Consider the following 105024-nt stretch of genomic DNA (forward strand, 5'->3'; position numbering starts at 1 on the left):
TTCCATGGGAAGGCACCGGGCCGCCGTCGTCAGTCTTACTGCGGAACCTAGAGCGTTGCGTAAACTTCGCGCAGCAGCTTGGCGGTCTCGGACGGCGTCTTGCCGACCTTCACGCCTGCAGCTTCGAGGGCTTCCTTCTTGGCCTGTGCGGTACCAGCGGAACCGGAGACGATGGCGCCGGCGTGGCCCATGGTCTTGCCTTCGGGAGCGGTGAAGCCAGCCACGTAGCCAACAACAGGCTTGGTGACGTTGGCCTTGATGAAGTCGGCTGCGCGCTCTTCAGCGTCGCCACCGATTTCGCCGATCATGACGATTGCCTTGGTCTCGGGGTCAGCTTCGAACGCGGCCAGGGCGTCGATGTGCGTGGTGCCGATGATGGGGTCGCCACCGATGCCGATCGCGGTGGAGAAGCCGAGGTCACGGAGTTCGTACATCATCTGGTAGGTCAAGGTACCGGACTTGGACACGAGGCCGATGGGGCCCTTGCCCGTGATGTTCGCAGGGGTGATGCCAACCAGGGCCTCGCCCGGGGTGATGATGCCGGGGCAGTTCGGTCCGATGATGCGCGTGACCTGCTTGCCGTCGGCGTCCACCTTGGACTGGGCCAGTGCCCAGAACTCTGCGGAGTCCTGAACCGGAACACCTTCGGTGATGACAACCACGAGGCCGATGCCGGCTTCGATGGCTTCAACCACGGCGTCCTTGGTGAATGCCGGCGGAACGAAGACGATGGAGACGTCAGCGCCGGTTTCAGCCATGGCTTCCTTGACGGTGCCGAAGACCGTGATTTCCTTGTCGCCGTGCAGGACCGTGGTGCCGGCCTTGCGGGCATTGACGCCACCAACAATGTTGGTGCCGGCCTTGAGCATCAGGGCGGTGTGCTTGGTGCCCTCGCCGCCGGTGATGCCCTGAACGATGACCTTGGAGTCCTTGTTGAGGTAGATAGACATTGTCGCGTCCCTTTACTTAGCTGCGTTGGCGAGCTCGGCGGCCTTGTCGGCGCCCTCGTCCATGGTGGCGGCCAGGGTTACCAGCGGGTGGTTGGCCTCGGTCAGGATGCGGCGGCCTTCCTCAACGTTGTTGCCGTCGAGGCGAACAACCAGCGGCTTGTTCGCGGAAGAACCGAGCTCGGCCAGTGCACCCACGATGCCCTTGGCAACAGCGTCACACGCAGTGATGCCGCCGAAGACGTTCACGAACACGCTCTTGACCTGGGAGTCGCCCAGGATAACGTCCAGGCCGTTGGCCATGACCTCGGCGGAAGCTCCACCACCGATGTCCAGGAAGTTGGCGGGTTTGACGTTGCCGTGGTTCTCGCCGGCGTAAGCAACGACGTCGAGGGTGGACATCACAAGACCGGCGCCGTTGCCGATGATGCCTACTTCGCCGTCCAGCTTGACGTAGTTGAGGTCCTGGGCCTTGGCCTTGGCCTCGAGCGGGTCAGCTGCGTCCTTGTCTTCCAGCGTTGCGTGGTGCACGTGGCGGAAGTCGGCGTTCTCGTCCAGGGAGACCTTGCCGTCGAGGGCAACGATGTCGCCTGCTCCGGTGCGGACCAGCGGGTTGACCTCAACCAGGGTTGCGTCTTCCTTCTTGAAGACATCCCAGAGCTTCAGAATGACGTCGGCGACCTTGCCGCGCAGTTCTTCAGCGAAGCCTGCAGCTGCGACGATCTCGTCAGCCTTGGCCTGGTCGATGCCCACAGCCGGGTCGATGGCGATCTTGGCCAAGGCCTCGGGACGCTCGACAGCAAGCTGCTCGATTTCCATGCCGCCTTCAACCGAGCACATGGCCAGGTAGTTGCGGTTGGCACGGTCCAGGAGGACCGAGAAGTAGAATTCCTCGGCGATGTCAGCACCCTGGGCGATCATCACCTTGTTGACGGTGTGGCCCTTGATGTCCATGCCCAGGATATTGGTGGCGTGCTCAAGTGCCTCGTCGGCAGACTTGGCAACCTTGACGCCGCCGGCCTTGCCGCGGCCACCAACCTTAACCTGTGCCTTGACGACTGTTACGCCGCCGATCTTCTCGGCAGCTGCCTTCGCTTCTTCAGGAGTGTGCGCCACGATGCCGGCGAGCACGGGTACACCGTGCGCTTCGAACATATCGCGCGCCTGATATTCAAACAGGTCCACGGTTTAGTGTCCTTCTACGTCGAAGTAGTTTTCTGTTCAGCCGGGAACCGCGATGACCGCGATAGCCAGCTGCGGAGAGTACGCGGTAACAACCAGGATTGAAGCCGGTCACATTGCGTAAGGTCCTCTCGGAACTTTAGCCCTTTGAGGAGTCCCGCCAGCTACACAGTACCCGTTAAGTGAGTAACCTTACACTTCTATCGTATGTAGAAAAACCGCATAATCACGCGGATTTTGGGTTCTTCCGGATCCGTGCAAAGCCCATCAGAAGCCTTCCTTCAGGCTCCCGCGGACCGTCTTGCCGCCGTCGGAAACCAACTGGTAACCCTCACGGCTAACGAAGAACGCCACGCCCCCGGAGACGTTTCCGCAGGCTACTCCCCCGTTGTAGGCAGAACACCGCAGGCCGTTGCGTTCGATGTTCTGGCCGTCGGCCAGCTCGCGAAGCTTGGAGATGGGACCGTTGCGGCTGCCCTTGGGTCCGAACTCCGACTCCATTTGTGTTACGCCGGAACGACACGAGCCGTAGACGGCCTTGTCCGGAGTGAGGAGCGCTGTTCCGCCAAGGTAGCCCAGCCCGGTGCCTGCGCAATCGTCCGCCATGTCGTCAAGCTCAGCCTTGGCGTACGCGGCAAGTTCGCAGTGCACCACCGGCACTACCGCGAATTTGTTGTTGGCTGCGTCCGAGTAGCTGTTGACCTCGTACGGGAGGTTGAGGTGGCCGCCCCTTGAGGAGGTCATGGCGCACACGATGTTCCGGTCCCCGGTGACGAAAGCTGTCACGTCCTCGCCCGCAGCCAGAGTGGTCTGCTCAGAGACAGGTACCTGCTGCAGTTGCTCCAGCGGCGGCAAAGGGGCAGGCGGAACGTAGTCCGGGTCCTTGGTGGCGAAGGAGCAACCCGACACCAACACCAGGAGCAAAGCGGCCAGAATCCCCCACACTGTGCGTCGCATGGCACCAATTATGCCGTGCGGCCTCATGCATCAAGCTTGGTCAGCGGCGCATAACGCAACAACAGTCGCTTCTCGCCGACGTCGAACTTCACCTTCGCGACCGTCTTATCGCCCGCACCTTCGACGCCGAGCACCACGCCGTTGCCGAAACTCGTGTGGTTGACTTTGTCCCCCACCACTACGGAAATGACTTCCTTCTGTGGCTGCACCCTGTTGCGTGCGACGGCGGCAGGAACGTCGGCGTCGAACCCGGCGGTTGGGCTCGCGGCCACACCGCGGGAGGTACCCGCACCCCAGAACGAACCACCGTAACGGTTGGAACCGATGGGAGCACTCCCCCATCCGCCCGCCTGCCGGCTCATGCCTTCGCGCTTCCACTCCACGAGTTCGGACGGAATCTCTTCGAGGAACTGGCTGGCCGGGTTGTACTGGCTTTGGCCCCACATGCTGCGGACCTCCGAGCGCGTGACGTAGAGCCGCTGGCGTGCCCGGGTGAGCCCCACGTAGGCCAGCCGGCGCTCTTCTGCCAGTTCCTTGGGGTCCGTGGCCGAGCGTTGGTGCGGGAAAATCCCGTGCTCCATGCCGGTCAGGAAGACCACAGGGAACTCAAGGCCCTTTGCTGTGTGCAGAGTCATCAGCGTGACAACTCCCATGCGCTTGGCTTCTGCCACCGCAGCATCGATGTCCGCGCCGGGAGCGTCCGGAATCTGGTCGGCATCAGCCACCAGGGACACCTGTTCCAGGAACTCGCCCAGTGAACCCTCCGGGTTGTCCCTTTCGTACTCACGGACGACGGCTACAAGTTCGGCAAGGTTCTCTACCCGCGATTCGTCCTGCGGGTCGGAACTGGCGCGCAGTCCGGCGAGGTAGCCGGTCTGTTCCAGGACTGCCTCGAGGGCTGCAGCCGCGCCGGATCCGGAGGCGACTTCCGCGAGGTCGTCCAGGAGCTTCACGAAGCCGAGGACAGCGTTGACCGAACGCGTGGCCATGCCCGGCGCCTGGTCCGCCCGACGCGCCGCAGCCATGAAGGATGTCCGCTCGCGCTCGGCAAGGGCGGCGACGGCCCCCTCGGCACGGTCGCCGATCCCTCGTTTGGGTTCGTTGAGTACGCGGCGGAGGTTGACGTCGTCGTCCGGGTTCACCAGGACGCGCAGGTACGCCAGGGCGTCCTTGATTTCCTTGCGCTCGTAGAAGCGGGTGCCGCCAACAACCTTGTACGGCAGGCCCACGCGGACCAGGACGTCTTCAATGGAGCGCGACTGTGCGTTGGTCCGGTAGAAGATGGCAACGTCTCCGGGACGCAGGCCTTCCTCGTCCTGCAGGCGGTCGATTTCCTTGGCAATGAACTGGGCTTCGTCGTGCTCGTTCTCGCCCACGTAACCGATGATCTTCTCGCCATCGCCTTCGGCCGTCCACAACCGCTTTTCCTGGCGGTTGGGGTTGCGGGAGATGACGGAGTTTGCTGCGCTGAGGATGTTCTGCGTGGAACGGTAGTTCTGCTCCAGCTTGATGGTGCGCGCGTTCGGATAGTCGGCTTCGAACTCCACGATGTTGCGGATGTCCGCACCGCGGAAGGCGTAGATGGACTGGTCCGAATCACCCACCACGGTCAGTTCGCTGGGTTGGACCTCCGTGTCAGTGCCCAGGCCCACGATCTCCCTGACCAGCGCGTACTGTGCATGGTTGGTGTCCTGGTACTCGTCCACCAGGACGTGCCGGAAGCGCCGCCGGTAGGACTCCGCGAGCGCACGGAAAGCCCGGAACATGTAGACGGTCTCTGCGATGAGGTCGTCGAAATCCATGGCGTTGGCCTGGCGCAGGCGTTGCGTGTAGCCCTTGAAGACATCAGCCACGGCGGTTTCGAAGGGGTCGTTGTGATTCGCCGCGGAGGAGTAGGAGTCGGCGTCGATGAGCTCGTTCTTGAGGGCCGAGATCTTGTGCTGGATGGCCTTGGGCGCGAACTTCTTGGGATCGAGGTCCAGGTTCTTGGCCACCAGGGTGATGAGGCGCAGCGAGTCGGCGGAGTCGTAGATGGAGAAGTTCGAGTTCAGGCCCACGTTGGCGGCCTCGCGCCGCAGGATACGGACACAGGATGAGTGGAAGGTGGAGATCCACATGCCCTTGGCCCGCGCCCCCACCAACGCTTCAATGCGCTCCCGCATCTCGGCTGCTGCCTTGTTGGTGAAGGTAATGGCAAGGATTTCGCCGTGATGTGCCCGTTTGGTGGCGATGAGGTAGGCGATGCGGTTACTGAGCACACGCGTTTTGCCCGAACCTGCGCCTGCAACGATGAGCAGCGGACTTCCGGCGTGCTTGACTGCCTCTTCCTGCTGCGCGTTCAGCCCTTGGAGCAGGGCATCGGCAGAGGGGAGCCCGGACGTGCCCGGGTTGCCCCATCCCCCTGAGGCAGGAGCGTCCGACTGGCCGCCGCCGCCCTCCTGAAGACGGGGACCCGGCGCACCACCACCTGGGCGTGATAGCTCCGGGGCAGCCTTGACTGCGGCTTTGGTGCCTGCTTTGAAGGGTCCGTCTGCGTAGGGGTCAAACAACATATCCATGGTGCCTACCAGTCTAGGCGGTGCCCCCGACACTATAGGGCGGTACGTCCACGGCCCCGGGGCCAACCACCGGAATCTACTGCCGCGGGTCCTCCAGCAGCCATCCGCTGGCAGTGAGCCGCTCCCGGAGTCCCAGCCTCGTCAGGGGCTCGGGACCGTCCTGGAACTTCCGGCGCACTGACGCCAGGTGTTTCTTCACACCATCCACGGAGATACCCAGCAGCTGGGCTGTCTCCGCCATGGTCCCGGCCTCTCCTCCGAGGTAGACGGAGACCACTTGGTGCTCCCTGGCGGACAATTGCGGTTCCCCCCGGCCGGCATCCATGGCTGCGGCCACTTCAGGGGTGATGTGTTGCAGTCCTTGCGCTGCGCGCCGGAGCGCGGTTTCCACCACACTCGCGGAGGCTGTCTTGGGGATGTACGCCATGGCGCCGGCCGCCATGGCCTGGCGCATTACGGCAGGGTCAAGGACAGAACTGCACACCACAACCTGCGGACCGGAGGAAAGGATGGCCTGGATCTTGGCGCGCAGCGGGACCTGGTCACCCAGGAGAACGTCCAGGATAACGACGTCGGACAGGGCACCCAGGCTTGCTGCGGCTTCGGCCCAGGAGGCGAACCGGCCAACCACACGGATGCCCGTGGTGTTGTCCTGGAGCCACTGGGAAAGCCCTTCGAGCAGGACGGCGTGGTCCTCCACGATGTCCACTTCGATCGTGGGTTGGGACACCGGGTATCGCACTTAAATCGGTCCTCCCCGCATATGATGCTGGCTAAGTGGTCATCATATTCCGATGACGGGTTTTGGGGAGACATTCATGGGGGCATGGATAACGCGGCTGGCAACCTGCCGGCCCGCGTTGGAGCGCTCGGACCTGCTGGCCAGATCCGGGACAGTAATGAGCTTCGTTTTCGTGGCGGCCTCCTGGCTATACCTGTTTCCGATCATGGGCGGACCCCTGTGGCACCGGGCCTTGGCGTGGGTGCTCGTGATGATGCTGGTGATGTGCTTCGCTACGATGCTGCGGACCGATTTCTGGCCCCTTCGGCTGATGATCGTCGTGGGCCTGATCGCACTGTCCGAACTCCTGGCAGGAGTCAGCTACCGCCAGGATTCGGACTCGCTGCTCCTGGCGCACAGCCTGCTGATCGGTGCCAGCTCCACGGTGGCCTTGTCCTTGCGAGCTTCTTGGCAGTCGGCGGTCTATACGGCGCTGCTGGCCGTCCTGGTATTTGGGCATACCATCGCGACATCAATCCTGCATCGCCTCGGTCCCATCACCTTCTCGATTCTTGTGGGATTCTGGCTCATCATGCTCGCCATCCGTCACTCAGCGCCCAGGGCCCTGGATATTTTCCTGCGCGACCAAGCCGTGAAGGCGGAATCCCTTGCTGCCCAGGCGGTCGTCCGGGACCGGACCAGTGCAGCCGCCCATGACGCCCGATTGCTTCACGACACCGTGCTGCGGGGGCTGACCCTCTTGGCCCGGGGCGGCGCCGGGTTGGCTCCGGAGGACTTCCGCAGCATGTTCGCCGCTGGGGAGTACGACGGCGTCGGGTCAGGTCACCGGAGCCCCGGCACCCCGGCGGAAGCCACCACGCTGGACGGCCGGCGCCCGGCCCTTGGCAGCGGAGGCGGGCTGGCCGTCGTCGAGTCTTCCACTGCCGCTGACGTGGCGTCGTTGCTGAAAGAGCGGGCCCGCGAACACAGCCGGAACGGCTTCACCGTGGACGTTTTCGGTGAGGGCGGAACCCTGCCGCCGGATACCTTGCGGGCGGTTGCTGATGCTGCCGGGGAATGCATGGTCAACGCGGCCCGGCATGCCGGGAGCGATCACGTGGATGTGCTCATTTCGCGCACAGGTCCTGTGGTGTCGGTCCTCGTCAGCGATGCGGGCCGCGGATTCGACCCCGGGTCCCTCCCGGCGGAGAGCTTCGGGGTGAGGCATTCGATCATTGAGCGAATGGCACAGGTCGGCGGGAACGCCAGGCTGTTGTCGACACCAGGGCGTGGTACCACTGTTGTCCTTGAGGTCGAGGCGGCATGAACCGATTCCTTCCGGATGTACACGGGGCCACTGCCGGTCCCCTTTTCCTGTCCCGGGGCATCCTGGTGAGCATCAGTCTGACGCTCTGGATATTTTCGGCCATGACGCAGGTGGTGTCCTTCGACGGGAGCAGTCTTGATCGCTCAAGGTTTGCTGCCGTGGCCCTCGACCTCATTGGCTGCTGCGCGGCTTTCCTGGCGTCTGCGCCGGCAACGCCCCGCAGGCATCTTCCCTATGTGCGCCTGGCCTGGCTGGCCACGTCCATTATTTCGGGCGTGATGACGGCCCAAGTGGTGACGCTGGGCTCGGGCTATCTGGCCCTCGCCTTCAACGTCATGCTGGGGTCGGCTTTGGTCTTCCTTGTCTGCATGCGGTGGGACCTGATGGGTTTCATGCTCCTGTCGGCCGCCAACTCGGTCCTGAGCAGCTTCTACTACGCCACCACTCCAAGATTCGGGTCCGGCGAGGGCCTGTTGATTTTCTTCATCACGCTGATCCCGGGGCTTTTGGGCGCTTTGTTCGTCGTGGGCATCCGGAGCCGCATGGAGGAACAGCTCGCCCGGCATTCCGCCCAGGCCATGACTGCCCTGACCCGGCAGGCTGATACCCGCAGTTCGGCCCACACCGAGGAGCTGTCAGCCACACACCATCAGATCCAGGAGCTGTTTGCGAGGGCAGCCCGGAGCGAAAGCCACCCGCTGACGCCGGGCCTGGCGGAGGAAGCCCAGTGGCTCGCCTCGAGGTTGCGTGCCCAGTTGATGGTGGCACAGGGCGGCGACTGGTTGTCGGAGTCCTTGGTGCTGGCCGGCCTGGACTCCACGGCCACTGTGACGGCCCAGCCGGACCTCCTTCAACGTATCCCGCAGGCACAGCGCCCGGCACTCCTCGCTGTCACCATGCTGCTGCTGAAGCCGGTGCCGGACGGGCCGCGCCAAGGCAGCAGTTTGCCCGGAAGGGTACATGTCTATGTGGAGCCGCATGTGAACGATCATTTGCTGATTACCTGGCGTGTGACCGGACTCAATCCGAACCGCTGCACCCCCGCGTTGTGGAGCGAGGTGGAAGCCCTGGGTTCGCCACGCGTTCACACGGACCCCGGAGGAGCCAGCATCATTGTCCCCATCAAGGCACCCAAGCCATGGTGACGCGCCTGATGGTGGTGGACCAGCACCAATTGATGATCGACACCTTGGATGCGTGGTTGCGCCGCAACGCCCCGGACCTGGTGGTCGCGGCGGGCTTCACTACCGTTCCCACGCAACTCCAGCAGGAGGCCTTGGCCGGCCTTTCGGTGACGGTGGCTGTCCTGGGTACCCTCGATCGCCGGGAAAAACTGGTCCCGGCAGTTCAACAGCTGGTGCAGGCCGGATTGCGGGTGGTAGTCCTTGCCACCGCCCTGGACCGCTGGGATGCAGGCGCGGTCCGCTCTGCCGGTGCCTTGGGTTATGTGCCCAAGGCAGCTGGCCCCCGGCACACCGAACTCGCCCTCCGCGCCGCCGCATCCGGACAGGAATATCTGCATCCTGACGTCCTGGCCGGTCATGACAACAGCACACCGCTGCGCATCACACTTTCACCCCGGGAACAGCGTCTTGCCGAGCTGTACCTCGGCAGTGACGCCATGTCCGTTCGTGGCGTTGCGGATGCCATGGGAATCAGCGAGCAAACAGTCAAGGCGCACCTTCACCGGATCCGGCAGCGCTACGCCACGGCCGGCATCAAGCTCGGCAATGTCATCAGCCTCCGCAAGCAGTTAAGCAACGATGGCTGGATCAGCTGACCCTTGCTGTGCCTTGGCCCGCCGGCCCCTGCGCTTTCGCGCCGGCACCTTCCCCGGCTCCGAAGCCAGGATGCTGATCAGGGCCACCAGCAATGGCCCGCACAAAGCCGCCATGAAGCCCGCAATGATCATCTGCTTGTAAATTTCGGCCTGGCCGCCATTGAGCATGACGGCCCAGAACTGGAACCAGCATCCCAGCACCATGATGACCGCCAGCCTTCCCACGGCACTCCGCTTCCGGAAAGCCACGGCCAGGCCCAGCAGCAACGTCACCAACTGCATCCCGACGAAGGCCACCGGAGCAGCTTTTACGGCGCTGAACAAGCCCAACACCACGGGAAAACGCCGTTCCTTTTCATAAGGGCCATGATCGGAACCCTCAAGGTACGAGCCAACATAGCCCAGTTCCGGAGTCAGCATGGCAGTCACTCCGCGTTCGCCCATGGTGATGAGCCGTTCCGGATGCGTGGCGTAAAAACCGGCGATCGTGCCCAGGCTGATCTTCTCCTGGAACTGGGGGTACAGCGGGTTGTAAACAGCCGAACGTGTGGAGGCCACCGTAGTGTCCATGGAGTTGATGAAACTTGGGTCCAGCCCCAACCATTCGAGGTCTGCCTCAGGGGTCGGGCTGTACGGAAGAAGCTCCACAAAGACGGCGTTGTAAAGGTTCACTTCCGAGAAGCGCTTGGGTTGGACGTTGATGAATGCCACCGAAAACGCAACGATGAGCAGCACCGCCGTCGCGGGCAGCAATAGCGCGCGCCACTGTCGACCCCTGCCGAGCGCACCGTCGGCCGGTTTGCCGTCGGACGGAGGCACGACGACGGCCGCCTCACCGTCCGCTGTGCCCCGCCGCCACGGCACCCAGAGCAGCGCCAGGGCAATAACGGGCAGCCACGAGACAGTTTGTGTTTTTGCCGCAACGGTAAAGACCGTCGCGAAGACGACCAGCAGCAAAGCCAGCCACCGCGGACCGCTGCCGTTCCAGTAGTGGAGCAGCGCAACGGACACGGCAAGAACGCCAAGGAAGGCCGCGGGTTCGCTGTAGGGCGAGACGAAGAAATCAGCGAAGACGCCGTCTGCCATCACCCCGGTGACCAGCGCGGCGATGAGGATACGGAACCAGGTCCGGCCAGGCAGCACGTTGATCAGGGCCGCGATCAGCAATCCGAAGACCACACAGCAGACGATTCCAACGGCACGGGTGTCCAGCCCCGGTCCCCAGCCCAGGAGGGGTGTCAGCAGTTTCCCCAACCACAGGAACAGCAGCTGGGAAGAGTAGTACGGCTCCCCTGTGCCGTTGGCGCCGCAGCCTTCACCGTAGAACTGGTGCGGGACCCAGGAAGGGTGGATGTATTTCGTGAACCCCGCGTAATCCCAGGGCCGTTGGTTCATGACCCCCAGGGAGCACAGCAGACCATGCCCCTCGCCCTGGTCCCCCATCCCCACAGGTTCCGAAATGAACAGCCGGACCATCATGAGGGCGGCCGCAACCAGCCCCGCGATCAGGGCCGCGCCGTGGACTGGTCCCAGCGTCAAGGTACCGGGACCGAAGGTCCTCGCAAAGTATCGTCCCAGGCCGCCGAGCGGACGGGCCTTGGTGCCCTTGCGTCCGCGCACAGGGGCAGGGGTGAACGTTCTCTGCGCTTTCCCGCCACGTTCACGGAGCTGCGTGGCGCTCCCGGATCCTTGATCAGCCATTGTTTACTGCTCCCCCGGTGACAGGCACGCGCACGGGAGCCAGGGTTCCGGTCACCAATTCCGGAGCTTCACCCGGTACTGGCTGCCGGGCGGAGGCGACGGCGCAGCGGACGGTCCGGGCAGTGCCCACCGTCCGGATGATGGGATGGACTGTGACGCCTGCCGGCAGTTTTTCCGTGCCGAGGAATTCGAGCGCATAGGGAAGGCAACGCGCTTCACGGGCCACGGGTGTTGCCAGTGACGCGTCCTGGGCGATCCATGCGCTGATGTCCTCCGCGGTATGGGGCTCCGAACACGGGACATCGGTTCCGTCGTCGGAAAGAACGCCGTCCTTGTATTCCTGCCGGTAGCAGAGCCGTACCGCTGCCGAGTGTGGTCCCGCCAAAGCATCCTTGAGGTCAAGGCCGGTTTCCTGCGGGGTGCCGTCTTGGTCCGTGACCGCTACGTCGCAACGAACCGCCCGGCTGCCGGCAGCCCAGGCGTCCCTGTCAGGGAAGTAACTGGTAACCGCCAGTCCGAAGGTCCCGTCCCTGTCGGACGCGGAGAGATAAGTACGCAGGTCCTCGCTGGTGCACAGTCGTTTGCCGGCAGCCTTGAGCTGCTGCTGGTTGGGACGTGATTCCTGGCGGGCCAGGGGTTCGGGCATCGTCGTGACCAGGAAAGTCTGGGTGGTGTGGCGTTCGGTGCACGAAACAGGCGGGCTGGCTTCGCTGCTGGCATCAAATTCTTCCGGGGACACCACGGCATGGCAGAGTCCTGTTTCCGGACTCGCCGTGTCCACCCCGGGTTTTCCTTCATCACAGGCGGTCAAGGCTGCCGTTATCATCACCGCGGCCATGACGGCCGACGCCCGGAACAGACTACGAGGACGCACGCCGGCCCTTGCTGCGGGTCGCTGCACGGTCTTTGCGGACGACGGCGGCCCGGACCAGCACGATGATGGCCGCGACGAAGCCGAAAATCACCACGAAGGAACCCAGGAAGTGGTGCATGACATCGAATCCCTGCTGCCCCCAGCTCTGTTGCGCCGCTGCGATCATGAAATAGCGGGTTGCGTTGCTGATGCAGACTATGAGGAGTGCGATGAGGGCCGCGGGCATAAGCCGGGAGACGGGGATGCGTCCCATCAGGAAAAGAATCCCGGCGAGGCCTGCGATCGGCGTGAGGAGGACGGCGCTGGAGCACAGCCCGGTGACTTGGAGGGCGAAGGGCTGGCCCCCGCCCACATTGTGGAAAATGATGTCGCCCACGCTGTAGGAAGCCCCGCCGAGGACGCCGTCGAAAATGGCGGACATGAGCCAGGCTTCGGCTGCCCTGATGTGCTCCTGCTGCAGCATGGCCGCAGCCGCGGCAGCGATGAAGACCAGCCCGATGAGACCCCCGCCACGGGCCTTCCGTACGGGGATCGCAMGGGGTCCGGTGGGGACGCTGATGTTGCCGGCTTCGGCGCTCATGGCCACTAGGCTTCCTTCGCTAGGAGTTTGACGTCTGTCTCCTGGTTGCGGCGGGTCTTGGCCCACCCCTGCCGTCCTGTGATGAGGCGGTAGGTTGCCCTGAGCACCGTGACGTAATTCTGGTACATGTAGAGCCAGTAGCCGAAGCCCCAGAGGACACCGAGCATGAAGTTCTTCTCCGGTGTGACCTGCTTCCGGTACACCAGGCCCCACAGCGCGAACGGCAGCACGCCTGTTGCGAAGATCAGGGGAATGATGAACCATGCCGCACTGATCCAGGCGCCAAAGCTGCCCATGGTCAATGAGCCCTGCGCCACCATGGTGATAAACAGCGTTGGCCACAGGACCAAGCCGAGAATCTGGATGAAAGGCTGGACCAGGAAGTAGCTGGATTCGATCGCGCCGACGTTGCTGAAGTAGGGCGATTCGAAGATCCGCTTGAGGTAGACGCTGCACTGCATGCCGCCGTGGCACCACCGCGTGCGTTGCGTGAGGAGCCTGCGGAGGTCAGGGAGTGCTTCCTGGGCTACGTGGGTGTCATGCATGTAGACGGTCTTGTAACCACCCAGCATGATGTGGATCGCGAGTTCGTAATCTTCAAGGAGCGCCCCGTGCCATGGCTGGCCGGACGTCCTGGCGATGACATCCAGGGCGGACAACCGCGTGAACTGGCCGTTGCCGCCCAGGCCGACCGTCAGGGTGTGCCGCCGAAGGGACTGCATGGCCGCGATGGTGGTGCGGAACTCCATGTCCTGCATCAGGACCAGGTACCGTCCGAAGGACTTCCTGAGACGCTGCATCCCGGTGCCGCCTTCGAGGGCCGGGTCCTGCAGGTTGGACATCCAGACGGCGGTTTGGGCGGCGCCGACTTCCGGGTCACCGAACGCCAGGGGACCAGCCGCCTGACGGAACGCATTGTCAGCCAGGTGGCCATCGGCGTCGACCACCAGGACAATCACCGACGACCGGTCGACGTCGGCGGGCAGCCAACCGTCCAAAGTGCGGTAGGCCGCGTTAAGCGCATCTCCCTTGCCGGTGCGGGCCAGTGGCCGGCGGCGGCGAACGAGGTGGATCATGGCGTCGCGATCAGAGGCCGCGTCCACGATGTCGGCGGTGGCGTCGTCGCTGTCGTCATCGACAACCCATACGTGGGCCTGCGGGAATTGCCTGCGGAGCAATCCCAGGGTTTCGCCGATCACCACTTCTTCATCGCGGCACGGAATGAACACATGCCACGAGAAAGAGTCGGGATCGCCCTCGGGATCGGGTTTGCGCCGGAGGAAGGGCACCAGAATCACCAGGATGTACGACAGAAAAACCACCAGGAGCACAAAAGCCAGCGCCTGTGCGGATTCGAGTACCGACATTTACTTCCGATGCTTGGGCGAGGCCGGAAAGGCCCGGGAAAAATGGGGATGGCGGGACGGCCCGGAAAGAGCCGCCCCGCCGATGGTATTACGAGTTGGGATGTGCTCCCCGCTTTGCGGCTTTGAGCCTGCTGTTTCGCAGGACTACAAAACCGGTAATCAGCAGGGCTACCCCCACGAGGATGACCCAACCGAGGGTTGGGGCTCCCGTGACAGCGAGCGTGGTACCGCCGGCGGCGGTACCGCCTGCGGTCCAGTTATTGCCGTACATTGACTGTTCTCCTTTCGCCGTGCGTGATCGCCGGGGCGATCAGACAGCGGCTACCGCGGTGCGGCGGCGTGAGCGGACGAACAACCAGGTGAGCAGAGCCAGGAGGGCCACGCCACCGCTGATGGCCATGGTGTCGGCGTTGACCAGCGGGATCGCCGCTGCGTCAAGGTTGGGTCCGACGGTTGCGTTGGCCAGGTTGACGGTGGCGATGGAGCCGCCGGCAACGGCGATCTGCAGGGCGCGCTGGGTAAAGGCGCCCGACGGAGCGGTTTCCTGGACGTTGACCTTGGCCGAAACGAGGGCGGTCAGCGCGGTGCTCAGAGGAGCCACAACGCTGGTAGCAACTGCTCCGGTCACGCCGTTCAGGGTGGTGGTCAGGACAGACAGGGCAGGTCCTGCGACGAGCTGGGCGATCGGTCCAAGACCGTTCACGGCGGCCGTGGCGGTTGCCAGGGTGCTGCTGACGATGGAGGTCAGCTTGTTGGCAACAGCCTGCGGCAGGAACGAGATCAGGTCGGTTCCGGCCGGCAGGGAGTTCAGGTCCGGCACGCCGGCAACGGCCAGCAGGTCTGCCTCGGTGATGGAGATGGTTCCACCGGCCACCGGGTTGGCCACTGTGACGCCCAAGGGGGTCAGGACGGCGTTGGCCGTGTTGATGGCGGTGCTGATGGTGCCTGCGACGCCGCCAATGACAGTGCCGCCGACTTCAGCCGAAACGCCGGCCAGTGAGTAGGCACCCTGGGGGGCTGCACCCTGGTCCTTCTTGGCTGCCGCCGCGAGGGTGGCCACCTGAAGGTTGACGTTGACCAGGTCCGTGCCACCGAGGATGGCTGCAGTGCCGAGGCTGACGCGGGCTGCCGGGATGGCAGGATCGCCGGACGTGGGAAGGCCGCCGGGCAGGGTCACCAGACCGGGAGCGCCGCTCACGGTACCGGAGAATGCTTCCGAGGAACCATCGTTGACTGCCTTGCCGTACTGGCTGACAGCACCAACCTGGATGATGCCGTTGTTCTGGAGCAGCGGGATGTTGCCCGCGCCCACGTTGACGACGCCGAAGACTGCGCTGAGATCCAGCGGGTCGGTGGCCTCAATGACTGCCGGGCCGCTCGGCGGGGTGCCGATCTGCTGGGCAGTTGCTGCTCCGTTGGATGCCAGGTTGGCAAAGTTCGGAAGTGTCAGGACAGAACCATCGATGATCTGTCCGCTGCCCACCGAGATGACGTCGGTGGGCGCTGCGTTTGCGGCTGGTGCGGCCACGAGGCCGATTGCCAAGGCCGATACGGCGGTGACGCCGACGGCTGTGGGCCACAGCTTGCTCTTGCTGTTCAAGTATTTCCCCCTTGCGAACGCTGCAGGACAGGGCTGTTCTGCAGCTGAGACCGTGGGGGCAAACGCCCCCCGGTGCAAAATAACAAGGGGAATGGGGCCAGGTCCGCGGGGGTACCCGAAGGGGTTAACCGGCGTCCTGGTTCTATAGCTGTTCTATTTACTGAGTTGGTGTCAGTCCGGCAGTTCCAGCTGGAACCCGCACTGGCACCGCAGCAACTTCGTGCCGACGTCGACTGCCGAAGCGTCGCCGCCGGGTTCGTCCGTCGACAAGGGCGCGTAGATGCTCTTGACGTTGGAGCCTGCCAGGGACATTGCTTCGCCGCAATGGAAGTACTCTCCTGCGAAGCGGAGCAATCCCTCCAGCGAGCGCACCTTGTTCAGGACCGCTGCCACATCACGGAACCGTGCCCTGTGCAGGTAGTTGCCTTGGCATTTGCGGCAGACGTACCCGACCTGGACCTGCAGTTCGCCCGGATGCGGCGGCAGGGACTCGATGGATTCGATGGCAACATTTTCGTTCGTTCCGCAGTGCGGGCAGCCAAGGGGCCGCATGTCTTGCGTCAGCCGTGGAAGGCTGGGACCACCAATGCCTTGCATGGCGTCTCCTGGGGCTCGGCAGCTGACCGGTCAGCACCTGGGCAGCGGGACGAACCATTCGTCCCAGTACAAGGAAACCATTACTAAGGCTACTTAGCAATACCCTGCGGGGTACGATGGCGCCAGCTAGGCGAACTGCGGAACCGAGGTTAGCGCGGCACCCAACTCGCGGACCGCCGTCGGGCTTCCGGCAACGAACCAGTTCATCCCGTTGACCTTCACGACGGCGGTGTCCCCGCCGGCCGCGCGAACGATCGCCTTGCCGGGCAGCCAGTCCCATTCGGGGCAACTGTGCTGGAACCAGCAACCGAGTTCGCCATCGGCCACCCGGCCTAGGTCACAGGAACCTGAGCCAAACATCCGCAAGGAGGCGGCGGTGATGGCGGCCGCGTGCCATGGCATGGCCGTGCGCGGATCCGCGAGCCAGGTCGGATGGATGTACGTGGCTGCGCAAATCCCGGCCACCGAAACATCGCCGGAACCGGAAATGGGTTCTCCGTTGAGCGTCGCCGCCTGGTCCTCGCCGCCCAGCCAGAGCTTGTCCAGTTCGGGCTGGTAGATCGCCCCCAGCAACACCGACGGGTCCACCAACGGGCTGCCGGACTGGCCACTGTGGGCGGTGTCATCACGCTTCAAGGCAATGGCCGAGCACCAGTAGGTAGAGCCGTGCAGGAAGTTATAGGTGCCATCAACGGGGTCGATCACCCAGGTCCGTCCGCTGGTCCCGGCCACCGAGGCACCCTCTTCACCAAGGATGCCGTCCTCCGGCCGGCAACGGCGCAGTTGCTCCAGGACGTAGGCCTCGGCTGCGTGGTCGGCTGCGGTGACGACGTCCGAGACGGACGTCTTGCGTTCGCCCTGCAACCCGCCCATCCGCATGAGCAACGCCAGTTGCCCTGCTTCCCGGACCAGGGCGCTGGCCAACTGGTAGTCATCAAGTGAAGGATCGAGTTCAGTTGCGGTGTGCCTGCCGGTGGTCATGGATCCAGCTTAGGTGGCGGGATAATGAATGACATGGCCAAGACACCAGCTCAGCGGATCAAAAAGCACGGAGCGAAGGCAGTGGTTCCCGACCACACACTGCCTCCCGTGATCAACAGCACCACCGCGCGGACGCCGCAGAAGGCACAAAACAACTCCAGGTTGATCGTGATTGCCGGCGTGGTGGCCAGCCTGTTCCTCTTCTGGTACCTGCACCTGTTGACCCTGAACCAGATGACCCAGCTTTCCGGCGGGCTGGCAATGCCGGACTCCCTGATCGGCGGTTTCTCCCCGGACTACATCGCCCAACTGCGCGCAGCCATGGATGACGCGGCACGCGGCCAGCTCAACTACGTCCACAAGACGGCCGGCACACTGTTCCCGTTGATCTTCGGCTTCAGCTGGCTGCTGCTCATCGGCACCAACGTGGCACGCAAGTCGTGGCGCTGGGCCATGTGGGCCGCTCCCCTGCTTTTTGCCGTGGCCCACTTGTGGTCGAACGTGGCCATTGATTCGGTGCTGGCCGCACAGACGCCCGACGCCGGTTCGGTCGCCGTGGCATCGGCCGTCACCGTTGCCTCCTGGGTACTTTTCCTGGTGAGCCTCGTGTGTGGCGTCGTTGCCGTCTTCCTGGGAAAGAAGCGCGCGTCCTGAAACGGGGGGCCACCTCCCCGCCCCCGCCCCCGCAGCAACCACTGAGGATAGCTCTCCCCATTCCGCGTCCCGGCCCGCCCGGATAGTGTTGCGCTTGCCGCCAAGTGCTGGCGCGCAGTAAGTGGATCTTGGGGGATCAATGGGGGAAATTCACGTCGATGCGAGGCTCAACATCGTTGAGCTCAGCGGAATCGCCTGGGCAGAAACTGTCCGCAGGGCGGCCGAAGCAACGGGCAGCGAGGCCGACGCTGCCGCCTATCCGGAGTACTTTCCACATCCGGACGGGCACCACCAGGACGCCGGGGACGAACTTCGCCGTGCCGGCATCCTCGATGCGCAGGGCACCTTGTCACCGCAATGGATACTGGCGGTTACCCTCGCTGTATCGGCACCCCTGACGGCCACCACGGTGGTGCAGTTCCAAGACCAGTCCATCCACAGCAGGGCCGGCCTGGAAGGAGGGCGGGGCGTCGCCGTCTCCTATCGACGCCGTATAAGCCACCAGCCAAACGGTGTGGTGGTGACGGAAGTCCGCAACGCCGTCGAGGTTTCCTTCTTCCAGGAGGAAAATGCGTGGGCTGCCCTCAGCCGCCATTTTCCCCGGCTCCATCAGCTGGAGCCCTTGCCGGAAGCGACGCCGCAGGCGGTAGCGGCCAACACCACCTGCACCATCCACCTTGAGGTGTCAGGCCACCTTGATGTTTCAGGCACTCCGGCGCCAGGTTCCCGCCCGTATACCAGCCGGCGCGTTTGGACCGTCGCGGACCAGCTGTACTCCGTTGACCAGCTGAACTCCGTGGAAACCGGGCCAGGACAGAACACCACACCCACCCTGACCGCCGTTCCATCCACGGACCCCGGGCTCGAATTCGCTTGGTCCCTCCTGGGAGCAAAGGAATACCTTGGCAGCGCCGCCGGTCGGAGCGTGCGCTCATGAGCCTTTACGGAATGGATCTGGAGGGCGGGCGACGCCTCAGCAAAGAGTTTGCCCGCAGCAGCCAACGCCTGCTGGACCTGAGCGGCAACCTCACTCCCTTGATCACCGGTGTGGACTGGCACGGCGATGACGGGAAGCGCTTCACGCAGGAGTGGATGGCCTACCGCAGCCAGCTCATCGCGGCAGGGCATGCGCTCGCCGCCGCCTCCAGTGCCGTGCAACGCAACGTCGACGAACAAATGGCCGCCAGTACCACCGCGGCCGGCTCCGGGGATCCGTCCGTCCTTGACCGGCTCCTGGACGCCGCCGCCGGGGAGGCTGAGGACCTGTGGGATGCCAGCGGAAAAGTCACCAGCCTGTTGGCAGGCACTGCGTCCACCATATGGAACCTTGCCCAGGACCTGGCTCCCCTCCCTGTGGGGAACCTCATGGATGCCGAGGAAAACCGTGCCTCGCGGCTGGGCGACTTCGTGAACATGGGCTGGGGGTGGCTGACCTCGGGCGAGCCACCGTCGATCACCCAGCTGGTGTCCAACGGGGTGCTGTTCGTAGCGGCGACACTGAACACAGCCGCGACGGTGACGAGTTTCGGCTTCCACAATCCGCATTTGATGGATGACGGCAGGCCTGTGGCCAGCGAGCCCATCCCCCTGACCGTAGGCAAACCCGGAACCGCCGACGTGAACGGCAGGCCGGTCACGCCCGTGCCGTCAACCATCAGCTCCGTCCTGGCCGCCACCGACGCAGCCTACGCCGACGCAGGAATCGCGGGCACGGAAGATACCGGGATCCGGATCACCACAGTCGACAAGCCGGGCAGTCCCCCTGCCTACATCATCAGCATTCCCGGAACCACCCGGTGGATGCCGGACGGCGCGGCCAACCCCACCGATCTCACCGGGAACCTTGAACTTGCCGGTGGGAACCTGTCCACTGCCGCCCAAGCGGTCCGCATCGCCATGGAGAAAGCCGGCATTCCCCAGGACGCACCGGTGATGCTGTCAGGTCATTCGCAGGGCGGCATGATCGCCACGGCCTTGGCATCCGACAGCAGCTTCACCGACAGGTTCAACGTCACCAACGTTGTCACGTACGGATCGCCGGTGGATTCGGCCCCCATCCCGGCATCCATCGACGTCCTGGCCCTTCAGCACGCCGGTGACCCCGTCCCGCAGGTGGACCTGGCGGATGCCACTTTGCTTCCCGGCGGCAGCATCACCACGAGCCGGGACAACAACGCCCTGGTGGTGACGCTGCCCAATCCGGACATCGATCCGGGATTCGCCGGAATCAGCTACCACGACTCCTACCGTTACGTTGACTCGGTAGCGCAGCAGGAAGCCGGGGGTCCCATCGCCCAGTACAGTCAAAAGGAATCCACCCAGCAGTTCCTCACAAGCGATGCCGGCCAGGTGTCCTCAACCGTGTCCAACATCTCCCGAAAGCAGTGACCTTGAAGAAACTTCCCAAGCCGGTGCCGGCCCTGATCATCATGATGCTGATTCTGGGCATCACGGCTTGCGGTGTGGGTGGCCCGTCCAAGGCCGAGCGGCTCGGCAAGGACATGCAGGACGCTGCTGCGTCCGTGCCGGGAGTAAAGGACGCCCAGGTCCACGTGAACATGAATACGTCCGGCAACTTCATCACCGCCAAGCTCACAGGAACCGGCTCCGAGCACGCCGCGCTTGCACAGGCCCTGGAAGAGGCCCTTCCGGCCATGCTGGAGAAGACCACGGACTTGGACTCGGGATCCTTCTCGGTCAGTATCTTTTCACCCGACGACTCGGTTTCGGTGGGTGCTGGCGACCTCGGCTACGCGGGAGGGACTTCACTCGTGGACTTCCGCGAGTACTTCCTCAATCGGCCCTGAGCGCTTTTTCGTTCCGTTCGTACCCGCTGGGCAATAACAAGGCCTGCAGTGGCCAGGCCGATAGTGACCGGATACCCCATGAAGCGTTCCAGAGTTCCGGGCCGGGGTACATCCATCGCGGTGATGCCGCCAATGACCAGCGCCCCAAGGCAGAGAATCCCGCAGATTCCGAGGAACCAACTGACGGGGGTTTGCCTGAACCACAATACGGCCAGCAGGAGCAAGGCGAACCCTCCCCCAATGAAGAACATGAGGGCCCCTGCAAAATGCCACGGCGAGCCCAGGTCTTCGGGTACCAGTCCCACAATCACCGTGCCCACCCCCGCAACGCCCGTCAGGATCCGGATGGCGACCGCCATGATCCAGGGCACGGCCAGCACGCGGATGGGCGTTTCACCCTCCTGCGTCGCCCGGAAACGCCTGGCCCGGACTTCGGGCCTCGCCGCGACGCACAGGAGCCCGGCCGTCAGGAGGATTGCCCCGAGGACCAACGCCAGCCCCTGGACCACGAAAGAGGCATTCATCAGCCAATGCAAGGGCGAACAGACTGGCCGGTCCTCATACAGTCCGCAGGAAACAGCGCCCAGGTCGCTGATGAAGCCCGTGGCCCTGCTGTAGGGCTCCGGACCGGCCCAAGCCTCGATCACAGCAGCCTCGGCCACGAAGTACTGGACGACGCTCAGTTGCGCCCATCCCCCAATATTTGCCCTGATGCTGCGGACATCCGGAAGGAACCATCCCGCCGGTGCCGACGCCGTTGCACGCCCGTTCATGGTGGCCAGCCTAGCTGTGTTCGGGCATCGCCCCGGCAGCTTGTATGCTTGTAGTCGTGTCCGGGCCCTTGAGCTCCAGCAGTGGGATTCCGAGCCATGGACACACAGGCCCTCGTAGCTCAGTGGATAGAGCACGGCTCTCCTAAAGCCGGTGTCGTTGGTTCGATTCCAATCGAGGGCACTTGAAGCACCAGCAGCGCATCCAGGACTTGCGGGCCTACCTGGCCGGCAGCTGGAGGGTGGAGCGAAACCTCCTGGACCGCGCCTCCGGCACCCGCGGAACCTTCACCGGCGTCGTGCACTACAGCCCGAACCCCGACGGCGGCCTGGACTACCGCGAAGACGGCACCATGCACTGGCCCACCCACACCGGCCCCGCCTTCCGTGAATACGTCCTGACACCCGGCGCCGCACCGGACTCCATGGATGTGTCCTTCCCCGACGGCAGGCCTTTCCACGTCATGGGATTCTCCGAAGAGGGCCGCGAGGACAAGCACTGGTGCGATCCCGACGACTATCAGGTCAACTACACCTACAACGGCCCGGATTCGTTCAGTTTCACCTGGGACGTCACAGGGCCCGCCAAGGACTTGCTGCTGGAATCGCATCTGGTCCGCATCGACGCCGGGAGGCATGAATGACAACAACGGACCTGATCGTGGTCAGCGCCGTGTGCGTCTACAACAAGGAAGGGCAGTTGTTGACCGTCCGCAAGCGCGGCACGGACAAATTCATGCACCCCGGCGGCAAACCCGAACCGGGTGAAACGGCCGCCCAGGCCGCTGCCCGGGAACTGTCCGAGGAAGTCGGCATCGAGGTATCACCGGAGCAGCTGGAACCCCTGGGTGTCTGGCTCGCCGTAGCCGCCAACGAAGCCGCCACGAACATCGAAGCCACCGTCTTCACGGCGCCCGGAACCTGGGACGCGCACCCCTCCGCCGAGATCGCGGAAATCCGCTGGCTGGACCTCTCAGCACCCCTGCCCGCGGACCTGGCGCCGCTGCTCACGGACCACGTCCTTCCGGCCCTCAAGTAGCGCTAGAGCTCCGGGACAGCTTCCTGCGCCACTGCCGTGGCCTCCGCGAACTGGGTCTGGTACAGCTCGGCGTAGCGCCCGTCCGCCGCCAGCAGCTCGGTATGCGTGCCACGCTCCACGATCCTGCCGTCCTCAACCACCAGGATCGCGTCAGCGGCGCGGATGGTGGACAAGCGGTGCGCAATCACGACGGCGGTACGTCCCTCGAGCGCCTCACCCAGGGCCGCCTGCACGGCGGCTTCGTTGGTGGAGTCCAGCGCCGCCGTCGCCTCATCCAGAATCACCACGCGCGGCTGCTTGATGAGCAAACGTGCGATGGTAAGGCGTTGGCGCTCGCCGCCGGAGAGCCGGTAGCCACGCTCCCCCACCACCGTCTCCAGGCCATCGGGCAGGGAACGGATCATCGGTTCCAGGCGGGCGCGCCTGAGCACATCCCACATGTCGTCCTCGGTAGCATCCGGCCGTGCCAGGCGCAGGTTGGAGGCGATGGTTTCGTGGAACAGGTGGCCGTCCTGGGTCACCATGCCCAGCGTGTCGCGCAGGGAATCGAAACTGATGTCCCGCACATCGGCACCCGTCCGGGGCCCGTTCCCGCCCAGGCGCACTGCTCCGGAGTCGACGTCGTACAAGCGGGACAGCAGCTGGGCGATGGTGGACTTGCCGGCACCCGAGGAACCCACCAGGGCCACTGTCTGGCCCGGTTCCACCCGGAAGCTCACCCCGTGCAGCACTTCCTCTCCGCCGCGGGTGTCCAGCGTGGATACCTCCTCCAGGGAGGCCAGGGAAACTTTGTCTGCTGAGGGGTAGGAGAAGCGGACGTCATCAAATTCCACCGCGACAGGGCCCGGAGCGACCTCAATGGCATGCGGCTTTTCGGTGATGAGCGGCTTCAGGTCCAGGATTTCGAAGACCCGTTCAAAGCTGACCAGTGCGCTCATGATTTCCACCCGCGCGTTGGACAGCGCGGTCAGCGGCGCGTAAAGCCTGGTGAGCAGGAGCGCCAGGACCACCACATCGCCCGGTGCCAGCTGGCCGCTGAGGGCCAACCAACCGCCCAGGCCGTACACGAGGGCCAGTGCCAACGCCGAGACCAGGGTCAGGGCGGTGACGAAGGTGAACTGCAGCATGGCGGTGCGGATGCCGATATCCCGCACCCGTCCAGCCCGGTCGGCAAATTCACGCGATTCCTCGTCCGGGCGGCCGAACAGTTTCACCAGCGTGGCACCGGGCGCCGAGAAACGCTCCGTCATCTGCGTGCCCATGGCGGCGTTGTGGGCTGCAGCCTCACGGCGAAGATCTGCCAGTTTGGAGCCCATGCGCCGCGCGGGGATGAGGAAGATCGGCAGCAGCACCATGGCGAGCACCGTCACCAGCCAGGAAGTATTGAGCATCACGGCGAGGGTCAACGCCAGGGCCACTACGTTGCTGACCACACCGGACAACGTGCCGGCGAAGGCGGACTGTGCCCCGATGACGTCATTGTTCAACCGGCTCACCAAAGCGCCGGTCCGTGTCCGGGTGAAGAACGCGATGGGCATGCGCTGCACGTGGTCGAACACCCGCGTGCGCAGGTCCACGATGACGCCTTCACCAATGATCGACGACAACCAGCGCGTCAGCAGGCCCACTCCGGCCTCACCCACCGCAACGATCGCAATGAGGACGGCCAGCCAGATGACCGTTCCTACGCCTGCGTTCGCGATGATCGCATCCACCACCTGTCCGGCAAGCACCGGGGTGGCCACTGCCAGGAAGGCGCCCGCGATGGAAGCTATGACGAACGCAATCAGCTTCCCCTTGTGAGGGGCAGCGAAGGCGAGGACCCGTTTGAGGGTTTCCTTGGAGAACGGCTTGGAGCCGCTCTTGGCAGTGGTGATGTTGTACAGCGAGCTCCAGGCCACGCGGTCCATGCTCATGGGTTACTTCTCCTGGCTTGGGGTGTGGTGGAGTTCCCGGACTTGTCCGTTGTCCAGGTGCCACCGCGAATCGAGACGGACGTTTTCCAGCAGCCGGCGGTCGTGGGTGACCAGCAGGAGCGCACCGTCGTAGCTCTCCAGCGCTTCTTCAAGCTGTTCGATCGCCGGAAGGTCCAGATGGTTGGTGGGCTCGTCCAGCACCAGCAGGTTCACGCCGCGGGCCTGCAGCAATGCGAGCGCAGCCCGGGTCCGCTCCCCCGGGGACAACGAGTCCACAGTGCGTGAGGTGTGGTCCGCTTTGAGCCCGAATTTGGCCAGGAGGGTGCGGACGTCTGCGCTGTTCCAGTCCACGAGCACGGCTTCCACCGCGTCGCCGAGCGGCTGCCCGCCGTCGAGCAATCCGCGTGCCTGGTCGATTTCGCCGATGGCGACGGACGCGCCCATGGAGGCAACGCCGTCGTCGGGTTGTTGCGTCCCCAGCAGCAGGCGCAACAAGGTGGACTTGCCGGCGCCGTTCGGACCCGTGATGCCGATCCGCTCCCCACCGTTGAGTTGGAGGTTCACCGGTCCCAGCGTGAAGTCGCCCTGGCGCGCGACGACGTCACGCAAGGTCGCGACGACGGCACTTGAGCGGGGTGCCTGGCCGATGCTGAACTGCAGCTGCCACTCCTTGCGGGGCTCCTCCACCTCAGTGAGCCGGGCAATGCGGGACTCCATCTGGCGGACCTTCTGCGCCTGCTTCTCCGACGATTCGACGCTGGCGGCCCGGCGGATCTTGTCGTTGTCCGGGTTCTTCTTCATGGCGTTGCGGACACCTTGGGAGCTCCACTCCCGCTGGGTGCGCGCGCGGGAAACAAGGTCCGCTTTGGTATTGGCGAACTCCTCGTAGCGCTCCCGGGCGTGGCGTTTGGCCACCGCGCGCTCTTCGAGGAAGGCTTCGTAGCCGCCGTCGTAGACAGCTACCGAGCTCTGGGCCAGGTCCAACTCCACCACTGTGGTGACGCAGCGGGCCAGGAATTCGCGGTCGTGGGAAACCAGCACCACTCCGCCGCGCAGGCCCTGGACGAAGGCTTCAAGGCGTGCCAGCCCGTCGAGGTCCAGGTCATTGGTGGGTTCGTCCAGGAGCACTACATCGAAGCGGCTCAGCAGCAGCGCCGCCAGAGCCACGCGGGCGGCCTGGCCACCGGAAAGGCCGGTCATCAGTGCCTCGGTGCCAACCTCCAGCCCGAGATCGGCCAGAACGGCGGGAATGCGGTCTTCCAGGTCTGCCGCGCCGGAGGCCATCCAGCGGTCGAAGGCAAGGGAGTAGGCGTCGTCGGCTCCTGCGGCACCTGAGCCGAGGGCTTCGGCAGTGGATTCCATCTCGGTGGTGGCTTGCGCGCAACCGGTGCGTCGGGCGATGTAGCCGGCGATGGTTTCGCCTTCGGTGCGCTCGTGTTCCTGCGGCAGCCAACCCACGAACGCATCCGAGGGTGCAAGGCTGAGGCTGCCTTCCTGCGGCTGGTCGACGCCCGCCAGGATACGGAGCAGCGTTGATTTTCCGGCGCCGTTGGCTCCCACTACGCCCACCACGTCGCCGGGCGCCACCGTGAGGGACAGCTTGGAAAAGAGTGTGCGGTGGCCATGCCCACCGGCCAGTTCCTTGGCCACCAAGGTTGCAGTCATTTGTCTATCCTCCAGCAAGGAAACGCAGATCATCAGGCCCCGATTCCCGCGGGCATGGAAAAACCCGCTGGTCCGGACTTGGGGGGTGTACGGACCAGCGGGTTCAATCATCAAGCATAATTCAATGTGGCGTCGGCGTAAAATCGATCTGTACTCCCACTTACCGCAATTTGCCGGTTTGCCGCGCCCCACATCACAGAGAGTTCCACATGCCCTTACAGTCCAAGGCGTTCCAGCGCTGGCTTCATGGCGTTGCGCCCGATGCCAGCACGGCGGACGTCTGCAGGATCGCCGGCATCAAACGGACAACCCTGGCCCAGCAGCTGGTCCGCGGCAAGGTGGCCGAGTCCACGCTGGTGAGCATCAGCCGGGGCTTCAACATCAACCCTGTGCAGGCCCTGGCCACTTTCGACCTCTACTCCGATCTCCGCGGCGACCCCGTTCCGCCCACGGGCTGCGAACTGGTCAGCCAAGTTGCCACGATCGATCTTCTGCGTGCCGTAGTGGAGCGCAGCGAGCCCGGCTCCGCGCCCGTGGCCCGCCTTTCGGAACCACCTCACCCCACCTCCGTGCGCAACTGGGTGGACGCAATCGACGACGGCGAGTTGCGGCACCGGGTCAGCGACACCACCGGCATCGCGCCCCAGAATTTCTCGGCCCACCTGACAGCCAACAGGCTTCCGCCGGAGCTGGCGATTGCCACCTCCCGTGCGGCCGGGGTGGGACCGGCAGGAGGGTTGGTGGCCGGAGGACTGATCACCGAAGCCGAAGCCGGCTGGCCACCCAATGCACGCCGGGAGGCCTTGGACGCAATGTCCCAAAGTGCACTGGTGACCCTTGCCGGTGAGCGGCTGCTGGCATTGGGAAAAACCCTCCGCCGCCAGGAACAAGACCACGAACGAACTGAACGAATTTGGGAGAACCTCGGATGACGGCTGTCCTGCCCTGGGTCACGCTGGCAGTTTGCCTGGCGATTACGATCGCACGGATTCCGAGCGCACTGCGTGGGGAGAACCGCGTTGTCTTCTACATCTTTTCGTTGATCTCACTGAGCATCTTCATCAGCATCGAGGCGCCCTACCTTGTCATCGACGGCTGGCTTGGCGGGATGAACGTTGGGAACCTGATTCTGCGTTTCCTGCTGTATGCGACGTTCTTCTTCATGGGCATCAAGATCGCCACCGCGTTCGGCTCCCAATCGGCAGTGCGGGCCATCCGCGGGCCACTGGGTATCACGGTTGCCGCAATCGTGGGCGTGCTGACCATCTACTTTTTCCTCATCACCGACACCCGGGGCTCGTCGGCGGGGATGAGCGGGCTGGTGTGGGGGCCGTCGTTGGAGGCCTATGCCTTTATGGGCCGCTTCTACCCGGGATTCGTTGCTGCCTGCCTGGTGCCGGCCATCTGGCGMACGGTGGCGAGCCAGGCGCCTGTGTTGCTGCGCGTCGCCTCGGGCCTGCTTTTGCTGGGACTTTCGTTGCTTTTGCTGTCACAGCTTTTTCCGCTGATCCCGTTTTCGGAGGCCTGGCTGCGGGTGCTGATCAACTACTCCGCAGCCATGTTCACGTGCATCGGATTGGCCGGAATCTGGTTCTCGAAAGCAGTTGCGCGTCGAAAACGGCGTCTCTCAGCGTAAGACTTTCACAAAACCATTAGATCGTGGCACAATCATGAATGTGTGAACGCGGCTGCAGCCTGACACCGGAATCAGAGAACGGGTTTCCGGTGGATGTGGCGCCCACGGGATCACAATTGGGGGGATGAGTGGTGGCGGGCTGTTGGGGACCGCCCCCACTCAGCCTTTTTAACGCACCTTTACCTGGCACTGGTGTCCACCGCCGTGCCCGTTCCCTCCGGTGACTAAGATGGCTCCATGAACAGCCTCCGCACCCGACGTTCCATCCTTGCCGCCACCTTGGCTTCCGCTGCCCTCGCTCTTTCGGCGTGCGGTGGTGGCTCAACGCCGGCGCAGTCCGGCGGGGACACCTCCCTCTCTGACGTGAAGTCCAAGGGCGAACTGGTAATTGCCACCGAGGGCACCTACCGCCCGTTCAGCTTCCACGCCGAGGGAGCCGGCGACCTCACCGGATTCGACGTCGAGATTGCGCAGGCCGTCGCCGGGAAGCTCGGCGTCAAGGCGTCTTTCCAGGAGACCCAGTTCGACGGCATCTTCGCAGGCCTCGACTCCAAGCGTTTCGATACCATCGCCAACCAGATCTCCATCAACGACGACCGCAAGGCCAAGTACGAGTTCTCCACCCCGTACACGATCTCCACCGGCGTAGTGGTCACCAAGTCGGACAACTCCAGCATCAACAGCTTCGCCGACCTCAAGGGCAAGACCACCGCCCAGTCCCTCACGAGCAACTTCTACAAGATGGCCGTGGAAGCCGGCGCCAATGTCCAGGCCGTTGAAGGATGGGCCCAGTCCGCCACGCTGGTCCAGCAGGGTCGTGTGGACGCCACGGTGAACGACAAGCTCACCTACCTGGACTATGCCAAGACCACTCCCGACTCCGGCTTGAAGGTGGCAGCCGAAGCACCGGACAAGACTGAGAGTGCCTTCGTCTTCCGCAAGGGTTCCAGCGAGCTCACCAAGGCCGTGGACAAGGCTCTTGAAGACCTCCGCGCGGACGGAACCCTGGCGAAGATTTCGGACAAGTACTTCGGCGCGGACGTCACCAAATAGATGAACTGGGACCTCATCTGGAGTTCCTTCGGACCACTCATCACCGGCGCCGTGACAGGGACCATCCCCCTGACACTGGCTTCCTTCGCCTTTGGCTTGTTGCTGGCCTTGGTAGTGGCCCTGATGCGCCTGAGCCCCAACCGGTTGTTGTCCGGCATTGGCCGGTTTTATGTCTCGGTCATCCGCGGCACTCCCCTGCTGGTGCAGCTGTTCGTGATCTTCTTCGGACTGCCCAGCATCGGTGTGCGGCTTGATCCGTGGCCCAGTGCCATCATCGCGTTTTCGTTGAATGTGGGTGGTTACGCCGCCGAGATCATCCGCGCCGCCATCCTTTCCGTGCCCAAGGGCCAATGGGAAGCCGGGCACACCATCGGCATGTCCAACCGGCAGACGCTGGTACGGATCATCCTTCCGCAGGCTGCCCGGGTCTCGGTTCCACCGTTGTCCAACACCTTCATTTCCCTGGTGAAGGACACGTCCCTCGCATCACTGATCCTGGTCACCGAACTGTTCCGGAACGCCCAGCAGATCGCCGCTTTCAGCCAGGAGTTCATGGCCTTGTACCTGCAGGCAGCCCTGGTCTACTGGGTGATCTGCCTGGTTCTGTCCACGGCGCAGTCCGCGGTCGAAAGAAGATTGGACCGCTATGTCGCCCACTGATCCGTCATCCATGGTCCTGGAGGCAAGGAACCTCGCCAAGGCCTTCGGCAGCAACACAGTATTGCGGGACATCGATATCACCATCCGCCGCGGCCAGGTGGTGGCCCTGATCGGGCCTTCCGGCTCCGGTAAGACCACGGTCCTGCGTTCGCTCAACGGCCTGGAAGTTCCCGACGCCGGTACGGTCACCTTCGGCAGCGGCGATGCCTCGAGCGGGCTGGCCATTGATTTCGGGGCCAAGGTGGGCAAGAAGGAGATCGCAGCGCTCCGCGACCGCAGCGCCATGGTTTTCCAGCACTACAACCTGTTCCCGCACATGACGGTGCTCAAGAACGTCATCGAGGGGCCCGTCCAGGTGCAGAAGCGGCCAAAGGCGGAAACCATCGCGGAGGCTGAGCGCCTCCTGGAACGCGTGGGCCTGGCGGACAAACGCGATGCCTATCCGTTCGAGCTTTCCGGCGGCCAGCAGCAGCGTGTTGGCATCGTCCGGGCCCTCGCCCTCAAGCCGCAGCTCCTGCTGTTCGACGAGCCCACGTCCGCCCTGGACCCGGAGCTTGTGGGTGATGTCCTGGGCGTCATCAAGGAGTTGGCCGAGGAAGGCTGGACCATGGTGATCGTGACGCACGAACTCGCCTTCGCCCAGCACGTTGCCGACGAGGTGATCTTCATGGACGGTGGAGTCGTGGTCGAACGTGGCCCGGCCGCCGAGGTACTGCGGGCACCACGGCAGGAACGTACCAAGCTCTTCGTGAAACGGCTCCAACACGACGTATAGCCTTTTTCAAAAATATGGGGGATCAGACTTTGGAAGAGACGAACAAGGACTCCGGGCGCAGCAATTCCCGGCGTACAGGCATCATTGTTGTCGTGGTGGTCCTGGCCTTGGCCGCCGGGGGGTTCGGCGCCTGGTTCGCCTTTCTCCGGCCAACCGGAGTGCAGCGCGCGGACGTGGAGCGGCTGGACAAGCAACGGGGCATCGTGGATCGCTCCATGAACCTTTACGACCCCCTGCTTGAGGAGTTCACGGCACGGTACACCAACGTGGTCGCCGAGGAAGAGGGCGATCAGGAAAAAGAGCAGGTGTTCACCCGGGAAAGCGATGTGATCAAACGCGAGTCGGCCGCCAACACCGGCAGGCTCGACGCCATGGCCGCTTCTCCCGTGGCGCAGGAGGCAGAGATTGCCGAGGCGTTCCGGCGGTTCAAGGACCAATACGTAGCGGTGATCGCCTACAACGACCAGCGACTCATCAATACGGCCAACATCACCCGTTCTGTGGGTGGACCGTGCGCCCCGCTCCACAGGGACCTGAACGTCAGCGGTGGCGACTATGCGCAGGAGTACGTCAAGACGGCCGATTCCTGCCTGCTGGCCTTGGCAGGTGCCAAGGACAAGGCAGATGCGGACACGGTCCAACTCCTTCAGGGGATCGAAGGCATCGTCAAAGGACAACGCGACAAGCAGCAGGAAGTCCTGGACGCGACGGATGACCTCGGACGCCTCGCCAAAAGCACCACCGCGGGAGTGGCCTTGCTCGACATCAATGATGCACTGAACAAGGTCCGCACCACGTATGAGGACGCCGTGAAGGCCAGCTCAACCAAACTCGTCGACGACGCAAATGCCGCCAATGCCGAGCTCGAACGTGTCCTGAAATCCCGGCTGGACCAGTTCAAGGCCTCCGGCCAGGAGGGGAAATAGGCCATGACCTACGAGAACCCCGGGGTCACCCCCGAACCCGCCCGCTCACGCCGCCGCCCCGTCATCCTGGTGACCTGCATTGTCCTTGCCGTGCTGGTGATCGCCGTCGGCGCCCTTGTGGCCGTCAACAACTTCGCCGGACAGCAAAAGGCCGAAAGCCTTTCCGCGTTGAAGGGAGACCGCCTCAACGCACTGGGCGACGCCAGGGGCAAGGTCCAGCCGGCAGCCAATGCGTACCTGGCCGCCTACAAGAAGGCCCGGAACGCCCCTGCCTCGCGGGACCAGGCCGTGAAGGACAGCCAAAAGGAAAAGGACGAATTCCAGCAGGCATCGAAGTCCGCCCGCTCTGCCCTGCAGGGGCTGAAGTCAGGGAATGACTCCGTCGACACTCCCGTCGGCGTCGCTGTTCACCAGCTGGTCGAATCCCACGAGGACTACTTTGACTACATGGAAGGCCTGGTGGAGTCCTACCCGCAATTTGAGGGCCTCTTCCGCGATGACGACGCGGCCCGATGCAACGGCCTGTTCGTCGGCTCGAAAGCATCCACCCTCCGGGAACGCCAAACCCTGCTTGCCCAGGCTGCGGAGCCTTGCCGGAAGGCGGCAAGCGATCTGTTGCAGTCAAAGAACAATGCCTACGTGGAGTTCGCCCGGACGTTCGACAACAAGGTAGCTGAGCTGCAGGAACGCGCCGAAGTTACGGCCAAGGGCGAAGAAAACTACGCTGGGTTTGTCCGGCTCAAGGACGACCTCGTCAAAAGGGCGGATGATGCTGAGGCACGCAACGCCCCGGAGGCGGAAGTGCAGAAAATTGCCGATGACGCCAAGGCAGTTAACGCCCAAATACGTACAAACCGCTCGGAGTTCGACTTCGCAGCCAAGCGCTACCTGGCCGGAGTGAAGGAGATGCCCTCCACAGTGGAGAATGTCTTTGCCAAAGAGGTCTCAGCCGACATCAAGCACTTCGACGCGGTGATCCCGGCCAGGGAGCAGATCCTCAAAGACACGATCGACGTCGAGTTGACCACCAAGTAGGCAGTCGTTGAGGGTCCTGCGCTTCTGTGCAGGACCCTCAACCGCTTTTTACCTGGAAAAACGCAGCGTGACCAGCTGGAACGGACGCAGCGCCAGGCTGACAGCGGAGTCGTCCTTCACCGTCACGCCAGGGGCGTCGGTGGCGCGCTCCAGCAAGTCCGTGGCAGTGGCTCGCCTGGCATCGAAGCCAGGCTTAACCAGGGCAACTGACCGCTCCCCCAGTGATTCGTAGAGCCGCACTATGACATCACCCGAACCGTCCTCAGCCAGCTTCACGGCTTCGACCACGATTGCCGGGTTGGATACGAAAACCACTGGGTCCACCGCATGTCCGCCGGTAACGAACCGCGGACGGAGATTAGTGCGGTAGCCCTCCTCCACGGCGTCGGCGATTGCGGCGCCGGGCCTGATGGACAGCTCGAGCGTGTGCTCGCCCCTGTCTGCTTCCGGATCCGGGAAACGGGCCGAACGCAGCAGCGAGGTGCGGACCGTCGTCGTCGTTCCGCCGTCGTCGCGGACCGCCCTGGTGACGTCGTGTCCGTAGCTGGAAGCGTTGCTGATGGCCACGCCGTAGCCGGGTTCGGACACGTGGATCCAACGGTGCGCGCAGATCTCGAACTTCGCCGCTTCCCACGAGGTATTGGTGTGGGTAGGCCGGAAGACATGGCCGAACTGGGTCTCCGAGGCCGATCGGTCCGCCCTGACGTCCAGGGGGAAGGCGATCTTCAGCATCTTCTCCCGTTCCTGCCAGTCCACCGTAGTGGAGATCCCCAGCGACCTGGCGCCGGCGTCGAGCGTCAGGCGTTGGGTGATGGTTGAGCTGCCCACCGCGCGCTTAACCACGACGACGGCTCCGTTGGGTGTCCGCTCCAGCTCAATTCCTTCTGCCTGGGTCAACGGAGTGACGTTGCGGCGGTAGAACTCCTCGATGTCCCAGGCGTCCCATTCATTGGGGGTGTCCCGGAACAATTCGAGCAGATTGCCGGCCTGCCCCGGAGCGATGGCTTCCCTGCCGCTGGCATGGTCCACCACGGAGGTCAGGAGGCCGTTGGCGTCCACCACAACCCGGATCAGTCCGTTATCCAGTACGAAACCATCGCCGGACTGGTCCACCTCAACCACGGAATCGTCGTGGCTGATCTTCGCGATGCCAAGAGCGGGCACGCCATGACGCTGGTGCGGAGCGGCGTTGAGCAGGAACTCCTCGTTGCCCGGCCCTGCCAACGCCTGGGCCGCGTGGGTGATGATCCGTTCAAGATCGCGGGAAATGGCCTCATAATTCCGCTCGGCATCCTGATGGACCCACGCGATGGAGCTGCCGGGAAGGATGTCATGGAATTGCTGGAGAAGAACCAGCCGCCACAGCCGCTTCAGTTCCTCGCGGGGATACTCGTATTCGTTGCCCAGCCGGACAGCAGCCGTGGTGCACCACAGCTCTGCCTCGCGAAGGAGGTGTTCGCTGCGCCGGTTGCCCTTCTTGGTCTTGGCCTGGCTCGTGTAGGTTCCTCGGTGCATCTCCAGGTACATCTCCCCCACCCAAACGGGAAGGTTGGTGTACTCGGCTTCCGCTTTGGTGAAGAAGTCCTTGGCCGTGCCCATCCGGACCTTCGGTGAGCCTTCCAGGTTCTCCGTGCGGTGTGCCGCAGCCACCATTTCGCGCGTTGGTCCGCCACCGCCGTCGCCGTATCCGAAGGGCACCAGCGACATGGTGCCGCGGCCGTGCTCACGGTAGTTGCGCTCGGCGTGCGCCAGCTCGCGGCCATGAAGCTCGGCGTTGTAGGTGTCCACCGGTGGGAAGTGGGTGAACAAGCGGGTGCCGTCAATGCCTTCCCAGGAGAAGGTGTGATGCGGCATGCGGTTGACCTTGTTCCAGGAAATCTTCTGCGTGAGGAACCACCGGGATCCCGCTTCCTTGACGATCTGCGGAATCGCGCCGGAATAGCCGAAGGAATCGGGGAGCCAGGCTTCCCGGCATTCGATGTCGAACTCCTTGAGGAAGAAGCTCTTGCCTTCCACGAACTGCCGCGCCATGGCCTCGCCGCCGGGCATATTGGTGTCCGATTCCACCCACATGCCACCCACGGGGACGAACTGGCCGGCCTTCACTTTCTCGCGGATGCGCACAAAGAGCTCGGGGAAGTATTCCTTGATCCAGGCCATCTGCTGTGCCGAGGAGCAGGAGAACACAAAGTCCGGATCTTCGTCCATGAGCGCCACCACGTTGGAGAACGTCCTGGCGCACTTGCGGATGGTTTCGCGGACAGGCCACAGCCAGGCTGAGTCGATGTGTGCATGGCCCGTCGCCAGGAGTTCGTGGGCTGAGGCATACGCGGGACGGCCCAGCACCTCCCTGAGGGCCTCACGGCCGGCTGCGGCGGTACCGGCGACGTCGTCCGGGTCCATGATGTCCAGCATGCGTTCAAGGGCGCGCAGGATCTCGTGGCGGCGGGGCAGCTCCATGGGCAGCTCATGCATCAGGCCGGTGAGCGTCCAGATGTCCTGGTTGAGTTCCCAGACGGTCTCGTTGAGCTCGGCGATGGCGATCCTGCCAAGGCGGTACCGTGGCTCGTCGCCGGAAGTGGCCTTGTCCCCGAGCGGAGTGGGGGCAAAGGACCAGCCCTGCGCCACATCCGGGTTGGCCGCCGCTTCCACATAGAAGTCAACGGATTGTCCGCCACCCAGCAGCTTCAGCGGAACGTGGTAATTCCGGGGCGATATCGCTTTGATGATGCTTCCATCGGCACGCCAGGCAGTTCCTTCGCACTGGAAACCCGGGACGTCGCTGTTGAAGCCGAGATCCACGATGATCTCCACAGCGGTCGCATCGGACATGCCCCAGTCCGGCGGAACCTCGCCCTGCAGACGCAACCACTTGGTGCTCCATGCCTTACCCCAGGGCGCCCCGGGCTCCTGCGGTGTGAACAGTTGGCGCATCGCTTCTGCGGCCGGCACCGGTTCTCCGGGTACATCCCAGCTGCTGAGTTCAAGCGGTATCGCCCTGCCGTAAATGGCCGGAAGAATGCGGTCCCGAACAAATCGGTCGAGACGCTGTTCAGTGATCCGGCGGTCGTCGTGCAATTATTTCCCCTTTGGGCGTTGGCTGGGCGGCCAGGCTTGGTGACCCGGCCCCGGCGTGCTTGGCGTGGACGGCATTTATGGTTTTCGCCGCGCTTCCAATCGATGGATAAAATCTACGGCGTTCGCGGACAATAGCCAAGTGATTGGACACTATCCCCAGGCACCCACCAGCTTTAACCTGGCTGCCCGACTATCCGGTCCCGGCCGGCGTACACGTTCAGGCTCGATCCCCGGCTGAAGCCCACCAAGGTGATGCCGGACTCCACGGCAAGTTCAGCAGCGAGGCTGGAGGGCGCGCTGACCGCGGCCAGGACGGGGATCCCGGCCATGGCAGCTTTCTGCACCAGCTCAAAAGATGCCCGCCCGGAAACCTGCAGCACGGTACCGCGCAAGGGCAGCTTGCCGGCGCGCAGTGCCCAGCCCACCACCTTGTCCACCGCATTATGCCGGCCGACATCTTCCCGGAGGCACAGCAGCTCGGTGGTGCCGTCGTCGTGAATCCGGAAGAGTCCGGCAGCGTGGACGCCGCCCGTCTTGTCAAAGACCGCCTGTGCCTCGCGGAGCCGGTCCGGAAGTGCGGCCAGCGCCGCCACGGGGATGGTGACGTCGTCCTCCTTGGGGCTGTGGCGGGAGGACTTGCGGACGGCCTCGATCGAGTCCGTGCCGCAAATGCCGCACGAACTGGACGTGTACACGTTCCTGCCCGTGTCAGGGCGCTCCACGTCAGGACGGAGCTGGGCATCCACGACGTTGAATGTCTGAACCCCGTTCTCGTCCTCCCCTGAACAAAAACGCTCGGAAATCAGCTGCGAAGGCTCCCACACAATGCCCTCCGACACCAGGAAGCCCGCCACCAGGTCAAAGTCGTCCCCCGGGGTCCGCATGGTCACCGAGAAGGACATGTCTCCAAGCCGGATTTCCAGGGGCTCCTCCACCGCCAGGACATCTTCCTTGAAACGGACGGGATGCTCCAAAGCCTGGGGCGAACCGTCCAGGACGAACTTGTGCACCTTGCGGCGTTGCGTCACGCGTCCCACGTCAGGATCCGTTCTCCTCATGGTTTACAAAGCGCACAGTCATGGCCTTGTAACCGGGGGTGTTTGATTCCCGGGCCACCAGCTCACGGTGCACCAGGGCATTGGCTTCCGGGAAGTACGCCGCAGCGCATCCCCTGGCGGTCGGGTAACCGATGAGCCGGAACTTGTCGGCCCGGCGCTCGGTTCCGGCGAAGGTGGAGATGACATCCACCAGATCACGGTCATTGAAACCCAGCTCCGTCAGGTCGTCCGGGTGGACCAGGACCACCCGGCGCCCATCCGAGACGCCACGGTAACGGTCATCCAGGCCATAGAACGTGGTGTTGTACTGGTCGTGGCTGCGCACGGTTTGCAGGATCAGGTGGCCTTCGGGCGCCTCAAGGTACTCCAGCGGCCGCACGGAGAACCGGCCCTTTCCGATATCCGTGGCAAAGGTGCGGGAATCACGGGGCGGGTTCGGCAGTACGAAGCCGTTCTTGGTCCGGACCCTTGCGTTGAAGTCCTCAAATCCAGGTATGACGCGCGAGATGTGGTCCCGGATCACGTCGTAATCCTCGGCCATGGCACGCCAGTCCACGCTGTGGTCGTCACCGAAGGTGGCCTGGGCCATGCGGGCTACGATCACGGGTTCGCTGAGCAGGTGTTCGGAGACCGGTTCCAGCCTGCCTTGTGTCTTATGGATGACGGACATGGAGTCTTCCACCGAAAGGAACTGCTTGCCTTTGGGGTGCTTGTCGTCCGTGTCGGTCCGCCCCAGTGTCGGCAGGATCAGCGACGTCCGGCCATGGACAATGTGGGCGCGGTTGGGTTTGGTGGAGATGTGCACGGTCAGCCCGGCCCTCTTCAGGCCCTCCTCCAACGCCGCCGTGTCCGAGCCGGCAGCGGCAAAGTTCCCGCCCATGGAGACGAACACGTCCACGTCTCCCTTTTCCAGGGCGTGCTGTGTTTCCACGGAGTCGTAGCCGTGGTCCCGGGGCATGTGGAAGCCGAATTCCTGGTCCAGGGCAGCCAGGAAGGATTCCTTGGGTTTCTCCCAGATCCCCATGGTGCGGTCGCCCTGCACGTTGGAGTGGCCACGAACCGGACAAGCACCAGCGCCGCGCTTGCCGAAGTTGCCCTGCAGCAAGAGCAGGTTGATGATCTCGCGCAGCGTGTCCACCGAGTGCGGCTGCTGGGTCAGCCCGAGCGCCCAGCAAATGACCGTGGCCTTGGAAGCTGCCATCATCCCGGCAACCTTGGTGATCTCCGCGCGCGAGAGTCCGGTGGCCCGTTCTGTCTCAGCCCAGTCCAGCACGGAACGCGCTTCCCGGTAGGCGTCAAAGCCTTCGGTCTGGCTCTCGATAAAGGAATGGTCGACGACGGTGCCCGGGTTGCGCTTCTCTTCCTCCAGGAGCAGGTGGCCCAGGGCCTGGAACAGCGCGAGGTCGCCACCGACCTTGATCTGCAGGAACTCATCGGCAATGGTGGTGCCGCCACCGATCACGCCGTTGAGGGACTGGGGGTCCTTGAAATTCAGGAGTCCGGCCTCGGGAAGCGGGTTTACGGCCACCACTTTGCCGCCGTTGTTCTTGCAGTCCCGCAGGGCGGACAGCATCCGCGGATGGTTGGTGCCCGGGTTTTGGCCCACTACCAGCACCAGCTCCGAGTGGTGGATGTCCTCCAGCGAAACAGTTCCCTTGCCGATCCCGATGGTGGGGTTCAACGCACTGCCTGAGGACTCATGGCACATGTTGGAGCAGTCCGGCAGGTTGTTGGTGCCCAGGCTTCGTGCGAACAGCTGGTACATGAAGGCGGTCTCGTTGGCTGTCCTTCCGGAGGTGTAGAACACACACTTATCCGGGGTGGTGGCATTGATGTGTTCGCCGATCAAGGCGAAAGCATCGGTCCAGCTGATCGGTGAGTAGTGCGTGTCCCCCGGCCTGATGACGACAGGCTCGGCGATGCGGCCCTGGCTGCCCAGCCAGTACTCGGTTTTGCCTTCCAGTTCGGCAATCGGGTGTTCAGCCCAGAATCCGGCACCGACTGTACGGGTGGTGCTTTCCTCGGCGATGGCTTTGGCGCCATTCTCGCAGAACTCTGCCGGGCTCCGCCTGCCGGTGATCGATTCCGGCCACGCACAGCCGGGGCAATCGAAGCCGTCATGCTGGTTGACCCGCAGCATGGAGCGGACAGTCCGGGTTACACCGGCTTGGGCATAACCGCGCTCGAGGGCGACCGTGACGGCCTTGACACCTGCTGCGGCTCGTTTGGGCGGATGGATTTGCAGGTCATCTTCATTGATGTCCTGTTCGGGAGCGTGCCTGTTCATAGGTCCATCATTGCATCTTGCATCCTGCGCTCAGGCGTCCAGTCCGCTCCAATCGACAGGACCAGCGGGAGCCTTGCGCGGGGGCCGGGCCTGCGTCTTCCGCGGTTTGTCCTCCGGCGGCTTCGGCGCGGGCAGCGGCTTCGCCCAGGGCAAAGGGAAAGCAGGGACCAGTTCCCCCAGCTGGACTCCATGGGGAGGCACAATCATGACCCCGTCAGCGCCGGCCAATCCCCGCATCATTCCCGGACCTGTGTGCTGGGCCGGCGACGCCAGGCCATAGACCAGCCTGAAGGGCATCAGACGCGTTCGCCCCGGATCAGCATCGATGGTGGTGCCGCACGGCACCTCTCCGACGTCAGCCGGGCGGGCATGCCCGAGGGCTGCAAGCAACGGCGCCGCGACAGTGAAGAGAGCCATCATCGCGGCCAAAGGGTTGCCCGGCAGCCCCACCACGAACCTTCCATCAGGAAGTTCCGCCAAAACGGCCGGGTGCCCTGGCCGCATCGCGATGCCATCGATCAGCAGGCGGCCGCCGAGTTCGGCCACGGCCCTCCGGAAGTGGTCCGTTCCGGAGCGCCCGGTCCCGCCGGTCGTGATGACGACGTCGGCCGGCGGCTCTGTTTCTGCGTCCGGTCCGCCTGGTTCCGGCTCAGTATCCTGAAGCGCGGCCATCCATTCCTCGTAGCTGTCACCCACCCGGAGTTGTTCGCCGGCGATTCCGCCCAGCAGTTCCACTACTGCACCTAATTGTGGCCCGAAAGTGTCCCTGACCTGACCCGGTTGCGGGATGCCGCGCTCCACCACTTCCGAGCCTGTCAGGAGGAAGCGGACCAAGGGCTTTCCCAGAACATCCACGTGATCCAGGCCGGCAAGGGCCGCTAGGGCAATGTGCGCGGGGTTCAGGCGTGTTCCGGCCTTGAGCAGGACGTCACCTTCGGCCGCTTCTTCTGCGGCCTTGCGGATGTGCTGGCCGTTGCGGGGCTCCCCCGGCTTGGCGGCGCCGCCAAGCGCGAGAACCGGCAGACCGTCGTCGTCGGTGGTGATGATACCGCTCTCGCTTCGCAAGACGGCCTTGGCGCCGGGCGGAATGAGTCCGCCGGTGACTATCGGGCTCGCTTGGTGGGGCGCCAGACGCTGACCGGGTTCACTGAGGATCCACGGGCCGCTGCCGTTCACTGCCCATCCATCCATCGCGGAGGAGGCATAGTGGGGCATGTCCTGGATAGCCAGGGCATCAGAGGCCAGGGTACGGCCAAGGGCTTTTGCCAGCGAAACCGGCCCCGGGGGTATGGGCGTGGCGGCGTCGAACGCGCGCTGCCGGGCCTCCTGCCATGTGTGTGCCGCGTGGTGGCCCTCGCCGGGGGCCTCCGTCATTCGGCGTCAGTCCCGGTCTCCGAGTACTCCTTGGCGATTTTGCGGGCCAGGTCCAGGGCCGCTTTCATGGAGGCGTCATCGCTGGCCTGGCCAATACCACGGGCCATTCCCGCCGCGAAGCCTGCAATGAAGGTGGTGAGCGGCGCGGCCGGGCGAACCACCGAATGCGCGGCCACTCCTGCCACGGCCAGTACCTCGTTGATGTCTATTTCCACGCCCTCAAGCTCAAACGCCTGCAGCAATATGCGGCACCAGTCCTCGAGCGTTTCTTCCTGGCTCTTCACGTCCGCCTCCAACTCGTAGTCAATACCCAGCACCGCGGCGTCCTCCCACGTATCCACGTCGTCTGTGGACCCCGCGGGGACGTCAACGTCCAGCAGGTTCAGCCTAGCAAGCAGCTTGAACACTGAAGAGTTCGTTAACCCGGAACCCCGGACGGCCGAGGCCACCTCCCGGTCCAGAGCGGCCGTGCTGTAAATGCCCAACAACGGTTGCTTCCGCCCGTCAGCGGATACCGCCATGACCCCTTCCACCGCGGGGTGCGCAGCGAGCACTTCCAACAGGCGGCCGATCCCCTGCGATGCCTTGGGCATATCGCAGGCCAAAACCAGTGTCCAGGGGGATCTCATCCCGGCCGTATCAAGTGCCGACAACCCTGCGGCGATCGCCGCTGCCGGGCCCGCGAAGGCCGGCTCCTCACGCGCGAGCAGCACGGATCCGGGCAAATGCACTCCGTGCTCGCCGGGACCCACCACTACTGTGGCCGCAGCAGCCCGGGCAGCCTCCAGTGCGTGCGAAAGGAGGGTGCCGCCGTCGTACTTCAACGTGGGCTTGGGCACGCCACCGAGGCGGGTGGCCCTGCCACCCGCCAAAACAACGGCGTTGAACTCCATCCGCCCAGCGTACCCGGACGGCGGGAGCTCAGCAGAAATCGATCAGGCAGCGGATTCCGGCAGAAGGAACGGGTCCCAGTCCGGCGCAGGTTTCTCGAGTTCTTTGATCTGCCACATGGTCCCCTGGGGCACACCGGGTTTGAAACGGAGTTTCCAGCCCATTTCGGCAAGTGTGTGGTCGCTCTTGGCGTTGTTGCATTTCAAGCACGCCGCAACCAGGTTTTCCCAGGAATCCGCGCCGCCCCTGGACTTGGGGTGGACGTGGTCTATGGTGTGGGCTGTTTTCCCGCAGTAGGCGCAACGGTGACCGTCGCGGCGAAGAACCCCGCGGCGACTCACGGCAGTGATCTTGTTGTACTTGGGGCGGATGTAGCGGTTAAGGAGGATCACGGAGGGGCGTCCGAGAATCTCCTGTGGCCCGACGACAGGCTCGTCGCCTTCGGCCACTACGCTTGCTTTCCCAGTGAGCACAAGGACCAGCGCCCGGCGGAATGTTATTACCGCCAGCGGTTCATATCCAGCATTCAGAACGAGTGTGCGCATGCACGTACCTCTTCACGGCCGCACCCGTCAGGGGCACGAGGGCCGGCTGCCCTCTGCATGTACGGGCTGTGGATCGACAACACAAGGGTAAGCACTTATATGCCGTATCAACGAATTTATTTGTCGTTTCGCTCACAGTGTCGGCAAAAGTTCACGCGTGATTAAAGCAAAACACCCCGCAGGCATCTGCCTGCGGGGTGTTCCGGGAGCTGATTGTCAGCCGTTGACGCGGATGAAGACCGGGCCGGAGCCGACGTTGACGCTGAACAGTGCCGTGGTGGATCCGTTCCATCCACCGTGGACTGCCATGCCGTTGCCGACGTACACAGCAATGTGTGCCTGTCCGGCCAAACCGCCGTTGGCGTAGTAGGCGAGGTCGCCGGGCTGTGCCTCGGCTGCACTGACAGTGCGGCCAAGCGACAGGTAACCGGCGGGCCAGTCGTGGAAGTGGATTCCCACTGCTGCCAGGGAGTTGGTGACCAGCATGGTGCAGTCCTGCGTGACACCGAGCTGGGCGTACGCGGCGGCAGCAATTGCTGCGCCGAGTCCGCTGGACGCAGCCGGAGCAGCGGGTGCAGGGGTGGCAGTGCTGACGGCCACTGAGGCGTTCGTGGCCGGAGCCGCGGTGGCGGTGGACTTGGTCGATGCCTTGGCCTCAACCTTTGCCGGAGCCTCTTCAACCACGGGAGCCGGAGCTTCCACGGTGGTGACCACGGGACGCTCGTAAGAGATGGCAACCGTGGAGTCCGCAGCGATGGTGGCCTGGGCAACAGACTGGACATCGAGGGCGGACGTCGACGTCGATTCGCGGTCGACATTCGTCTCAGCAGCATTGGCAGCGATACCGCTGGTCAGCACCAAGCCTGAAGCTGCGGCGATGACTGCTGCCTGGCGGCCGACGCCACCGGCGTTGACGGTGACGGCCTTTGCGATGACGGCAAGCGAGCTGGTCTTGGGGGCCTCAGCGCGGTGCCGTGCAACTTTGTGTGCACTGGTCATTGTTTTCTCTTTCGTATCCGCAGGCAGTTGGGGTACCTGTGGGTAGTGGGTCAGCTGGCAGGGGTACGTCAGCCGGCCCCGAATCGGGTTGTTTCTAGCGGAGGGTGAAGAACGAAGACGTGCCGGTGGAGGCCACGGAGTGCAGCAGGGTTCCCTGGCCCGGGTTCAAAGCACTGATCATCATGCCGTTGCCGACGTAGATGCCTACGTGCGCACCGCCGTTCTGCATGACCAGGTCACCGGGCTGGGGGGCGCTGGTGGGCTTCATGGCCGTCCAGGCGTTGACGCGGGGGATGCTGATGCCGGCCTGGGCGTAGACCCACTGGGTGAAGCCGGAGCAGTCCCAGCCGCTCGGAGTAGTGCCGCCCCATACGTAAGGCGAGCCGATTCCTGTGTAGGCAATCGCTGCGAGCCCGGATGCTGCCGCGCTGGAGGCGGACTCCTTGGCTTCGGAGGACTGGGCAGTGACTGCAGTAGCTTCATCCGCCGTGCGCTCTGTGACCAGGGCCGCACGCTGGACAACCTTGGGGGCTTCCTTGGTGGCCACGACGGGGCTCTCGAAGGAGACGGTGGCAGTTGGCTCTGCAGTGACCACTGCGGTGGCAGCCAGCTGCTGGGTGCTGGAGACTTCCGAGGTGGAGACGTCGGTGTCAGCGGCGTGAGCCGGCAACCCGACAGTAAGGACGAGGCCTGAGGCTGCTGCCAGCACGGCGGCCTGGCGGCCAACGGTACCGGCGTTCGAGGAAACAGCCTTCGAAAGAGTGTTCAACGGGTTCGAACGAACCGATTCAGCGCGATGGCGCGCAGGGGTAGTGCGTGATGACACGTAGGTAGCCTCTCCCAATGCCTGCGAGGTGAGCTGTCGGATTCGGATGGGAGTCATCCGGCCGCGCTGCTTCACTGGGAAACTTTGCGACTTAACCCCAAGGCCTTCATTCGAAGACCAGAAGTGGTTCCCCCGCCCCTGCCAGACGATTTTGCGAACGGACCTTGAGTGGTGGCAGAGCTAGGCAATCCACTCAAGTGCACCGGCCCCCTAAAAAGCCGATGCGCTCTGAAGGTTATAACAATTGAAAGCGAATGTCACATTCAGGTCACGAGGCCTGTCATCAATGCGAGAGAGCACCATCAACTGGCTTAGAGCCAGCCCATGGGGTCAACGACCTCGCCGTTGACCTGTACTTCGAAGTGGAGGTGGCAGCCGGTGGAGGCGCCTGTGGTGCCGCTCAGGGCTACGGTGTCCCCGCGGTTGACCGTCTGGCCCACCTGGACGTTGAAGGACGACAGGTGGTTGTACGTGGTCTCCAGGCCGTTGCCGTGATCCACAACCACGCGGTTGCCTCCGCCGTACTCGTGCCACCCGGCAAAAGTCACTTTGCCTGCTGCAGCTGCATGCACGGCAGTTCCGCATTGGGCCACGAAGTCCTGGCCGCGGTGGAAGTCGCCGGTGCCGCCCGTGAGGGGGCTGACGCGGTAACCGAAGGGGGAAGCGGTGGTGAGCGTGTCGAGGGGGCTGCCGAGGGTGCCCACGGAAGAAGCACGCTGGATGCTGCCGGCCGACTGGGCGCTGAGCAGTTGCTTCAGTTTTCCGTCAGGGTCCGCAGCGGTGGCTACAGCTGCGCGGCTGAAGTCGATTTTGGCTGATGCTGCCGCGGAAACCTCGGGCTGGCTTCCCACAGTGCCGCCAACGGCCAGGGCAGATTCGGACTGTCCCGATTCCGAGGTGGCCATGACGGGGCTGGTGGCCGGCAGGCCGACAGTCAGGGCAAGTCCGGTGGCGGCAAGCGCAACTCCGGCCTTCTGCCCGACGCCACTTGCTGCGGCGAAGTCGGCAACCTGGCGCAACGGGCTCTTACGGCGGCGCACCTGGCGTTCGGTGTCGCGGGGCCGGATCTCCGTTACGACGCGGGCTGGCCGCAGCTCAGTAGCGGGGCCGGACGCACGGCGGCGGCCCCTGACGTTCTGCGATGTCAAACTCTGTTCCTCTCTGAAAAGCCTGCGAAGTTAGCTGTCGGATTCGGGTCAGAGAGTTCAAAGACCCGGTCCGCACGAAGCGCTCACGGCACACAGGTATCCAAGGAGGGACTTGCATCAATGGGCACTTCTGCTGCGGACTTCACCCCAAGGCTGCTTCTTTAGACAGCCGCTTGTGGTTCCCCCGCCTCTGCCAGTGGTGATGGTTCACCCGATCCGCTGGCAGAGCTCGGCTCCGGATCAGGTAACGCTTTGGTATCAGCGCTAGTAGATAACTATAGGGGATTAAGGCCCTTGGTAATAAATTCGTTATCAACAGAAAGACGCCTGCGGCGGCGGGCCCTTATCATCAATTTCGAAAAACCGCAGGTCACACGCGCGCCAAAGCCCCTCAAAGTGAGGTTTGACACTGCCGGGAGGGTTGTCGGACCGGAAGACTGTCAGTTGAGGGACACGAAGACGTGCGCTGCAACTTCAGGCGGGAGCTCCAAGGCTCCTTCGATGCCGGGCACCCGGACGGAGATGTATTCGCCCACGCGCTCGAGGGAGACCGGCGCCCCGGGCCGGATTCCACCCTCATCCAACTGGGTGAGCAGTTCCGGCTCCACCTGGATGGGCTCGGCCAGCCGCGTGACAACCACCCGGGAGTCGGAGGCGTAGCCGTCCATGGCCTGCAGGAGGTTCACGTCGATCCGGGGGAACTGTGTTCCGGCCATGCCTCCCAGTGCTTCCAGTCCCGGAATCGGATTTCCGTAAGGTGACTCGGTGGGATGCTCAAGCAGTTCATAGAGCCGGCGCTCCACGCGCTCGCTCATCACGTGCTCCCAGCGGCAGGCTTCATCATGCACGTATGCCCAGTCGAGTCCGATGACATCGGCCAGGAGCCGCTCCGCCAGACGGTGCTTCCGCATGACTTCGGTGGCACGCTTGCGTCCGACTTCGGTCAGCTCCAGGTGGCGGTCGTTGGACACAATCACCAGGCCATCGCGCTCCATCCGGCCGATGGTCTGGGAGACCGTGGGGCCGGAGTGCCGCAGGCGTTCGGCTATGCGGGCCCTGAGAGCCACAATGTTTTCTTCTTCAAGCTCCAAAATGGTCCGAAGATACATCTCAGTGGTATCGATCAGATCCGTCATCCAGCTCAGCTCTCCTCGAACGCAGTTCTTGCGTAATCTCCACCGTACCGCGTCCCATACCGGGGTGGGCGGTGCCACCGCCACCCTTTGAACGCCAACCCCCAGCCTAGCTTATTTGGAATTACTCCGGATAATTCCGGACCCATTGCGGTCGCATCTTGTTCGTCCGCGTTCCACGTGGCGGACTATGACAGGGGCAGGTTCCTGCGCGCGGGCCATGTCAGGCAGAATTGGGGTGTCGAAGGGGCAGCTGACGCCACCTGCCACGACCCATCTTGAGCCGATACCCTTTGGAGCCACACGTGAGCGACAACAGCATCACCATACCCGCCGACCTCCTGCCGAAAGACGGACGCTTCGGCGCTGGACCGTCCAAGGTCCGCCCGGAACAGCTCGAGGCCCTGTCTGCCGCTGCCACCACCATCCTGGGCACCTCCCACCGGCAGGCTCCCGTCAAGAACCTGGTGGGTTCCGTCCGGGAGGGCCTAAGCCAGTTCTTCCGCGCCCCCGACGGCTACGAGGTTATCCTCGGCGTCGGTGGTTCCACCGCGTTCTGGGACGTCGCCGCGTTCGGCCTGGTGGACAAGAAGGCCCAGCACCTCTCCTTCGGCGAGTTCGGTTCCAAGTTTGCCGCCGCCACCAACAAGGCACCTTTCCTGGATGCGTCCTCCATCATCAAATCCGAACCCGGCACCCGTCCTGCCGCCCAGGCAGAAGTCGGCGTTGACGTGTACGCGTGGCCGCAGAACGAAACCTCCACCGGCGTCGCGGCTCCCGTAAAGCGGGTCCAGGGAGCCGACGAAGGTTCGCTGGTCCTGGTGGACGCGACCTCCGCCGCCGGCGGCCTGGACGTCGACGTCTCGGAGTCGGACGTCTACTACTTCGCGCCGCAGAAAAACTTCGCCTCCGACGGCGGCCTGTGGCTCGGTCTTTTCTCCCCCGCCGCCTTGGAGCGGGCCGCCCGCATCAAAGCCAGTGGCCGCTGGATCCCTGACTTCCTGGACCTCCAGACAGCCATCGACAACTCCAAGCTGAACCAGACGTACAACACGCCGTCGCTCTCCACCCTGGTAACGCTGGATGCCCAGGTGCAGTGGCTGAACAGCAACGGCGGGCTGGACTTCGCCAGCAAGCGCACGGCAGATTCGGCCAACCGCATCTACTCATGGGCAGAAGCTTCCGAGTACGCGACGCCGTTTGTCGCCAACGCCGAAGACCGCTCCAACGTCATCGCCACGATCGACTTCGACGATTCGATTGACGCCGCCGCCATCGCCAAGGTCCTGCGGGCCAACGGCGTGGTGGACACCGAGCCGTACCGCAAGCTTGGCCGCAACCAGCTGCGCATCGCCACGTTCGTGGCCATTGAACCGGACGACGTCTCGGCCCTGCTCGCCAGCATCGACTACGTGGTGGGCGAACTGAAGAAGTAACTCCCCCAAAAAAGGATCGAACGGAGCCGCCTGGGTCATGCCCGGGCGGCTCCCCCGTTTAAATCCCCCAAGGCGCCTTAGCGGACCGGCCCAGGGCCGCCGTCGCCGTCTTCGGTAACCGGACCGGACAGCAGCGACTCCACCCGGAAATGCCGCAGGCCGCGGGCCCTGCGATCGAAGCGGAGGCGCAGTTGCTTAGCCCTGATGATCCACACCAAACCCACGACGGCGGTGCTGACGCCGGCTACGGCCGCGACGCCGACAGCCCAGCGGGGGCCGCCCACATTGGCCACCCAGCCCACCAGCGGAGCGCCAATTGGTGTGCCGCCCATGAAAATAGCCATATAGAGGGACATCACGCGGCCACGCATGACTGCCTCGGTGGTGGACTGTACGTAACCGTTGGCGCTGGTAATCAGGGTCAAGGCGAACAGGCCACAAGGGACCAGGGCGAGCCCGAACATCACGGCGTTGGGAGCCAGGGCTGCGAGGGCACTTGCCACGCCGAAGCCACCGGCTGCAGCGAAGATCAGCCTGAGGCGGGGCCGGCCACGGCGCGCGGCCAGCAGCGCCCCCGTCACTGAGCCGATGGCCATGACGGAGTTCAGCAGTCCGAATGCGCCTGCATCCATGCCGAACTGCGTACCCACCATGGCTGCGATGAACAGCGGGAAGTTAAGTCCGAAAGTGCCCACGATGAAAATGGCCACCAGGACCACCTGGATATCGGGCCGGCTCTGCACGTAGCGCAGCCCTTCCCGGATTCGTCCCTTCCCGGCGGCGGCACGGGGTTGGGCACGAAGCGACGACACCGGAATCAGCTTCAATGCCACAAGCATGGCCACGAACGAGACCGTGTTGATAAGGAAAACCCAGCCGGGGCCCACCACCACCGTCAACACGCCCGAGACCGCGGGTCCGATCATGCGTGCCACGTTGAACGAAGCGCTGTTGAGGGCCACCGCATTGGACAGGTAGTCGTCGGTAACCAGCTCGGAGACGAACGTCTGGCGCACCGGCGCGTCCAGGGCAGTCACGATTCCCAGGAGCAACGCGAAAATGTACACGTGCCACAGCTCAGCCACCCCCAGCAAAACCAGGATGCCCAGGCCGGTACTGAGCAAGGCCATGGCTATGAGCGTGATGAACAGCAGCTTGCGGCGGCTGTAGCGGTCAGCCAGCAGGCCCGCCCAGGGCGCAAGGAACAGTTGAGGCCCCAGTTGCAGGGCCAAGGTAATGCCCATCGCCCCGGCGTCATGCGCTGTCAGATGGTCAAACACCAGCCAGTCCTGGGCTGTGCGCTGCATCCAGGTCCCGATGTTGGATATCAGCGCACCGAAGAACCAGATGCGGTAGTTGAGGATTCCGAGCGACCTAAACGTGGACATCAGTGTCCGCCATCCATTGAGTCACCCAGTGTTTCCGCAATGCTTATTCAGCCCCGGCTTCGTCGCTGTCCACAGCGATGTCTTCGTCCCCGGACTCGTCCGGTTCGTCGTCGTCTTCGGCGGCCGGGCCGGTTGCCTCGTCTTCGGCAGCCTGCACGGACTCTTCGGAAACGTCACTTTCTGTCTCCTCCACCAAGGGCGTCTCGTCCTCGGGCCGGACACGCTTGGCCCAAGGCACCCACTCCGGCGCCAGGATGGAATCCTCGGAAGGCAACAGCCCGAGCTCACTCACAGTGACGATCTTGGAACGCGAGTTGCGGGTCACCACGGCATACCACTGCCAGCCGCCGTATCCGGCGAGCCTGGACTCAAACAGGTGGGTGACCACTCGGTCACCTTCGGATTTGGCGCCAAGGTGCGCGCCCACCTCGCCCGGTTTGGCGATGCCCTCCACAGCCTCACGGGCAGTATCGACGGCGGCTGCCAGGAAGGCGTCCGGCTTGCCTGTGCGCCACACGGGCAAACCGGCACGCGGCTTGGTGGCCGTGGGCTTCCGCGCGGGAGCTTCCCCGTTGCCAGGAGCCTGGGCACCACGAGGACCTGCCCCGGCGTTATCCAGGACATCCTGTGCGGGCGTTGTTTCCTGTGCGGATTCCGAGGTCATGGCCGGTCCTAGGCTTCCAGCTCGTCGGCAACCTTGCGCAGCGCCATGCTGATGGCCTTGGCCTTGTTGCCATCGGGGTACTTGCCGGAGGACAACGAACCGGAGAGGTTGTCCAGGACGGTGACCAGATCCTGCACCATCGGAGCGAGGTCCCTGGCATTCATGCGCTTGGCCTTGGCAATCGACGGAGTCTTCTCCAGGACGCGAAGTCCCAGTGCCTGGGCACCGCGGCGGCCGTCGGCGACGCCGAACTCCACGCGGGTACCGGCCTTGAGCTCCGTTACGCCCGCAGGCAGGGACGTCTTGGGCAGGAAGACTTCCTGGCCGTCTTCAGCTGCGAGGAAGCCGAAGCCCTTTTCCTTGTCATACCACTTGACCTTGCCGGTAGGCACGTAATCAACCTTCTTCGTTCTTGCTGTGGGAGACACGCCGGGCCGTTACCGCATCCGCAGATAGCTACGGGATCGAGGGTGACAGTCCGGTCCGTGTTGGTCTGTTCCTTCAAGGTTATCCTGCCGGACCCCCTAATCCCGCTTTGTCGGCCATGCACGGGCAAGCTGCGGCTTCATTTCCTGCGGCGCGCAGCCCCGGACTCTCTGCTGCTAGCGTTGAAGGCATGACTTCCCCGGGTTACCGCCGCCCCCTTATGATTGCCGCCGTCGCCATTGCCGCCTTTTCCCTGGCAGCTGTTGCCGTGGTCATAGCAGTGGCATATTACGGTGGCGTGGCGCCCGTTTGGGTTACCTCCACTGCCCTTTATGGTTTGCCTGTGGCCTTCACGCTCGCGATGGTCCTGATGCTGGACGCAGTCCGGCAACGCCGCCGGCAGTAGGGCGGCCGGCCCGGGATCGGGCACGACTTGCCGCGGGGCGGTAACGTTGGATTGATGTCCCTTATTCGCGCGCTCAGCAAGGAACTGGAAGCGCGCAGCGACAATTCGCTGCGGGCCTTGTTTGCCGCGCGGCCTGATCTCATTTCCCCCATGGCGCCGGACTTTGCGGCATTGGCTGCGAGGGCGAGCGCACGCGTCAGTGTGCAGCGGGCACTTGAACGCCTGAACAAGCCGGAAATGCAGGTCCTGGAAACCCTCCATCTGTGTACCAACACCGATACCGGGCACAGCGTTTCGGCGGCAGGGTTGAAGAAGGTCATCGCCGGTTCCACTCTTTCGGCCTTGGACCCGATCCTCGCAAAGCTGCAGGAGCTGGCCTTGATCCACCGGGCTGACCCGCCCCAGGGTTCTCCGCCCACCTCGTCGCGCCAGCGTTTCTACCTTCCGGTGGGCAGCCTCAAGGACGTGATCGGCATCTACCCGGCTGGACTGGGCAGGAGCTACACGGAACTTGTGCGGTTGCAACCCGCTTTCGCCCAGCGGGTGGTCCAGTTGGTCGCCGAGCTGCACCAAAGCGGCCTGGGAATCCATCCGGCCAGCACACCCATGGATGCGGCCCTGGCCCTGCAGCGATGGACGGCCACCCCCGAGAACTTGCGGGCCATCCTTTCGTCAGCGCCTGAACGGACGCTTGGCCTGCTGAACAAGTTCGGCAGCTGGGCCATGGGCGCAGTACCCCAGGCGCAGCGGCGGGCTTCCGTCACGCACGAAAGCCACGACGTCGGGCCGATTGACTGGTTGCTGGCGCGCGGCCTGCTGGTTCCCCTGGATGCCGGCCACGTCGAATTGCCCCACAGCGTGGGCCTTGCACTCCGGGGCGGCGCCATCATTGACGACTTCACTCTTTCCCCGCCGGTTCCGGAGTTGGGGCACACCAGTGCGGCACTGCGGCGCAACGCGGCCATGGGTGCCATCGCGGAAACACTGCGGTTGGCCAACGAGCTGCTGTTCGCTGTCCGGGAGCAGCCCCTCACCACGCTCCGGAGCGGTGGCGTGGGCGTCCGGGAACTGCGTCGCCTTGCCGAGTCGATCCGCCTGGGTGTGYACGAAACGGCGATTCTCCTGGAGCTGTGTGCCTTGTCCGGCCTGCTGCGCCTGGACGTCGACAGTTCAACGTGGATCCAGCCGCCGTCCCTGGAATGGCTCAGTCTGCCCCGGCAGGAACAATGGCTGTGGCTGGTCAATGCCTGGCTTGCCAGCGAGCGCGCCCCTTCGCTGGTGGGGCAGCCGTTGACGGGCCCTTCGTCCTCGACGGCCCATCATGGTGCAGCGGGCACCACCATCAACGCCTTGTCCGCGGAGGCCCAGCGGCCGGATGCCCCGGTGGTCCGGCGTCGTGTCCTTGAAATCCTGAACGAGCTGACCGTCGAGGCAGCCGCGCCCGACGGCAAAGCACCGGTCCTGGACGCCAGGGCCGTACTCCAACGCGCCGAGTGGGCTCAGCCGAGGATGTCCCGCCGTTTCAGTTCCCTGGTCCGCGGCATCCTCGAAGAGGCCGCCCTGCTGGGTTTGATGGGTTCCGGGGCGTTGACGCAATTGGGCTCAGCCATTGCCGATGCCCAGCCGGAGCAGGCCATCACCATCCTTGGCGAGCATCTGCCGGCCGCCGTCAACCACATCCTCCTGCAGGCCGACCTGACGGCCGTCGCCCCGGGCTACCTGGCTCCGGAGCTCAGCGAGACGCTGTTGCTGATGGCCGACGCCGAAGGCCAGGGGCCGGCGTCGATCTACCGTTTCTCTGCCATCACCATCCGCAGGGCCCTCGACGCCGGACAGGACGCGGAGTCGCTGTTGGCTTTCCTTCGCGAGCACTCGGCCACCGAGGTACCCCAGCCATTGGCGTACCTCATCCAGGACACAGCCTCCCGCCACGGCCGCCTCCGGATCGGAACCAGTGCCAGCTTCATCCAAAGTGACGACGAAACCGCCATCTCCGATCTCCTGCAGGAAGCCAGGACCTCCGTGCTGAGCCTGGTACGCATCGCCCCCACCGTGCTCACGTCCTCGGCCAGCCCGCGTGAAACGGCCCGCGTCCTGCGCGAGCTGGGACTTTCGCCGGCGGTGCAGGAGGCCGAACGCGCCGTCGTGCGTTTCAAGCGGACCACCGCGGTGCCGGGCAGCGCGCGGCCTGTCTACACCGCCCCCAGGACCGCACCCCCGGACGACGACGTCGAGGCGCAGCTGACGGTTCTTCGTCAGCACCGCGGCGTCCCGGCCGAGGCGACGGGCGAGGCATCCACGCAGCTGGGCCTGGAGACGCTCCAAACCGCGATCCGGCTCAAACAGGCGGTCACCATGAACGTGGTGGACAGCCTGGGGAATGCCAACACCGAAACCGTTGTTCCTGTATCCGTCTCCGGCGGACGGGTCAGGGTGTTCGATCCTGCCAAGGACACCGAACGGGTGTTGTCCATCCACCGGATCATCGATGTCGAACCCGCCGGAGAAATGCGTTCATGAAAACAGCGCTGCCAGCCAAACGGCGCTTTGACGGTGCCAAGTGAGGATTCAGCTGTGAACGTGAGGATTCAACTGTGAACGTGAGGATTCAGCTGTGAACGACGGTCCCCTGATCGTACAAAGTGACAAAACCATACTGCTCGAAGTCGACCACGAGCTCGCCACCGAAGCCCGGCACGCCATTGCGGCCTTCGCCGAACTGGAGCGCGCCCCGGAACACATGCACAGCTACCGGCTCACGCCACTGGGCCTGTGGAATGCACGCGCTGCGGGCCTGGACGCCGAGCAGGTACTCGATACCCTGCTGAAGTACTCGCGCTTCCCCGTGCCGCACGCACTACTGATCGACATTGAAGAAACCATGTCCCGCTACGGCCGCCTGCGGTTGGAGAAGGACCCCCAACACGGTCTGGTGATGCGCACCGACGACTATCCGGTACTCGAGGAAGTCATCCGCGCCAAGAAGATCGCACCCCTGCTGGGGCCGCGGATCGACGGTGAAACCGTGGTGGTGCATTCCTCGCAGCGGGGACAGCTGAAACAGTTGCTCCTCAAACTGGGCTGGCCCGCCGAAGACCTCGCTGGATACGTTGACGGGCAGCCACACCTCATCATGCTGGACGAGAGCGGCTGGCAGCTGCGGCCGTACCAGAAGCTGGCCACGGAGAACTTCTGGGCCGGCGGCAGCGGCGTCGTCGTGCTCCCCTGCGGTGCCGGGAAGACACTGGTGGGCGCGGCAGCCATGGCGACGTCCTCCACAACAACCCTGATCCTGGTGACCAACACTGTTTCGGCGCGGCAGTGGAAGGACGAACTCCTCAAGCGGACGTCCCTCACCGAAGACGAAATCGGTGAGTACTCCGGCTCCGTCAAGGAAGTCCGACCCGTCACGATTGCCACCTATCAGGTCCTCACAACCAAGCGCGGGGGCCTGTATCCGCACCTGGAACTCGTGGATGGGCACGACTGGGGACTCATCATCTACGACGAGGTCCACCTGTTGCCTGCCCCGATCTTCCGCATGACGGCGGATCTGCAGGCCCGCCGTCGTCTGGGCCTCACCGCCACGCTGGTCCGTGAGGACGGCCGGGAAGGCGAAGTCTTCAGCCTCATTGGTCCCAAGCGGTACGACGCGCCATGGAAGGACATCGAAGCACAGGGTTACATCGCACCTGCGGACTGCGTCGAAGTGCGGGTGGACCTCCCCCGCGACGAACGCGTGGCCTACGCCATGGCCGATGATGCCGACAAGTACCGCCTGTGCGCTACCTCCGAAACCAAAACCAAATTGGTGGAAGACCTGGTGGCCGTCCACAAGGGCGAGCAGTTGCTGGTGATCGGACAGTACATCGACCAGCTGGATGAAATTGCCGAGCGCCTGGACGCGCCCCTGATCAAGGGCGAAACCACTGTCAAGGCCCGCCAGAAACTCTTTGACGCTTTCCGCAAAGGCGAGATCCAAACCCTGGTGGTCTCCAAGGTAGCCAACTTCTCCATTGATCTCCCCGAAGCGTCCGTGGCCATCCAGGTGTCAGGTTCTTTCGGTTCCCGGCAGGAAGAGGCGCAGCGGCTGGGGCGCCTCCTGCGTCCGAAGCAGGACGGCAGGGCTGCCCGGTTCTACTCACTGGTGGCCAGGGATACGCTCGACCAGGACTTTGCCGCCAAACGCCAACGGTTCCTGGCCGAACAGGGCTACGCCTACCGGATCATGGATTCGAAGGACGTCGGCAAGGACGTGGGTCAGGAACAGTAGCGGCCCTTCCGGGAATGTACCTCAGGACCCTTGCTATTCACCTCCAGCGAATTTACGATTCCTAGTGAAGCTCTCCGCCCTACGTGGTTGCCCTTGGTCCAGGCAATCCGGCGGCCAGCCGTCGGCGGTGGGGGTAGCCCGCAGCCAGGGAGCCGGCGGTTCGAAGGCCTAGAAGAATCCGAAAAGAAGTTTTCCCCAGAGGATTCCCCATGCGTAAAGCCCTCCTGGTCATTTCCGCAATCGTCCTGTTGTCAGCACTCGCGCAGTTGTTTTTCGCAGGATACTTCCACTTCCAGAACACCATTGAAGCCCAGCGCGAAGCTGGTGTCTTCCACGTGATGAACGGCCAGTATGTGCTGCGTTACTCGGCGCTCCTCGCCGCCATTGTGGCCGCCATCGCCCGGATGGGCGCCCGGACAATCTGGCTGGCAGCCGGAATTTTCCTGCTTTCCTGGGTCCAGCTGTTCATTTTCATCATCGGCGGCATGTTGACCGGTTCTTCGGAAGACTTCATCACCCCTGCCGGATCATGGGTTGTCTCCATCCACCCGATCACCGGCGTGCTGATGATCTTCATGTCCTACTGGCTCTTCAACCGCGCACGCGCAGCGGCCCTCAATCCGCAGCCGTTGCCTCCGAAAGCTGCTGCTTCGGATGCTTCTGCCTCCTCCAGCGCAGCCTGAGCAAAGGCAGCTGTGAATACCTCGCAGCTGCTGGCGGTGGATTTGGTGTTGTCCATCCTCGCGGCCGCAGCCTGGACGGCTGCCGTGTGGATGACTGTTGTTTCAAGCACTGACCCCAAGCCGGGGCCGCGCCGCGGGATTGACCTGGCTTTGCTGTTGGTGGGTATTGCCGTGATCGTGACGGTGTCACGCTATGCCTTGCTTCCGTCTTTGGTGGCCGGCGGTTGGTGGTTTGCCAGCGAACGCATAATCATCAGTCTGCCTCTGACCGCCATCCCCGCGGCTTGGGCCGCGATGGCCGGTGTTCCGTTCTTGCTGAGGAGGCGGAACACCGGCGCCAAACCTGCCAGGGCCCGGTGGTGGTTCGGGCGAAGCCGCCGAGGGGCGGTGATGGCAATGGTGGCGGCGGCCTCGTCCGCTGCCGCCGCACTGGTTCTAGTCCTGGTCCTCGGACCGTTCCCCGCACCGTGGAGCATCGCAGTACTTCTCTTCATGGTGGGCGGAACAATGCTGATCGCCTGGATCGCCCTGGGAAAGCCGGCCGGCACCGGCGTCGCGCGAACCCATGGCAGACGTTCGACGACGGCGTCGGCCGCCGTGGCCGCCCTTATGCTTTGCGCAGTGTTGGGGTCGGGAGTCTTTGCATGGCTCGGGAGCCGCTCCGCCGATGGCGCGGCGATAGCCGCCGCTGTAAGCCATCACCGCGGTAACAGCGCCGCCACGGTCGCGGACCCGACGCCGGTGACCAGCCTTGTGGGTGAGACACCCAAAGATGCGGTGGTCCGGCACTACGAACTGACCGCCCGGGTGGAGCAGCTGACCCTGCCATCCGGACGAACCACGGAAGCCTGGACCTTCGGGAGCGTTCCTGGCCCGATGATAGAAGCCACGCTGGGCGAGGTAGTGGAGGTGGTTCTCAAGAACCGGGATATCGCCGCCGGTGTGACTGTCCATTGGCACGGCTACGACGTCCCCAATGCCATGGACGGAGTGGCTGGCGCAACACAGGACGCAGTGATGCCTGGCCAGTCCACTACCTACCGCTTCACCGCAGCACAGGCCGGTACATACTGGTATCACACACATCAGGATTCGGCCGAGGGGGTCCGCAAGGGCCTCTACGGCGCATTCGTCGTGCACCATCCCGCGAAGGTCCGTGCTGACACGGATATCGTGGTGGCGGGGCACGACCTCAGCGGTCTGGGGTTGCTGGGCTCCTCAGACCGCAGCAGCGAATACCGGGCCGCCCCGGGGACGAGTGTGCGGGTGCGGCTGGTGAACACCGATTCCTTGCCCCAGCGCTACCTTGTGGAAGGCACGTCCTTCAAGGCCGTGGCCGTGGACGGTACCGACGTCAATGAGCCCGGGGACATCAAGGGAAAGTTGGTGCGGCTGGGAGCGGGCGGCCGGGTAGATGTTGCTTTCAGCATGCCGGACTCCCCCGTCACCCTGCGCTCGGATTCGGCAGCCGACGCCGTGGTGGTCATTGCCCCACCCGGATTCCCCACAACGGCCCAAGGGCGGGCGCCGTCAGGCGTTTTTGCCACCACTCCTGTGCTGGACCTTTTGGATTATGGCAGTCCACTGTCCGCCGGGAATACGCTGGCCGGGACTCCGACAGAGGCGTCCGGTCCACCTGCCTCTGCTGTCACCCGCGAAGAGGTAGTGGTGCTGGACCGGCAATTTCGTTTTGTGGATGGTGTCCCGCGGTATGCCTTCACTGTGAACGGGGCGGCGTACCCGCTGGTGCCGTCCATTGAGGTGGCGGAGGGTGACACCGTGAAAGTGACGGTGGTGAACAGGACCGCCGAACCCCACCCGATGCATCCGCACGGTCATCACGTGCAGGTCCTGAGCAGGAACGGCGTGGCACCCAGCGGCTCACCGCTGGTCCTGGACACCGTGGATGTGCTGCCCGGCGAAGTATGGGAAGTACTGCTGCATGCCGACAACCCGGGAATTTGGATGGATCACTGCCACAATCTGGATCATGCTGCCGAGGGCATGATGATGATGCTCAAATACGAAGGCGTGTCATCACCGTTCGTCCACGGCGGCCACGCCGGGAACCGGCCCGAGTAAGGCGTTCAGGCGACCCGCCAGGGGTTCAGGCGACCATCCGGTTTGAGGGCGTGGTGTCCACTTGATCAATGACGGCCCAGGAGTCCGCGTCGCGGAGCTGCGCATTGGCGAAGCGTTCTGCCTCCATGAGGTCCTGGAAGTCTTCACGCCGGACCCGTCCGGTGTCCGTGTCCAGGTAGGTGACAAGGAATTCGACCTCACCGGTGAGGTGATGGATGCTGACTGGAGCTGCTGTATTTGCCATGTTTTAAGTGTGGAACGGGGCACCGACATTTTTGGAAGCATCGGCGGGCGTGTTCGGATTTAGCGTCTTCAGGACTGGCGGAGGTATTGTGCCGACACCCGGCGGACCGTCTCGCTGAGCGTGTCCAGTGCAGAGGACGCCGTGCGCCACCGCTGCCAGTACAGCGGCACATCGAAAGGCTGCTCCGGAGCGAGCTCGATCAGCCGCCCGTCCGCAATGTCGGGACCGCATTGGACTTCCGGGATGAGACCCCAGCCGAGTCCCAGCCGGATCGCATCGCCAAAGTCCTGGGATGCCGGCACATAGTGGCGCGGGCCTTTCCTCTCGGGAACCGGCCGCCCCTCGGTGTTGATCACGGACTGGACGAAGGCCCACTGGTAGGTGTCTTTGCGGTCGAAGTCCACTGTTGGCGCAGCATTGAGTGCTGCGCCGTCGAGGCCCATGGGAAGGCCCGGAAACCAACGTTCCACGAACGTCGGAGCGGCCACGGGGAGGTACCGCATGATGCCGAGGCTTTCGACGCGGCAGCCTTGGACTGGCTCGGGCGTGGCCGTCACAGCAGCCATGACCGTGCCTGACCGGAGCAGCGACGTGGAGTGCTGCTCGTCGTCACGGTGGAGATCGAACGTGACGTTGAGGCTGCCGGGCACTTGGGCAAGCGCCTTCAGGAACCACACCGCCAAAGAATCCGCGTTGACCACGATCGGCAGGGCCAGTTGGGGCTGGCCACCATCCAGACCCAGTTCCTTGCCCGCGTCGGCCTCCAGCTGTCCCACCTGCCGCGCCAGCCGCAGGACAACCTCGCCGGCTTCAGTTGCCAGGGCAGGGTTGCTGCGTTGCAGCAGGACCCGGCCCGTGGATTGTTCCAGTGCTTTCAGCCTTTGGGACACCGCCGACGGCGTGATGTGAAGCATGCGCGCCGCCGCTTCCAACGTGCCCTCGGAGAGGACAGTGGCAAAGGTCAGCAACTGTTCGGATGGAAACTGGCTCATAAGCTCAGCTTACGCAGATTCAGAAACTTTAGCTGGTCTTAGGTTTGGGACCGCCGTAACTTCGGGAAGGTGACTTCCCTTGACTACTTCCATTCCGCAGGCCTCGGCCTGGCCACGGGTCTTGCCCTCATTGTTGCCATCGGCGCCCAGAATGCGTTCGTGCTGCGCCAAGGCATCAGGGGCGAACACCTCGTCCCCATCGTCGCTGTGTGTGCGCTTTCGGATGCCGTCCTGATCGCGGCCGGAGTTTTCGGTACAGGTGCGCTGATAACGGCAGCGCCTGCCGCCGTCGTCGTCCTCCGCTATGTAGGCGCCGCATTTTTGGTGACGTACGGCGTGATGGCGGCCAGGCGCGCCATGCGGCCGCAGTCGTTGACGACGGGCGAAAGCACCAGTGGTAACGGTGGTACCGGCCGCAAGGGCGGTGCCCTGGCCGCGGTAGCCACCGTCCTCGCACTGACCTGGCTCAATCCGCACGTCTACCTGGACATCGCCCTCATCGGCTCGCTGGCGAACGCCCAAGGCAGTCCCCTGCAGTGGTGGTTCGGGGCCGGCGCCATGGTGGGCAGTATCCTCTGGTTCTGTTCCCTGGGATTCGGTGCGAGGTTCCTCCGCGGCTTCTTCGCCCGTCCGTTGTCCTGGCGGTTCCTGGACGGCGGGATTGCCGTGACCATGGTGGCGCTGGGAGTCGGGTTGGTCCTGCAGGCATGACCAACCTGACACGCCGTTGGCACTTGGGGGGCTCACATGCAGCATTCAGAGAACTCCCAGTTTCTGGGAGCACTATGGGTGTCATGAAAAAGAACGGTCCTGAAGCCAAGCTCCTTGTGGTTGACGACGAGCCCAACATTCGCGAGCTTCTTTCCACATCTCTGCGTTTCGCCGGCTTCGAGGTGGTAGCCGCGGCCAACGGTCGCGAAGCCCTCGCCGCCGCCGACCTTCATGCCCCGGACCTGGCGGTCCTGGACGTCATGCTTCCGGACATGGACGGTTTCACCGTCACCCGCCGCCTCCGCGCGGCCGGCAAGCACTTCCCCGTGCTTTTCCTGACCGCGAAGGATGACACCGAAGACAAGGTCACCGGCCTGACGGTGGGCGGCGATGACTACGTCACCAAACCGTTCAGCCTTGACGAGGTTGTGGCCCGGATCCGCGCCGTACTCCGCCGCACGCAGCCGCTGGAGGACGATGACGCCGTCATCCGCGTTGATGATCTTGAACTCGACGACGACGCCCATGAAGTCCGCCGCGGCGGCACCGTGATCGAGCTGTCCCCCACCGAATTCAAGCTGCTCCGCTACCTGATGCTCAACCCCAACCGCGTGTTGTCCAAGGCCCAGATCCTTGACCACGTGTGGGAATACGACTTCAACGGAGATGCCTCGATCGTCGAGTCCTACATTTCCTACCTTCGCCGCAAGGTGGACATCGATCCCGATGCCGCAGCCCTCATCCAGACCAAGCGCGGCGTGGGCTACGTGCTGCGAACGGCAGAGAAGCGCTGACCTTGCTGCAACGCTGGAAGTCGGCTTCCCTGCGGTCGCAGCTGGTAGCCATCATCATGTGCCTGCTCCTGCTTGCCCTCGCGGCGACTGGTGCAGGTACCCTGACGCTCGTCAAGAGCTACCTGCAGGGCCAAGTCGACGACAAGCTCAAGGCCGCTGTCGCCTTGGCCCAGGACCGCCAGTCCTTCGACAGGCTGACCGAGCCCAACAGCGCCGTGCCCGCAGACACCGCGGTTCCCACGGACTATTCCCTGACGCTTTACGTCCCTGACCTCGCCCCGTATCCATTCGGCGGCAGCCAGAGCGATCGTCCGGCGATTTCCAACATCACCCCGCTGGAAGCGAAGCAACGCGCCAATGCGCCCTTCCAGGTCAAGGGAACCGCCGGAACCAACTGGCGGGTTGTTGCTGTGGGAGTCGTGGCCAACGGGCAGAATGGCGTGGTCATCATTGGGCTGCCGCTAACTCCCGTGGACAAGGTCATGGAGCACGCCGTCCTCGTGGTGGTGGGCGTCGGCCTACTGACGCTGGTCCTGGCGTTCTTCATAGCCACCTGGACAGTTGCACGGTCCTTCCGCCCCCTGGCCAAGGTGGAAAAGACCGCAGCAGCCATTGCCGCAGGCGACCTCTCCCGCCGTGTGGAAGTAGACAATCCGCATACCGAAGTGGGCAGGCTCGGCGGTTCCCTCAACGCCATGCTCGCCCACATCGAAGCCTCGTTCGCCGCACGTGCCGCTTCTGAGGGCCGGATGCGCCGCTTTGCCGCGGACGCGTCCCACGAACTGCGGACTCCCCTGGTGACTATTCGAGGCTTCTCCGAGCTGTACCGGCACGGAGCCCTCTCTACCGAGGAAGACGTGGCCATGGCCATGGGGAGGATCGAAAGCGAAGCCAAGCGGATGGGCTCAATGGTGGAAGACCTGCTGCTTCTGGCGCGCCTGGACGAACAGCGGCCGCTCCAGCTCAAGCCTGTAGACCTGCAGCTCCTTGCCCACGACGCCATGGTGGACACCAAGGCCTCCTCCGGCGACCGGACCATCACCCTCACAGGTCTCGACGGCGATTCCCCCTCTGCGGCGCCGGTCCAGGGAGATGAAGCGAAACTTCGCCAAGTGATTGGGAACCTGGTGGGCAACGCCTTGCGGTACACGCCGGAGGGAAGCCCGATTGAGCTCGCCGTCGGCGTAAGCACCACTCCCGCCGGGAAAATGTCCGTAATTGAGATCCGCGACCACGGGTCCGGCATTCCGGAGTCGGAAACCAACAAGATCTTCGAACGCTTTTACCGGGCAGACACCTCGCGGACCCGGGAAACCGGTGGCAGTGGCCTGGGACTGGCGATTGTAGCGGCGATCGTCGGCTCCCACGGCGGCTCGGTCCAGGTGACAGAGACCGACGGCGGCGGCGCCACTTTGGTGGTCAGCCTCCCCTTCCGTGAAGAACCGGCCGAGGTGCCGTCCGCATAGTGCTTTTGCACATAGCAGTCTTATCCACATAGCGATGAAGGGTCGTTACGGGCTGCAGGCGCAGTCCCTAGGCTGAATGCAGTGGCCACGCTTCCCAAGCAGCCCGCGCATACGGCGGGACATCTTCATCGAAAGGCACCATCCATGACCGTCATCTCCGTTGATACCGAGCTGCTGCAGCTCAAGTCCGCCAACGTCAAAGGAACTGTGGACCGCATCAGTACAGACGTGCACACCATGAGACGCGGCCTGGAAGAACTGCAGGCCAGCTGGAAAGGCTCAGCGGCCAACAACTTCCAGGCCCTCCTGGTGGAATGGTCGCTCACCCAAAGCAAGGTCGAAGCCTCTCTGGATTCCATCACCATGGCATTGGCCTCGGCCGCAACCAGCTACTCAGAGGTGGAACAAGGCAATACCCAACGCTTCGCCTACTAGGATCCCCTCGGACCAAACGTCCCGATCCAGGACGCTTCGAACTCCTGCGGGGCCGTTGAACTCCTGCAGGGCCGGCTGTCTTCCCCCTGTGCATCCGGCCCTGCAGGTTATACCGGGCTGTCTCAGCTACTGTTTTTCGAGCGTGCCCTGGTGGAACCGCAGCCGCCATTGGCCCCGGTCGAGCGTCCAGACGGAGCTGCGGAGCGCTGAACCGGAATGGCTGAAACTGCGGTAAGTCAGCAGGATGGTGTTTTCGCTGAGCCGGTCCGCGCTCAGGAGCTCCAGTTCCGTTGCCTCTCCCGGGTCTTCTTCCAGGGCCATCATCATGGCATCGCGGGTCCAGTAGCGTCCCGAGCTGCCGATCTCGGCGAAGTCCGGGTGAAGGAGAACTCCGATCCTTCCGATGTCGGCCCTGACGTCCGGCCTGAGCAGTTCGCGTTCCAAGGCAAGGACGGTGTCCTCAGCCGAGAGCTCGGGCGCTGAAGTGTCATCTCCCAGTTCGCTGAACAGGTCGGGCTGGCCGAAAAGGCCCGCCTCGCCAAACAGGGTGGGCTCGAAATGTGGCCGGATGCTCCGGTCAGGACGCGCGGACGCCGGAAGTGCATTCGAGCCGGACACAGAAGCGACCCCGGAGGCCACGGCAACGGGCTCGGACCGGACCGGTACCTCCGATACCGTCGTCGCTGCCGGGGATCCCTCGCCGGCAGCGGTTGCCTTCTCCTGGGCTCCAGGGAAGCCGGGGCCACTGCGCGGCGCTATGCCCTGCTGATAAGCCGTGGCCACCGCGCGTGCGCGCTCGTCCGCTGCCTCATTGAGGTCATGGCCGGCATGGCCCTTGACCCACTCAAACGTGTACTTGCGTCCCGCGATCGCTTGGTCGATCTCTTTGAGGAGGTCCACATTCAAGACGGGCTTCCCATCGGCCTTCCGCCAACCCTTTCGCTTCCAGCCCGGCATCCACTTGGTTATGCAATTGATGACGTATTGGCTGTCGCAAAGGATCAGCAGTTCTTCGTGAGGTACGTGGGCCGTTGACCGGAAAAGGTCAAGCACAGCCATCAATTCACCCTGGTTGTTGGTGCCGTGCGGCCACCCTCCCGCGCGCCAACAGGAGTCATCAACGTACCAGGCCCAGCCGGCCGGTCCAGGATTACCGAGGGCAGACCCATCGGCGGCAGCAATAATCGTCATGCATTAATCCTGCCAGACCGCACCGACACTTAAACGCGCCCGCGCCCCGGCAGCCAGCAGCCAGCAGCAGCAGGCTCCAAAAGACCTGGCCGCGGACGCACAACGGCGGCCCCCACCGGAGTGGGGACCGCCGTCGCGTGTTTTCAAGCGTGAGCCTGGCGCTGTATCGCTACAGCTGTGGGGCTTAGAAGCCGCCCATGCCGCCCATGTCGTCGCCGCCGGGAGCCGGAGCGTTCTTCTCGGGCTTGTCTGCAACAACAGCTTCGGTGGTCAGGAAGAGACCAGCGATGGAAGCAGCGTTCTGAAGAGCCGAGCGGGTGACCTTTACGGGGTCGTTGACGCCGGCAGCCAGAAGGTCTTCGTAGACGCCCGTGGCAGCGTTCAGGCCGTGGCCGGAAGGCAGGCCGCGAACCTTGTCCACCACAACGCCCGGCTCCAGGCCGGCGTTGAAAGCGATCTGCTTCAGCGGTGCGTCGATGGCAACCTTGACGATGTTGGCACCCGTTGCCTCGTCACCCTGCAGGGTGAGGTTGGCGAATGCCTTGGCGCCTGCCTGGATGAGGGCAACGCCACCACCGGCAACGATGCCTTCTTCAACAGCAGCCTTCGCGTTGCGGACTGCGTCCTCGATGCGGTGCTTGCGTTCCTTGAGCTCAACTTCGGTGGCGGCACCGGCCTTGATGACTGCAACGCCGCCGGCCAGCTTGGCCAGGCGTTCCTGCAGCTTCTCGCGGTCGTAGTCGGAGTCGGAGTTCTCGATCTCGGCGCGGATCTGGGCCACGCGGCCTGCGATTGCGTCAGCGTCGCCGGCACCTTCAACGATGGTGGTCTCGTCCTTGGTGACAACAACCTTGCGGGCGGTGCCGAGGAGGTCCAGGCCGGCGTTTTCGAGCTTGAGGCCAACTTCTTCGGAGATGACCTGGCCACCGGTGAGGATGGCGATGTCGGCCAGCTGGGCCTTGCGGCGGTCACCGAAGCCCGGAGCCTTGACGGCAACAGACTTGAAGGTGCCACGGATCTTGTTGACGATCAGGGTGGCCAGGGCCTCGCCCTCGATGTCTTCGGCGATGATCAGCAGCGGCTTGTTGGACTGCATGACCTTCTCCAGAACCGTGACGAGTTCCTTCACGTTGGAGATCTTGGAGTTGACGATCAGGATGTACGGGTCTTCGAGGACCGTTTCCTGGCGTTCTGCGTCCGTGACGAAGTAAGCGGAGATGTAGCCCTTGTCGAAGCGCATGCCTTCGGTGAGCTCGAGTTCCAGGCCGAAGGTGTTGGACTCTTCAACCGTGATGACGCCTTCCTTGCCCACCTTGTCCAGGGCTTCGGCGATCAGGCTGCCGATTTCCGGGTCACCGGCGGAGATGGAAGCCGTAGCTGCGATCTCTTCCTTGGTTTCGATTTCCTTGGCGGAGGCCAGCAGTTCGCTGATGACTGCCTCAACAGCCTTCTCGATACCGCGCTTGAGGGACAGCGGGTCGGCGCCTGCGGCAACGTTGCGCAGGCCTTCCTTCACCAGTGCCTGGGCGAGGACGGTTGCAGTGGTGGTACCGTCGCCAGCGACGTCATCCGTCTTCTTGGCAACTTCCTTGACCAGTTCTGCACCGATCTTCTCGTAAGGATCGTCCAGCTCGATCTCCTTGGCGATGGAAACGCCATCGTTGGTGATCGTGGGGGCGCCCCACTTCTTTTCGAGGACGACGTTGCGTCCACGCGGGCCGAGGGTGACCTTGACGGCGTCTGCGAGGATGTTCAGGCCCCGCTCGAGGCCGCGGCGTGCCTCTTCATCAAATGCAATGATCTTGGCCATAACGGCGGTAGTCCTTTCGGGACAGTCGTTAAGAAGGTACCTGTCAGATGGGGTGCCCGCGACGGACGGTCCTTCACGTGCGGCCTCTGTATGCCCCGCGTTCCGAACCTCACCCCACCAAGGTGTTTCTTGATCTCCCAGCGATCCCACCACTGTCCGCCACCGGGGAAACCCGGGCCGGATTTAGCAGTCGAACCGCAGGAGTGCTAAATCAATAATTAGCACTCGACCGGGGAGAGTGCAAGCAGAGCCTCCGCTTTTCGCAGTAAAAACACGGGTTTCAGCCGATAGCTGATGGCGATGCGGGACAACCCTGAAAGTCAGGCGACGCGAACACCCTCGGCCTGCGGTCCCTTCTGGCCCTCCCCCAGTTCGAACTCCACCCTCTGGCCCTCCTCGAGGGCACGGAAGCCATCCATCTGGATAGCCGACCAGTGCACGAAGACGTCGTCGCCGGACTCATCCACAGTGATGAATCCGTAGCCCTTTTCGGCGTTGAACCATTTGACGGTTCCCAATGCCATGATGCCCACACTTTCGCAGTAGCCAAGACCGATTGCCGGGATCTCCGGACCGGAATTAGTCCACTGTAACCACAGTCACTCCGCCGGCGCTGCCCCCAATGGGCGGGGTGCTGGTTTTGTTATTGAGGCTTAACCGAGTTGGCCGTTTTGGGCCGTGGAGCCGCGCCGTTACTGGTAGCCGGGTCCCGCTACGACAACCAGCGGCTGCTGCACATCCGGGGTCTCAATGATCGTCTGGATGCCCAGGAGGGTTCCCAAGGCCTCTGCATTGGCCTTCTGCGCCGGAGCGTTGTAGAAGATCACCGAAGTCTGCTGGGGAATGCCGCCCCAGTTGGCTACCGTGCTGAGCGTCCAGCCACCGCCCTGCACCAGGCCTGCAACCCTGCCCGCCAAGCCGGCAGTACCTGCCCCGTTGTAAACCGCCACCGGAACGCTCTTGTCCACCGGCGCCGATGACGGCGTCGCTGACGAAGTGCTCGACGGCGTCGGCTGGGTGCTCGGTTCGCTGGAAGCGGGCGGGGCGCTGCTCGATTCGGAAGGCGCAGCGGACGGCGAGGTGGACGTTTGCTGGGGTACCGGCGTCGAGACGTTTGACGACGCGCTGGGCGCGACAAGCCCAAGGTTCGGCAGGATGAGGAACGCTACGAGGCCGAGCACCAGAGCCACAGCTCCAACAGTCAGAACCGGCCACAAGGTGGGACGCGCGATGTCCTGGCCGTCGCGATGAACGCCCTGCCGGGAGGTGTTCTGTGGGACCTGGTCGAATTCGTCCCTGGCATATTTGGTCATGGTGAAGCGTTGTCCTTGCTGGTTGCTGCTGACAGATCAGCCTGGCGATTTACGCGTCCGACCCCAAGCGCCGCGCTGTCCGCGCGCGTTGGCGGGACGTACGTAGTCTACGCAATCTCTTGACGAGCATGGGGTCGTGGGCCAGCGCGTCCTCGGTGTCGATCAGTGCATTCAGGATCTGGTAATAGTGGGTGGCAGAGAGGTCGAAGAGCTCCCGGATAGCCTGTTCTTTCGCGCCGGCATACTTCCACCACTGCCGTTCCAGCGCCAACATCTGCTGATCACGCTCACTCAATGGGGAGTCGCTTCGGGTACCGGCCGTGAGATCTTCCAAGGCCAACCCGTCGGCCTGCGGCGCCATTGGTTCCGGTGCTGGTTCTGCCACGGCACACTCCTTCGACGCTTGTTGGGGAAAATGTCCTACCCCCATGTTACGGGCGAATAACATCACTGTCATTCGCCCGACCTCCGCCATACGGGAGACAATGGCCGGGTGACTGGCGAGGATGCTCTCTTTGATCTTGAACCTGCGGGCCCGGAGGACGCGGACTTGGCTGCGCTGCTTGACCGTCCGATTGAGGAGCTGATGGCTCCCGACTGGGCCGATGCCCTGCGTCCGGTCGAAGGCCAACTGCGCGATGCCCTGTCCTTTGCCGCCCGGCGTGCCAACGACGGCAAACAGATCCTCCCCGCCTCCGGGAACATCCTCCGGGCGTTCCAGCAACCCTTGTCCGACGTCAAAGTCCTCCTCCTGGGCCAGGATCCCTATCCGACACCGGGACACGCCGTGGGACTCTCCTTCTCCGTCTCGCGCGAAACACGGCCCATCCCCCGCAGCCTTGCCAACATTTACCGAGAGCTTCATGACGACCTCGGCCTCCCACCCCGCGTCCATGGCGATCTCAGCGCATGGACGGAGCAAGGCGTCCTCCTCTTGAACCGCGTCCTCACGGTCGAGGCCCGCAATGCCGGCGCCCACCGCGGGAAAGGATGGGAGGCCATCACGACGGCGGCAGTCACCGCCGTCGCACAGCGGACGGACGGTGCGGGACGGCAGAAGCCGCTGGTCGCAATCCTGTGGGGCAAAGACGCCGAAAGTGTCGTGCCGCTGCTGGAGGGGGCGCCGTCGGTGGTCTCCGTCCATCCAAGCCCGCTCTCGGCGTCCCGGGGCTTCTTCGGTTCCAAACCCTTCAGCAGGACCAACGCATTGTTGGTCGAACAAGGCGCGGAACCTGTCGACTGGGAACTCCCGGTCCTGTAGGACCTGAGGAAGCGTCCGGCCCAAGCACGCCGAATGTGAGGAAGCGTTTGGCCCCAGCACGCGGAACGTGAGGGAGGGTTTGTAACCTTCGACTCATACCCGGCCGGGGCCCAGTCGATTAGCTTAGGCTTACCTATATGACTGCTCTCCCCGTCACCTCGTCCGCCACACGCAAAAGCCGTCCGCAGGTCAACCTGACCGTCTTGCGGAACGAGCGCCTTTCACCCCACATGGTGCGGATCGTGGCCGGCGGTCCGGGGTTCAACGACTACGTCAACAACGACTACGTGGACCGCTACGTCAAGATCGTCTTCCCGCAGGACGGCATCGACTACGAGCAGCCCCTGGACTTGTGGGCCATCCGCGAGACCATGCCACGCGAACAGTGGCCGCATACCCGGACCTACACCATCCGCTGGGTGGACCTGGAGGCACAGGAACTGGCCATCGACTTCGTGGTGCACGGGGATGAAGGCCTTGCAGGTCCTTGGGCGGCCAAGGCCAGGCCCGGGGATTCGCTGATTTTCACTGGTCCGGGCGGCGGCTACAACCCATCCCCCGACGCCGACTGGTACCTGTTTGCCGGAGATGACGCAGCGATCCCTGCGATCGCCGCATGCATTGAGGCCCTGGACGCCGACGCCCGGGGAACCGCCTACCTCGAGGTGGACAGCGAAGCCGACATTCTTCCCCTCGCAGCGCCCCAAGGCGTCGAACTGCACTGGCTGCTGCGCAAGGGCACGCCGGCCGGCTCCAGCGCCCTACTTCTGGACGCCCTGCGCAGCACCGAATGGCTGCCGGGCCGCGTCGACGTCTTCGCGCACGGCGAGCGGGGGTACATGAAGGGCCTCAGGGAGATCTTCTTCGTCCAGCGCGGCCTGGAGCGTTCGCAGGTTTCGTTGTCCGGGTACTGGGCCCTGGGCCGTGTGGAGGAAGTCTTCCAGGCGGAGAAGAAGCTTCCCGTCGGCCAGATCTAGCTGACTTTTTGTACAGATATTGCCCCTAAAAAGACCTCTTAGGGGCAATATCTGTACAAAAACTCCAGAGGGGGGAGGCGGCCTAGCGCCGGCGCACCCGGCGGCGTTCGTTGCTGGAAAGACCCTTGGTCAGCGGCCTGGCGAGGTTGTCGCCGAGCACGATTCCAGCGGCTACCCCGAGTACGATCGCGCCTGCATTCAGCATTCCGCCCGCACCCAGCAGGATGTTGCCGCCCTCAACGGTCAAGGCATACATTGACCGGAAAATGGTGAGCCCCGGCAGCAGGATGAGCGCGGCCGGAACAGCCACCACCAACTGCGGGGCGCCCAGCTTCAGAGCCACCACACGCGCCAGGAGGCCGATGGCCACCGCCGCAACGGCGGGTGACAAACGTTCGCCCAAGCCGGCCTGGCCAACCCCCCACAAAACGAAGAAACCTACCAAGCCGACTGCCGCCGTCGGAATCAACAACCGCATCTGGGTCTGTTCCGTCACGCCGATCGCCACCACCGCGACGGCGATCAGGACGGCCTGTCCCCACAAGGGGTACGCGTCAGGGAATGTCTGGGTGACGTCCAGGACGACACTGCCCATCAGTGTCCCGACCACCACGGCCACGCCAATTCCCGCCACGATCGCGCCAAAGGTCAGCAACGTGGAGAGGAACCGGCCTGCGGCAGTAACCGGGAAGCCGTTGATGGCATCCTGCACCGAGGACACCAGCCGGCCCGTGGGAAGGAGCAGCAGGATTCCACCGGCCACCACAATGGATGGCGCGATCTCCACCCCCGCCCAACGGAGCATCAGGGCAACGAACGTGACCAGGAAGGCGCAGGCCATGGTGTTGAAGAAGTCCGCCGTCCGCCATCTAACAAGCTGGCGGGACAGCAGGCTGATGAGGATGTTGGAACCGAAAGCCACCGCCGAGGCACCAATGCCGCCACCCAACACACCCACAAAGACTGCGGCGAAGATACCGAAGGCGATCGTCACCATCCACCGGGGGAAGGGTTTGGCACTGCGGATGATGCCGTTCAGCCGGCGAACGGCTTCGTCACGGCCAACTCCCCCGGCCACGATGTCGGTGACCAGTTGATGGACCTGAGCCAATCCGGCGTAGTTGTTGGTCCAGGAGCGCACCACCCTCAGCAGGGTGATGGGGGTCTGGTCCTTGGGAGCGTAGTTGATGGCCACCGACTGGTTGGTGATGTCCACTTCCACGTTCTTCAGTCCGAGCGCGGCCGTGACAGCGATCATGCTCGTCTCTACTTCCAACGCACCCGCACCGTAACGGAACATCACTTCGGCCAAATGGAGCGCGAAGTCGATGGTCTTGCGGGCCGAGGCGTCCACGCCAACCACCTGGATGGTGGGATTGGCGTAAGGACTCCCGGCGAGCCGGTCCACGATGTTCATGGGAGCGGTAGGCGGACTATCGCCCTGCACCAGGCGCATCAGCATGCGTTTGGCGTTGACGTTCTGCCGGACCTGCGACGGGCGCAACGGCTGGGTCTTTGGCAACCCGTCGGTCTGGGGCCGGCTGGCGGACCCATCGGGGCGTTCAGTCACGCGGCGATCCTCCCTTGGCTGTTTGATCAGCGGTTACCCCGCAGGTTTCGTACTACCGGCAATTTGCCCAGCGGCAATCGTCCCAGAACTGTCTGGGCGGCCCCTGCGAGCTTCCTGGCCACACGGTACGCCGTGTACTTCAGGGGACTGACCGGAGCAACGAAGTCACCCAGCAGCTGGACTACCTCGCCACCGAATCCCTTCTTGAATTCATAGCCACCGTGCCCGGTTTCGTCCTGGCCCTGGATGCCGAAAGTCCCGTAGAAGTTGTAGCGGGAGTAGCCGTTGTTCAGCGCGTGCAGCATCATGCCCCAGTAAAGGGACGTTGCGCCGTTGAAGTAGATGTAGTCCTGCACGGTGCCGCCGATGACGCACGTGAGTTCGTCACCTGAACACGCAAAGTGAATGGCAGCTACGGTAGCCACGCCCACGGAGTCCGGGAAGCGCTCAATGTCCTTCAGGCTTCGCTCGTAGCTGTCCACGAGATCCTGGACCACTTTGACGCGGTTGGCTTTCTTCTTGCTGCCGGTTTCCTCAACCTCCCGCTTGAGGTCAGCAAGGGTAGCGGATTCAGCTTCCAGGCGTTCGGTAATGGAGGCCCGGTACTCGGGGATGTTGATCTTGGCCATCATGAGCTTGGTGAACTCATCGGAGGTGTTCCTGAGGAGTTGCTCGTAGTACTCGCGTTCGCGGTACGTGAAGCCCTTCTCGTCGCCGGCAGTGCTCAGCGCGCTGTAGAAGTCATCCAGCGTTTCCAGCGTGGCCTGTTCCAGGTACACGCCGTTCTTCTCCGCTTTCCTGATGGCCTTGCGGGTGCGGTAGTTCATACCCATGATGAGCTCTTCGGAATCGGCGATGCCGTCGAGCTGCTTGATGAACATCCAGTTGATGTTGGCGAAGTTCATGTCGAAGCCCTGGTGCTGGAAGCCAAGGCCTTCCAGTTCCTTGAGCAATGGACGGTTGTCCTCGACTTCCGGATGCTCCGCGCCGTCCTCATCGCGCGCGATGTACCGGAGGTTGGGTGATATCCGCAGTTCTGCGGCCTTCTTCGAGGCCGCGTGCTTCTTCAACTGCCCGACGACGAAGCGAACCACTGCCGGGTCGCTGTAGTCCATCAGTGGTCCCTTGGCGCAGTCAGCTGTCTTGTAGCCAAAACGGTTGGACGTGTACACGAGCTTTCCTGCTGAGATAAGGCTCCCGCCCCGGGTCACGCCGAAGAGCTCGACTTCCTGTCCGCGGGCGCGCTGGAAACGCGTCAGGTCCATGGACTGGATGAAGCTCCCCTGCGGGTGTCCCTTGGCAAACGTCTCGAAATCAGCGTCGCTGAGAATCACGAATTCCATGTCGGTTCCAGCCTCGATCGGAGTCAAAGAAATTACCTCGCCTAAGTTAGATTTGCGCCCGTTGGTGGCCGGGGCGGGCCTTTTCGCTGGCTTGTTGGCTTTTGCTGCCGGTCAGTAGAACTGGCCTCCGGTGCGCATGGTTTCAAGTCGACGGAACACCCGCTCGGCCCCTTTGAGCCACAGCTTGTAACGGACCGGACCCAGCACGAGGTCGTAGCAGCCCACGAAGTCCGTGACCGTCTTGGTGAAGCTTGTCTTGAACGACCCCAGGCCATACAGCGGGTGGGTCTTGTCCTTGATCCGGGCTCCTGGAGGGGTGCCGCAGAAGTCATACTCGACGCAGCCAAGTTCCTGCATGCGCTGAATGGCAGCCCACTGGACCAGGTGCGAGTCGCCATACTGTTTGCGGTTCTGCGTCGACCCGCCATCCTTGTAGGTGGCTTTGGAACCGTAATTGATCACAAACGCGCCTACGCTCGGGGCATCGTCCTCGTACACGAAGAAGAACTGTCCCTGTCCACGACTGCAGAATGCACCCCAGAACGCGGCATAGTACTCATAGCTCCGCAGAGGCATGGCGCCCTTGGCGTTCACGGTGTTCTGCATGAGGGCGTAGAGCTTGCGGTAGCTTTCCTCGCCGGCCTCTTCCTGCCGGACAACGCAGCCCTCGCGCTCTGCACGGCGGACTGCGTTGCGGGCCCGGGAGGAAATGCTCCGAAGCACTTCATTGGCAGGCGCTGAGATGTCCAGCAGCGCGGTGGAGTCGTTGGACTGGATATTCGGGGCCTTGACCAGGCCACTGGCCTTCAGGTGAGCGGCCACCTCAGGCGACTCCACGACGTCGGGCTCTATCTTGATGGTGAAGACGTTCATCTTCTGTTCGCGCGCCAAGGAAGCGACGGCGTCCAGCATGGGCTTGATGTCGTCAACGGACCCGGCGTCCGGACCCTTGATCAGGTACCAGAGCCGTCCCAGGACGGGGAACTTCTTCTCCAGCAGGAGGTTATAGCTGGCATAGTCAGCGGTCTCGATGACGAGCCGGCGGATAAGCCACCCATTGCCGTCCTTGACTGCCGCGTAGGCGTCCGACTGCAGCATGTTGCCACCGTTCGGGTTGGCAGTGACGTGCTTGTCCCAATTATCGATTTCCTCGGCAGTGGCAAAGCGGGCGGTAAATTCTCGCAAGGTGGCCGTGTCCAATCTCAGGGTTTTGGTGCAGTGTTCAAAAGCATCGTGCGCATGCGGACATGCAGCCCCAAGTCTATCGGGCCGAGAAAAATCGGGCTGATTTACCAGCGGACCGGGCAAAGGAGACGCTGGGCACAAGCCCGGCAAGGGGTTCGCTAGGCTTGGAAGCCACCATCCACTCGTTCCACTGCGTACATCGTCCACAACTGATCCGGGGAAATCCATGCCAACGAACATCGAAATCAAAGCGCATGTCGACAGCATCGAACGCCTGCTGCCCACCGTTCTTTCCCTGGGTGGTTCGGAACCCGAGCACAGCTCGCAGGACGATACCTTCTTCGAGTGTCCAGGCGGCCGGCTCAAGCTGCGCGTGACCGGCGATGGCCACGGAGTGCTGATCTTCTACCGCAGGGCAGACGAACCCGGTCCGAAGTCTTCCTACTATGATCATTCAACAACGTCCGATCCGGATGGTCTGCGTCAGGTCCTGGCCGACGCTTACGGGGAACTTGGGCGCGTTCGCAAGCACCGTGCCGTGGTCCAGGTGGGAGAGGCCAGGATCCATCTGGACTCCGTGGACGGGCTCGGTGACTTCATCGAGCTGGAAGTGGCCGTGGGTGGAGTGTTCGGACCCGAAGAGGCCACCGAGCAGGCCCATCAACTCATGGAAGCCCTGGGAATCAGCCCTGCGGATCTGGCGAAGGGCGCCTACCTGGATCTGATCATGGCCAAGCTGTGACCCCGTTCCACCAAGTGGGCGCGCCTAGAGCCTGATCTGCTCCATGCTCTCCAGTTCCATCGCTTTCGGCCGCTTGCCCAGTTCACGCTGGCCACTGCCAAGACGGTCGGCGTTCGCGAGGCGGCTGAGGCTCAGCCCGGTGAGGTCGGCGATCTCCCCGATAGGGACCTGGAAGGTCCGGAAGGGACCCAGGGGCGGAGGTTCGCCTTCCAGAAGCCGTTGATCAATGGCCCTCTTCAGTTCCACCTTTCCGAGCAGTGGTGACTGGTCCAGGACGAACCCGACGGCGGCCAGCTTGGCATCGTTGGTCCATGCCGCAATCTTCCAGAACTTTCGAGGGATCCGGACACCACGGTAGGGCTGATCATCCTCAAGCAGGACCGGCCCCGTGAAGACGCTAATCTTGGCGTCATGGGCATCGGCGTGCCCCAGGACATGGTCCTCCAAGCCCACCCAGAGTTCCTTGCCTTGGTTGAAGTCGTCCACTTGCGGCGCCGCATTGGTGAATGAGAACGTCTCCTGGTTGGCCTTCTTGGCAGTGGCGGCGTCCCCCCAGACGGGATCCAGCCGGCGCACCAAGTGGCCGCGATCGAAGGCGTTGTTCTTGTAGACGTCCGGACCCGCCTGCTGTTCCCGGGGGACCCTGTCATCGAAGTGCCAGGTTCCTTCCCGCGCCAACGGGTTCAGTTCTGCACCGCTGATGTTGACTCCCACGATCGCCGCGAGCTTCCGGGCAGCCCGGAAACGCACGGAGAAGTGGGTGTAGTCCAGCAGTATCGTCGTTGCCGACGGACTGGGCAGTTCAAGGCGTGCCCGCAAAAAATCCCTGTCGTATCCCCCGCTCATGGATACAGCATGGCACTACGCACTGACAGTAAAAAGACTCAGCATTCGACGACGTTGACGGCGAGGCCGCCCATCGCGGTTTCCTTGTACTTATCGGACATGTCCTTGCCCGTCTCACGCATCGTCACGATCACCTCGTCCAGGGAAACCCGATGCGTCCCGTCCCCCCACAACGCCATCTTCGCCGCRTTGATCGCCTTCGCCGCAGCAATCGCGTTCCGCTCAATACACGGAATCTGCACCAACCCCCCGATCGGATCACACGTCAACCCCAGATTATGCTCCATCGCGATCTCCGCAGCGTTCTCCACCTGACCCGGAGAACCACCCATCACCTCCATGCCCGGAGCGTAATTCAACGCGTAATACAACACCGCCGGAATAATCCCCGCAGCMCCATTSGTCGGCGCCGTCACCACCCGACCACCAGAAGCGTTCTCCTCATTGACCGCCAAAGCAATCAGGTTCACCCACTCCTGCCAATACTTCGGATCATTCCGGTCCTTGTCCTCCTTCAACAACCGCTCCAACCAATCAGGAGCACGACGCCGGACCCGCAACCCGCCAGGCAACACACCCTCACGCTTCAAACTGGTTTCAACACAGGCCTCCATCACCGACCAGATATGCAAAAGACCCTCCCGGATCTCCTCCTCCGACCGCGACGCCCGCTCATTGATGAACATGATGTCCGAAATCCCCAACCCCTTGGACGCACACCTGCCCAACAACTCCGCCGCCGTCCTGAACGGCAACGGCAACTCCTTCTTCGACTCCTCCAACTCCTGCCGCGCAGCGTCCTCCTCACCCTCACGGACAATGAACCCACCACCAACCGAAAAGAACGTCGCCTCATGCACAGTGTTTCCCTCAGCATCAGCCACGGCGAACTTCATCCCGTTCGTATGCCGCGGCAACACCGTCAACGGATGCAACACCATATCCTCCACCGCATACGGCAACGCAGCTCACGGGCAAACACCGCCCCGGCCCGCATCGGCCCCACCGTGTGGGAACTCGACGGACCAATGCCCACAGAGAACAGATCGAAAACACCAACAGCCATAGCCGGGATCCCTTTCAGGGAAGAGTGAAACAAGACAAAGAATGTGGGGGCCGGGCCAATCCCGAGCCAAGGCGGCCCGGCCCCCGGAGGTCCCAGTGCGGACCTCCAACCCGGTCTTTATGTGGGCGCCCGTTCCCAAGCGACCGCCCACCCGGGAGATCAATGTGCCTACGCCGTGGAGCGCCTCGTCGGAAACGGGGGTTCGCTGCGAAACATGCCGTTCGCACGGCACATTCCGCAGCGAGCCCACGAATCGGACGGCACAACCGAGTGGCTACCCGAGGTTCGCAACTCCCGGGTACAGCGGGTGCGCGGCAGCGAGTGCCTCAACGCGGTGACGCAACCCGGTAAGGTCCGCATCGGCGTCGGCGATCAGTGCCTCGGCGATGATGTCAGCGACCTCACGGAAGGCCGCTTCCCCGAAACCGCGCGTTGCCAGCGCAGGGGTGCCGATCCGCAGGCCTGAGGTGACCATGGGCGGGCGCGGGTCGAACGGGACGGCGTTGCGGTTGACGGTGATGTCGATCGCGGCGAGACGGTCCTCGGCCTGCTGCCCGTCGAGTTCGCAGTTGCGCAGATCCACCAGGACCAGGTGCACGTCTGTTCCACCGGAAACCACGGAGATTCCCCTGGCAGCGACGTCGGGCTGGACCAGGCGTTCGGCCAGGATGCGGGAACCGGCCAAGACGCGTTCCTGGCGCTCACGGAACTCCTCCGAAGCGGCAATCTTGAACGCGACAGCCTTGCCCGCGATCACGTGCTCCAGCGGTCCGCCCTGCTGGCCCGGGAACACGGCCGAGTTGATCTTCTTGGCGATGTCGGCGTCGTTGGACAGGATGATTCCGCCGCGCGGACCGGCGAGGGTCTTGTGCGTGGTGGAGGTGGTGACGTGGGCGTGCGGGACCGGCGAAGGGTGCAGGCCGGCAGCCACCAGGCCGGCGAAGTGGGCCATGTCCACCATCAGGTAGGCGCCCACGGAGTCAGCGATCCGGCGGAACTCAGCGAAGTCCAGCTGCCGCGCATACGCGGACCAGCCGGCCACGATCAGTGCCGGTTTGTGCTCCTGGGCCAGGCGCTCCACCTCAGCCATGTCCACAGTGTGGGTGTCCTCGCGAACCCCGTACGGGACCACGTTGTAGAGCTTGCCAGAGAAGTTGATCCGCATGCCGTGCGTGAGGTGGCCACCGTGGGCAAGGTTCAGGCCCATGATGGTGTCGCCCGGCTTGATCAGCGCGTGCATCACCGAGGCGTTCGCCTGTGCGCCGGAGTGCGGCTGCACGTTCGCGTACTCGGCTCCGAACAATGCCTTGATGCGGTCAATGGCCAGCTGCTCAATGACGTCAACGTGTTCGCAGCCGCCGTAGTAGCGCTTGCCCGGGTAGCCCTCGGCGTACTTGTTGGTCAGCACTGAGCCCTGCGCCTGCATGACAGCCACGGCAGTGTGGTTCTCGGATGCGATCATTTCCAGGCCGTCGCGCTGGCGGCCCAATTCGTCGTCGATCTTCGCGGCGATCTCGGGGTCCAGCTCGGAGAGCTTCGCGTCCAACGACGCCGACACAACCTGCTCGAATTCGGTCACGGCTGCCGGGTTCACAGTTCGCCTCCGTTGGCTGCTGCGTACTCTTCGGCCGACATGAGCGGACCTTCTTCGGTGGCGGCGACCTTGAACAGCCAGCCCTGGCCGTAGGGGTCGTTGTTGATCAGCGCGGGATCTCCGACAACGGCGTCGTTGATCTCGGTCACCTCACCCGTCACAGGCGAGTACAGATCCGATACCGACTTGGTGGACTCCACCTCGCCGCAGGTCTCCCCCGCGGTCACTGTGGAACCAACCTCGGGAAGGTCCACGTACACGATGTCGCCCAGGGCGTCAGCGGCGACGGCGGAGATCCCGATCCCCACCGGCCCGTCCCCGTCAGCGGCAACCCACTCGTGCTCGGCCGAGTACTTCAGTTCAGCTACTACCTTGCTCATTCCAATTCCTTCTCTCTCTTCGAGTTTTTGTACAGTTGATGCCCTCAAAAAGGCCTCATAGGGGCGTTATGTGTACAAAAACTCTTATTTTTGGCGCTTGTAGAACGGCAGCGGCACCACTTCGAAAGGCTCCGCTTTGCCGCGCAGGTCAACGTCCACGATGGTGCCAACCGCTGAATGTTCGACGTCGACATAGGCCAACGCCACCGGGTAACCGAGCGTCGGGCTTGGCTGGCCCGAGGTCACCTCACCGATCAGGGAACCGTCCTTGAGGACGGAGTAGTGCGCACGGGCGGCACGACGGCCGGTGCCCTTGAGGCCCACGAGCTTCTGGCCGATGGTGGATCCCACACCGGCAGCCTTGATCGCGGCGAGTGCTTCCTTGCCAACAAAGTCGCTTTCCTTGGCCAGGGAAACTACCGGGCCAAGACCTGCGGCGTAGGCGTTCACGTGGCGGGAGAGTTCGTTGCCGTAGAGGGGCATTCCGGCTTCTAGGCGCAAGGAGTCCCGGGCGGCTAGGCCGGCGGGGATGAGTCCGTGGCCTTCGCCTGCTTCCAGGAGCGCTTCCCACAGACCGGGGGCGTCAACGTTCGGGATGTAGATCTCGAAGCCATCTTCCCCGGTGTAACCCGTGCGGGCCACCAGCAAGTCCTGGGTGCCGCCGTCGAACGTGATGGAAACCTCCACCGCCGCGTAGTACTTCAGTTCCGTCACCAAGGAGCGCTGCTCGGCGGGTACCAGTTTCAGCAGGATGGCCTCGGCGTTTGGGCCCTGCACGGCAATCAGGGACGTCTCGGCGGAGGCGTCTTCAACCAGCACATCGAAGCCGGCTGCCCGCTCCTTCAGTGCCGCCGCAACCACCTTGGCGTTGCCCGCATTGGGGACCACCAGGAAGTTATCGTCAGCGCGACGGTACGTAATGAGGTCGTCGATGATGCCGCCGTCGGCGTTGCAAATCAGCGAGTACTTGGCCTTGCCCACCGCAATCGCGGACAGCTTGCCCGCCAGGGCGTAGTCCAGGAACGCTGCGGCGTCGGGGCCGGTGACCCAGACTTCGCCCATATGGGAGAGGTCGAACAGGCCGGCGGCGTTGCGGACCGCGTGGTGCTCGGCGAGTTCGGACTCGTACTTGAGGGGCATCTGCCAGCCGCCGAAATCCGTGAAGGAAGCGCCGGCTTTTTTGTGCTGCGCATACAGGGCCGTGTAGTTCTCAGTCATCTCAGGAGTCCTTAGTTTTCGAAGTCCGTAAGGGGCGGGCAGGAGCACACCAGGTTGCGGTCGCCCGCGGCACCGTCGATGCGGCCAACCGGCGGGAAGTACTTGTCCTGCTTGAGGTGGTGGACCGGGAAAGCGGCCTGCTCACGCGGGTAGTCGCGGGCCCAATCGGAACTGACGACGGCGGCAGCCGTGTGCGGCGCGTTGCGCAGCGGCGACTTCTCAACAGTGAAATCACCGTTGGCCACCTGCTCGATTTCGGCACGGATGGTGATCATGGCTTCGATGAAGCGGTCGATCTCGGCCAGGTCCTCGGACTCGGTGGGTTCCACCATCAAGGTTCCCGCCACAGGGAAGGCCAGCGTGGGGGCGTGGAAGCCGAAGTCGATGAGGCGCTTGGCCACATCCTCGGCCGTGACGCCGGTCTTCGCGGTCAGCTCGCGGAGGTCCAGGATGCACTCGTGAGCCACGAGTCCGCCTTCACCTGTGTAGAGCACCGGGAAGTGCTCATCCAACCTGGAGGCAACATAGTTCGCGGCCAGCAGCGCGGACTTGGTTGCTTCGGTCAGACCCTGGCCGCCCATGAGCTTCACGTACGCCCAGGAGATCGGCAGGACGCCGGCGGAACCGTAGCGGGAGGCCGAAATCGCGACGCCGCCTTCGGCAGAATCACTGTTCGCGTCGCCGGGCATGAACGGTGCCAGGTGTGCCTTGGCTGCGACCGGGCCAACGCCCGGACCACCACCGCCGTGCGGGATGCAGAAGGTCTTGTGCAGGTTAAGGTGCGAGACATCGCCACCGAACTTGCCCGGCTGGGCCAAGCCAACCAGCGCGTTGAGGTTGGCGCCGTCAACGTACACCTGGCCACCGGCCTCGTGGACCGCATCGCAGACTTCGCGGACGTCGGCGTCGTACACACCGTGCGTGGACGGGTACGTGATCATGATGCAGGACAGGGCGTCCTTGTTGGCCTCGATCTTGGCCTTCAGGTCGTCGTGGTCGATCGTGCCATCGGATGCCGTCGCCACGACGACAACCTTCATTCCGGCCAGCACTGCCGAGGCAGCGTTCGTGCCGTGTGCCGAGGCCGGGATGAGGCAGACGTTGCGCTGCTCATCGCCACGGGAGAGGTGGTAGCCGCGGATCGCCAGGAGTCCGGCAAGCTCACCCTGGGAACCGGCGTTAGGCTGAATGGAGACCTGGTCGTAGCCGGTGATCTCGGTGAGGTCGGCTTCCAGGTCTTCGATCAGTTCGCGCCAACCGGCCGTCTGGTGGTCCGGAGCGAACGGGTGGATCGAGGCGAACTCCGGCCAGGAAATGGCTTCCATTTCGGCCGTGGCGTTCAGCTTCATGGTGCACGAGCCCAGCGGGATCATGGTGCGGTCCAGCGCGAGGTCCCGGTCGGACAGCTTGCGGATATAGCGCAACAGCTGCGTCTCGGAACGGTGCGTGTTGAACACCGGGTGCTGCAGGAAATCAGAGGTGCGGACTACGGATTCGGGCAGTTCGAACCCGGAGGCGTCCCCCACCGGACCGGCACCAAAGGCGACGGCTACCGCGGAGAGGACTTCCGGCGTCGTGGTTTCATCAACGCTGACCCCCACGGTGTCGGCGTCGATGATCCGCAGGTTGATGCCGCGGGCTTCGGCGGCGGCGATGACCTTGTCTGCCTTGCCGGGGACGCGGACGGTGAGGGTGTCGAAGAAGGAATCTGAGACGAGCTCGCGGCCAGCCTTCACAAGTGTGGTGGCGAGGGTGCGGGCGTGGCCGTGGACGGTTTCGGCGATAGCCTTCAGGCCTTCAGGGCCGTGGTAGACCGCGTACATGGAGGCCACGATGGCGAGCAAGGCCTGTGCCGTGCAGATGTTGGACGTGGCCTTTTCGCGGCGGATGTGCTGCTCGCGGGTCTGCAACGCCAAGCGGTAGGCGGGGACGCCGGCGTTGTCCTTGGAGACGCCGACGATACGGCCCGGGAGCGTCCGCTCCATGCCTTCACGCACGGCCATGTAGGCCGCGTGCGGGCCGCCGAAGAACAGCGGAACACCGAAGCGCTGAGCAGTTCCGACGGCGACGTCGGCACCTTGTTCGCCCGGGGGCGTGATGAGGGTGAGCGCCAGCAAATCCGCGGCCACGGTGACCAGTGCGCCGCGTTCCTTCGCGTCGGAAATGACGCCGGAGTGGTCGAAAACCCGGCCCGAAGCACCAGGCTGCTGGAGGACGACGCCGTTGATGTCGCCGTCGGGCAGACCGGCGGAGAGGTCCGTGACCTCCACCTCGAAGCCCAGCGCCTCAGCACGGCCCTTCACGATGGCGATGGTCTGCGGAAGGAGGTCGGCGTCCAGGACAGTCTTGCCATCCTTGGCCGTCTTGTTCTTGTTGGCCCGGCGCATCAGCAGCACGGCCTCGGCCACGGCGGTGGCTTCATCCAGCAGGGAAGCGTTCGCCACGGGAAGGCCGGTGAGATCCTGCACCATGGTCTGGAAGTTGAGGAGCGCTTCGAGGCGGCCCTGGGAAATTTCCGGCTGGTACGGCGTGTAGGCCGTGTACCACGCGGGAGCTTCCAGGATGTTGCGGCGGATGACCGGCGGCGTGACGGTGTCGTAGTAGCCCTGGCCGATCATCTGGACCGCGGTCTTGTTCTTGGATGCGAGCTTCCGCAGTTCGGCGAGGACCTGCACCTCGGTGAGGGCATCCTGCAGTTTCAGGGCCGTGTCCTGGCGGATGGAATCGGGGACGGCGACGTCCACCAGGCCGTCGACAGAGTCGTAGCCGATGGCCTTGAGCATGGTGTCAACGTCGGCTTGGCGCCGGGCGCCGATGTGCCGGTCCGCGAAAGCGGTGGGGGTTGATTGAACAGTCAAGAGGAACTCCATGATTCAGGCGCCCACTGAGCGCCACGATGATGTGGGTTCCTCCCCGCTCTGTATTGGACCTGAGAGATTCCGCAGGAATGATTGCCTGCTTGCACCGTCGGTGAGCCCGGTTAACCGAGCTGCTTTCCAGAGTTGCCTAACCGCGGCGGTACATGGGCCTGAGAGATTCCTGGGGAGGATTTGCTCCTACGGCGCCTGACTGGATGTACCGGCAGGGCTCTCCCGCCGCAGATCAAAAGCGTTGCGTCACGCGAGTGACACGCTTCACACCATAGCGTGGGGTTTCGCTAAAGTGCAAGCAAGCGGCCCCTACCCGTGCATGGCCTCGTGGATCTGAAGGGCGAACCAGAGCTGGGCCACCGTGGAGGTTTCACCCATGTCCAGGCCCGTCAGCTCACCGATTTTCCGGATCCGGTAGATGATGGTTTGCCGGTGCGTGAACAGGGTTGCCGCCGTCTTTTGCCAGGACCGCTGCGAGTCCAAATACGTCCGCAACGTGACAATGAGATCACCTTCCTGGCTCTGCTCGTAGTCGAAAACCGGGCCCAGGAGCCGCCGGACCAACGCGGTCCCTTCCTCGAAACTGGTCAGGCCCAACCAGGACGGGCCCTGGGCATAACGGGCCACACCCAGCTTGTTGGCGCGGGCCGAACCAAGCGCCCAGAGGGATTCCTGCAACGCGCGTTGGATATTCGCAACGGCCGCCGGCGCACTTATCCCGATCGCGGCATCCACACCGGCGCAATGCACCAGGACGTCGTCGGGCACGTCGGCAGGGACCACCACATGGAACCTGTTGTTCCGCTTCAACGACGCCGACGCAACCCCGTGCCGCCACAGTTCGATGTGCACGTTGGCCAGCCTGTCGCCGTCGTCCGCTGTGGACCCGTCCGCTGAGATCGAGGCGAGCAGGAAGCGCTGTGGCGGAACGTCAAAAGCTGCGAGCCGGCTCTCTATCTCGGCCGCACCCAAGCGCCCGTCCATGGCCTGGAGCAAGAACTCACCCGCTAGGCGGTGCCTGCCTTCCAGCGACAGGACGATGCGCGAAAGCTGCAGTCCCAGCACGGTGGCCGCATGCAGGAGCACGACGGCGTCCGGGTGCGGTTCGCCGTTGGGCAACACTACCAAGAGCGCATTCGCGTGGGTGGGGATATCCATGGTCAGGACGTGCCTGCCCCGAACGCGGTGCCACTGGAAGTTCTTCCCCGCCAACGACACCTGCCCGGAGAGTGGAGCCCACTCGTCGGCGAGGAAGACCGGAAGCGGCTCGCCTTCGGGGTGCCAGGGATGGAGGCAGCGGCGATCCACGACGAACAGGTCCGCGTCCAACTCGGTCGCCAGCCGCTGTACGAGGCTCTGCCAATGGTCCTCGGAGGCACCTGCGGTGCGGAGCAGATCATAGACGCGCGCCGTCTGCCGGAGCCGACGCGACTCTTCGAGCAGCGAGGACTCCGCAACCGACCTGGCGATCGCGATGAACGGCAACGGATACGGAATGTTGACCAGGGGCAGGGGGAGCCGATCGCACGCCGCCAGGAATTCCGCGGTCAGGGTCGGCGCGTGCATCTTCTCTCCGATGGCCAGGGCGCTGGCACCGCTGTCCATCAGGGCCTCCGCGAGCGCCACTTGCCCGTCTGCGTCGGCGGGAATCGAGAGACCATTGGTCATCATGAGTTCGCCGCCCGTGACCCACTCCCAGAGCCGGGGCAGGTCCGAGGTGTGAGCCCAGGTGATGCGGTTGTCGAGGCCTGCGGCGCCTGCGAGGAGCGTCAGGCCGAGCTGTGGCTCAGCAATGAGTTCAGCGACGGTGATTGCCATGCTTTGGCCTCCCGGGGTGTGCCGGATGGTCGCCAGCACCGTTTAGACAAATGTATATGCAACTTAATCATTTGTAGTCGATCTACGGATAGTCGGAGTGACGCCGGTCACCCAAGAATTGAATGACTACTTCCCCGCTCCCCAAGAGCACTCACGAGAGAGGGTTGCAATGAGCGCAACAAGCAACCTCATTGACGATGCCCCACTGACCGCCTTCCACAAAAAGCTGACGTTCTTCGCCTCCGGCGGTCCGTTCATCGATGGCTACGCGTTGTCGATCATCGGCATCGCCCTGATCACAATGACCCCCGGACTGCAGCTGAGTACCGGGGAAATTGGACTGATCGGTGCCGCCAGCCTGGTAGGCATCTTCTTCGGCGGCGCCGTCTTCGGGTGGCTCACGGACAAGATCGGCCGCCACAAAATGTATATTGCCGACCTCATAGCGCTGGCCGTCTTCTCGCTGCTGAACGGCTTTGCCACTGAGGTCTGGCAAGTAGTCCTGTGCAGGTTCTTCCTGGGGATGGCCATCGGCGCCGACTACCCCATCGCCACGTCGCTCCTGGCAGAGTTCCTGCCCAAGAAGCACCGCGGCCGCCTGCTTGGGGCCACCTTTGTGGTCTGGGCTGTTGGCGCAGCGGTCGCCTACGCCGTCGGATTCCTGCTCCGCGACATGGGACCGGACGCTTGGCGCTGGATGGTCGCCAGCCCGGCGATCTTCGCCATCATCACCCTGTTGTGCCGGCTCGGGACACCTGAGTCGCCACGCTGGCTGCTGTCACGTGGTCGCCGTGAGGAGGCTGATGCAGTCATCAAGAAGGTCTACGGAAAGCAGTATGGGCTGGCTGATATCGCTTCCGACAGCGAGGGACCGGCGAAGCAAGGCAGGTTCCTGGACATTTTCCGGGGCCAGTTCTGGAAGCGGACGTTGTTTGTTTCCATTTTCTGGACAGCCCAGGTGATCCCACTCTTTGCTGTGTACACCTTCGCCCCTGACCTTCTGGCATCCTTCGGAATGCACGGAGACGCCAACCTCTACGGAGGATCGTTCTTGATTTCCATGTTGTTTGTTGTCGGTGGCATCCCCGGACTGTGGCTGGTGGAAAGAATCGGCCGACGCCGGCTGCTTCTCTGGAGCTTCGGGGTCATCGTGGTGGCCTTGGCCATCCCGGCTTTCATTCCCAACGTCCAGGCCGCGCCGTTGTTCATCGCCTTGGCCGTATTCGCTTTGGCTTCCGGCGCCTCCAGCTTCCTCGAAGTCGTCTACCCCAACGAACTCTTTCCCACCGAAGTGCGGGCAACGGCAGTGGGTTTTGGTACCGCCATCAGCCGCATCGGATCTGCCGCCAGCACTTACCTGATGCCCATCGCAATAGTGAGCTTCGGCGCCGCCGGTTCCCTGCTCATCGGCGCCGTGATCTCCCTGGTCGGTTTGGTGGCGACCTTCCTGCTCGCGCCGGAAACGGCCAACAAATCCCTTTCAGAACTCACCTCCCGTAAGAATCCGGGCACCCCGGAGCCGAATAAAGTAACCGAAGGATCCCTGTCATGACCACTCACCAGCCCGTCGGACCAGTCGATGCCACCAAGGTTCCCCGCTTCGCAGGATTGGGTACCTTTGCCCGTCTGCCGCAGATTGACCGCGTCCCCGACTACGACATTGCCATCGTCGGCGTACCGTTCGACGGCGGTACCTCCTACCGCCCAGGGGCCCGGTTTGGTCCGGCCGCAGTCCGCGAAGCCTCCCGCCTCCTGCGCCCTGGTTACCACCCGGAGCTCGATGTGGAGCCAGTCAACGAAGTCCAGGTCGTGGATGCAGGGGATATCGCCTGCACTCCTTATGACATCGCCCGTGCCATCCGCGAGATCGAGGAGCAAGCCCGTCCGCTGATCAGCCAGGACAGGAAACTCATCTCCATCGGCGGCGACCACACCATCGCGCTCCCCATGTTGCAGGCGCTCAACAAAGTGCACGGCCCAGTGGCGCTACTCCATTTCGATGCCCACCTGGACACCTGGGACACCTATTTCGACCAGCCGGTCACGCACGGAACCATCTTCCGGAGGGCGTTCGAGGAGGGCTTGCTACTCGAGGACAAGTCGATGCATGTCGGTATCCGTGGTCCTGTGTATGACCGCAACGACTTCCTTCGCGACCATGAGTTCGGTTTCCAAATCATTCGCTGCTCGGACCTGGACGTCATAGGCGTCCCGGCGGCGATCGACCAGGTCAGGCAGCGGTTGGGCGACACCCCCGTCTACGTTTCCATCGACATCGACGTCCTGGACCCGTCCTACGCACCCGGCACCGGCACCCCGGAGATGGGTGGTCTGCATTCCCGGGAGCTCCTGGCACTGCTCCGCGGACTCAACGGCATCAACATCGTGGGCGCCGACGTCGTAGAAGTGGCACCGGCGTATGACCATGCCGACATCACCAGTGTTGCCGCAGCAACTGTGGTGTTTGACCTCTTGGCCCTGATGGCCAACCGGGGAAAGGGCGCCAGCGTGTCAGGCTTCGAACTCGAAGAAGCTACAGCCTGATCCTCAGGGGCGCCGTCCCGCACTGAGTGGGGGTCAAGTTTCCTCCCTGGTCACTTGACCCCCACTGGAAACACCGGAATGGTAGTTTGATTCCTGCTGAGGCAGACAACGCACCCAACCGGAGGACCATCCATGTTTAAGGGTTTCAAGGACTTCATACTTCGCGGAAACGTGATCGAACTGGCTATCGCTGTCGTTATCGGCAGTGCATTCACCGCACTCGTCGGAGCTTTCACCAACCACATCATCAACCCGGTGATTGCCGCCGCCGGCGGCATGAACGCCGAAGGCCTGGGCTTCAAGATCTGGGAAAACAACCCCGCCACCTTTGTTGATTTCGGCGCCGTGCTCACCGCACTCGTGACCTTTGTGATCACCGCAGCCGTGGTCTACTTCATCTTCGTGGCACCCATGAACAAGATCAACTCACTGGTCAAGGACCGCCTCTCCACCGAGGAGCCCGAGGAAGAGCCGCTTCCGGCCGACACCGCGCTGCTTGCCGAGATCCGCGACCTCTTGAAGGATGCAGCCGCCGCCCGCGGAAATGCCCGGGACTTGGACGACGACTCCATCCGCTAGGACAGCCCGCCGCACATCCCTGTTGTTGCGGTCTTTCACGTTTGGCCACGTAGAGCCCGGTACTACCCCTGAGGGAGTGCCGGGCTTTACTTTTGTCCGCCCCGATACATGGGCCACTCACCGGGCAGGAACAGCCGGCTACCCGGAAGTAGCCGGAACGTGACGCACCAGCAACGGGTTCGAAACAGGCGCGGGGCAGCATGAAACCATGAAGCGCAACCCGAGGACCCCCGTTACCGCGGACCTGCTGTGCGATGTCTGCGGCCAACTGCCCGAACCGCCCAAGGCCAGGCTGACCCTGGCCAACATCGCGGTCATGCTTCCCATTGAACTTCTGGTCCATGCAGCTGTGGTGGAAACCCATCTTCCCTACCTGGCCAAGGTCCTGCTGCTCACCGTGACCGCGACCGTCCTGGTGATCTGGGTTGCCGAGCCCTCCGCCGCGAAGGTCCTCAGGCGCTGGTTGCACGCCCCGGCACTCCGCCACCGGCACAAGCTGAACATGGCGCCTGCCCTGTGGCGGGCGCGGACCCTCGTGCTGGACCAACCCGGATCCCTGCAGAGGATCACCCAGTCACTCGCCCGTCTGGAGACCAACATCCTGAGCATCCACGTTCATCCGATGGACGGCGCCGGGCCTGACGGCAGCGTCATGGACGAGTTCGTCCTCTCCGCCCCGGGCGAGGTCACCGAGGTTGAACTGCTGAAGGCATTGGACGACGGCGGCGGGCGTGGGTCCCAGGTCTGGCCGACCACCGCGCTGGCCATGGCCGACGGACAAACCAGGGCCCTGAGCCTGGCCGCCCGGGTCGCCGGAAATCCTGCTGAGCTCCCACACGCCTTGGCTGAGCTGCTGTCCGCAAAAGTAGTGCCCAACAGTCCGGCACGTCGGCCACCCGGGGCCGCGACCGCCGTCGTGGGTTCCACGGATGTGCTGAAGGTTCCCACCGCTTGGCATGGTCCACTCGTGTTCTCCCGCCCGGGCGAGCCGTTCACTCCGGCCGAATCCGCGAGGGCCCATCGCTTGGCTGAGCTGGCCGAAATCCTGGCTTACGGCCCTGCCCTCCACCCCGGCGAGGGACTGACGGTATCCCGGTCGCCTGCAGGATTCGTGTCGTGAGGCACTCCTGGACTTCCAACGTGCGAATATTTGTCCACCATTCGCATCTTTCCCATGGGGGACCTTTGTCTGAAAACACTCACTCCGGCACGCCCGAAACTGCCGGGAACAACACCAATACACCCGAACCGCAGTACGGCGTACGGCTTCCCGAAGGGACCGGCCCGGACGTTCCGGCATGGCACCCGGAAGCCCAACACATCCAAGCAATCTACGGCCAACCCATCTCTGTTACTCCCCGCGAAGACGTGGGACGCGGAGCCCTGTTTGCACTGGCTGCCCTGCCCATCGGCGTTATCTTGTGGATGGCCATATGGAGCCTCGGGTGGATGTCCTCCCTGGTGACATTTGCCGCCGCCGTCATGGCCGCCAAATTCTACGTAGCTGGCGCGGGAGCCCTGAGCCGAAAAGGCGTGTGGATCGTCGTCGGCGTAACTGTGGTGACGGCACTGTCGTCATTCGTCGGCGGCGTGTGGCTCGACGTTGTCCAGTTCCTCGGCCGCGAGCCCCTGGCCATGGTCATGAATTCCGAACCTTGGGCCCTGATGGCCAACAACCTCGCATACAACCCGGAGTTCATCAGCGGATACATGAAGGACTTCCTGCTCGCGCTGCTCTTCGGTGCCCTTGGATGCTTCTTCACCCTGCGCCAGATGTTTACCGCAACCAAGGCCTCCTAGGACGGGCGGCGGCTGATTCCGCTGCGTTCCTTCCCCGTTGCTTCTCCGGCGTCACCGCGTTTTTCATTCGACACGCGGAGTCCCTTGGGTCTGGCATGGAGCAACCGGGGAGGAACGCGGGGTCGGCCCCCGCGGTGGGTTAGTCGCCGTCAATCTTCTCCAGCAATTTGCCCAGAGCATCACGGATGTCGTCGTAGTCGTATTGGCCCGCCCTGCTCTCCGCCGAGATCACTGCACAGCGGTGGACCTTCTTGAAGTCACCGATCGGGAACTTGTAATGTCCCTTTTGGTCATCCGGATGCTCGTCGTCCACGCCGAGGAACCACTTTGAGTATTCGGCATGTCCGTGTTTGTCCAGGAACGAGTTTTCATCCCCGGTGGAAGGGGCATGCTCGCTCCAGTCGTCCCTGGTGTCTTTGACGGCCTTGCCATCACGGATCAGGTGCTTCGCGTTCTCGAATGCCTTCTTGTTGAGTTTCACGGTCATGGCTCAACCTCGTTCATGGTGCGATCGGAAAGGACAGGTTACTTCCTATCGTTCACTTTAGGACGTGGACCCCGAGTCGAAAAGACCCCCTGCCGCCAGCAAGCCGGGGCCCGGACCTTGGGGAAGGAAGCGAACCCCTATTTGAGAATGCGGACCTTGACGGCCACACCGCGTTCCTTCATCACCAACCGCCGACCAATGGGACCTTTCTGGCGGAGCCACAGGACGCTGCCATCGAACGTCACCGCATCCACGACTCCCTCGTCCACCACTTCCTTGCCGCTCAGGACCTGGACAGTTTGACCCACGAGTGATCTCCAGTCGGACACCCGTCTGCCCCCTGATCGATCAAAGCTGACCCCGAACAGCGAATCTTTCGCACCCTGTTTCAACCGACGACTCCTCGCGTCCTCTACAAACCCTGTACAGGAGGTGTGCTGCCACGGCTCAGTCCATGACGCGATTCCCGGCCAAATTAATCCATGCCCACAACTTAATGACGCTACAGTGCCTTTACGGCGCCGAGTACCTTGGTCAACGAGTCCTTGGCATCACCAAACAACAGCGTGGTCTGGGGTTCGTAGAGAAGTTCGTTCTCAATCCCTGCGAAACCGGGGCGCATGGAGCGTTTGAGGAACACCACCTGCCGTGCGTCAGCAACCTCCAGGATGGGCATCCCGTAAATCGGTGAACCGGCGGTGGTCTTCGCGGCGGGGTTCACGACGTCGTTGGCGCCTACTACCAAGGCGACGTCCGCGGTCTTGAATTCGGAGTTGATCTCGCTCATTTCCTTGAGGGACTCATAAGGAACATTGGCCTCCGCCAGCAGGACATTCATGTGTCCAGGCATGCGCCCGGCGACGGGGTGGATGGCGAAGTCCACTTCGATTCCGCGCGATTCCAGGGCCAGCGCCAATTCAGCCGCCGTGTGCTGCCCTTGAGCCACCGCGAGGCCGTAGCCGGGGACGATGATCACCCTTTGCGCGTACCCGAGCAGGACCGCTACGTCCTCGGCACTGGACGAACGCACCGGCCGCTCACTCACAGCGGTGGATCCGGCCGTGGACCCGCCTTTGAAGGCGCCGAACATAATGCCGGCAACACTGCGTCCCATCGCCGCCGCCATGGCCCGCGTGAGGATGGTGCCCGACGCCCCAACCAAGGTCCCGGCCACTAAGAGCAGCACGTTCCCCAGCACCAGTCCGGACGCAGCTACGGCCAAACCCGTAAACGCGTTCAGCAGGGAAATGACGATCGGGACATCGGCCCCACCTACCGGGAGCACCAGAAGGACGCCGGCAACGAGTCCAAGAACCAGGAGGATCAACGCCAACAGCAGCGAACCGTTCAGGATCACTGCAACGCCAGCACCCACTGCCGCCAGCAGCACCAGGGCCATGAGCGCAGGAAGCCCGGGGAAGGTCACAGGCCGGGTGGTCATGAGGCCTTGGAGTTTCGCAAAGGTCACTCCCGAGCCGGCGAAAGAGACTGCGCCCACCAGCAAGGTGAACACAATCGCCAGGCGGACCCAGGAGTCGCTGGTGTGGGAAAGCTCCAGCAAGGCAACCAAGGCCGCAGCGCCACCGCCCACGCCGTTGAAAAGAGCCACCAACTGCGGCATCTGCGTCATTTGCACCTTGCGGGCAACCGGAGCGGCCACTCCGGCACCAACGGCAACAGCTCCCAGTATCCAGGGCACGTTATCCAGCTTCACCGACACAAACACGGTCACCACGGCCAGGAGGGCTCCGACTGCCCCGATCAGGTTTCCCCGCCGGGCCGTGCGCGGCGAGTTCAGGCCTTTGAGGGCAAGGATGAAACAGGCTGCTGCCGCAAGATACAGGAGTGCCGTCCAGGTGGGATTCAACAGTGTCACGGGCGGCGCTCCTCAGCCGCACCTGCTGTGGCGTCGGCTTTCGACGGCGGCCGCTGCCTTCCCCGGAACATCTCCAGCATCCGGTCGGTCACCACGAAACCGCCCACGAGGTTGGCTGTGGCCAGGACGACAGCGAGCAGGGCGACCGCCAACACCCAGGGATCGCCTGCTTGGCCCGCCACGATGATGGCCCCCACCAGGATGATGCCGTGAATCGCGTTCGCCCCCGACATCAGGGGCGTGTGCAGGGTGCTGGAGACTTTGGAAACAACCTCAAAGCCCACGAACACGGCCAGCACAGTGATTGTCAACAGGCTCATGCCGTCCATCAGCGCCCTCCTTCAGTCCTAGGGTGGATACTTCCAAAGGGTGCTTCCCCGCCCGCGAGCGCGGTGAGTGCTTCCGCCGTGGGTGCGTGCCGGACCGTGCCTTCGTGGGTGAGGCAGGTCCCGGCCACCACTTCGTCCTCGAAGTCCGGGGAAACCACGCCATCCCGGGTCATCAACGCCAGCAGGTTGGCCACGTTCTTGGCATACAAGCGGGATGCATCTGCGGGCATCGCCGAGGCCACATCCTTCATTCCCACCAGGGTTACTGTGCCTTGGCCGTCTCCGGTGGGGATGGAAATGTCCTGCCCGGGAATGCTTCCCTCCACGTTCCCGCCCGATTCTGCGGCGAGGTCCACCACCACGGATCCCGGCCTCATGCCCTGCACCATGTCGCGGCTGACCAGCAGGGGCGCCCGCCTGCCCGGAACCGCAGCAGTAGTAATCAGCACATCGGCCTGTGCCACGTGCGGTGTCAGAAGCGCCCGTTGAAGCGCTCCCCTGTCCTCGCTGAGCTCCCGCGCGTATCCCCCGGAGGCCTCTGCTGTCTCGAGGTCCAGCTTGATGAACGTTCCGCCCATGGAGGCAACCTCATCTGCTGACGCTGGCCGGATGTCGTTGGCCGAGACCCTGGCGCCTAGCCTTTTGGCGGTGCCGATGGCCTGCAGCCCGGCCACCCCTGCCCCCAGCACCAGAACGCGGGCCGGAGGGATGGTTCCGGCCGCAGTCATGTACAGCGGGAAGAACCGGGGCAGCCGCATAGCGGCCTCCAGCACACAGCGGTAGCCCGCCACAAGCGCCTGGGAGGTCAGTGCGTCCATGGACTGGGCACGTGAAATGCGCGGTACGAGTTCCAATGCAAAAGCGGTGATTCCGCCGGCCGCGAGCGCCCTGACGGTAGGCAACTCCGACGACGGCGACCCCAGGCCCACGGTGACGCAACCCCGGCGGAGGGCTCCCGCCGTCGACGGTTCCATGGGACGCACGTGGAGGTAGACGTCCAGCGATCCGAGGTCCAACGACTCCACCACGGACGCTCCTGCGCTGCGGTAGTCGTCGTCGCTGTGGCCGGAGGCGAGCCCCGCGCCGGATTCAACGTCCACCGCCAGGCCGAGGCCCACTAGTTGCTTGATTGTTTCCGGCGTGGCTGCCACCCGCCGCTCGCCGTCGAGCGCTTCGCGTGCTATGCCTGCTTTCACCCGCCACCCCTCTTCCGGAACGCTCCAGAAACCAGTTGGCATGAGTCTATGACCGCGAGGGTCCGGGCGGGAGTAGGGGGCTGCGCTATGTGAACAAGTCCACTAGTGTCGGTTGAGTCGGGTCAACCCGCCACCACACCGTCGACGAGCCGGTTCCGGCCGCGCCGTCGGAAAGGAACGCCGCTATGGACACCTTCAAAATCGGCTATTTCGTTGGAAGCCTGGCCAGCAATTCCATCAACAGGGTCCTCTCCAAAGCGCTGATCAGCGTCGCACCCCCGGAACTCGAATTCCATGAAATCGCGATCAAGGATCTTCCCCTCTACAGCTCTGACTACGATGCCGACTTCCCGCCCGCGGGCCGGGAGTTGAAGGATGCCATCGCGGCGTCGGACGGGATCCTGTTCATCTCCCCCGAATACAACCGTTCCATCCCGGGCGCCTTGAAGAACGCCATCGACTGGGGCTCGCGCCCCTGGGGCACAAACTCGTTCGCACGGAAACCCACCGGAATCATCGGCGCTTCGCCCGGTGGCATCGGCACCGCCGTGATGCAGTCCTCCATGCGCAGCGTTCTGAGCTTCCTGGACGCGCCGCAGCTGAATGCGCCCGAGGCGTACATCCGCTTCGTGGCAGACGCGTACGACGACGACGGTTCCGTTAAGGACGAAGGGACCGCCGCGCTGTTGCGCCACTATATGGAGGAGTACAGCGCGTTCGTACAACGTGTCCTGGCAGCCAACGCGCCGGGACACATCGGCGACCCGGAACCGGATTCGGCCAAGCTCACGCGTTAGTTGTATCGGCGAGGGGCGGGTGCCGCTCTTCCTGGCGCGGCACCCCCGGGACCACGAGGAAAGATCCATGTCTAACAAATCGAAGTGCTGGCTGACCCTCAGCGGCCTCCTGGCTACGTCGGTCCCTCGGATCTGCAGATCGGTGTTCTAGTCAGCTAGCCTGACTCGGGCGTATCCCGGGCGCGCCATCAGTTCTCCGTCTTATCAGAGGACCAATGTTGACGATTCCGAAAACACCCCTGTAGACACTTTGTTTGGACAAGAGACGTGTCGGAAATCCACGAGCCGGCATGGTCCTACGTGACCTAATCCTCGGTCCCTTTCGAAGGATTCATTGAGGAGATGAACGCAAGGAGCCGACAGCTTGCTGTTATCCCCCCCCCGTCATCGTGCATTTCTCCGTGCGGATCTTACGTACAAGCCGAGAATCGTGATTGTGACTTTCGGCGATAAGTGGCGGCGTTTTTACAGCACTATTTGGCACATGGGTAGCCCGCAAGGGGATCCCCAAGCGCGCCAAGTCGTCCGCAGCAACGACAGGCCGGATTGAAGGGCAGCAGCGGCTGGTCCTTCAACCTAAAGCGTCCAGCAGGCTTTTGTAGGTCTCCTCAATCTCCCCTCTGCGACTGTGGATGACTGATGCAGAGCGGCGGAGCCGAAGGCCGCTGGTCAGGCTGCTGTACATTGACTCCAGTAATTGGGAGCCGCCGTTCTGTTCCACAATTGCCGTTACCCTGGCATGCCAGGGATCGTGGTTGTCTCCTCGAGCGTAGAACCGTTCTACGGAGGACTCTTCAGTATCCATGAGGACTACCTCCCGAAAGCCTGCGCCGGCTTTCAGGGCAACGCTCCTGAACAGCCCGATTTCCTCGCCGGCATCGAGAAATTGCGGCATGATCACACGATGCCCCGCAGCCAGATGCGTGGCCGCCATACTGAGGGCGATGGGGCGGACCAGACTCCCGGCGGACTGAAAATCCTCCTGCCAGCCGCCAATGAGGCACCGTACCTGATCGACATCCAAGTTCAACGTTCCGGGATGCCGGTCCGCAAAGAGTCTGGCCAGAGTCGACTTTCCGATGCCCGGAGGCCCGTTCAGCAGAATTAACTCTGTCCTCAAGTGCTCACTCACTGGCTGGCCGGTTGTTCCTGGGTCTGCAAGCATGCATGACACTCTAGGCGCTTCACAACGGCCGCCACACGACCTAGCCCTCTTCCAGGAGGCGCATCATTGATCGGACAGCTGGAAACTGACACAGGGTTCGCCTGCCGATGATGCGCCGTATGCCGATCCCTGAGCGGACGGAGGCTGTCAGTCGAATCTGACGAAGGCTCTGACCGATCCTCCTTGGAATTCATCGACCGGGGTGTAACCGAGCGCTTCGTAGAACGCCTTCTGCTTCGGCTCGGCGTCGGTGATCAGTACTTTCTGGCGCACATGCGGGTAGTCTCCGAGTGCCCGTTCAGCGAGGGCTCGTCCTATGCCTTTTCCTTGATGCGACGGCCGAACAAGAATGTCCTGGAGGTAGCAAATCGAAGCACCATCAGAAATGACACGCGCGAGACCAACCAACCTCTGGCCATCAAGAGCGGCGACGAGGGTCGAAGATCCTTCCAGCGCTCGTACGAGATTGCCGGGGTCCTTCGTGTAGGCAACCCATTCCACCGCACGGTATAGCTCAATGACCTCACGGAGGGGCAGGTCTTTAGCCTTCACTACTTTGATAGTGGTCATGCTCTATCCAAACACGCAGCATATTCATTAGAGGCCGGCTTCGAGCAGGGTGCCCGTAAGCCGATCCTTGATCTGGACGGACGTTGGCATGCATTGTTTCGAGCTTCCTTGTTTCGTTCCCCTAGGGTGTTGTCATGACTGAACGCTATGTCTTCTCCGCTGAGGCCGACAGAGTTGATCGCGCCCGTGTGCACCAGTGGCTCAGTGAGCAGTCCTACTGGGCGCAAGGTCGGGTTCGTCAGAAACAGGATGCAGCTATCGACGCCTCCCGGAACTACGGCGTCTACGACATCGGGACTGGGGAGCAGGTGGCTTACGCTCGCGTCGTGACTGACGGCGTTACGTTTGCTTGGCTTTGCGATGTCTTCGTTGCGACCGAAGTCCGAGGTCAGGGCATCGGCAAGATGCTCGCCGCCGGTGTCATGGCGGACCTGGAACCACTAGACCTGAAACGCGTTCTGCTCGCAACTGCCGATGCCCACGGTCTATACGCCCAACACGGCTTCACCGAGCTGACTGAGCCATCAAGAATGATGGCTCGTGTCCGTTGAAGGTGGCCTTAGGGGCAGTGCTGATTCGGTGGATGTACGCCCTTTGGCTGGAGCTGTCTGGGGCGCGAGGGGTAGTGTTTGTGCAGGCCGATGTCGCTTTCCCCGGAGAACCAATGAGTGAGCTGCTTTTCACCGCTGAAGAACTGCCAGAGGGATTCTCCTATCCTCGCGGGCTTCTTCGGCTCGTGGAATTGGAACTTTTCGAACTGGAGCCGTGGTGGGTACTCACCGGCGACCATCTTCGCGCCCTTCAAGAAGGGATGCGCAAGCGGTATCCAACGCGGCATTTAGTGCTCTTCGCGAAACGTCAGGACAACGATGACTGCGTCTGCTTCGACATGGATACAGGAAAAGTGTCTTTGGTACACGACTGGGCGTCGCCGGGGTGGGAAGCCAAGGGCGAATTCCAACACTTCAACAACTGGCTGCACGCCGCGGTCGATGACCTGATTGAGTTTTAGCGAGTTGTACCTATTTGGATCCCAGAGACGATATCAGAGCCCGGGCGCTTGGTCTTACGAGATTGAGCAAAGCCGTATCGCGGGCGCTTCGACACGAGCCGTGGCTGTTCGAACTGGAACTAGACGAGCACGGCTGGACCTCCGCAGACAACTTACTGGAGGCGCTGCGCAAGGAAGTTCCGGAGTGGTTTGACCTAACTCTGGGTGACCTACAGATGATGATCGACTCCGCGGCGAAACCGCGCCACGAGATACAGGGTGACCGGATTCGTGCTTTCTATGGGCACAGCACGCCGGGCGCAATTGCCTTAGCGGCAGCCACCCCTCCAGCCGAACTTTTTCATGGCACGTCACCTGAAAGTATCGGGGCAATCTTCAGTGGGGGCCTCCAGCCGATGCGCAGACAGTATGTTCACATGTCGGCCGACGCCGAAACCGCAGTGCGAGTCGGAAGCCGTAAGAGTAAGCATCCAATGATTCTGACCATCGATACGGTCGCCGCTCTAGCTTCGGACGTTGTTTTCTACCGAGGAAGCGGTTCAGTGTGGCTTGCCAAGAGCGTTCCTGCTGAGTTCATCCGCATTGATCGGGCTGGCTGAGAGGACTCTTCGCCCAAAGTTCAGTGCCTGTCCACCAACCGAGCATGACAGCTGCACCACGGTTCTTCCGTGCTTCCTCGGCTGCTCAACCATCGTCCGGTAAAGGATCGGCTTACAGGACGGGCAGCAGAGAAGAGAACCGCCATCCCAAAACCCAAAAGGCCCTCCCTAATTGACGGGTTGCTGTTGGTTCTGTGTTGAAGCTACCCGCACATCAAAGCGTTGCCCCCGTGGATCGGACTTCTTTGCATTCATGAACAAAACCGGAATCAAACCCAGCACTGGGATCAAGACAAAGAGACCGAACCAACCACTTTCGTTGACATCGTGGAGGCGCCAAACCATAAGCGCGATGTTCGGGAAAAGAAAGACAGAGGGCATCGACCAGACCAGGAATGAGGCTACAGCAGCGACCGGTCCCATGAGTCCGGAATCGGTAGTATCCGCCCATTGGATGAACCGGAGAATGTTAAAGACAACCGTCTGCGCCAGGACCCACCACCAGAACTCGCTCCGGCTTGCCCGGCCAGAAAAGACCGCAAACTTCAAGAAAAATCGAGCCACCGCTTGAAAGGGGGTCACACCATAGAGCGGCATGGCTAGAGGGGTCCGAGGCGTCGGTCGGTGATCGCGCGGGGACGACAAAAATGGTAGGTACGGAAGAACGTTGCTGGGGTATGTCTTAGTCCGCTTCCCGCAATGCGGAGAACGGCCCCTGGCTGGATCCGGGCGCCTCTGTTTGGAAGTGCCTCATCAGGACGACCGCGCCTGGGCGGTAGCGTCGAGCCCGCCCTCCTTTCTAAAAGAGACCATTCTGTCGCTGTCGGGATCGCCGATATACCAGACAAGGCGGCCCCTTGGACCCTCCCTAATGGAAAGCTGAGTGGAAGAGATGACACCTTGAATTGAGATCACGATATACATCTGTTCCCCTTTCTCCTTCCAGTCAGTTTTCCAACTACCTGTGATCGGACTCGTTGAGCTCCAGTCAGGTGATCCGGACGGAGGGATTTCCGGATCTCCGTGGGAGAGGCCAATTGGAACGTTCGTTCCGGAATAGGTGCCGTCAGGCAAGAAGACAAGTTTCGCCACCTGCCCTTGCGGGCCTGCCGCCACCCAGGCGCCCTCTACATCGGCCGGGCTGACTTCCACTCCATAGGGGAAATAGCAGCCTGTAAGTGCCAAGACCAAGGCCAGAGCCGCTCCGGCGAGAACTTTCCTTCGCGCTACCAACTCACTTCCTCCCAAACCCCCAACTTCCATCGGACTACGAACCTGCTCATACCCTGAACCTCTCCTCCGATCCGAGGTAGTGGCATTCAACCGATTCAACGGCGAAGGTCCCTAAGGGTTTTGACGCCTTCTTGACGAAGCATCCTGCCCGTCATGAAGATCACCAGGGCATGCACAAGTACCAAGCTGAGCGTGGGGCCATATTCGTTGAGGAACATTGCCATCATCGCGATGGACATCGACGAGTAGACGATGGCAGCAACCAGCGGTGCCGGACTCATTGTCCCTAGCCCGCGTAGATTCCAAATCCCAATGAAAAGGCCCGCGAAGGCCAACACCCCGAATCCAGCGATCACGGCTACAAGGGAAGCTATCCAACCGCCAGGTACATGCGTTCCCGAAGCCTGGTGCTCAAGGAGTTGGCCGTTGACCTGAACCGTATTCACGACGGTCATCCAGGTCGTGGACAGCCCAAAAATCAGATAGATGAAGCCCAGGCAATACCGCCTGAATCTCGTCGCTCCATCAGGAACAACAAACATGTGCGATGCATGGACGTCGGGCAACACTCCGTAGTCCGCTCTGTCAGTTTCAAGATGCAGCTTTTCGCCCACTGGCGTTCCTCTCACATTCGGCGAAGCGACCACTCGTTGCACCTGAATATATATCTCGCCTTATCACGCCGCAGGCTCGCGAGCATAGCTGCCCCGGCGGAATCCGTGTGCGTCCGCTCTTCCCTGATTGAGACGTTTAGGCTTCTGTCGCAGGCATCGGTAGGGCGCTATCTTGCGAAAACGAAGATACCCAGGACGATTGCTCCAGTGACGAACCCGATCACGCCTAACACTTTTCCTGCTGTGGCCTTGACACCATGGGCCTCTGCCTTTCGCGCATTAACGAACGCTAAAACACCCAGCGGAATGCCAAGAAAAAACAAGCTAATGACACCGAGAATGATAGCGGTCTTCCGGTGCTGTAGACCGAGAAGACGGTCGTGCGACGTCATGAGGGCCTGGGCAGACGTGGTCATGAATTTTCTCCAATTAGGTTAGCTGTCGAGAATAAGGACGCTAGGTATCACGTACCGGCAAGGTGTGGCTCCACCTAGCAGACGACCAGTCTCGGTCGTTCGTTCACGTTCGGAACCCCCGCCGGCTGGCGTTGAAGCTATGTGATGTGGCTTGGACACCTTGGTGAATTGCGAGTTGGTAATTTAGTGCGCACGAAACCAAGCTGAAGCCGCTCCTTGGTTCCCACTGAGATAACGGCCCCGCCACGAACCATCATTTCAGCGTTCAGGTGCCCGTCCGTGATCGAGTCCAAGGATTCGATGGGGCAGCACCTCAGGTCATCGCACAGCAGGTTCTTCCAGTGCTCGGAAGTGACCAGCCATGCGTCTTTGAGCGGCACACCTGAGGCGTCGAGGGTTTCGACGATCGCCTCGATGTGCTCGTTGAACGGGCGGGGCGTACCGTCAGCGGCGGGCTGGTCGGTGTAAACGGCCAGCACGGCGGCGTTCGCCACTGTGTCCAGTGCGAGGTAGTCGGCCATGGCCCGGGCGAACCCTGCCGTGTTGGTGCCCGTGGGGGCGTCGACACCCAGTGTCGCGCCGAGCATGTTCCCACGCATAGTGATGAACACGAAGGATTCCCGGGGTGCGAACCCGAGGGTATGAGGGACGAAGCTGAGGATATCGGCAGGGCTGCTGATGCGGAGTTCGTTGGTCAAGATACAAGTCCTTTGCTGAGGATTCGGTGGGTGGGGCACTCGTGGTGAGTGGGCAGCTCCCCTTTCCCCTACCGTTGTTTTGGCTGCTGGCGAAGCTTGCGGAGCTGTGCCCGACGGAGGCCTGTCTACCCATTGGGCAAGGTGTGGGAAATTCCCGGAGGAAATAAGCGACGCAGGAGCGCCGCAGGGAATTTCACGGCACGCAGGCCCCGACGAAGGAGGGGCTAGACGGGCCGGAGCGGACACGTACAATCTGAAGGACAGCAGCCAAAGACAAGAAGGACTTCTCTACAGCCCGAGCGCAGCGAGGACGTATTCCCGGTGCGGGCTGCCGCGCCGGCAGTCTCGCACCTCTGGGATGGGTTGGTCAGCTGCCGCCGGTACCAGGGCTCAGATGCCGGTAGATGGTTCCGCGAGAGGCGCCGAGCGTCTCAGCGATTTCCTGGACCGTATAGTTCTTTCTTGGATCTGGACACGGCTTCCCGATGGCGTTGGACCGCATCGTTGTTGCCGCAGCGGGCGGAGCAAAAGGCCCGAAGGCCGTTGCGGCTCGTGTCCACGAATGCTGTTCCACATCCGGCTCGGGCACAGATCCCCAGCCGACCGCCGTCGGACTCGACAGCGAAGATCGCAAGACCTCCGGCCGTTACTGCCTGCACTCGTGCCACGACATCGTCATCGTCCGATGCGAAATGCAAGTGCGGCCGGAGCTGGTCATGGGTAGTCAGGTAAGCCCGGGAGGTGCCTGCTTCCAGGAGTTCGTTTATCGCGGCGCACCTGGCGTCAACGTTGGCCGGTTCAAAGGCAGACCGCAACCGTGACGACCACTGGCGCAGCTGTTCGGACGACTCACGGTTCAACGCGGACCGGCGGATCTCGTGCCGGTCCAGGATCGCACGGGCCTCCGCAGCCGCCCACGGACCGCTGCTGGCGAGATTAACAAGGTCGGCCGCGAGCAACGGACCGGTCATATTGTCATGGTTGAACTGCACTAACCCATTGCATCATGGTCTATTGCATGCTTCTAGTGACCACTTCAATCGTCCCGATTGTCCTCCTCCTTGCCGCGAGAGCGCTGCTGCGGCACCGCTTCCTGACCGACCCCGGCTTCTGGCGGGGACTGGAATGGATGAGCTACCGCGTTTTCACCCCGACGCTGTTCATCACGTCGATCGCGGGCACTGACCTGACGATGTCCCGGTCGGGCCGCTGCTGCTGAGCCTCGCGGTGCCGATCACCGCGGTCGCCGGCCTGGTCATCGTGCTGCGTCGCCCCTTGCGCGCGAATGGCCCCCAACTGACCTCACTGGCGCAGAGAGCGGTGCGCATCAACACCTACATCGGGCTGATCTTCGCCACGGCACTGCATGGCCACCAAGGCGTCGCGACCTTTGCCCTGGCCAGCGCCGTAGGGGTCCCTCTAGTGAACGCCATCTGCGTCAGCACCCTTGCTGCCTATGGCGATAAGTCCGCCTCACCCCGCCGCGTTCCGCTCTGGCGTGAGTTCCTTGAAAACCCTCTGATCCAGGGCTGCGCGATCGGACTCGCCCTGAACCTTACCGGCCTTCCCCTGCCCGGATTCCTCTCCGCAACGTTGACGATGCTGGTCGCCCCGGCACTGGCCTGCGGCACCCTCATCGCGGGAGGCGCCCTCCACTTCAGTTTCCGCAAACGTGACGCGATCGACGTCGGACTCGCCGCGGTCCTCAAACTCCTCGTGCTGCCCTTCGCTGCAGCCGCCATCGCCATCGCCATCCCGCTCGGCGCCAGCGGCGCAACACTGACCAGCATCGTGCTGATCTGTGCCATCCCCGCTACGTCCTGGCCAGCAGATTGGGCGGCGATACTTGCCTCATGGCCTCGATTACGGGTGCGCAAAGCGGCCTGGCCGTCGCGACCCTGCCCGCGATCCTGACGCTCGTCAACCAATAGACAATGTAATGGTTGAACTGTACTAATCCATTACCGCACGCTGGAGTCATGAACGAGGAAACGCACTCAGACGCAGCAAACCATCACTGGTACCAGTGCTCATCACACCGCACCAGCGAAGGCATCATCCACTACGACTCCTGCCCTTGCGGAGCCCAACGCATCCGCCTCGCCACTGAAACCATCCACAAGACCCCGCCCCTCCTCGAACCCTCAGTCAAACAAGTCGCTCAGGTGATTTGACGGCTATAGGAGCATCGTCGTAGACACACAGGCCCGGGCGCGGCGGCGCTCTGCGACGGCGGGACCGGGCCAGCAGTCAGCCACGGAGCTTGCGGAGTGGATGCCCAGAAGGGGTGCGAGCCCTGCGAGCATGCCTTTTCCTCTGAGTTTGCTGGGGCCTCGCGTTCGATACTCAGCGGATCGCGTGAGCTAAGGGCCGGTCAGGTCCGCAACGTTGGACCCGGCGTTGTTCTTCACCGAATCAATGCCATTCAGGGCAGCGGCTTTGGTGTAAGACTCACTGCTGGCAATGAGTTCACCGTTGCCAGCCTTCAGCCGGAACAGGAACCTCCGGGCTTGTCTTTGTACACTTCGAATTTTACTGCCATGCGTGATCCTCTTTCATGATGCCCAACCCCGCGGGCGCCCTACTCGGTTGGTTGAATCAACTCGGGTCCGTTGTTACGGACGCCGTTCACGCGGGTGCTGACAATCCGGGGCGGCAGCGTTGGTTCCGGCAAGGAATCCAACAGTTGCTGGACTTCGGCCTTATCGGTCAGGCCGGGTCGAGCCATTCCGCGAAACGATCTTTGGGGATGATGACCCGGGAACAGCCACGGACGTGGCCCAAAGCGCCCTGGGTTGTCGTGGTCAGGACCGTGCAAGTCAACAACCACAGTTCGGGGTCATCCTCGGTCAGCGCGGGGTCAGGCCAGAACTCGTATAGGCCGGCAAAGCCCAACAGTGGTTCCTTCGTCGTGAATAGATAGTTCGGGATCTTCTGGCTTCCTACGCTCAGGGGAATCGTTCCTTGAAGACGGCATCTCGCACATCCCAATGACGCGACCGCCCTCGGCACCTGAGCCTGGGGGCCTTGAGCATTGGTGCCGTGTTCCTCCAACGGCCACGTCCGGGTTTACCACTTACAAGAAGGAAAGCTCCGAGGCCTTAGGTTGCGGCTTGCCATCTTCCCGCGACGGCCTTCTTCCGGGCAGTGATCGGAGAGACCATGAACATCTTCGCGGCGATCGCGGCCGGATAGCGGTCCTCGACAAACAGACGGGCTAACCGGAGACGGGTGCGAGGAGTGAGAAGCGCATTCGGATGGGTCATCGATTCGCCTCCGCAGCTGTCTTTGTGAGCGCGCGCCCTGTGAGAAGCATGGTGACGAGAGCGATAGCTGTCAGCGCCGAGGCGACCCATACCGGAGCGAGCAAGCCCAGCCCGGTCGCGAGCCCGAACGCGCCAAGCACGGACCCCGCGGCAGCTCCGATATTCAATGCTGCGGTTGCGTACGAACCGCCCATCGTTGGCGCACCCGACGCTGCATACAGCACACGCGTGATCAGGGTGCTGCCAACGCCGAACGACAGGAAGCCCTGAATAAGGATGAGGACGATAAGCGCAACGGGATGGGTGGCGACCACTGCCAACACGATCCAGCCTGTCAGCAACAACGGTCCGCCGACTGCGAGCACGACGCCGGGGCGTTGATCTGATAGTCGTCCTGCGATCGTGACGCCAAGGAACGATCCGATGCCGAACATCACCAGCGCGACGGACACCCACCCGTCAGCCAAGCCCGCGGTCTCGGTCACGACGGGCGCGAGGAAGGTGAATGCCGCAAAGGTCCCTCCGTTGATCAGCGCTCCAAGTGCCATGGCCAGGATGAGCCGCGGCGTTGCCAACTGGCTGAGCTCAGCTCGGAGCCTTGGCGAGGACGCGCTAGTAGCGGTCTGACCGGCATTGTTCGTGACTCCACGAATGACTCCGAAGACCGCCGGAATACAGAGGATTGCGATCGCCCAGAACGTCGTTCGCCAGCCCAGCGCTGTGCCGAGCAGTGCCCCAGCGGGGACGCCCGCGACGGTTGCGATCGTCGTGCCGGAGAGCAGGATCGACAGTGCACGTCCCTTCTGGTTCGCTGGCACGAGAGTAGTGGCCGTGCTCAGTGCTACGGCGAGGAATCCGGTGTTTGCAAGAGCGCTGAGCACCCGGGTGATGAGGAGGAGCGAGAACACGGGTGTCATCGCTCCGATAACGTGGCTTCCTCCGAAAACGAGAAGGCAGACTATCAACGTGAGCCGAGGTGGCCAACGGCGAGCGAATGCCGCCATCACTGGCGCGCCGATGACCATACCGCCCGCGAAGGCGGACGTCAGCAGGCCCGCAGTGCCGACCGAGACGTCAAGTTCGGGCGCGATCGCAGGGAGCAATCCCGCGAGCATGAATTCTGAAGTGCCCATGACGAAGACCGCCAGGGCAAGCATGTAGAGAGCAAAAGACATCGAGTACTCCGGGGTGTGAGATCAAGAAATGGTTCTTCTTGTCACCACGGCCAGCGCCCCGGGTACGCCAGACATGCGCCCACACAGACCGTGGGCGTCGTACCTAGTGGTTCAAGGGGCTGGCGGTGTGACCGACAACCCCTGACTCGTCTGACACGGGACTCATGTCCCAAACTCTACAACAATCCACAGTGAGCGGTATGGACAGATACGTCCCCTAAATCGACACGCGGCCATTGGTCGCGGGGGTGAACCAGCGTCCCTGGACCTCACACTTAGGCATGGTTGCCGACTTCGAAGCCGCCCACATCGGTGCAGAAACAAGGGAAGGATGGTTGTGGTGAAGGCAAAGGGTCGGCTTCGGGGGGTAACCAGCCGAAATCCTCCAAGGCCCGGAAGACCCACCTGCGGAGTCTGCATCGGAGGTACAACTGCTACGCTCCGGTGGCCCTGCGCTCCTCGGCAGCATGCTCGAAGACCGATTTTAGGATGTCCTGAGCCACCGACTCTGCTGACCTTCCCGACGAGCTGACAACAAAGTCATCTAAGGATCGTTCAGTCAGAATGTCATCCAACTCTCCGGCACGGTCAAGGTGCCACCGCAGCCCGTGTGGATCATTCTTGTGACGACCCGTCAGACGCTCCCTGAGAATAGCTTCAGAAGCCGTTATACGGCAGATATCCAATGGCTTGCCTCCCAAAGCATGGCGGTAGCGCCTAATCTCTTTGGCATCCTCAATAACGCCGGCCAGCACGAAGGTTTCAATACCTGCGTTGGCATAATTCTTGACCAGAGACGCCAAGTTGATGAGCTCGATCTCGTGGTTGAACTTATCCCCGACAGGTGCAGGCCAAGCGCATCGTATGGCGTCCAGATCAATGACGGCATGCGCAATTCCAATCTCTTCGAGTGCGTCGCCGATGCAATGTGCAACCGTGGTCTTGCCAACTCCAACCGTTCCGTTTAGGAAGATGCCGCGCTCTAAACTTCTCATCTTCAAAGACTAACGTGCTCGATCAGCCTGGCCCGTCTTAGCCGGGAATGCGACCCTTTTCGCTTTACTGAGACTAAAACGCCCTCAGTAGCGTGAGTCCACGCGGCCGCTCACTTGAAGGAGAGTACGTAGTCAGTGAGCCCAGCCTTGCGAAAAGGCAGCCTTAAGCCCCTCTTCCAGCTCGCCGACAACGAAACGCACGAAATCTACAGCCGGCGCAAGAACCGTCCCAACCAGTCCCGTTTCGCTTTCGACGTCTATAAACGGTACGGACGCGCATGTGCAGTCTGCGGCCCCGATGTCACAGGGCTGTTCCAGGCGGCCCACCTAGTGACCGCGGCCGCCGCCCGCCCCCGGGACCAGTTAGAAGGCCTACAGATGTCCTGGTGCGTCCTTGCAGTCGAGTGTTCCACTTCCTTGGAACTGGGACACCATTTCATTCAGGTTCCAAGTCGGCATGGTTGCCGGGGGCACCGTTCCCTGCTAGGTTTCCCTAATCGTTGGGGGAAACAATGGGTAATCGGCGTCGTCGCGTTCTAGGCACTTTAATTCTCTGTGTCGGAATGCTATATATTCCTGCTTGCGCGCAACCAGTTGAACCAGCTTGTGAAGCGCCTACGCCGACCCCTTCCGCTTACTCTCAGTCAGCTGTCGACGTGCCCGCTCTATCGACTGCTTCGCCGAGCCCTTCACCTCCTGACACGTGCAGGGACCACACAATAGTAATTAGATAGAAACCACTTCCAGGCGGACACGAGCCGGGTCAGTTCGATAACTGCCCCAGCTCTGCCTGACAGAGGTTCGCAACGGTGCCGAGATCAATAGCGGAGGACTGAACGTTGTTCCCAGATAGCTCGACTCCCTTAGATCCCATCCTCTCGACCGAAGACTGTTTTCTCGTGATGTCCGACTTTGTGTGGGCGTACGCACGTCGTGGTGCTGGCGACGACCTAATAACTCTGTTGGGAGACACTGGCCTGACGAGCGACGGACGCCCCTTCGACTCCGCCGCTTGGGAGGACTGGGTCGAAAGTATCGAATG

At 63.2% G+C, this 105024-nt stretch carries 103 protein-coding genes, 1 tRNA gene, 2 pseudogenes and 3 riboswitches; of the genes and pseudogenes, 42 read left to right on the top strand and 64 right to left on the bottom strand.

Features of this window, described 5'->3' with window-relative positions:
- Nucleotides 1–47 precede the first annotated feature (47 nt).
- The 5 genes from sucD to AB4Y81_RS17670 form a co-directional block, all read right to left on the bottom strand.
- The gene (sucD, locus tag AB4Y81_RS17650) at nucleotides 48–950 is read right to left on the bottom strand and encodes a succinate--CoA ligase subunit alpha (RefSeq protein WP_018779613.1); all 903 of its coding nucleotides are present in this window, start codon (nucleotides 948–950) and stop codon (nucleotides 48–50) included.
- Between the two features lie 12 nt (nucleotides 951–962).
- The gene (gene sucC / locus AB4Y81_RS17655; RefSeq protein ID WP_039240049.1) at nucleotides 963–2132 is read right to left on the bottom strand and encodes an ADP-forming succinate--CoA ligase subunit beta; all 1170 of its coding nucleotides are present in this window, start codon (nucleotides 2130–2132) and stop codon (nucleotides 963–965) included.
- A gap of 264 nt (nucleotides 2133–2396) precedes the next feature.
- Complete coding sequence (locus tag AB4Y81_RS17660) at nucleotides 2397–3086, bottom strand: hypothetical protein (RefSeq protein ID WP_441996359.1); 690 nt, start codon at nucleotides 3084–3086, stop codon at nucleotides 2397–2399.
- A 23-nt stretch (nucleotides 3087–3109) separates the two neighbouring features.
- Nucleotides 3110–5644, bottom strand: a complete 2535-nt coding sequence (pcrA, locus tag AB4Y81_RS17665) for a DNA helicase PcrA (RefSeq protein WP_441996360.1) — start codon at nucleotides 5642–5644, stop codon at nucleotides 3110–3112.
- 76 nt (nucleotides 5645–5720) lie between these two features.
- Nucleotides 5721–6374 (bottom strand): response regulator, encoded by a 654-nt coding sequence (locus tag AB4Y81_RS17670; protein ID WP_441996361.1) that lies wholly within the window; start codon nucleotides 6372–6374, stop codon nucleotides 5721–5723.
- 88 nt (nucleotides 6375–6462) lie between these two features.
- Between AB4Y81_RS17670 and AB4Y81_RS17675 the strand changes: the two genes are divergently transcribed.
- The 3 genes from AB4Y81_RS17675 to AB4Y81_RS17685 are packed head-to-tail and all read left to right on the top strand — an operon-like array spanning nucleotide 6463 to nucleotide 9472.
- Nucleotides 6463–7692, top strand: a complete 1230-nt coding sequence (locus AB4Y81_RS17675) for a sensor histidine kinase (protein WP_441996362.1) — start codon at nucleotides 6463–6465, stop codon at nucleotides 7690–7692.
- A complete protein-coding gene (locus tag AB4Y81_RS17680) occupies nucleotides 7689–8837 on the top strand; it encodes a hypothetical protein (protein WP_441996363.1) in 1149 nt (382 codons plus the stop codon). The genes AB4Y81_RS17675 and AB4Y81_RS17680 overlap by 4 nt, the downstream gene beginning before the upstream one ends.
- On the top strand, nucleotides 8831–9472 hold the full coding sequence (locus tag AB4Y81_RS17685; protein WP_018779606.1) for a LuxR C-terminal-related transcriptional regulator: 642 nt from the start codon (nucleotides 8831–8833) through the stop codon (nucleotides 9470–9472). The genes AB4Y81_RS17680 and AB4Y81_RS17685 overlap by 7 nt, the downstream gene beginning before the upstream one ends.
- Here AB4Y81_RS17685 and wsfD read toward each other — a convergent pair.
- The 8 genes from wsfD to AB4Y81_RS17725 all read right to left on the bottom strand — a co-directional run bounded on the left by wsfD (nucleotide 9446) and on the right by AB4Y81_RS17725 (nucleotide 17172).
- Entirely contained in the window at nucleotides 9446–11173 is a 1728-nt protein-coding gene (gene wsfD, locus AB4Y81_RS17690; RefSeq protein ID WP_441996364.1) for a glycan biosynthesis hexose transferase WsfD, read from the bottom strand. The genes AB4Y81_RS17685 and wsfD overlap by 27 nt on opposite strands.
- Nucleotides 11166–12047: a septum formation family protein gene (locus AB4Y81_RS17695; RefSeq protein WP_155845981.1), complete on the bottom strand. Its 882-nt coding sequence runs from the start codon at nucleotides 12045–12047 to the stop codon at nucleotides 11166–11168. Before AB4Y81_RS17695 ends, wsfD begins: the two co-directional genes overlap by 8 nt.
- A complete protein-coding gene (gene xrtS, locus AB4Y81_RS17700; RefSeq protein WP_441996365.1) occupies nucleotides 12034–12627 on the bottom strand; it encodes an exosortase S in 594 nt (197 codons plus the stop codon). Before xrtS ends, AB4Y81_RS17695 begins: the two co-directional genes overlap by 14 nt.
- Nucleotides 12628–12632: 5 nt before the next feature.
- Complete coding sequence (locus tag AB4Y81_RS17705; RefSeq protein ID WP_055973452.1) at nucleotides 12633–13994, bottom strand: glycosyltransferase; 1362 nt, start codon at nucleotides 13992–13994, stop codon at nucleotides 12633–12635.
- 88 nt (nucleotides 13995–14082) lie between these two features.
- Entirely contained in the window at nucleotides 14083–14265 is a 183-nt protein-coding gene (locus tag AB4Y81_RS17710) for a hypothetical protein (protein WP_018779601.1), read from the bottom strand.
- A gap of 39 nt (nucleotides 14266–14304) precedes the next feature.
- Entirely contained in the window at nucleotides 14305–15594 is a 1290-nt protein-coding gene (locus AB4Y81_RS17715) for a PVV-CTERM domain-containing choice-of-anchor G protein (RefSeq protein ID WP_018779600.1), read from the bottom strand.
- A gap of 171 nt (nucleotides 15595–15765) precedes the next feature.
- On the bottom strand, nucleotides 15766–16191 hold the full coding sequence (locus AB4Y81_RS17720; RefSeq protein WP_039240037.1) for a hypothetical protein: 426 nt from the start codon (nucleotides 16189–16191) through the stop codon (nucleotides 15766–15768).
- A 126-nt stretch (nucleotides 16192–16317) separates the two neighbouring features.
- Nucleotides 16318–17172, bottom strand: coding sequence for an inositol monophosphatase family protein (locus tag AB4Y81_RS17725; protein WP_018779598.1), 855 nt, complete (start codon nucleotides 17170–17172; stop codon nucleotides 16318–16320).
- 33 nt (nucleotides 17173–17205) lie between these two features.
- Between AB4Y81_RS17725 and AB4Y81_RS17730 the strand changes: the two genes are divergently transcribed.
- The 4 genes from AB4Y81_RS17730 (at nucleotide 17206) to AB4Y81_RS17745 (ending at nucleotide 20633) form a co-directional block, all read left to right on the top strand.
- The gene (locus AB4Y81_RS17730; protein ID WP_039240036.1) at nucleotides 17206–17826 is read left to right on the top strand and encodes a hypothetical protein; all 621 of its coding nucleotides are present in this window, start codon (nucleotides 17206–17208) and stop codon (nucleotides 17824–17826) included.
- A 139-nt stretch (nucleotides 17827–17965) separates the two neighbouring features.
- Nucleotides 17966–18763 carry a hypothetical protein gene (locus AB4Y81_RS17735; RefSeq protein WP_441996366.1) on the top strand — a complete coding sequence of 266 codons (798 nt, stop codon included), beginning with the start codon at nucleotides 17966–17968 and terminating at the stop codon, nucleotides 18761–18763.
- Entirely contained in the window at nucleotides 18760–20214 is a 1455-nt protein-coding gene (locus AB4Y81_RS17740) for a PGAP1-like alpha/beta domain-containing protein (protein ID WP_441996367.1), read from the top strand. Before AB4Y81_RS17735 ends, AB4Y81_RS17740 begins: the two co-directional genes overlap by 4 nt.
- Complete coding sequence (locus tag AB4Y81_RS17745) at nucleotides 20211–20633, top strand: hypothetical protein (protein WP_039240033.1); 423 nt, start codon at nucleotides 20211–20213, stop codon at nucleotides 20631–20633. Before AB4Y81_RS17740 ends, AB4Y81_RS17745 begins: the two co-directional genes overlap by 4 nt.
- Here AB4Y81_RS17745 and AB4Y81_RS17750 read toward each other — a convergent pair.
- Nucleotides 20576–21406, bottom strand: a complete 831-nt coding sequence (locus tag AB4Y81_RS17750) for a DUF998 domain-containing protein (protein WP_018779593.1) — start codon at nucleotides 21404–21406, stop codon at nucleotides 20576–20578. The two genes, AB4Y81_RS17745 and AB4Y81_RS17750, sit on opposite strands and share 58 nt — an antisense overlap.
- Before the next feature lie 108 nt (nucleotides 21407–21514).
- On the opposite strand from AB4Y81_RS17750, the gene AB4Y81_RS17755 reads away from it, so the two are divergent.
- From AB4Y81_RS17755 to AB4Y81_RS17765, 3 genes are all read left to right on the top strand, one after another.
- Nucleotides 21515–21587, top strand: a tRNA-Arg gene (locus tag AB4Y81_RS17755).
- Nucleotide 21588: 1 nt separating this feature from the next.
- The gene (locus AB4Y81_RS17760) at nucleotides 21589–22047 is read left to right on the top strand and encodes a DUF6314 family protein (protein WP_275778306.1); all 459 of its coding nucleotides are present in this window, start codon (nucleotides 21589–21591) and stop codon (nucleotides 22045–22047) included.
- A complete protein-coding gene (locus tag AB4Y81_RS17765; RefSeq protein WP_434328111.1) occupies nucleotides 22044–22442 on the top strand; it encodes an NUDIX hydrolase in 399 nt (132 codons plus the stop codon). Before AB4Y81_RS17760 ends, AB4Y81_RS17765 begins: the two co-directional genes overlap by 4 nt.
- 2 nt (nucleotides 22443–22444) lie before the next feature.
- Here AB4Y81_RS17765 and AB4Y81_RS17770 read toward each other — a convergent pair whose 3' ends face one another.
- Together AB4Y81_RS17770 and AB4Y81_RS17775 are read right to left on the bottom strand one after the other, a co-directional pair.
- Nucleotides 22445–24358, bottom strand: a complete 1914-nt coding sequence (locus AB4Y81_RS17770) for an ABC transporter ATP-binding protein (protein WP_079581233.1) — start codon at nucleotides 24356–24358, stop codon at nucleotides 22445–22447.
- A gap of 3 nt (nucleotides 24359–24361) precedes the next feature.
- Nucleotides 24362–26023: an ABC-F family ATP-binding cassette domain-containing protein gene (locus tag AB4Y81_RS17775; protein WP_189076039.1), complete on the bottom strand. Its 1662-nt coding sequence runs from the start codon at nucleotides 26021–26023 to the stop codon at nucleotides 24362–24364.
- Nucleotides 26024–26232: 209 nt separating this feature from the next.
- Between AB4Y81_RS17775 and AB4Y81_RS17780 the strand changes: the two genes are divergently transcribed.
- The 7 genes from AB4Y81_RS17780 to AB4Y81_RS17810 all read left to right on the top strand — a co-directional run bounded on the left by AB4Y81_RS17780 (nucleotide 26233) and on the right by AB4Y81_RS17810 (nucleotide 32108).
- Complete coding sequence (locus AB4Y81_RS17780; protein WP_018779588.1) at nucleotides 26233–26955, top strand: hypothetical protein; 723 nt, start codon at nucleotides 26233–26235, stop codon at nucleotides 26953–26955.
- Nucleotides 26952–27659: a hypothetical protein gene (locus tag AB4Y81_RS17785; protein WP_018779587.1), complete on the top strand. Its 708-nt coding sequence runs from the start codon at nucleotides 26952–26954 to the stop codon at nucleotides 27657–27659. The genes AB4Y81_RS17780 and AB4Y81_RS17785 overlap by 4 nt, the downstream gene beginning before the upstream one ends.
- A gap of 237 nt (nucleotides 27660–27896) precedes the next feature.
- The gene (locus AB4Y81_RS17790) at nucleotides 27897–28712 is read left to right on the top strand and encodes an amino acid ABC transporter substrate-binding protein (RefSeq protein ID WP_039240027.1); all 816 of its coding nucleotides are present in this window, start codon (nucleotides 27897–27899) and stop codon (nucleotides 28710–28712) included.
- Nucleotides 28713–29372, top strand: a complete 660-nt coding sequence (locus AB4Y81_RS17795) for an amino acid ABC transporter permease (RefSeq protein ID WP_018779585.1) — start codon at nucleotides 28713–28715, stop codon at nucleotides 29370–29372.
- Complete coding sequence (locus AB4Y81_RS17800) at nucleotides 29359–30147, top strand: amino acid ABC transporter ATP-binding protein (protein ID WP_441996368.1); 789 nt, start codon at nucleotides 29359–29361, stop codon at nucleotides 30145–30147. The genes AB4Y81_RS17795 and AB4Y81_RS17800 overlap by 14 nt, the downstream gene beginning before the upstream one ends.
- Nucleotides 30148–30161: 14 nt before the next feature.
- Entirely contained in the window at nucleotides 30162–31073 is a 912-nt protein-coding gene (locus AB4Y81_RS17805; RefSeq protein ID WP_064723373.1) for a hypothetical protein, read from the top strand.
- Nucleotides 31074–31076: 3 nt separating this feature from the next.
- A complete protein-coding gene (locus AB4Y81_RS17810) occupies nucleotides 31077–32108 on the top strand; it encodes a hypothetical protein (RefSeq protein ID WP_079581235.1) in 1032 nt (343 codons plus the stop codon).
- 48 nt (nucleotides 32109–32156) lie between these two features.
- Here the strand turns inward: AB4Y81_RS17810 and AB4Y81_RS17815 are convergent, their stop codons facing one another.
- The 10 genes from AB4Y81_RS17815 to AB4Y81_RS17860 form a co-directional block, all read right to left on the bottom strand.
- Nucleotides 32157–35186: an alpha-mannosidase gene (locus AB4Y81_RS17815; protein WP_441996369.1), complete on the bottom strand. Its 3030-nt coding sequence runs from the start codon at nucleotides 35184–35186 to the stop codon at nucleotides 32157–32159.
- A gap of 173 nt (nucleotides 35187–35359) precedes the next feature.
- A complete protein-coding gene (gene fdhD / locus AB4Y81_RS17820; protein ID WP_018779580.1) occupies nucleotides 35360–36223 on the bottom strand; it encodes a formate dehydrogenase accessory sulfurtransferase FdhD in 864 nt (287 codons plus the stop codon).
- A gap of 1 nt (nucleotide 36224) precedes the next feature.
- Nucleotides 36225–38531, bottom strand: coding sequence for an FdhF/YdeP family oxidoreductase (locus tag AB4Y81_RS17825; protein WP_018779579.1), 2307 nt, complete (start codon nucleotides 38529–38531; stop codon nucleotides 36225–36227).
- Nucleotides 38532–38561: 30 nt separating this feature from the next.
- Nucleotides 38562–39905 carry a molybdopterin molybdotransferase MoeA gene (locus AB4Y81_RS17830; protein ID WP_441996370.1) on the bottom strand — a complete coding sequence of 448 codons (1344 nt, stop codon included), beginning with the start codon at nucleotides 39903–39905 and terminating at the stop codon, nucleotides 38562–38564.
- Nucleotides 39902–40798 (bottom strand): NTP transferase domain-containing protein, encoded by an 897-nt coding sequence (locus AB4Y81_RS17835; protein ID WP_079581237.1) that lies wholly within the window; start codon nucleotides 40796–40798, stop codon nucleotides 39902–39904. Before AB4Y81_RS17835 ends, AB4Y81_RS17830 begins: the two co-directional genes overlap by 4 nt.
- A gap of 42 nt (nucleotides 40799–40840) precedes the next feature.
- On the bottom strand, nucleotides 40841–41341 hold the full coding sequence (locus tag AB4Y81_RS17840; RefSeq protein WP_039240018.1) for an HNH endonuclease: 501 nt from the start codon (nucleotides 41339–41341) through the stop codon (nucleotides 40841–40843).
- 216 nt (nucleotides 41342–41557) lie between these two features.
- The gene (locus tag AB4Y81_RS17845; RefSeq protein WP_039240017.1) at nucleotides 41558–42340 is read right to left on the bottom strand and encodes an NlpC/P60 family protein; all 783 of its coding nucleotides are present in this window, start codon (nucleotides 42338–42340) and stop codon (nucleotides 41558–41560) included.
- 94 nt (nucleotides 42341–42434) lie between these two features.
- Entirely contained in the window at nucleotides 42435–43109 is a 675-nt protein-coding gene (locus tag AB4Y81_RS17850) for a C40 family peptidase (protein WP_035734251.1), read from the bottom strand.
- A gap of 61 nt (nucleotides 43110–43170) precedes the next feature.
- Nucleotides 43171–43332: riboswitch (cyclic di-AMP (ydaO/yuaA leader) on the bottom strand.
- Nucleotides 43333–43477: 145 nt separating this feature from the next.
- The gene (locus AB4Y81_RS17855; protein ID WP_018779573.1) at nucleotides 43478–44314 is read right to left on the bottom strand and encodes a M23 family metallopeptidase; all 837 of its coding nucleotides are present in this window, start codon (nucleotides 44312–44314) and stop codon (nucleotides 43478–43480) included.
- 4 nt (nucleotides 44315–44318) lie between these two features.
- Nucleotides 44319–44559, bottom strand: a riboswitch (cyclic di-AMP (ydaO/yuaA leader).
- A gap of 195 nt (nucleotides 44560–44754) precedes the next feature.
- Nucleotides 44755–45450, bottom strand: coding sequence for a metal-dependent transcriptional regulator (locus tag AB4Y81_RS17860; protein ID WP_018779572.1), 696 nt, complete (start codon nucleotides 45448–45450; stop codon nucleotides 44755–44757).
- 302 nt (nucleotides 45451–45752) lie between these two features.
- On the opposite strand from AB4Y81_RS17860, the gene serC reads away from it, so the two are divergent.
- The gene (serC, locus tag AB4Y81_RS17865; RefSeq protein WP_441996371.1) at nucleotides 45753–46883 is read left to right on the top strand and encodes a phosphoserine transaminase; all 1131 of its coding nucleotides are present in this window, start codon (nucleotides 45753–45755) and stop codon (nucleotides 46881–46883) included.
- A gap of 77 nt (nucleotides 46884–46960) precedes the next feature.
- On the opposite strand, the gene AB4Y81_RS17870 is transcribed toward serC, so the two are convergent.
- From AB4Y81_RS17870 to AB4Y81_RS17880, 3 genes are read right to left on the bottom strand one after another with little or no spacing between them, the layout of a single operon-like run.
- Nucleotides 46961–48271 (bottom strand): MFS transporter, encoded by a 1311-nt coding sequence (locus AB4Y81_RS17870; RefSeq protein ID WP_018779570.1) that lies wholly within the window; start codon nucleotides 48269–48271, stop codon nucleotides 46961–46963.
- A 43-nt stretch (nucleotides 48272–48314) separates the two neighbouring features.
- A complete protein-coding gene (locus AB4Y81_RS17875) occupies nucleotides 48315–48935 on the bottom strand; it encodes a DUF3027 domain-containing protein (RefSeq protein ID WP_018779569.1) in 621 nt (206 codons plus the stop codon).
- Between the two features lie 8 nt (nucleotides 48936–48943).
- Nucleotides 48944–49327, bottom strand: a complete 384-nt coding sequence (locus AB4Y81_RS17880) for a cold-shock protein (RefSeq protein WP_011773749.1) — start codon at nucleotides 49325–49327, stop codon at nucleotides 48944–48946.
- Nucleotides 49328–49551: 224 nt separating this feature from the next.
- On the opposite strand from AB4Y81_RS17880, the gene AB4Y81_RS17885 reads away from it, so the two are divergent.
- From AB4Y81_RS17885 to AB4Y81_RS17905, 5 genes are all read left to right on the top strand, one after another.
- A complete protein-coding gene (locus AB4Y81_RS17885; RefSeq protein WP_055973402.1) occupies nucleotides 49552–49767 on the top strand; it encodes a hypothetical protein in 216 nt (71 codons plus the stop codon).
- A 54-nt stretch (nucleotides 49768–49821) separates the two neighbouring features.
- The gene (locus AB4Y81_RS17890; RefSeq protein WP_441996372.1) at nucleotides 49822–52287 is read left to right on the top strand and encodes a helicase-associated domain-containing protein; all 2466 of its coding nucleotides are present in this window, start codon (nucleotides 49822–49824) and stop codon (nucleotides 52285–52287) included.
- A 94-nt stretch (nucleotides 52288–52381) separates the two neighbouring features.
- Nucleotides 52382–54040, top strand: a complete 1659-nt coding sequence (locus AB4Y81_RS17895) for a DNA repair helicase XPB (RefSeq protein ID WP_018779566.1) — start codon at nucleotides 52382–52384, stop codon at nucleotides 54038–54040.
- Between the two features lie 209 nt (nucleotides 54041–54249).
- Nucleotides 54250–54723 carry a hypothetical protein gene (locus AB4Y81_RS17900; RefSeq protein ID WP_018779565.1) on the top strand — a complete coding sequence of 158 codons (474 nt, stop codon included), beginning with the start codon at nucleotides 54250–54252 and terminating at the stop codon, nucleotides 54721–54723.
- A gap of 12 nt (nucleotides 54724–54735) precedes the next feature.
- A complete protein-coding gene (locus AB4Y81_RS17905; protein ID WP_441996373.1) occupies nucleotides 54736–56805 on the top strand; it encodes a multicopper oxidase family protein in 2070 nt (689 codons plus the stop codon).
- A gap of 25 nt (nucleotides 56806–56830) precedes the next feature.
- Here the strand turns inward: AB4Y81_RS17905 and AB4Y81_RS17910 are convergent, their stop codons facing one another.
- Nucleotides 56831–57049, bottom strand: a complete 219-nt coding sequence (locus AB4Y81_RS17910) for a hypothetical protein (protein ID WP_018779563.1) — start codon at nucleotides 57047–57049, stop codon at nucleotides 56831–56833.
- 68 nt (nucleotides 57050–57117) lie between these two features.
- Entirely contained in the window at nucleotides 57118–58041 is a 924-nt protein-coding gene (locus AB4Y81_RS17915) for a LysR family transcriptional regulator ArgP (protein WP_441996374.1), read from the bottom strand.
- A gap of 69 nt (nucleotides 58042–58110) precedes the next feature.
- Here AB4Y81_RS17915 and AB4Y81_RS17920 point away from each other — a divergent pair, with 69 nt between their 5' ends.
- The 4 genes from AB4Y81_RS17920 (at nucleotide 58111) to AB4Y81_RS17935 (ending at nucleotide 61447) form a co-directional block, all read left to right on the top strand.
- Complete coding sequence (locus AB4Y81_RS17920; protein WP_018779561.1) at nucleotides 58111–58752, top strand: LysE/ArgO family amino acid transporter; 642 nt, start codon at nucleotides 58111–58113, stop codon at nucleotides 58750–58752.
- Between the two features lie 83 nt (nucleotides 58753–58835).
- Complete coding sequence (locus AB4Y81_RS17925) at nucleotides 58836–59546, top strand: response regulator transcription factor (protein WP_026267426.1); 711 nt, start codon at nucleotides 58836–58838, stop codon at nucleotides 59544–59546.
- Between the two features lie 2 nt (nucleotides 59547–59548).
- Entirely contained in the window at nucleotides 59549–61012 is a 1464-nt protein-coding gene (locus AB4Y81_RS17930) for a sensor histidine kinase (protein WP_039240006.1), read from the top strand.
- Between the two features lie 144 nt (nucleotides 61013–61156).
- On the top strand, nucleotides 61157–61447 hold the full coding sequence (locus AB4Y81_RS17935; protein WP_018779558.1) for a WXG100 family type VII secretion target: 291 nt from the start codon (nucleotides 61157–61159) through the stop codon (nucleotides 61445–61447).
- 126 nt (nucleotides 61448–61573) lie between these two features.
- Here the strand turns inward: AB4Y81_RS17935 and AB4Y81_RS17940 are convergent, their stop codons facing one another.
- From AB4Y81_RS17940 to AB4Y81_RS17960, 5 genes are all read right to left on the bottom strand, one after another.
- Entirely contained in the window at nucleotides 61574–62638 is a 1065-nt protein-coding gene (locus tag AB4Y81_RS17940) for a ribonuclease HI family protein (protein ID WP_055973385.1), read from the bottom strand.
- A gap of 184 nt (nucleotides 62639–62822) precedes the next feature.
- Complete coding sequence (gene groL / locus AB4Y81_RS17945) at nucleotides 62823–64448, bottom strand: chaperonin GroEL (protein ID WP_018779556.1); 1626 nt, start codon at nucleotides 64446–64448, stop codon at nucleotides 62823–62825.
- Between the two features lie 320 nt (nucleotides 64449–64768).
- Complete coding sequence (locus AB4Y81_RS17950) at nucleotides 64769–64972, bottom strand: cold-shock protein (protein WP_011773737.1); 204 nt, start codon at nucleotides 64970–64972, stop codon at nucleotides 64769–64771.
- A 168-nt stretch (nucleotides 64973–65140) separates the two neighbouring features.
- Nucleotides 65141–65761, bottom strand: coding sequence for a LytR C-terminal domain-containing protein (locus AB4Y81_RS17955; RefSeq protein ID WP_416430170.1), 621 nt, complete (start codon nucleotides 65759–65761; stop codon nucleotides 65141–65143).
- Nucleotides 65762–65810: 49 nt separating this feature from the next.
- Nucleotides 65811–66146: a DUF3263 domain-containing protein gene (locus AB4Y81_RS17960; protein ID WP_039240001.1), complete on the bottom strand. Its 336-nt coding sequence runs from the start codon at nucleotides 66144–66146 to the stop codon at nucleotides 65811–65813.
- Between the two features lie 108 nt (nucleotides 66147–66254).
- Between AB4Y81_RS17960 and AB4Y81_RS17965 the strand changes: the two genes are divergently transcribed.
- The gene (locus tag AB4Y81_RS17965; RefSeq protein WP_441996375.1) at nucleotides 66255–67022 is read left to right on the top strand and encodes a uracil-DNA glycosylase; all 768 of its coding nucleotides are present in this window, start codon (nucleotides 66255–66257) and stop codon (nucleotides 67020–67022) included.
- Between the two features lie 137 nt (nucleotides 67023–67159).
- Complete coding sequence (locus AB4Y81_RS17970) at nucleotides 67160–67999, top strand: siderophore-interacting protein (protein WP_441996376.1); 840 nt, start codon at nucleotides 67160–67162, stop codon at nucleotides 67997–67999.
- 82 nt (nucleotides 68000–68081) lie between these two features.
- On the opposite strand, the gene AB4Y81_RS17975 is transcribed toward AB4Y81_RS17970, so the two are convergent.
- The 3 genes from AB4Y81_RS17975 to AB4Y81_RS17985 all read right to left on the bottom strand — a co-directional run bounded on the left by AB4Y81_RS17975 (nucleotide 68082) and on the right by AB4Y81_RS17985 (nucleotide 72112).
- Entirely contained in the window at nucleotides 68082–69569 is a 1488-nt protein-coding gene (locus AB4Y81_RS17975; RefSeq protein WP_441996377.1) for a threonine/serine ThrE exporter family protein, read from the bottom strand.
- Between the two features lie 26 nt (nucleotides 69570–69595).
- Entirely contained in the window at nucleotides 69596–70912 is a 1317-nt protein-coding gene (locus AB4Y81_RS17980) for a peptidoglycan bridge formation glycyltransferase FemA/FemB family protein (protein WP_354628372.1), read from the bottom strand.
- Nucleotides 70913–71023: 111 nt separating this feature from the next.
- The gene (locus AB4Y81_RS17985) at nucleotides 71024–72112 is read right to left on the bottom strand and encodes a lipid II:glycine glycyltransferase FemX (protein ID WP_441996378.1); all 1089 of its coding nucleotides are present in this window, start codon (nucleotides 72110–72112) and stop codon (nucleotides 71024–71026) included.
- 211 nt (nucleotides 72113–72323) lie between these two features.
- Between AB4Y81_RS17985 and AB4Y81_RS17990 the strand changes: the two genes are divergently transcribed.
- Nucleotides 72324–72839, top strand: coding sequence for a class IV adenylate cyclase (locus AB4Y81_RS17990; RefSeq protein ID WP_441996379.1), 516 nt, complete (start codon nucleotides 72324–72326; stop codon nucleotides 72837–72839).
- 24 nt (nucleotides 72840–72863) lie between these two features.
- On the opposite strand, the gene AB4Y81_RS17995 is transcribed toward AB4Y81_RS17990, so the two are convergent.
- From AB4Y81_RS17995 to AB4Y81_RS18025, 7 genes and pseudogenes are all read right to left on the bottom strand, one after another.
- Entirely contained in the window at nucleotides 72864–73685 is an 822-nt protein-coding gene (locus tag AB4Y81_RS17995; RefSeq protein ID WP_416430176.1) for a DNA/RNA non-specific endonuclease, read from the bottom strand.
- Nucleotides 73686–73723: 38 nt separating this feature from the next.
- Nucleotides 73724–74751: pseudogene (locus tag AB4Y81_RS18000) on the bottom strand (L-serine ammonia-lyase, iron-sulfur-dependent, subunit alpha).
- A 274-nt stretch (nucleotides 74752–75025) separates the two neighbouring features.
- Nucleotides 75026–76345: a serine hydroxymethyltransferase gene (gene glyA, locus AB4Y81_RS18005; RefSeq protein ID WP_441996380.1), complete on the bottom strand. Its 1320-nt coding sequence runs from the start codon at nucleotides 76343–76345 to the stop codon at nucleotides 75026–75028.
- A complete protein-coding gene (gene gcvH / locus AB4Y81_RS18010) occupies nucleotides 76342–76725 on the bottom strand; it encodes a glycine cleavage system protein GcvH (RefSeq protein WP_018780328.1) in 384 nt (127 codons plus the stop codon). Before gcvH ends, glyA begins: the two co-directional genes overlap by 4 nt.
- An 84-nt stretch (nucleotides 76726–76809) precedes the next feature.
- A complete protein-coding gene (gcvT, locus tag AB4Y81_RS18015) occupies nucleotides 76810–77943 on the bottom strand; it encodes a glycine cleavage system aminomethyltransferase GcvT (protein ID WP_441996381.1) in 1134 nt (377 codons plus the stop codon).
- A gap of 11 nt (nucleotides 77944–77954) precedes the next feature.
- Entirely contained in the window at nucleotides 77955–80801 is a 2847-nt protein-coding gene (gene gcvP / locus AB4Y81_RS18020) for an aminomethyl-transferring glycine dehydrogenase (protein ID WP_441996382.1), read from the bottom strand.
- 148 nt (nucleotides 80802–80949) lie between these two features.
- A riboswitch (glycine riboswitch) is annotated at nucleotides 80950–81048 on the bottom strand.
- 74 nt (nucleotides 81049–81122) lie between these two features.
- On the bottom strand, nucleotides 81123–82631 hold the full coding sequence (locus AB4Y81_RS18025; RefSeq protein ID WP_441996383.1) for a PucR family transcriptional regulator: 1509 nt from the start codon (nucleotides 82629–82631) through the stop codon (nucleotides 81123–81125).
- 169 nt (nucleotides 82632–82800) lie between these two features.
- Here AB4Y81_RS18025 and AB4Y81_RS18030 point away from each other — a divergent pair, with 169 nt between their 5' ends.
- The 5 genes from AB4Y81_RS18030 (at nucleotide 82801) to AB4Y81_RS18050 (ending at nucleotide 87554) form a co-directional block, all read left to right on the top strand.
- The gene (locus AB4Y81_RS18030) at nucleotides 82801–84183 is read left to right on the top strand and encodes an MFS transporter (protein ID WP_441996384.1); all 1383 of its coding nucleotides are present in this window, start codon (nucleotides 82801–82803) and stop codon (nucleotides 84181–84183) included.
- Nucleotides 84180–85175 (top strand): agmatinase, encoded by a 996-nt coding sequence (gene speB, locus AB4Y81_RS18035; protein ID WP_441996385.1) that lies wholly within the window; start codon nucleotides 84180–84182, stop codon nucleotides 85173–85175. Before AB4Y81_RS18030 ends, speB begins: the two co-directional genes overlap by 4 nt.
- 132 nt (nucleotides 85176–85307) lie before the next feature.
- Nucleotides 85308–85754, top strand: a complete 447-nt coding sequence (gene mscL / locus AB4Y81_RS18040; RefSeq protein WP_055973364.1) for a large conductance mechanosensitive channel protein MscL — start codon at nucleotides 85308–85310, stop codon at nucleotides 85752–85754.
- A 208-nt stretch (nucleotides 85755–85962) separates the two neighbouring features.
- The gene (locus AB4Y81_RS18045; RefSeq protein WP_431229855.1) at nucleotides 85963–86874 is read left to right on the top strand and encodes an amino acid-binding protein; all 912 of its coding nucleotides are present in this window, start codon (nucleotides 85963–85965) and stop codon (nucleotides 86872–86874) included.
- A 65-nt stretch (nucleotides 86875–86939) separates the two neighbouring features.
- Nucleotides 86940–87554, top strand: a complete 615-nt coding sequence (locus tag AB4Y81_RS18050; protein ID WP_422757685.1) for a hypothetical protein — start codon at nucleotides 86940–86942, stop codon at nucleotides 87552–87554.
- Between the two features lie 139 nt (nucleotides 87555–87693).
- Here AB4Y81_RS18050 and AB4Y81_RS18055 read toward each other — a convergent pair whose 3' ends face one another.
- The 5 genes from AB4Y81_RS18055 to AB4Y81_RS18075 all read right to left on the bottom strand — a co-directional run bounded on the left by AB4Y81_RS18055 (nucleotide 87694) and on the right by AB4Y81_RS18075 (nucleotide 91442).
- Entirely contained in the window at nucleotides 87694–88041 is a 348-nt protein-coding gene (locus tag AB4Y81_RS18055; protein WP_018780337.1) for a hypothetical protein, read from the bottom strand.
- Between the two features lie 137 nt (nucleotides 88042–88178).
- Nucleotides 88179–88349, bottom strand: coding sequence for a hypothetical protein (locus AB4Y81_RS18060; RefSeq protein WP_018780338.1), 171 nt, complete (start codon nucleotides 88347–88349; stop codon nucleotides 88179–88181).
- 194 nt (nucleotides 88350–88543) lie between these two features.
- Complete coding sequence (locus tag AB4Y81_RS18065) at nucleotides 88544–89917, bottom strand: NAD(P)(+) transhydrogenase (Re/Si-specific) subunit beta (protein WP_193590234.1); 1374 nt, start codon at nucleotides 89915–89917, stop codon at nucleotides 88544–88546.
- On the bottom strand, nucleotides 89914–90246 hold the full coding sequence (locus AB4Y81_RS18070) for an NAD(P) transhydrogenase subunit alpha (protein ID WP_018780340.1): 333 nt from the start codon (nucleotides 90244–90246) through the stop codon (nucleotides 89914–89916). Before AB4Y81_RS18070 ends, AB4Y81_RS18065 begins: the two co-directional genes overlap by 4 nt.
- Nucleotides 90246–91442 carry a Re/Si-specific NAD(P)(+) transhydrogenase subunit alpha gene (locus tag AB4Y81_RS18075; RefSeq protein WP_431229856.1) on the bottom strand — a complete coding sequence of 399 codons (1197 nt, stop codon included), beginning with the start codon at nucleotides 91440–91442 and terminating at the stop codon, nucleotides 90246–90248. Before AB4Y81_RS18075 ends, AB4Y81_RS18070 begins: the two co-directional genes overlap by 1 nt.
- 185 nt (nucleotides 91443–91627) lie before the next feature.
- On the opposite strand from AB4Y81_RS18075, the gene AB4Y81_RS18080 reads away from it, so the two are divergent.
- Entirely contained in the window at nucleotides 91628–92239 is a 612-nt protein-coding gene (locus AB4Y81_RS18080) for an NADPH-dependent FMN reductase (protein ID WP_018780342.1), read from the top strand.
- A gap of 571 nt (nucleotides 92240–92810) precedes the next feature.
- Here the strand turns inward: AB4Y81_RS18080 and AB4Y81_RS18085 are convergent.
- Both AB4Y81_RS18085 and AB4Y81_RS18090 read right to left on the bottom strand, forming a co-directional pair.
- On the bottom strand, nucleotides 92811–93404 hold the full coding sequence (locus tag AB4Y81_RS18085) for an AAA family ATPase (RefSeq protein WP_155846022.1): 594 nt from the start codon (nucleotides 93402–93404) through the stop codon (nucleotides 92811–92813).
- Between the two features lie 147 nt (nucleotides 93405–93551).
- Complete coding sequence (locus AB4Y81_RS18090; protein WP_441996386.1) at nucleotides 93552–93974, bottom strand: GNAT family N-acetyltransferase; 423 nt, start codon at nucleotides 93972–93974, stop codon at nucleotides 93552–93554.
- A 134-nt stretch (nucleotides 93975–94108) separates the two neighbouring features.
- Between AB4Y81_RS18090 and AB4Y81_RS18095 the strand changes: the two genes are divergently transcribed.
- The 3 genes from AB4Y81_RS18095 to AB4Y81_RS18105 all read left to right on the top strand — a co-directional run bounded on the left by AB4Y81_RS18095 (nucleotide 94109) and on the right by AB4Y81_RS18105 (nucleotide 95585).
- Nucleotides 94109–94525 (top strand): GNAT family N-acetyltransferase, encoded by a 417-nt coding sequence (locus AB4Y81_RS18095; protein WP_018780266.1) that lies wholly within the window; start codon nucleotides 94109–94111, stop codon nucleotides 94523–94525.
- Nucleotides 94526–94638: 113 nt separating this feature from the next.
- Nucleotides 94639–94986, top strand: a complete 348-nt coding sequence (locus AB4Y81_RS18100; protein WP_210078492.1) for a hypothetical protein — start codon at nucleotides 94639–94641, stop codon at nucleotides 94984–94986.
- Nucleotides 94987–95048: 62 nt separating this feature from the next.
- Nucleotides 95049–95585, top strand: a complete 537-nt coding sequence (locus AB4Y81_RS18105) for an RNA 2'-phosphotransferase (RefSeq protein ID WP_196802813.1) — start codon at nucleotides 95049–95051, stop codon at nucleotides 95583–95585.
- A 168-nt stretch (nucleotides 95586–95753) separates the two neighbouring features.
- On the opposite strand, the gene AB4Y81_RS18110 is transcribed toward AB4Y81_RS18105, so the two are convergent.
- From AB4Y81_RS18110 to AB4Y81_RS18130, 5 genes are all read right to left on the bottom strand, one after another.
- On the bottom strand, nucleotides 95754–96182 hold the full coding sequence (locus tag AB4Y81_RS18110; protein WP_018780263.1) for a DUF805 domain-containing protein: 429 nt from the start codon (nucleotides 96180–96182) through the stop codon (nucleotides 95754–95756).
- A 731-nt stretch (nucleotides 96183–96913) separates the two neighbouring features.
- Complete coding sequence (locus AB4Y81_RS18115; RefSeq protein ID WP_018780261.1) at nucleotides 96914–97432, bottom strand: hypothetical protein; 519 nt, start codon at nucleotides 97430–97432, stop codon at nucleotides 96914–96916.
- Nucleotides 97433–97599: 167 nt separating this feature from the next.
- The gene (locus AB4Y81_RS18120; protein WP_018780260.1) at nucleotides 97600–97848 is read right to left on the bottom strand and encodes a hypothetical protein; all 249 of its coding nucleotides are present in this window, start codon (nucleotides 97846–97848) and stop codon (nucleotides 97600–97602) included.
- A gap of 137 nt (nucleotides 97849–97985) precedes the next feature.
- Nucleotides 97986–98546, bottom strand: coding sequence for a DUF4192 family protein (locus AB4Y81_RS18125; protein WP_018780259.1), 561 nt, complete (start codon nucleotides 98544–98546; stop codon nucleotides 97986–97988).
- Between the two features lie 431 nt (nucleotides 98547–98977).
- Complete coding sequence (locus AB4Y81_RS18130) at nucleotides 98978–99517, bottom strand: CGNR zinc finger domain-containing protein (RefSeq protein WP_196802812.1); 540 nt, start codon at nucleotides 99515–99517, stop codon at nucleotides 98978–98980.
- Between the two features lie 56 nt (nucleotides 99518–99573).
- On the opposite strand from AB4Y81_RS18130, the gene AB4Y81_RS18135 reads away from it, so the two are divergent.
- The 3 genes from AB4Y81_RS18135 to AB4Y81_RS18145 all read left to right on the top strand — a co-directional run bounded on the left by AB4Y81_RS18135 (nucleotide 99574) and on the right by AB4Y81_RS18145 (nucleotide 100720).
- Nucleotides 99574–99765 carry a hypothetical protein gene (locus tag AB4Y81_RS18135; protein WP_441996387.1) on the top strand — a complete coding sequence of 64 codons (192 nt, stop codon included), beginning with the start codon at nucleotides 99574–99576 and terminating at the stop codon, nucleotides 99763–99765.
- Nucleotides 99766–99773: 8 nt separating this feature from the next.
- The gene (locus tag AB4Y81_RS18140; RefSeq protein WP_196802811.1) at nucleotides 99774–100460 is read left to right on the top strand and encodes a hypothetical protein; all 687 of its coding nucleotides are present in this window, start codon (nucleotides 99774–99776) and stop codon (nucleotides 100458–100460) included.
- Between the two features lie 65 nt (nucleotides 100461–100525).
- A complete protein-coding gene (locus tag AB4Y81_RS18145; protein WP_018780256.1) occupies nucleotides 100526–100720 on the top strand; it encodes a hypothetical protein in 195 nt (64 codons plus the stop codon).
- Nucleotides 100721–100909: 189 nt separating this feature from the next.
- Here AB4Y81_RS18145 and AB4Y81_RS18150 read toward each other — a convergent pair whose 3' ends face one another.
- The 6 genes and pseudogenes from AB4Y81_RS18150 to AB4Y81_RS18175 all read right to left on the bottom strand — a co-directional run bounded on the left by AB4Y81_RS18150 (nucleotide 100910) and on the right by AB4Y81_RS18175 (nucleotide 103982).
- On the bottom strand, nucleotides 100910–101095 hold the full coding sequence (locus tag AB4Y81_RS18150) for a YegP family protein (RefSeq protein WP_441996388.1): 186 nt from the start codon (nucleotides 101093–101095) through the stop codon (nucleotides 100910–100912).
- 160 nt (nucleotides 101096–101255) lie between these two features.
- On the bottom strand, nucleotides 101256–101441 hold the full coding sequence (locus tag AB4Y81_RS18155) for an SOS response-associated peptidase family protein (RefSeq protein WP_231375307.1): 186 nt from the start codon (nucleotides 101439–101441) through the stop codon (nucleotides 101256–101258).
- A 218-nt stretch (nucleotides 101442–101659) separates the two neighbouring features.
- Nucleotides 101660–101812, bottom strand: a pseudogene (locus AB4Y81_RS18160) (IS481 family transposase); the annotation flags it as partial.
- The gene (locus AB4Y81_RS18165) at nucleotides 101809–102987 is read right to left on the bottom strand and encodes a Cmx/CmrA family chloramphenicol efflux MFS transporter (RefSeq protein ID WP_018780254.1); all 1179 of its coding nucleotides are present in this window, start codon (nucleotides 102985–102987) and stop codon (nucleotides 101809–101811) included. The pseudogene AB4Y81_RS18160 and the gene AB4Y81_RS18165, both read right to left, overlap by 4 nt.
- Before the next feature lie 21 nt (nucleotides 102988–103008).
- Nucleotides 103009–103062, bottom strand: coding sequence for a chloramphenicol resistance leader peptide (locus AB4Y81_RS18170; RefSeq protein ID WP_011113070.1), 54 nt, complete (start codon nucleotides 103060–103062; stop codon nucleotides 103009–103011).
- A gap of 359 nt (nucleotides 103063–103421) precedes the next feature.
- Complete coding sequence (locus AB4Y81_RS18175) at nucleotides 103422–103982, bottom strand: AAA family ATPase (protein WP_018780253.1); 561 nt, start codon at nucleotides 103980–103982, stop codon at nucleotides 103422–103424.
- Nucleotides 103983–105024: the final 1042 nt, after the last annotated feature.

It is taken from the genome of Paenarthrobacter sp. TAF1, assembly GCF_052113825.1.
GTDB classification, from domain to species: Bacteria; Actinomycetota; Actinomycetes; order Actinomycetales; family Micrococcaceae; genus Arthrobacter; species Arthrobacter nicotinovorans.

Coding starts and splice junctions, on each gene's coding strand:
- sucD (WP_018779613.1), bottom strand. CDS start 950: ATGTCTATCTACCTCAACAAGGACTCCAAGGTCATCGTTCAGGGCATC.
- AB4Y81_RS17660 (WP_441996359.1), bottom strand. CDS start 3,086: ATGCGACGCACAGTGTGGGGGATTCTGGCCGCTTTGCTCCTGGTGTTG.
- pcrA (WP_441996360.1), bottom strand. CDS start 5,644: ATGGATATGTTGTTTGACCCCTACGCAGACGGACCCTTCAAAGCAGGC.
- AB4Y81_RS17675 (WP_441996362.1), top strand. CDS start 6,463: ATGGGGGCATGGATAACGCGGCTGGCAACCTGCCGGCCCGCGTTGGAG.
- AB4Y81_RS17680 (WP_441996363.1), top strand. CDS start 7,689: ATGAACCGATTCCTTCCGGATGTACACGGGGCCACTGCCGGTCCCCTT.
- AB4Y81_RS17685 (WP_018779606.1), top strand. CDS start 8,831: ATGGTGACGCGCCTGATGGTGGTGGACCAGCACCAATTGATGATCGAC.
- wsfD (WP_441996364.1), bottom strand. CDS start 11,173: ATGGCTGATCAAGGATCCGGGAGCGCCACGCAGCTCCGTGAACGTGGC.
- AB4Y81_RS17705 (WP_055973452.1), bottom strand. CDS start 13,994: ATGTCGGTACTCGAATCCGCACAGGCGCTGGCTTTTGTGCTCCTGGTG.
- AB4Y81_RS17710 (WP_018779601.1), bottom strand. CDS start 14,265: ATGTACGGCAATAACTGGACCGCAGGCGGTACCGCCGCCGGCGGTACC.
- AB4Y81_RS17720 (WP_039240037.1), bottom strand. CDS start 16,191: ATGCAAGGCATTGGTGGTCCCAGCCTTCCACGGCTGACGCAAGACATG.
- AB4Y81_RS17725 (WP_018779598.1), bottom strand. CDS start 17,172: ATGACCACCGGCAGGCACACCGCAACTGAACTCGATCCTTCACTTGAT.
- AB4Y81_RS17730 (WP_039240036.1), top strand. CDS start 17,206: ATGGCCAAGACACCAGCTCAGCGGATCAAAAAGCACGGAGCGAAGGCA.
- AB4Y81_RS17735 (WP_441996366.1), top strand. CDS start 17,966: ATGGGGGAAATTCACGTCGATGCGAGGCTCAACATCGTTGAGCTCAGC.
- AB4Y81_RS17740 (WP_441996367.1), top strand. CDS start 18,760: ATGAGCCTTTACGGAATGGATCTGGAGGGCGGGCGACGCCTCAGCAAA.
- AB4Y81_RS17750 (WP_018779593.1), bottom strand. CDS start 21,406: ATGAACGGGCGTGCAACGGCGTCGGCACCGGCGGGATGGTTCCTTCCG.
- AB4Y81_RS17765 (WP_434328111.1), top strand. CDS start 22,044: ATGACAACAACGGACCTGATCGTGGTCAGCGCCGTGTGCGTCTACAAC.
- AB4Y81_RS17770 (WP_079581233.1), bottom strand. CDS start 24,358: ATGAGCATGGACCGCGTGGCCTGGAGCTCGCTGTACAACATCACCACT.
- AB4Y81_RS17775 (WP_189076039.1), bottom strand. CDS start 26,023: ATGACTGCAACCTTGGTGGCCAAGGAACTGGCCGGTGGGCATGGCCAC.
- AB4Y81_RS17780 (WP_018779588.1), top strand. CDS start 26,233: ATGCCCTTACAGTCCAAGGCGTTCCAGCGCTGGCTTCATGGCGTTGCG.
- AB4Y81_RS17790 (WP_039240027.1), top strand. CDS start 27,897: ATGAACAGCCTCCGCACCCGACGTTCCATCCTTGCCGCCACCTTGGCT.
- AB4Y81_RS17795 (WP_018779585.1), top strand. CDS start 28,713: ATGAACTGGGACCTCATCTGGAGTTCCTTCGGACCACTCATCACCGGC.
- AB4Y81_RS17800 (WP_441996368.1), top strand. CDS start 29,359: ATGTCGCCCACTGATCCGTCATCCATGGTCCTGGAGGCAAGGAACCTC.
- AB4Y81_RS17805 (WP_064723373.1), top strand. CDS start 30,162: ATGGGGGATCAGACTTTGGAAGAGACGAACAAGGACTCCGGGCGCAGC.
- AB4Y81_RS17810 (WP_079581235.1), top strand. CDS start 31,077: ATGACCTACGAGAACCCCGGGGTCACCCCCGAACCCGCCCGCTCACGC.
- AB4Y81_RS17825 (WP_018779579.1), bottom strand. CDS start 38,531: ATGAACAGGCACGCTCCCGAACAGGACATCAATGAAGATGACCTGCAA.
- AB4Y81_RS17830 (WP_441996370.1), bottom strand. CDS start 39,905: ATGACGGAGGCCCCCGGCGAGGGCCACCACGCGGCACACACATGGCAG.
- AB4Y81_RS17835 (WP_079581237.1), bottom strand. CDS start 40,798: ATGGAGTTCAACGCCGTTGTTTTGGCGGGTGGCAGGGCCACCCGCCTC.
- AB4Y81_RS17840 (WP_039240018.1), bottom strand. CDS start 41,341: ATGCGCACACTCGTTCTGAATGCTGGATATGAACCGCTGGCGGTAATA.
- AB4Y81_RS17845 (WP_039240017.1), bottom strand. CDS start 42,340: ATGACCAGTGCACACAAAGTTGCACGGCACCGCGCTGAGGCCCCCAAG.
- AB4Y81_RS17860 (WP_018779572.1), bottom strand. CDS start 45,450: ATGACGGATCTGATCGATACCACTGAGATGTATCTTCGGACCATTTTG.
- AB4Y81_RS17870 (WP_018779570.1), bottom strand. CDS start 48,271: ATGTCCACGTTTAGGTCGCTCGGAATCCTCAACTACCGCATCTGGTTC.
- AB4Y81_RS17875 (WP_018779569.1), bottom strand. CDS start 48,935: ATGACCTCGGAATCCGCACAGGAAACAACGCCCGCACAGGATGTCCTG.
- AB4Y81_RS17885 (WP_055973402.1), top strand. CDS start 49,552: ATGACTTCCCCGGGTTACCGCCGCCCCCTTATGATTGCCGCCGTCGCC.
- AB4Y81_RS17900 (WP_018779565.1), top strand. CDS start 54,250: ATGCGTAAAGCCCTCCTGGTCATTTCCGCAATCGTCCTGTTGTCAGCA.
- AB4Y81_RS17910 (WP_018779563.1), bottom strand. CDS start 57,049: ATGGCAAATACAGCAGCTCCAGTCAGCATCCATCACCTCACCGGTGAG.
- AB4Y81_RS17915 (WP_441996374.1), bottom strand. CDS start 58,041: ATGAGCCAGTTTCCATCCGAACAGTTGCTGACCTTTGCCACTGTCCTC.
- AB4Y81_RS17925 (WP_026267426.1), top strand. CDS start 58,836: ATGAAAAAGAACGGTCCTGAAGCCAAGCTCCTTGTGGTTGACGACGAG.
- AB4Y81_RS17935 (WP_018779558.1), top strand. CDS start 61,157: ATGACCGTCATCTCCGTTGATACCGAGCTGCTGCAGCTCAAGTCCGCC.
- AB4Y81_RS17940 (WP_055973385.1), bottom strand. CDS start 62,638: ATGACGATTATTGCTGCCGCCGATGGGTCTGCCCTCGGTAATCCTGGA.
- groL (WP_018779556.1), bottom strand. CDS start 64,448: ATGGCCAAGATCATTGCATTTGATGAAGAGGCACGCCGCGGCCTCGAG.
- AB4Y81_RS17950 (WP_011773737.1), bottom strand. CDS start 64,972: ATGGCATTGGGAACCGTCAAATGGTTCAACGCCGAAAAGGGCTACGGA.
- AB4Y81_RS17955 (WP_416430170.1), bottom strand. CDS start 65,761: ATGACCAAATATGCCAGGGACGAATTCGACCAGGTCCCACAGAACACC.
- AB4Y81_RS17970 (WP_441996376.1), top strand. CDS start 67,160: ATGACTGCTCTCCCCGTCACCTCGTCCGCCACACGCAAAAGCCGTCCG.
- AB4Y81_RS17980 (WP_354628372.1), bottom strand. CDS start 70,912: ATGGAATTCGTGATTCTCAGCGACGCTGATTTCGAGACGTTTGCCAAG.
- AB4Y81_RS17990 (WP_441996379.1), top strand. CDS start 72,324: ATGCCAACGAACATCGAAATCAAAGCGCATGTCGACAGCATCGAACGC.
- AB4Y81_RS17995 (WP_416430176.1), bottom strand. CDS start 73,685: ATGAGCGGGGGATACGACAGGGATTTTTTGCGGGCACGCCTTGAACTG.
- gcvH (WP_018780328.1), bottom strand. CDS start 76,725: ATGAGCAAGGTAGTAGCTGAACTGAAGTACTCGGCCGAGCACGAGTGG.
- gcvT (WP_441996381.1), bottom strand. CDS start 77,943: ATGACTGAGAACTACACGGCCCTGTATGCGCAGCACAAAAAAGCCGGC.
- AB4Y81_RS18025 (WP_441996383.1), bottom strand. CDS start 82,631: ATGGCAATCACCGTCGCTGAACTCATTGCTGAGCCACAGCTCGGCCTG.
- AB4Y81_RS18030 (WP_441996384.1), top strand. CDS start 82,801: ATGAGCGCAACAAGCAACCTCATTGACGATGCCCCACTGACCGCCTTC.
- speB (WP_441996385.1), top strand. CDS start 84,180: ATGACCACTCACCAGCCCGTCGGACCAGTCGATGCCACCAAGGTTCCC.
- mscL (WP_055973364.1), top strand. CDS start 85,308: ATGTTTAAGGGTTTCAAGGACTTCATACTTCGCGGAAACGTGATCGAA.
- AB4Y81_RS18045 (WP_431229855.1), top strand. CDS start 85,963: ATGAAGCGCAACCCGAGGACCCCCGTTACCGCGGACCTGCTGTGCGAT.
- AB4Y81_RS18055 (WP_018780337.1), bottom strand. CDS start 88,041: ATGACCGTGAAACTCAACAAGAAGGCATTCGAGAACGCGAAGCACCTG.
- AB4Y81_RS18070 (WP_018780340.1), bottom strand. CDS start 90,246: ATGGACGGCATGAGCCTGTTGACAATCACTGTGCTGGCCGTGTTCGTG.
- AB4Y81_RS18080 (WP_018780342.1), top strand. CDS start 91,628: ATGGACACCTTCAAAATCGGCTATTTCGTTGGAAGCCTGGCCAGCAAT.
- AB4Y81_RS18085 (WP_155846022.1), bottom strand. CDS start 93,404: ATGCTTGCAGACCCAGGAACAACCGGCCAGCCAGTGAGTGAGCACTTG.
- AB4Y81_RS18090 (WP_441996386.1), bottom strand. CDS start 93,974: ATGACCACTATCAAAGTAGTGAAGGCTAAAGACCTGCCCCTCCGTGAG.
- AB4Y81_RS18095 (WP_018780266.1), top strand. CDS start 94,109: ATGACTGAACGCTATGTCTTCTCCGCTGAGGCCGACAGAGTTGATCGC.
- AB4Y81_RS18100 (WP_210078492.1), top strand. CDS start 94,639: ATGAGTGAGCTGCTTTTCACCGCTGAAGAACTGCCAGAGGGATTCTCC.
- AB4Y81_RS18110 (WP_018780263.1), bottom strand. CDS start 96,182: ATGCCGCTCTATGGTGTGACCCCCTTTCAAGCGGTGGCTCGATTTTTC.
- AB4Y81_RS18120 (WP_018780260.1), bottom strand. CDS start 97,848: ATGACCACGTCTGCCCAGGCCCTCATGACGTCGCACGACCGTCTTCTC.
- AB4Y81_RS18130 (WP_196802812.1), bottom strand. CDS start 99,517: ATGACCGGTCCGTTGCTCGCGGCCGACCTTGTTAATCTCGCCAGCAGC.
- AB4Y81_RS18145 (WP_018780256.1), top strand. CDS start 100,526: ATGAACGAGGAAACGCACTCAGACGCAGCAAACCATCACTGGTACCAG.
- AB4Y81_RS18165 (WP_018780254.1), bottom strand. CDS start 102,987: ATGTCTTTTGCTCTCTACATGCTTGCCCTGGCGGTCTTCGTCATGGGC.
- AB4Y81_RS18175 (WP_018780253.1), bottom strand. CDS start 103,982: ATGAGAAGTTTAGAGCGCGGCATCTTCCTAAACGGAACGGTTGGAGTT.